Origin of the sequence: Streptomyces sp. NPDC086777 (assembly GCF_040702065.1) — a bacterium.
Classification (GTDB): Bacteria; Actinomycetota; Actinomycetes; order Streptomycetales; family Streptomycetaceae; genus Streptomyces.
Window position 1 is genome coordinate 56,258 of sequence record NZ_JBFBJI010000022.1, and the last position, 115,343, is coordinate 171,600.

General features: G+C 70.6%; 91 protein-coding genes and 9 pseudogenes (1 of these 100 cut by a window edge). 55 read left to right on the forward strand and 45 right to left on the reverse strand.

The window, feature by feature from the left end; translation table 11 throughout:
* Positions 1-43: 43 nt before the first annotated feature.
* From AB0472_RS28335 to AB0472_RS28350, 4 genes are all read left to right on the forward strand, one after another.
* Positions 44-1,189 carry an ROK family glucokinase gene (locus AB0472_RS28335; protein ID WP_366360314.1) on the forward strand — a complete coding sequence of 382 codons (1,146 nt, stop codon included), beginning with the start codon at positions 44-46 and terminating at the stop codon, positions 1,187-1,189.
* A complete protein-coding gene (locus AB0472_RS28340) occupies positions 1,186-1,767 on the forward strand; it encodes a sugar kinase (protein WP_366360316.1) in 582 nt (193 codons plus the stop codon). The genes AB0472_RS28335 and AB0472_RS28340 overlap by 4 nt, the downstream gene beginning before the upstream one ends.
* 96 nt (positions 1,768-1,863) lie before the next feature.
* Positions 1,864-4,677, forward strand: coding sequence for a DEAD/DEAH box helicase (locus tag AB0472_RS28345; protein ID WP_366360318.1), 2,814 nt, complete (start codon positions 1,864-1,866; stop codon positions 4,675-4,677).
* Positions 4,674-6,971 (forward strand): SWIM zinc finger family protein, encoded by a 2,298-nt coding sequence (locus tag AB0472_RS28350; RefSeq protein WP_366360319.1) that lies wholly within the window; start codon positions 4,674-4,676, stop codon positions 6,969-6,971. Before AB0472_RS28345 ends, AB0472_RS28350 begins: the two co-directional genes overlap by 4 nt.
* Before the next feature lie 84 nt (positions 6,972-7,055).
* Here the strand turns inward: AB0472_RS28350 and AB0472_RS28355 are convergent, their stop codons facing one another.
* Together AB0472_RS28355 and AB0472_RS28360 are read right to left on the reverse strand one after the other, a co-directional pair.
* Positions 7,056-7,493, reverse strand: coding sequence for an OsmC family protein (locus AB0472_RS28355; protein WP_366360321.1), 438 nt, complete (start codon positions 7,491-7,493; stop codon positions 7,056-7,058).
* A gap of 25 nt (positions 7,494-7,518) precedes the next feature.
* Positions 7,519-8,253, reverse strand: coding sequence for a hypothetical protein (locus tag AB0472_RS28360; RefSeq protein ID WP_366360323.1), 735 nt, complete (start codon positions 8,251-8,253; stop codon positions 7,519-7,521).
* A gap of 162 nt (positions 8,254-8,415) precedes the next feature.
* On the opposite strand from AB0472_RS28360, the gene AB0472_RS28365 reads away from it, so the two are divergent.
* Positions 8,416-10,233 carry an FAD-dependent oxidoreductase gene (locus tag AB0472_RS28365; RefSeq protein WP_366360325.1) on the forward strand — a complete coding sequence of 606 codons (1,818 nt, stop codon included), beginning with the start codon at positions 8,416-8,418 and terminating at the stop codon, positions 10,231-10,233.
* Between the two features lie 9 nt (positions 10,234-10,242).
* Here the strand turns inward: AB0472_RS28365 and AB0472_RS28370 are convergent, their stop codons facing one another.
* From AB0472_RS28370 to AB0472_RS28380, 3 genes and pseudogenes are all read right to left on the reverse strand, one after another.
* Positions 10,243-10,515 carry a DUF5133 domain-containing protein gene (locus AB0472_RS28370; protein WP_366360327.1) on the reverse strand — a complete coding sequence of 91 codons (273 nt, stop codon included), beginning with the start codon at positions 10,513-10,515 and terminating at the stop codon, positions 10,243-10,245.
* Between the two features lie 270 nt (positions 10,516-10,785).
* Positions 10,786-11,283: an STAS domain-containing protein gene (locus tag AB0472_RS28375; RefSeq protein WP_366360497.1), complete on the reverse strand. Its 498-nt coding sequence runs from the start codon at positions 11,281-11,283 to the stop codon at positions 10,786-10,788.
* Positions 11,257-11,571 (reverse strand): annotated as a pseudogene (locus AB0472_RS28380) (helix-turn-helix domain-containing protein); the annotation flags it as partial. The pseudogene AB0472_RS28380 and the gene AB0472_RS28375, both read right to left, overlap by 27 nt.
* A gap of 121 nt (positions 11,572-11,692) precedes the next feature.
* On the opposite strand from AB0472_RS28380, the gene AB0472_RS28385 reads away from it, so the two are divergent.
* The gene (locus AB0472_RS28385; protein ID WP_366360329.1) at positions 11,693-12,379 is read left to right on the forward strand and encodes an STAS domain-containing protein; all 687 of its coding nucleotides are present in this window, start codon (positions 11,693-11,695) and stop codon (positions 12,377-12,379) included.
* Positions 12,380-12,722: 343 nt separating this feature from the next.
* Here AB0472_RS28385 and AB0472_RS28390 read toward each other — a convergent pair whose 3' ends face one another.
* Positions 12,723-13,109 (reverse strand): hypothetical protein, encoded by a 387-nt coding sequence (locus AB0472_RS28390; RefSeq protein WP_366360513.1) that lies wholly within the window; start codon positions 13,107-13,109, stop codon positions 12,723-12,725.
* On the opposite strand from AB0472_RS28390, the pseudogene AB0472_RS28395 reads away from it, so the two are divergent.
* Positions 13,090-13,203: pseudogene (locus AB0472_RS28395) on the forward strand (helicase-related protein); the annotation flags it as partial. The gene AB0472_RS28390 and the pseudogene AB0472_RS28395 sit on opposite strands and share 20 nt — an antisense overlap.
* Before the next feature lie 185 nt (positions 13,204-13,388).
* Positions 13,389-13,631, forward strand: a complete 243-nt coding sequence (locus tag AB0472_RS28400) for a DUF5302 domain-containing protein (RefSeq protein WP_366360331.1) — start codon at positions 13,389-13,391, stop codon at positions 13,629-13,631.
* A gap of 333 nt (positions 13,632-13,964) precedes the next feature.
* On the opposite strand, the gene AB0472_RS28405 is transcribed toward AB0472_RS28400, so the two are convergent.
* Positions 13,965-15,650, reverse strand: coding sequence for a ribonuclease J (locus AB0472_RS28405; protein WP_366360333.1), 1,686 nt, complete (start codon positions 15,648-15,650; stop codon positions 13,965-13,967).
* 713 nt (positions 15,651-16,363) lie between these two features.
* Here AB0472_RS28405 and AB0472_RS28410 point away from each other — a divergent pair.
* From AB0472_RS28410 to AB0472_RS28440, 7 genes are all read left to right on the forward strand, one after another.
* Complete coding sequence (locus tag AB0472_RS28410; RefSeq protein WP_366360335.1) at positions 16,364-16,852, forward strand: GNAT family N-acetyltransferase; 489 nt, start codon at positions 16,364-16,366, stop codon at positions 16,850-16,852.
* A 1,105-nt stretch (positions 16,853-17,957) separates the two neighbouring features.
* Positions 17,958-21,641, forward strand: a complete 3,684-nt coding sequence (locus tag AB0472_RS28415) for a hypothetical protein (protein WP_366360337.1) — start codon at positions 17,958-17,960, stop codon at positions 21,639-21,641.
* Between the two features lie 15 nt (positions 21,642-21,656).
* The gene (locus AB0472_RS28420) at positions 21,657-21,851 is read left to right on the forward strand and encodes a hypothetical protein (protein WP_366360339.1); all 195 of its coding nucleotides are present in this window, start codon (positions 21,657-21,659) and stop codon (positions 21,849-21,851) included.
* Positions 21,848-24,145: a LamG domain-containing protein gene (locus AB0472_RS28425; protein WP_366360340.1), complete on the forward strand. Its 2,298-nt coding sequence runs from the start codon at positions 21,848-21,850 to the stop codon at positions 24,143-24,145. The genes AB0472_RS28420 and AB0472_RS28425 overlap by 4 nt, the downstream gene beginning before the upstream one ends.
* Positions 24,142-25,542, forward strand: a complete 1,401-nt coding sequence (locus tag AB0472_RS28430) for a hypothetical protein (protein ID WP_366360341.1) — start codon at positions 24,142-24,144, stop codon at positions 25,540-25,542. Before AB0472_RS28425 ends, AB0472_RS28430 begins: the two co-directional genes overlap by 4 nt.
* Before the next feature lie 6 nt (positions 25,543-25,548).
* The gene (locus tag AB0472_RS28435) at positions 25,549-30,018 is read left to right on the forward strand and encodes a DUF6603 domain-containing protein (RefSeq protein ID WP_366360343.1); all 4,470 of its coding nucleotides are present in this window, start codon (positions 25,549-25,551) and stop codon (positions 30,016-30,018) included.
* Positions 30,015-31,844: a hypothetical protein gene (locus AB0472_RS28440; RefSeq protein ID WP_366360345.1), complete on the forward strand. Its 1,830-nt coding sequence runs from the start codon at positions 30,015-30,017 to the stop codon at positions 31,842-31,844. The genes AB0472_RS28435 and AB0472_RS28440 overlap by 4 nt, the downstream gene beginning before the upstream one ends.
* Before the next feature lie 180 nt (positions 31,845-32,024).
* Here the strand turns inward: AB0472_RS28440 and AB0472_RS28445 are convergent, their stop codons facing one another.
* Positions 32,025-32,972, reverse strand: coding sequence for a helix-turn-helix domain-containing protein (locus AB0472_RS28445; protein WP_366360347.1), 948 nt, complete (start codon positions 32,970-32,972; stop codon positions 32,025-32,027).
* A 1,174-nt stretch (positions 32,973-34,146) separates the two neighbouring features.
* Between AB0472_RS28445 and AB0472_RS28450 the strand changes: the two genes are divergently transcribed.
* A complete protein-coding gene (locus tag AB0472_RS28450) occupies positions 34,147-34,599 on the forward strand; it encodes a hypothetical protein (RefSeq protein ID WP_366360349.1) in 453 nt (150 codons plus the stop codon).
* Between the two features lie 725 nt (positions 34,600-35,324).
* On the opposite strand, the gene AB0472_RS28455 is transcribed toward AB0472_RS28450, so the two are convergent.
* The 6 genes from AB0472_RS28455 to AB0472_RS28480 form a co-directional block, all read right to left on the reverse strand.
* The gene (locus AB0472_RS28455) at positions 35,325-35,978 is read right to left on the reverse strand and encodes a DUF4232 domain-containing protein (RefSeq protein ID WP_366360351.1); all 654 of its coding nucleotides are present in this window, start codon (positions 35,976-35,978) and stop codon (positions 35,325-35,327) included.
* 17 nt (positions 35,979-35,995) lie between these two features.
* Positions 35,996-36,505, reverse strand: coding sequence for a MaoC family dehydratase (locus AB0472_RS28460; RefSeq protein ID WP_366360353.1), 510 nt, complete (start codon positions 36,503-36,505; stop codon positions 35,996-35,998).
* 185 nt (positions 36,506-36,690) lie between these two features.
* Positions 36,691-37,656, reverse strand: a complete 966-nt coding sequence (locus tag AB0472_RS28465) for a hypothetical protein (RefSeq protein WP_143609721.1) — start codon at positions 37,654-37,656, stop codon at positions 36,691-36,693.
* A 326-nt stretch (positions 37,657-37,982) separates the two neighbouring features.
* Positions 37,983-38,837, reverse strand: a complete 855-nt coding sequence (locus AB0472_RS28470; protein WP_366360355.1) for an alpha/beta hydrolase — start codon at positions 38,835-38,837, stop codon at positions 37,983-37,985.
* A gap of 79 nt (positions 38,838-38,916) precedes the next feature.
* Positions 38,917-39,642 (reverse strand): alpha/beta hydrolase, encoded by a 726-nt coding sequence (locus AB0472_RS28475; RefSeq protein WP_366360357.1) that lies wholly within the window; start codon positions 39,640-39,642, stop codon positions 38,917-38,919.
* Between the two features lie 350 nt (positions 39,643-39,992).
* Entirely contained in the window at positions 39,993-40,136 is a 144-nt protein-coding gene (locus AB0472_RS28480; protein WP_366360359.1) for a hypothetical protein, read from the reverse strand.
* Here AB0472_RS28480 and AB0472_RS28485 point away from each other — a divergent pair.
* Both AB0472_RS28485 and AB0472_RS28490 read left to right on the forward strand, forming a co-directional pair.
* Complete coding sequence (locus AB0472_RS28485) at positions 40,135-40,320, forward strand: hypothetical protein (RefSeq protein ID WP_366360361.1); 186 nt, start codon at positions 40,135-40,137, stop codon at positions 40,318-40,320. The genes AB0472_RS28480 and AB0472_RS28485 overlap by 2 nt on opposite strands.
* 334 nt (positions 40,321-40,654) lie before the next feature.
* Positions 40,655-41,101 (forward strand): hypothetical protein, encoded by a 447-nt coding sequence (locus AB0472_RS28490; protein WP_366360499.1) that lies wholly within the window; start codon positions 40,655-40,657, stop codon positions 41,099-41,101.
* Here AB0472_RS28490 and AB0472_RS28495 read toward each other — a convergent pair.
* Positions 41,074-41,394, reverse strand: a pseudogene (locus AB0472_RS28495) (transposase family protein); the annotation flags it as partial. The gene AB0472_RS28490 and the pseudogene AB0472_RS28495 overlap by 28 nt on opposite strands.
* Before the next feature lie 479 nt (positions 41,395-41,873).
* Here AB0472_RS28495 and AB0472_RS28500 point away from each other — a divergent pair.
* Positions 41,874-42,214, forward strand: a pseudogene (locus AB0472_RS28500) (alpha/beta hydrolase); the annotation flags it as partial.
* A gap of 112 nt (positions 42,215-42,326) precedes the next feature.
* On the opposite strand, the gene AB0472_RS28505 reads toward AB0472_RS28500, so the two are convergent.
* Genes AB0472_RS28505 through AB0472_RS28520 form a run of 4 tightly spaced genes read right to left on the reverse strand, consistent with a single transcriptional unit; the run spans position 42,327 to position 48,358 of the window.
* Entirely contained in the window at positions 42,327-43,979 is a 1,653-nt protein-coding gene (locus AB0472_RS28505) for an ATP-binding cassette domain-containing protein (RefSeq protein ID WP_366360363.1), read from the reverse strand.
* Positions 43,976-45,703 (reverse strand): ATP-binding cassette domain-containing protein, encoded by a 1,728-nt coding sequence (locus tag AB0472_RS28510; protein ID WP_366360365.1) that lies wholly within the window; start codon positions 45,701-45,703, stop codon positions 43,976-43,978. The genes AB0472_RS28505 and AB0472_RS28510 overlap by 4 nt, the downstream gene beginning before the upstream one ends.
* Positions 45,700-46,998 (reverse strand): cytochrome d ubiquinol oxidase subunit II, encoded by a 1,299-nt coding sequence (locus AB0472_RS28515; RefSeq protein ID WP_366360367.1) that lies wholly within the window; start codon positions 46,996-46,998, stop codon positions 45,700-45,702. Before AB0472_RS28515 ends, AB0472_RS28510 begins: the two co-directional genes overlap by 4 nt.
* Positions 46,991-48,358 (reverse strand): cytochrome ubiquinol oxidase subunit I, encoded by a 1,368-nt coding sequence (locus AB0472_RS28520; RefSeq protein ID WP_366360369.1) that lies wholly within the window; start codon positions 48,356-48,358, stop codon positions 46,991-46,993. The genes AB0472_RS28515 and AB0472_RS28520 overlap by 8 nt, the downstream gene beginning before the upstream one ends.
* Positions 48,359-48,762: 404 nt before the next feature.
* Between AB0472_RS28520 and AB0472_RS28525 the strand changes: the two genes are divergently transcribed.
* The 8 genes and pseudogenes from AB0472_RS28525 (at position 48,763) to AB0472_RS28560 (ending at position 53,654) form a co-directional block, all read left to right on the forward strand.
* Entirely contained in the window at positions 48,763-49,848 is a 1,086-nt protein-coding gene (locus AB0472_RS28525; protein ID WP_366360370.1) for an LLM class flavin-dependent oxidoreductase, read from the forward strand.
* Positions 49,845-50,459: an FMN reductase gene (locus tag AB0472_RS28530; RefSeq protein ID WP_366360372.1), complete on the forward strand. Its 615-nt coding sequence runs from the start codon at positions 49,845-49,847 to the stop codon at positions 50,457-50,459. The genes AB0472_RS28525 and AB0472_RS28530 overlap by 4 nt, the downstream gene beginning before the upstream one ends.
* A 148-nt stretch (positions 50,460-50,607) precedes the next feature.
* Positions 50,608-51,837 carry an MFS transporter gene (locus tag AB0472_RS28535; RefSeq protein ID WP_366360374.1) on the forward strand — a complete coding sequence of 410 codons (1,230 nt, stop codon included), beginning with the start codon at positions 50,608-50,610 and terminating at the stop codon, positions 51,835-51,837.
* Positions 51,838-51,970: 133 nt separating this feature from the next.
* Positions 51,971-52,117 (forward strand): annotated as a pseudogene (locus AB0472_RS28540) (oxidoreductase); the annotation flags it as partial.
* Entirely contained in the window at positions 52,059-52,205 is a 147-nt protein-coding gene (locus tag AB0472_RS28545) for a hypothetical protein (RefSeq protein WP_366360514.1), read from the forward strand. The pseudogene AB0472_RS28540 and the gene AB0472_RS28545, both read left to right, overlap by 59 nt.
* Positions 52,206-52,330: 125 nt before the next feature.
* Positions 52,331-52,735 (forward strand): annotated as a pseudogene (locus AB0472_RS28550) (AraC family transcriptional regulator); the annotation flags it as partial.
* Between the two features lie 151 nt (positions 52,736-52,886).
* A complete protein-coding gene (locus tag AB0472_RS28555) occupies positions 52,887-53,051 on the forward strand; it encodes a helix-turn-helix domain-containing protein (RefSeq protein WP_366360501.1) in 165 nt (54 codons plus the stop codon).
* A 159-nt stretch (positions 53,052-53,210) separates the two neighbouring features.
* Positions 53,211-53,654, forward strand: a complete 444-nt coding sequence (locus AB0472_RS28560; RefSeq protein ID WP_366360375.1) for an SsgA family sporulation/cell division regulator — start codon at positions 53,211-53,213, stop codon at positions 53,652-53,654.
* 887 nt (positions 53,655-54,541) lie between these two features.
* Here the strand turns inward: AB0472_RS28560 and AB0472_RS28565 are convergent.
* The 4 genes from AB0472_RS28565 to AB0472_RS28580 all read right to left on the reverse strand — a co-directional run bounded on the left by AB0472_RS28565 (position 54,542) and on the right by AB0472_RS28580 (position 60,510).
* Positions 54,542-55,474, reverse strand: coding sequence for an AraC family transcriptional regulator (locus AB0472_RS28565; protein ID WP_366360377.1), 933 nt, complete (start codon positions 55,472-55,474; stop codon positions 54,542-54,544).
* Positions 55,475-55,544: 70 nt separating this feature from the next.
* Entirely contained in the window at positions 55,545-56,501 is a 957-nt protein-coding gene (locus tag AB0472_RS28570; RefSeq protein WP_366360379.1) for an alpha/beta hydrolase, read from the reverse strand.
* A gap of 160 nt (positions 56,502-56,661) precedes the next feature.
* The gene (locus tag AB0472_RS28575; protein WP_366360503.1) at positions 56,662-57,639 is read right to left on the reverse strand and encodes an alpha/beta hydrolase; all 978 of its coding nucleotides are present in this window, start codon (positions 57,637-57,639) and stop codon (positions 56,662-56,664) included.
* A gap of 117 nt (positions 57,640-57,756) precedes the next feature.
* Positions 57,757-60,510, reverse strand: a complete 2,754-nt coding sequence (locus AB0472_RS28580) for a LuxR family transcriptional regulator (protein WP_366360381.1) — start codon at positions 60,508-60,510, stop codon at positions 57,757-57,759.
* A 590-nt stretch (positions 60,511-61,100) separates the two neighbouring features.
* Here AB0472_RS28580 and AB0472_RS28585 point away from each other — a divergent pair.
* From AB0472_RS28585 to AB0472_RS28610, 6 genes are all read left to right on the forward strand, one after another.
* Positions 61,101-62,231 (forward strand): helix-turn-helix domain-containing protein, encoded by a 1,131-nt coding sequence (locus AB0472_RS28585; RefSeq protein ID WP_366360505.1) that lies wholly within the window; start codon positions 61,101-61,103, stop codon positions 62,229-62,231.
* A 357-nt stretch (positions 62,232-62,588) separates the two neighbouring features.
* Entirely contained in the window at positions 62,589-65,333 is a 2,745-nt protein-coding gene (locus AB0472_RS28590; protein WP_366360383.1) for an AAA family ATPase, read from the forward strand.
* A gap of 122 nt (positions 65,334-65,455) precedes the next feature.
* Positions 65,456-66,184, forward strand: a complete 729-nt coding sequence (locus AB0472_RS28595) for an alpha/beta hydrolase (protein WP_366360385.1) — start codon at positions 65,456-65,458, stop codon at positions 66,182-66,184.
* Between the two features lie 243 nt (positions 66,185-66,427).
* Positions 66,428-67,678 (forward strand): sugar ABC transporter substrate-binding protein, encoded by a 1,251-nt coding sequence (locus AB0472_RS28600; protein WP_366360386.1) that lies wholly within the window; start codon positions 66,428-66,430, stop codon positions 67,676-67,678.
* Positions 67,679-67,790: 112 nt separating this feature from the next.
* Positions 67,791-68,684: a sugar ABC transporter permease gene (locus tag AB0472_RS28605; RefSeq protein WP_366360507.1), complete on the forward strand. Its 894-nt coding sequence runs from the start codon at positions 67,791-67,793 to the stop codon at positions 68,682-68,684.
* Positions 68,685-68,695: 11 nt separating this feature from the next.
* On the forward strand, positions 68,696-69,511 hold the full coding sequence (locus AB0472_RS28610) for a carbohydrate ABC transporter permease (protein ID WP_366360388.1): 816 nt from the start codon (positions 68,696-68,698) through the stop codon (positions 69,509-69,511).
* 112 nt (positions 69,512-69,623) lie between these two features.
* Here AB0472_RS28610 and AB0472_RS28615 read toward each other — a convergent pair whose 3' ends face one another.
* From AB0472_RS28615 to AB0472_RS28645, 7 genes are all read right to left on the reverse strand, one after another.
* Positions 69,624-69,962, reverse strand: a complete 339-nt coding sequence (locus AB0472_RS28615; RefSeq protein WP_366360390.1) for a GNAT family N-acetyltransferase — start codon at positions 69,960-69,962, stop codon at positions 69,624-69,626.
* A gap of 24 nt (positions 69,963-69,986) precedes the next feature.
* A complete protein-coding gene (locus AB0472_RS28620) occupies positions 69,987-70,910 on the reverse strand; it encodes a pirin family protein (RefSeq protein WP_366360509.1) in 924 nt (307 codons plus the stop codon).
* Positions 70,911-71,015: 105 nt separating this feature from the next.
* Complete coding sequence (locus tag AB0472_RS28625) at positions 71,016-72,701, reverse strand: MFS transporter (protein WP_366360392.1); 1,686 nt, start codon at positions 72,699-72,701, stop codon at positions 71,016-71,018.
* A gap of 167 nt (positions 72,702-72,868) precedes the next feature.
* Entirely contained in the window at positions 72,869-73,606 is a 738-nt protein-coding gene (locus AB0472_RS28630) for a YoaK family protein (RefSeq protein WP_366360394.1), read from the reverse strand.
* Positions 73,587-74,111, reverse strand: a complete 525-nt coding sequence (locus tag AB0472_RS28635; protein WP_366360395.1) for a DoxX family protein — start codon at positions 74,109-74,111, stop codon at positions 73,587-73,589. The genes AB0472_RS28630 and AB0472_RS28635 overlap by 20 nt, the downstream gene beginning before the upstream one ends.
* A 44-nt stretch (positions 74,112-74,155) precedes the next feature.
* A complete protein-coding gene (locus AB0472_RS28640; RefSeq protein WP_366360397.1) occupies positions 74,156-74,818 on the reverse strand; it encodes a hydrolase in 663 nt (220 codons plus the stop codon).
* A 127-nt stretch (positions 74,819-74,945) separates the two neighbouring features.
* Complete coding sequence (locus tag AB0472_RS28645) at positions 74,946-76,835, reverse strand: amidohydrolase (protein WP_366360399.1); 1,890 nt, start codon at positions 76,833-76,835, stop codon at positions 74,946-74,948.
* Between the two features lie 420 nt (positions 76,836-77,255).
* Between AB0472_RS28645 and AB0472_RS28650 the strand changes: the two genes are divergently transcribed.
* Complete coding sequence (locus tag AB0472_RS28650) at positions 77,256-78,227, forward strand: alpha/beta hydrolase (protein WP_366360401.1); 972 nt, start codon at positions 77,256-77,258, stop codon at positions 78,225-78,227.
* Positions 78,228-78,247: 20 nt separating this feature from the next.
* Entirely contained in the window at positions 78,248-78,967 is a 720-nt protein-coding gene (locus tag AB0472_RS28655) for an alpha/beta hydrolase (RefSeq protein ID WP_366360403.1), read from the forward strand.
* A gap of 61 nt (positions 78,968-79,028) precedes the next feature.
* Here the strand turns inward: AB0472_RS28655 and AB0472_RS28660 are convergent, their stop codons facing one another.
* Both AB0472_RS28660 and AB0472_RS28665 read right to left on the reverse strand, forming a co-directional pair.
* Positions 79,029-80,171, reverse strand: coding sequence for a low temperature requirement protein A (locus AB0472_RS28660; protein ID WP_366360405.1), 1,143 nt, complete (start codon positions 80,169-80,171; stop codon positions 79,029-79,031).
* Between the two features lie 62 nt (positions 80,172-80,233).
* Positions 80,234-81,601, reverse strand: a complete 1,368-nt coding sequence (locus AB0472_RS28665) for an NAD(P)/FAD-dependent oxidoreductase (RefSeq protein WP_366360407.1) — start codon at positions 81,599-81,601, stop codon at positions 80,234-80,236.
* Between the two features lie 231 nt (positions 81,602-81,832).
* Here AB0472_RS28665 and AB0472_RS28670 point away from each other — a divergent pair, with 231 nt between their 5' ends.
* Positions 81,833-82,408, forward strand: a complete 576-nt coding sequence (locus tag AB0472_RS28670) for a DNA starvation/stationary phase protection protein (protein ID WP_366360409.1) — start codon at positions 81,833-81,835, stop codon at positions 82,406-82,408.
* Positions 82,409-84,037: 1,629 nt separating this feature from the next.
* Here the strand turns inward: AB0472_RS28670 and AB0472_RS28675 are convergent.
* From AB0472_RS28675 to AB0472_RS28685, 3 genes are all read right to left on the reverse strand, one after another.
* Positions 84,038-84,172: a hypothetical protein gene (locus AB0472_RS28675; RefSeq protein ID WP_366360411.1), complete on the reverse strand. Its 135-nt coding sequence runs from the start codon at positions 84,170-84,172 to the stop codon at positions 84,038-84,040.
* A gap of 152 nt (positions 84,173-84,324) precedes the next feature.
* Positions 84,325-86,010, reverse strand: a complete 1,686-nt coding sequence (locus AB0472_RS28680; protein WP_366360413.1) for a hypothetical protein — start codon at positions 86,008-86,010, stop codon at positions 84,325-84,327.
* A 145-nt stretch (positions 86,011-86,155) separates the two neighbouring features.
* Entirely contained in the window at positions 86,156-86,740 is a 585-nt protein-coding gene (locus tag AB0472_RS28685; protein ID WP_366360415.1) for a LamG domain-containing protein, read from the reverse strand.
* Between the two features lie 181 nt (positions 86,741-86,921).
* Here AB0472_RS28685 and AB0472_RS28690 point away from each other — a divergent pair.
* The 3 genes and pseudogenes from AB0472_RS28690 to AB0472_RS28700 form a co-directional block, all read left to right on the forward strand.
* Positions 86,922-88,046, forward strand: a pseudogene (locus AB0472_RS28690) (DEAD/DEAH box helicase); the annotation flags it as partial.
* A gap of 46 nt (positions 88,047-88,092) precedes the next feature.
* Positions 88,093-88,497, forward strand: a complete 405-nt coding sequence (locus tag AB0472_RS28695; protein WP_366360417.1) for a CBS domain-containing protein — start codon at positions 88,093-88,095, stop codon at positions 88,495-88,497.
* 50 nt (positions 88,498-88,547) lie between these two features.
* Complete coding sequence (locus AB0472_RS28700) at positions 88,548-88,856, forward strand: SCO5918 family protein (protein ID WP_366360418.1); 309 nt, start codon at positions 88,548-88,550, stop codon at positions 88,854-88,856.
* A gap of 98 nt (positions 88,857-88,954) precedes the next feature.
* On the opposite strand, the pseudogene AB0472_RS28705 reads toward AB0472_RS28700, so the two are convergent.
* Both AB0472_RS28705 and AB0472_RS28710 read right to left on the reverse strand, forming a co-directional pair.
* Positions 88,955-89,141 (reverse strand): annotated as a pseudogene (locus AB0472_RS28705) (hypothetical protein); the annotation flags it as partial.
* Positions 89,142-89,187: 46 nt separating this feature from the next.
* Positions 89,188-89,465: pseudogene (locus AB0472_RS28710) on the reverse strand (ATP-binding protein); the annotation flags it as partial.
* A 943-nt stretch (positions 89,466-90,408) separates the two neighbouring features.
* On the opposite strand from AB0472_RS28710, the gene AB0472_RS28715 reads away from it, so the two are divergent.
* Positions 90,409-90,747, forward strand: coding sequence for a MerR family transcriptional regulator (locus tag AB0472_RS28715; RefSeq protein ID WP_366360420.1), 339 nt, complete (start codon positions 90,409-90,411; stop codon positions 90,745-90,747).
* 243 nt (positions 90,748-90,990) lie between these two features.
* Positions 90,991-91,194, forward strand: a complete 204-nt coding sequence (locus AB0472_RS28720; RefSeq protein ID WP_030212004.1) for a cold-shock protein — start codon at positions 90,991-90,993, stop codon at positions 91,192-91,194.
* Between the two features lie 267 nt (positions 91,195-91,461).
* On the opposite strand, the gene AB0472_RS28725 is transcribed toward AB0472_RS28720, so the two are convergent.
* From AB0472_RS28725 to AB0472_RS28735, 3 genes are all read right to left on the reverse strand, one after another.
* Entirely contained in the window at positions 91,462-91,923 is a 462-nt protein-coding gene (locus AB0472_RS28725) for a hypothetical protein (RefSeq protein ID WP_366360422.1), read from the reverse strand.
* A gap of 451 nt (positions 91,924-92,374) precedes the next feature.
* Positions 92,375-93,493, reverse strand: coding sequence for an acyl-CoA desaturase (locus AB0472_RS28730; protein ID WP_366360423.1), 1,119 nt, complete (start codon positions 93,491-93,493; stop codon positions 92,375-92,377).
* Positions 93,494-93,500: 7 nt separating this feature from the next.
* Complete coding sequence (locus AB0472_RS28735) at positions 93,501-94,556, reverse strand: ferredoxin reductase (RefSeq protein ID WP_366360425.1); 1,056 nt, start codon at positions 94,554-94,556, stop codon at positions 93,501-93,503.
* A gap of 87 nt (positions 94,557-94,643) precedes the next feature.
* On the opposite strand from AB0472_RS28735, the gene AB0472_RS28740 reads away from it, so the two are divergent.
* Complete coding sequence (locus AB0472_RS28740) at positions 94,644-95,783, forward strand: helix-turn-helix domain-containing protein (RefSeq protein ID WP_366360427.1); 1,140 nt, start codon at positions 94,644-94,646, stop codon at positions 95,781-95,783.
* Between the two features lie 496 nt (positions 95,784-96,279).
* Here the strand turns inward: AB0472_RS28740 and AB0472_RS28745 are convergent, their stop codons facing one another.
* Positions 96,280-97,095: a hypothetical protein gene (locus AB0472_RS28745; protein WP_366360429.1), complete on the reverse strand. Its 816-nt coding sequence runs from the start codon at positions 97,093-97,095 to the stop codon at positions 96,280-96,282.
* 844 nt (positions 97,096-97,939) lie between these two features.
* Here AB0472_RS28745 and AB0472_RS28750 point away from each other — a divergent pair.
* The 10 genes from AB0472_RS28750 to AB0472_RS28795 all read left to right on the forward strand — a co-directional run bounded on the left by AB0472_RS28750 (position 97,940) and on the right by AB0472_RS28795 (position 105,655).
* A complete protein-coding gene (locus AB0472_RS28750; RefSeq protein ID WP_366360431.1) occupies positions 97,940-98,578 on the forward strand; it encodes a transposase in 639 nt (212 codons plus the stop codon).
* Positions 98,563-98,973 (forward strand): IS110 family transposase, encoded by a 411-nt coding sequence (locus tag AB0472_RS28755; protein ID WP_366360433.1) that lies wholly within the window; start codon positions 98,563-98,565, stop codon positions 98,971-98,973. Before AB0472_RS28750 ends, AB0472_RS28755 begins: the two co-directional genes overlap by 16 nt.
* 32 nt (positions 98,974-99,005) lie before the next feature.
* A complete protein-coding gene (gene pcaC / locus AB0472_RS28760) occupies positions 99,006-100,325 on the forward strand; it encodes a 4-carboxymuconolactone decarboxylase (protein ID WP_366360435.1) in 1,320 nt (439 codons plus the stop codon).
* A 19-nt stretch (positions 100,326-100,344) separates the two neighbouring features.
* Positions 100,345-100,980 carry an MBL fold metallo-hydrolase gene (locus tag AB0472_RS28765; protein ID WP_093507919.1) on the forward strand — a complete coding sequence of 212 codons (636 nt, stop codon included), beginning with the start codon at positions 100,345-100,347 and terminating at the stop codon, positions 100,978-100,980.
* Between the two features lie 84 nt (positions 100,981-101,064).
* Positions 101,065-101,844, forward strand: coding sequence for an exodeoxyribonuclease III (locus AB0472_RS28770; protein WP_366360437.1), 780 nt, complete (start codon positions 101,065-101,067; stop codon positions 101,842-101,844).
* Positions 101,845-101,860: 16 nt separating this feature from the next.
* Positions 101,861-102,268, forward strand: coding sequence for a DUF6278 family protein (locus AB0472_RS28775; protein WP_366360439.1), 408 nt, complete (start codon positions 101,861-101,863; stop codon positions 102,266-102,268).
* Between the two features lie 190 nt (positions 102,269-102,458).
* A complete protein-coding gene (locus tag AB0472_RS28780) occupies positions 102,459-103,202 on the forward strand; it encodes an amino acid ABC transporter ATP-binding protein (protein WP_366360441.1) in 744 nt (247 codons plus the stop codon).
* Positions 103,203-103,218: 16 nt separating this feature from the next.
* Entirely contained in the window at positions 103,219-104,154 is a 936-nt protein-coding gene (locus AB0472_RS28785) for a glutamate ABC transporter substrate-binding protein (RefSeq protein ID WP_366360443.1), read from the forward strand.
* An 11-nt stretch (positions 104,155-104,165) separates the two neighbouring features.
* Positions 104,166-104,810: an amino acid ABC transporter permease gene (locus AB0472_RS28790; RefSeq protein WP_366360445.1), complete on the forward strand. Its 645-nt coding sequence runs from the start codon at positions 104,166-104,168 to the stop codon at positions 104,808-104,810.
* Positions 104,807-105,655 carry an amino acid ABC transporter permease gene (locus AB0472_RS28795; RefSeq protein ID WP_366360447.1) on the forward strand — a complete coding sequence of 283 codons (849 nt, stop codon included), beginning with the start codon at positions 104,807-104,809 and terminating at the stop codon, positions 105,653-105,655. The genes AB0472_RS28790 and AB0472_RS28795 overlap by 4 nt, the downstream gene beginning before the upstream one ends.
* Before the next feature lie 44 nt (positions 105,656-105,699).
* Here the strand turns inward: AB0472_RS28795 and AB0472_RS28800 are convergent, their stop codons facing one another.
* Together AB0472_RS28800 and AB0472_RS28805 are read right to left on the reverse strand one after the other, a co-directional pair.
* Positions 105,700-107,268 (reverse strand): alpha/beta fold hydrolase, encoded by a 1,569-nt coding sequence (locus AB0472_RS28800; protein WP_366360449.1) that lies wholly within the window; start codon positions 107,266-107,268, stop codon positions 105,700-105,702.
* 116 nt (positions 107,269-107,384) lie between these two features.
* Positions 107,385-108,149: a hypothetical protein gene (locus AB0472_RS28805; RefSeq protein ID WP_366360451.1), complete on the reverse strand. Its 765-nt coding sequence runs from the start codon at positions 108,147-108,149 to the stop codon at positions 107,385-107,387.
* Positions 108,150-108,292: 143 nt separating this feature from the next.
* Between AB0472_RS28805 and ggt the strand changes: the two genes are divergently transcribed.
* Positions 108,293-110,086 carry a gamma-glutamyltransferase gene (gene ggt / locus AB0472_RS28810; protein WP_366360452.1) on the forward strand — a complete coding sequence of 598 codons (1,794 nt, stop codon included), beginning with the start codon at positions 108,293-108,295 and terminating at the stop codon, positions 110,084-110,086.
* A 72-nt stretch (positions 110,087-110,158) separates the two neighbouring features.
* Here the strand turns inward: ggt and AB0472_RS28815 are convergent, their stop codons facing one another.
* Both AB0472_RS28815 and map read right to left on the reverse strand, forming a co-directional pair.
* Complete coding sequence (locus AB0472_RS28815; protein WP_366360453.1) at positions 110,159-112,708, reverse strand: ATP-dependent Clp protease ATP-binding subunit; 2,550 nt, start codon at positions 112,706-112,708, stop codon at positions 110,159-110,161.
* Positions 112,709-112,969: 261 nt separating this feature from the next.
* A complete protein-coding gene (gene map, locus AB0472_RS28820; RefSeq protein ID WP_366360454.1) occupies positions 112,970-113,749 on the reverse strand; it encodes a type I methionyl aminopeptidase in 780 nt (259 codons plus the stop codon).
* A gap of 57 nt (positions 113,750-113,806) precedes the next feature.
* On the opposite strand from map, the gene AB0472_RS28825 reads away from it, so the two are divergent.
* Positions 113,807-114,058, forward strand: a complete 252-nt coding sequence (locus AB0472_RS28825) for a helix-turn-helix transcriptional regulator (protein ID WP_351707725.1) — start codon at positions 113,807-113,809, stop codon at positions 114,056-114,058.
* A 152-nt stretch (positions 114,059-114,210) separates the two neighbouring features.
* Positions 114,211-115,343: the 5' portion of a hypothetical protein gene (locus tag AB0472_RS28830; RefSeq protein ID WP_366360456.1), read on the forward strand. Its footprint extends 196 nt past the window's final position; only the first 1,133 of its 1,329 coding nucleotides appear in the window; the start codon lies at positions 114,211-114,213; its stop codon lies off the right edge, out of view.

Genomic DNA, 115,343 nt, shown 5'->3' on the forward strand with positions numbered 1-115,343 from the left:
CCCGAACGGCACCGCACGCACGCGTACGGCAGAATCGAGCCCGATGAGCACCTACCGCGACCTCACCGCCCCCATCGGCTCCCGCCGAGCCCCGGTCCTGCGCACCGTCGGCACCAGGGAGCGCCGGTCCCACCTGACCGCCCCCCGCGTGCCCACGGTCGGCATCGACATCGGCGGCACCAAGGTCATGGCGGGCGTCGTGGACGCCGACGGCAACATCCTGGAGAAACTCCGCACGGAGACCCCGGACAAGTCCAAGAGCCCGAAGGTCGTCGAGGACACGATCGTCGAACTGGTCCTGGACCTGTCCGACCGGCACGACGTGCACGCCGTGGGCATCGGCGCCGCCGGCTGGGTCGACGCCGACCGCAACCGCGTGCTGTTCGCCCCCCACCTGTCCTGGCGTAACGAACCGCTGCGCGACCGCCTCGCCGGCCGGCTCGCCGTGCCCGTCCTCGTCGACAACGACGCGAACGCCGCCGCCTGGGCCGAGTGGCGGTTCGGCGCCGGCCGCGGCGAGGACCACCTCGTCATGATCACGCTCGGCACCGGCATCGGCGGCGCGATCCTGGAGGACGGCCAGGTCAAGCGCGGCAAGTTCGGCGTCGCCGGCGAGTTCGGGCACATGCAGGTGGTGCCCGGCGGCCACCGCTGCCCGTGCGGCAACCGCGGCTGCTGGGAGCAGTACAGCTCCGGCAACGCGCTGGTCCGCGAGGCCAAGGAGCTGGCCGCTGCCGACTCCCCGGTGGCCTACGGGATCATCGAGCACGTCAAGGGCAACATCGGCGAGATCTCCGGCCCGATGATCACCGAGCTGGCCCGCGAGGGCGACGCGATGTGCGTCGAACTGCTCCAGGACATCGGCCAGTGGCTCGGCGTCGGCATCGCCAACCTGGCCGCCGCGCTCGACCCCTCCTGCTTCGTGATCGGCGGTGGCGTCAGCGCCGCCGACGACCTGCTGATCGGCCCCGCGCGCGACGCCTTCAAGCGCCAGCTGACCGGCCGCGGCTACCGCCCCGAGGCCCGGATCGCCCGCGCCCAGCTGGGCCCCGAGGCCGGCATGGTGGGCGCCGCCGACCTCGCCCGCCTGGTCGCCCGCCGGTTCCGGCGCGCCAAGCGGCGCCGGGTCGAGCGGTACGAGCGCTACGAGCGGTTCGCGGAGGCCCGCCGCACCCGGGACACCGCATGACCGCTTCGCTGCCCCGTCAGGCCGCGTCCCCGGAGGAACCGCAGCGCCCGCCCGAGACCCCGGGGCACAAGGCCAGGCGCCGGGCGCTGACGCTGCTGATCATCGTGCTGCTGATCGGGGTCCCGGCCGGCTATCTGGTGATCTCCGCCGCCCAGAGCCGCAACAGCGGCAAGGACAAGGAGTCCAAGTACTCGGCGACCGGCCTCTCCGAGGGCTGGCCGTCCAAGGTGCAGCGGCGCCTCTACCAGGTGCCGGTCCCGCATCCGGCCGACCGGATCGCGTACTACGAGACGAACAACTGGAAGACCAGCCGTCTCTACGTCCAGTTCCGCACCAACAGCGCCGGACTGGACAGCTTCCTGGAAGGCATGGGCGTCAACCGGGACGCGCTGAAGAAGGACGACATCAGCATCAGCTCCCGCGACCAGAAGATCAGCGGCTGGAAGTTCACCGGCCCCGGGACCTGGTCGGGCCTGACGCACGAGCAGAAGAACCCGGCGCCCACCCAGGACGTGGTCGTGAACACCGCCGACCCGAAGTACCCGATGATCTACGTCGTCTCCCGCACCGTCCCGTAGCGGTGCCCCCGGCAGGCCGCCGGGGCCGATTGTCAGACCCCGCCCGTACAGTCGAAGACGTCTGATCCGACAGGCGGGCGGGAGGTGGCAGAACGTATGAGCGGCACGACGGCCGAGACCGACCCGGACGTACCGGTGCGCCTGGCGGCGGTCTACCTGCCCGCCGACCTCCCGCGCCACGGCCGGATGGCCTTCTGGGACCCCGCCGGGGACCCGCTGCCCGCCGCCGCGACCGAGGAGCTCACGGTCGTACGACCGCACGGCGCCACCGGGGTCCGCCGCCGCCGGGTGCCCGCGCTCACCCTGCCGCTCGCCACCGCCCTGCCGCTGCTCGTCCGGGCCCGCCGCGACCCGGCCGCCCACCCCGCCACCGCCTGCTGGGGCGCCGCCGCCCTGCACGCCCTGCGGCTCACCGCCCGCGGCCGGCTGCTGCCCGGCCTCACCCCGGCGGGGCACGACGCCTGGCGGGCCGGCCCGCTGGAGCCCGCGGACATCGCCCACCTGCGCGCGGTGGCCGCCGCCCTGCCCGTCGAGGGCCACCCCGTCCCGCTGCCCGGCCCCGGCCCGCTGCTGCTTCCCCAGCCGGAAGCCCTGGTCCGTTCCTTCCTGGACGCGGTCGCCGACACCCTGCCCCGCACCCCGGCCGCCCCGCACACCGCGGGCCGGCCCTTCGCCGCCCGTGAAGCCCAGCGGCTGCCCGACGCCCGGGAATGGGCCGCGGAGGTCGCCGCCGGCATGGACGCGGGCGTGCGGATCTCGCTGCGCCTGGACCTGTCGGCCTACGACCTGTTCGACGACGGCGAGGGCGCGCGCCGCGCGGGAGCCGCGATCGTCCAGGTGCACAGCCTGGCCGACCCGACCCTGGTGACCGACGCGGCGGCGCTGTGGTCCGGGGCCTCCGACGCGGCCTTCGGTCCCCGCGCGCGCGTGGACGCGGCGCTGGCCGTGCGCCGCGCGGCGCGGGTGTGGCCACCGCTGGCCCGCCTGGCGGACCAGGACGTGCCGGACGTGCTCGCGCTCTTCGAGGAGGAGCTCGGGCAGCTGCTCGGGGTGGCGGCGACCAGACTCGCGGCGGCCGGGGTCGCCGTGCACTGGCCCCGGGACCTGGCCCAGGACCTGACCGCCGCGGCGGTGGTCCGGCCCGCCCCCGGCTCGGCCACCGACGGCACCGGCTTCTTCGAGAGCGAGGAACTGCTCCAGTTCCGCTGGCAGCTGGCGCTCGGCGGCGACCCGCTCAGCGACGCCGAGATGGACGCCCTCGCCGAGGCCCACCGCCCGGTCGTGCGGCTGCGGGACCGCTGGGTGCTCGTCGACCCCGCCCTCGTCCGCAAGGCACGCCGGCGCGAGCTGGGCGTGCTCGATCCGGTCGACGCGCTCTCCGTGGCGCTCACCGGCGAGGCCGAGGTGGACGGCGAGCGGGTCGAGGCGGTCCCCGTCGGCGCCCTCGCCGCCCTGCGCGACCGCCTCACCGCCGGCGTCCGGCCGGCCGAGCCGCCCGCCGGCCTGCACGCCACCCTGCGCGACTACCAGCTGCGGGGCCTGGCCTGGCTCGACCTGATGACCGGCCTGGGCCTCGGCGGCTGCCTCGCCGACGACATGGGCCTCGGCAAGACGATCACCGTCATCGCCCTGCACCTCAAGCGGGCCCGCACCGAGCCGACCCTGGTGGTCTGCCCGGCCTCGCTGCTCGGCAACTGGCAGCGGGAGATCGCCCGGTTCGCGCCCGGCGTCCCGGTCCGCCGCTTCCACGGGCCCGACCGCACCCTGGACGGCCTCGACGGCGGCTTCGTCCTCACCACGTACGGCACCATGCGCGCCACCGCGCCCCGGCTCGCCGGACAGCCCTGGGGCATGGTCGTGGCCGACGAGGCACAGCACGTCAAGAACCCCTACTCGGCCACCGCGAAGGCCCTGCGCACCATCCCCACCTCCGCGCGCGTCGCGCTCACCGGCACCCCCGTGGAGAACAACCTCTCCGAGCTGTGGGCCCTCCTCGACTGGACCACCCCCGGCCTGCTCGGCCCGCTCAAGTCCTTCCGCGCCCGGCACGCGCGCGCCGTGGAGAACGGCGAGGACGACGAGGCCGTGGCGCGCCTTGCCCGACTGGTCCGGCCCTTCCTCCTGCGCCGCCGCAAGTCCGACCCCGGGATCGTCCCCGAACTCCCGCCCAAGACCGAGACCGACCACCCCGTCCCGCTCACCCGCGAACAGGCCGCGCTCTACGAGGCCGTGGTGCGCGAATCACTGCTCGCCATCGAGACGGCCGACGGTATTGCGCGCCGCGGCCTGGTGCTCAAGCTGCTCGGCGCGCTGAAGCAGATCTGCGACCACCCCGGCCTGTACCTCAAGGAGGAGCAGTCCCGCATCGAGGGCCTGGCCACCCGATCCGGGAAACTCGCCCTGCTCGACGAGCTGCTGGACACCGTGCTCGCCGAGGACGGGTCGGTGCTCGTCTTCACGCAGTACGTCGGCATGGCCCGCATGATCACCGCACACCTGCGGGCCCGCGCGGTCCCGGTCGACCTGCTGCACGGCGGCACCCCGGTGCCGGAGCGGGAGCGCATGGTGGACCGCTTCCAGAGCGGCGCCACCCCGGTCCTCGTCCTCTCCCTCAAGGCCGCGGGCACCGGCCTCAACCTCACCCGGGCCGGTCATGTCGTCCACTTCGACCGCTGGTGGAACCCGGCGGTGGAGGAACAGGCCACCGACCGCGCGTACCGCATCGGCCAGACCCAGCCGGTCCAGGTGCACCGCCTGGTCACCGAGGGCACCGTCGAGGACCGCATCGCGGAGATGCTGGAGGCGAAGCGCGCCCTCGCCGACGCGATCCTCGGCTCCGGCGAGGCGGCCCTGACCGAACTGACGGATCGTGAGCTGTCCGACCTGGTCTCGCTGCGGAGGACGTCGTGAGCGGCGCGGGCGAGGAGCGGCCGGGGGACGCGGCACGGCGGGCGCTGCGGGCGGCGCGGGCGCGCGAGGCGGAGACCGGGGGCGACGGGGTGGCCCCGGACCAGGGCGCGGGAGAGCCGGCGCCCAGGCCGGGGGACGCCGCGCGGCTGGCGCTGCGGGCCGCCGCCGCGAAGGAGGCGGAGCAGCCGGACGCCGACCCCGGGTCCGAGCCGGGTGCCGCCACCGCGCCGGACGCGCGAACCGACCGGGCCGACACCGGCGCCTCCGGCGCCGGCCGGCCGGGCGGTCGCCCCGGTGACGTCGCGCGGGCGGCGTTGCGGGCCGCCCGCGCGGAGGCGAGGCGGGCCGAGGAGGCGGCCGTGGCGGAAGCCGCACAGGAGTCACTGGGCCGCCCGATACGGCGGCCGTCCCCGTCCCCGTCCTCGCCTTCGGCGGCCCCCGCGCGCACCGCCCGTGACCTGAAGCAGTTCCTGGCGACCGCCTTCCGGATGCCGAGGGACGCGTCCGAGCCCCATGAGACGGCCGAGCCGACCGCTCACGAGACCGAGCCCTTTCGTTCCGGGCATGAGCCGACTCGTTCCGGGCGTGCGCCGACTCGTTCCGAGGTCGAGCCGACTCGTTCCGAGCGTGCGCCGATTCGTTCTGAGGGCGAGTCGGTTCGCTCCGGGCGTGAGCCGTTGCGTTCTGAGGTCGAGCCGACTCGTTCCGGGCGTGCGCCGACTCGTTCCGAGGTCGAGCCGGTGCGCTCCGGGCGTGAGCCGTTGCGTTCTGAGGTCGAGCCGACTGGTCCCGGGCGGGAGCCGATTCGTTCTGAGGTCGAGCCGGTTCGCTCCGGGCGTGAGCCGTTGCGTCCCGCAGTCGAGCCGATTCGTCCCGAGGTCGAGTCCACTCGGCCCGACCCCGACCCCGACCCCGACCCCGACCCCGACCCCGAGTTCGGGTTCGGGTTCGGGTTGGAGTCAGAGGCTCCCGGGCCCGGTCCCCGGCCCGCCGCGGCTGCCGTCGGCCGCTCCGAGCCGGCGCCCCGCCTCCCGCGCACCATGGCCACCCCGCACCGCGACAGCGAACTGCGCCGCACCTTCCCCTCCCTCCCGTCCCGTGCGTCCGCCGACTCCGGCTTCGCCGCGACCTGGTGGGGCAATGCCTGGGTGCGGGCGCTCGAAGAAGGCGCACTGGACGTGAAGCGGCTGGCCCGCGGGCGGAGTTACGCGGAGCGCGGGCACGTGGACGCCATCACCGTGACCCCGGGACTGGTCCTGGCGTACGTGCAGGGCAGCCGGCCCCGGCCGTACCGCGTGCAGCTGCGGCTGCGCACCTTCGGCGACGACGAGTGGGAGCGGCTGCTGGAGTCCGCCGCCGACCGGCCCGCCGACATCGCCGCGCTGCTCGACAAGGAGCTGCCGCAGACCCTCGCCGACAGCGGGGTGCCGCTGCTGCCGGGGCCCGGCGAGCTCGAACCCCGCTGCAGCTGCCCGGACGTCGGTCACCCCTGCAAGCACGCGGCCGCTCTCTGCTACCAGACCGCGCGGTTGCTGGACGCCGACCCGTTCGTGCTGCTCCTGCTGCGTGGCCGCGGGGAGCGCGAGGTGCTGGACGCGCTGTCCCGGCGCAGCGCCGCCCGGGCGGCCCGGGAGCGGCGGCCGGCCGCGCTGCCCGGCGTCCGGGCCACCGAGGCCCTCGTACCGCGCCGGCTCCCGCCGCTGCCGCCTCCGTTGCCGGCACCGGCACATCCCGAGCAGCCACCGGTGTATCCGGGGGTGCCCGGCGGCCCGGACCCGTTCGCGCTGGACCAGCTGGCCACCGACGCGGCAGCCCGCGCCCACGCGCTGCTCACCACCGGGCACGATCCGGTCGGCGACCTGACCCTCTGGCAGGACGCGGTGCGGCTCGCCGCGGCCCGCCCCGGTTCCGGCCTGACCGCGTCCACCCGCGCCCTCTACGCCACCCTCGCGGACGCCGTGGGCCGGACCCCGGGCGACCTGGCCCGCGCGGTCGCCGCCTGGCGGCAGGGTGGCCTCGATGGGCTGGCCGTACTGGAAGAGCCCTGGGACCCGCCGGCCGGCCGCTTCGACCGGGCCCGGCCGCTGCTGCTCGCCGCCGACCTCCCGGCCTTCCGGCCGTGGCGCAACCACCTCACCCACCCCGCCGGCCACCTCCAGCTCCGCTTCGGCCGCGACAGCCTGTGGTACGCCTACGAGTCGGAGCCGGGCCACGACGACTGGTGGCCCCGAGGCACCCCCGACCTGGACCCGGTGGGCGCGCTGACGGGCCTGGGCGCGTCGGACGACGTCTAGCGCCGGGCGGTGCCGTCCGCCGACCGGCCCGGCCCGTCGGCCGGATGCGCGGACGCCACGGGCGGCCCCGTACGGCGGCGGGCGTCAGACCTCCTCGACCGACACGGCGACCGGCGTCCCGGCCTCGATCGTGCGGCTGACCGTGCACAGCCGGTCGTGGGAGACGGCGACCGCCCGGGGCAGGATCGCGCGGGCGCGGTCGCCGGCCGCGCCCTCCGGGAAGGCGACGGAGAAGGCGACCGAGAGGTCCGTCATCCGGTTTCCGTCCTCGTCGCTCACCTTGTGGCCGCTGACGGTGACGGTGAACGCGGTCGGCTCGACGTGACGGCTGGTGGACACGTCGACGTCCGCCGCCGTACAGCCGCCGATCGCGGCGAGCAGCAGTTCGACCGGGGTGAATCCGGTGCCGTCGCCGGTCCCGAAGTCGATCGAGCCGCCGCGGGCGTTCGTGGCGGTGAAACGGCCGGTGCCGGTGCGCTCGACCGTGACGAGGCGCAGGGAGTCTTCGTTCGTGGAGCTCATGGGGACGAACCTAGGGCACCGCCCGTCAGCGCAGGATGTTGACGGCCCGCGCCACCACCAGGACCACCGTCACCAGGGAGACGGTGGACTGCAGCATCATCAGCATCTTGGCCCAGTGCGACAAGGGCATCACGTCGGTCGGGCTGAACGCGGTGGAGTTGGTGAACGACAGGTACAGGTAGTCGAGGAACCCCGGCTCCCAGTCCCGCGGTGCCGTCTCCGGACTCTGCATCTGCACGAAGAGGAAGTCCGCGTACTGGTCCCGGCCGAGGACCCGCGCCATCGGCCCGCCCCGGTCCCACTCCCAGTACCAGAGGGCGAACACGATGACGTTCGTCAGCCAGATGCCCCCGCCGGTCAGCAGCAGCGGCCCGGCGTCGCGGCCCTCGGTGCCGTTCACGAGCCCCGCCACCAGCCGGACCGCCGCCCAGCCGTTGGCCAGGCTGATCGCCCCCATCAGCACCAGGCCCAGCAGCCGCAGCCACCGGGTGCGGGGCTCGACCCGCCGGGGGTTCCCGGCGATGATGCCGGCCAGCAGCACCACCTCCAGGACCGGCAGGGCCCAGTACGGCTGGAAGGCGAGCCGGTGCGGCAGCATCACCTGCAGGGTGATCGCCACCAGTATCACGGCGGTCACCGCCCACCGCGGCTCGCCCTGGGTGGCCCGGCGCCACGCGGGCACCACGTCGTGCTCGCCGCTCTCCAGCAGCCGCTCGATCCTGGCCAGCCGGCTCTCGGCGTCGGACATTCGGTCGCTCATGCTGATGATTGTCCCGAGCCCCGCACCGATCCACCGACCGCCCCGGCCGTCGCCCCACCCGGCCGAGCCCGAGCCGCCGCCTCTTTGCGTTTGTGAGGATGCTGTAGGCGACGGTGAGGAGGGCTTCCGGGCGTCGGAGCCCCTCCCTACGCTCCGGTTCCCATGACAACAGAACACGCGCAGCAGTCTCAGGGGCACGGCGGGCACAGCCGCAGGCGTTTCCTGGCCGCGGGCGGGGGAGTGGTCGCCGGAGCGGTCGGCGCCCTCGGGGCCGCCGGCCGCGCGGTGGCCGCCTCCGGCAAGCGTGTCGCCGTCCTCGGCGGCGGAGTCTCCGGCCTCAGCGCCGCTCATGAACTCGCCGAACGCGGCTACGAGGTCACGGTCTACGAGTACTACGACGCCCTCGGCGGCAAGGCCCGCTCGATGGACGTCCCCGGAACCGGAACGGGCGGCCGCAAGCCGCTACCCGGCGAGCACGGCTTCCGCTTCTTCCCCGGCTTCTACCGGAACCTGCCGGACACCATGCGCCGCATCCCCTTCCCCGGCAACGCGAACGGCGTCCACGGCAACCTCCGGGGCGGCACGGAGGAGTTGTTCGCACGCGGCTCGGGCCGCCCGGACCTGCACTTCCCGCTCCGCCGGGTCACCACCCCGCCCGCCCCCGGCGACCTCACCCCGTCCTGGATCCGCGACCAGGTCCTGTCGGTGCTGGACCTCGGCACGCACCTGCCCGCCCCCGAGGCCGCCTACTTCGCCGACCGCCTGCTGGTCCACCTCACCAGCTGCGACGCCCGCCGCGAGGACCAGTGGGAGAAGGTCGCGTGGTGGGACTTCATCCGGGCCGGCGAGATGAGCCGCGAGTACCAGGTGCTCCTCGGCATCGGCCAGACCCGCAACCTCGTCGCCACCCGCGCCGAGGTCGCCTCCACCCGCACCGTCGGCCGCGTCATCATCGAGGCCCTCATTCTGTGGGGCCTGCTCGGCCGCGGCATGGACGGCGACGCGGACGTCGACCGGGTGCTGAACGCCCCGACCAGCGAGGCCTGGATCGACCCCTGGGAGACCCATCTGCGTTCCCTGGGCGTCGAGTTCGTGCTCGGCACCGAGGCCAGGGAGATCGTGTACGACGGCGGCCGGGTGACCGGCGTACGGGTGGCGGCCCGCGACGGCAGCCGGCCGCGTACCGTCACCGCCGACCACTACGTCTGCGCCCTGCCGGTCGAGCACGCGCGCGCGACCTGGGGTGCGGCCCTGCGCGCCGCCGACCCGCAACTCGGGCGGTGCGACGCGCTGAGCACGGACTGGATGACCGGCGTGATGTTCTACCTGCGCACGCCCACCCCGGTCGTGCACGGCCACATCAACTGCCTCGACTCACCCTGGGCGGTCACCGGAATCGGCCAGACGCAGTTCTGGGACGGACGGGACTTCGCGCGCGACTACGGAGACGGGCAGGCCCACGAGTGCCTGTCCACGATCATCTCCGAGTGGGACAAGCCCGGCATCCTGTTCGGCAGGACCGCCCGGGAGTGCACCAAGGAAGAGATCGTCGCCGAACTGTGGGCCCAGCTGAAGGACGGGCTGAACGACACGGGCAGGACGACGCTCAGGGACGAGGACCGGCTCGGCTGGTTCATGGACCCGGCGGTGACGGGCCTCGGCGGACCCGACCCGCACAACCGCGAACAACTCCTCATCCACCCCACCGGCACCCTCTACCACCGCCCGTCGGCGAGGACGGCGGTGCCGAACCTCTTCCTCGCGGGCGACTACATCCGTACCGACGTGGACCTCGCGACCATGGAGGGCGCCAACGAGTCCGCCCGGCGCGCCGTCAACGCGCTCCTGGACGCCGACGGTTCGGGCGCGGAACGGTGCCGGGTCTGGGAGCTGTTCCGGCCACCCGAGCTGGAGCCCCTGAAGCGCGTCGACGAGGTCCGCTACCGGCTGGGCCTGCCCAACACCTTCGACCTGGGCTGACCGCCGGGTTCAGGCGACCAGGGTCTGCCCGGCCCGGCCCTGGCTCGCCCCGTGCGGAAGGACCGTCGCGTCCGCGCCTTCTCCCCCTTCTCCTGCGAGGAGACGGTCCGCCGCCGCGAGGGCGTCCTCGATCTCGCATGTCCCGGTGGTGACGCACAGCGTGTACGCCACGTCCTTGAGGACGCGCCGCCTCGCGGCCGTGTCGGCTTCGAGTACCCGTACACACGCTTCCGCGTAGCGCGCCAGCAGCCCACGCAGTATCCGCGGATGGGGAGTGATCATGCGAGGAGGCTCCTTGTCGTCGAGCAGCACGTTTCCCGGATGTCCGGCCGCGCCCAATTCATGCGCGACGGCGGATCATCACCGTCTCCGCTCAGTGCCGCGGCCGGTCTCGGCCCGCTCGTAAGAAGTGACCCGGCGCGGTCGGTCCTGCCCGCCGGGGCCCGGAGGGCGTGCCGGTCCTCGCCGACCGGGGAGGTGTCCACGGGCTCGACCACCGGCCGGCCGGGGAGAAGGGAGACGGCGATCAACCCCGGGCCGGGGCGGAACGGATCACGCCGTGGCCTCCGCCAGGCTCGCCTGCACCTTGAGGGCCTTGTCGGCCCCGGTGAGTTCCAGCAGGCGCCGCAGCCGTGCCGACGGCGCGACCACCCGCAGGTCGGTCGTGCGGTGGGCGCTGATCAGCAGGTTCAGGAAGGTCGAGTCGGCGAAACCGACCCCGCGGGCGTCCACCACCACGCGGGCGTAGGTGTCGGCGGCGGTCCGCAACGCCTCCGCCAGCGGTGCGATCGAGGCGGCGTCGTAGGTGCCGTGGGCCACGAACACCCGGGCCCCGTGCGACTCGTACTGGGCCACTCCGGACGTCCTCGGCCGTGAACGCCCGGCCCCGGCTGGACGGTCGCCGTCGGTCCCCGCCGCGCGGCTCGTGCCCCCGGTGTCCCCCGCCGTCCCGTCCTGGGGCGGGCGAAGCGCTCGCGCGGGTGTCTCCGGTGCGTCGGCCCCGGGCTCTGCGGTCGCGCCCTGGCGCTCGGCCTCGTCCCTGACCAGCATCGACAGCAGGGAGGCCACCGTCAGGCCCGCCTCGGCGGGATGGCGCAGCACCCTGCTCGGGTCGATCCGGTAGTGGTTGGAGCGGCCGCTGCGGGTGTGGGAGAGGTAACCGTCCCGTTCCAGGTCCGAGATGATCTTCTGGACCGCGCGCTCGGTGAGCCGGCACCGTGCCGCGATGTCCCGGATCCGCGCGCTGCGATTGTCGGCGATGCTGGCCAGGACGCGCGCGTGACTCGTCACGAACGTCCAGCCGGTATGCGGCTCGGGAACTCCGTCGACTGCCACCATGACCCACATCGTACGGCCGTATTTTCACGCAGGCAAAAACACGAACTGAAGTTCACGTACACCTTGACGGGTCTGGGGGAGCGTACGAGGCTTGATGGGGGCACGAGGAGAGGAGGCGATCATGCTGGAACCGTCCGAGGAAGTGCCGTTCGCGAGCGACGGCGGCGGCCGGGTGACCGTCAGCGTGAGCGGCGAGTTCTGTCTCGACAACAGCCATGAGCTCCGGCGCACCCTGCACGATGCCCTCGCGAGGTCCGCCGAGGGCGTGGACCTGGATCTCGGCGGGATGACGTTCGCGGACTGCAGCGCGCTCAACATCCTGCTGACCGCGCGTGCCCGGGCGGTCGCCGAGGGGAAGACGATCACCGTGACCGCCGTCAGCCCGGCCGTGGAGCGCCTGCTGACCCTGACGGACACCTACGCCCTGTTCTCCGCCCCTGACGGACCGGCCGCATCGGACGCTACCGATCCGCCCGCGGCGGAGGACGGACGTCTCAGGGCCCGGGTGGTCCACCTCCGCCCTGCGACGCGCGGCTGTCCGGACATCGACCTGGCGCGCGGCATCCTCATGGCGACGTTCGGTCTCGGCCGGGACGCGGCGTGGGAGGTACTGGTCGCCACGTCCCGGAACACCGACACCGAACTGCACGACCTCGCCCGGGACGTGCTGACGACCGTCCACGGCGCTTCACTGCCGGATCCCGTCCAGAAGCGGCTCACCGCGGCGGTCGCCGCAGCCCGCAGGGCCGACGGCCGGCCGCACGGCGCCACCCGCACGGAGGGAGCGGCACGGCGGGCGTGCGCATGAGCGCCGGCCCGGTCTCCGGCCTCTGGCGGCTCCGGTCCGAACCGGCCGGCCCGGCCTCCCGAGCCCGTCGGTGCCGGTCAGCTCGGCACGAGCGGGCCGTCGTGGAGGCGGGTGCCCGCCTGTTTGACGCGGTGCAGGACGGGGACGACGTCGACCTGGCGCTCCGCGCCGAGTTGCGCCGACCCTGGTGGTGACGCAGGAGCAGACGCCGTCCACGGTGCCGCAGGCGACCGTCACCAGGAGGTTGACGGACCCGGTGACGGCGGCGGTGAAGGTGCCTTCGGGATGGGAGGAGAGGACTTCGCCGATCGCACTCGGCAGGCCGGGAGGACGTCAGGCCGTGTCAGACCCCGGCGGTACGGGTGGGGCCGGGCCGGTGCGTCGACGCGTGCGCCGCCTGAACGTGGTCCGCGAGGAGACCCGGTCGCGAGAGGAACGGTGAGTGCGAGGGGTCGATCTCCACGACCGTCGTCGGCCGGGCGGACAGGGCATCGATCTCCTGGACCATGAGCCGCTGCAACCTGGTCCGTATCGCGTTGTCCCTCGTGCAGACGACGTTGCTGTGCGGGATCGCACCGTACCGTTCGGCGGTCACCGTGACCGGTTCGAAGGCGACTCCGGCAGGCGCGTCCGCGGTCAGCGGCGACAACGCCGCCTGGGCGGTCGTCTCGTCGTCGTCGTTGCAGGACGCCTCCCGGACGGCGGCGCGACGCTCGTGGGCGCAGTTCAAGAACGGCCGGATCACCGTTCTGGTGGCGACCGGTGTCGCGGCCCGTGGCCTGCACGTCGACGACCCCGATCTCGTGGTCGACGCCGCCCCGCCCTGGCCACGGGATCGACAACCCTCGGACCGGACCGAAGCCGTCCTGTGCGCCTCACCTACGGAGTCGACGCCTTTGGCGGCGAGAGGGATACCCGCCGAAACGGAGCAGGATGACGTTGCCGGTGCCTCGCACCGCGCCCAGCATGACAAGCTGTGCTTGCTCACCCCCGAACCCAGGAGGCCACCATGACCGCAGAGCCCGTAGCTACGGAAGGTTCGGAGCCGGCCGCCCCCGAGACGTCCCCTCTGGAGCCGGACAGCGACGGCAACTACGACCTCAAGCGCAAGTTCCGCGAAGCCCTGGCGCGCAAGCGCGGTGCGCAGGCGGACGCCGCTGATACGGCCGCCAAGTCCGATGCGTCGAAGGTGCGTTCGGCGCACGGCCCGGCAGCGAGCCAGCGGTCGTTCAGGCGCAAGAGCGGCGGCTGAGTCGATGAGTCCCGCGATCTGACCGCTTCACCGGCACTCGCGCCATGAGTGGACGCCGTCCGATCTGGTGCAACACCTGGGCGGGGTGCACGGCTGCTGTGTCACCGGTTCCTCCCGCGGCTTCGGCCGCGAGTTCACGCGGGCGGCCCTGCAGCGCGGCGAGAGGGCCGTCGCCCGCAACACCGACTCCCTCGCGGACCTGCCGGCCGCCCACGGCGAGGGGATCCGCCTCGTCGAGTCCGGCGGCTCCGCCACCGACCGGTCCGGGCGTGCCCGACCCCGGTGCCGGCGGGGCCGCGGCCGGCACCGGGGACGGTGCTGCCGCGCCGGGGCTCAGGCGTCGATGATGACGGGAATGATGAGGGGCCTGCGGCGGTGGGTGCGGAACGCCCAGTTCGCCACGGCGCGGGCGACGAGTTGTTCGAGTTGGCGCGCGTCCCCGACGCCTTCCTCGGCCGCGTTGGCCAGGGTCTTCTCGATGACGGGAATGACGGGCTCGAAGGTGGTGTCGTCGTGGACGAAGCCGCGGGCCAGGAAGTCGGGGGCCTCGGCGAGGGCGCCGGTGTCCGCGTCGACGATCGCCACCACCGTGACCACGCCTTCCTCCGCGAGGGTGAGTCGGTCCTTGAGGGACGCCTCGGTGGCGCCGCCGACTTCCATGCCGTCCACGTAGACGTTGCCGGCGGGGACCTTGCCTGTGATGGATGCGCGTCCGTCCACCAGGTCGACGACGACGCCGTCCTCGGCGATGACGACCCGTTCGGGGTCGACGCCGGTACGGATGGCGAGGTCGGCGTTGGCCCGCAGGTGGCGCCATTCGCCGTGCACGGGCATGACATTGCGGGGCTTGACGATGTTGTAGCAGTAGACGAGTTCGCCGGCGCTGGCATGCCCGGAGACGTGCACCTTCGCGTTGCCCTTGTGGACCACGTGGGCACCCCACCGGGTGAGTCCGTTGATCACCCGGTAGATGGCGTTCTCGTTGCCGGGGATGAGGGAGCTGGCGAGCAGGACGGTGTCGCCCTCGCCGATGCGGATCTGGTGGTCGCGGTTGGCCATCCGTGACAGCGCGGCCATGGGCTCGCCCTGGGAGCCGGTGCACACCAGAGTGATCTTGTGGTCCGGGAGCTTCTCCAGCTCCTTCGTGTTCACGACCAGACCGGAGGGGACCTTCAGATATCCCAGGTCACGGGCGATGCCCATGTTGCGGACCATCGACCGGCCGACGAAGGCGACCTTGCGGCCGTGCTGGTGGGCGGCGTCCAGGACCTGCTGGATGCGGTGCACGTGGCTGGCGAAGCTGGAGACGATGACCCGGCGCGGCGCAGTACGCATCACCTGCTCGATCGCCGGGTTCAGCTCACGCTCGGACGTGGTGAAGCCGGGTACTTCGGCATTGGTGGAATCGGTGAGGAACAGGTCCACGCCCTCCTCGCCGAGGCGGGCGAAGGCGCGCAGATCGGTGATGCGGTCGTCGAGCGGGAACTGGTCCATCTTGAAGTCGCCGGTGTGCAGCACCATCCCGGCCCGGGTGCGGATCGCGACCGCGAGACTGTCGGGGATGGAGTGGTTGACCGCCACGAACTCGCAGTCGAAGGGCCCGAAGCCACGCCGGTCGCCCTCCCGCACCCGAACCGTGCGCGGCCGGATTCCGTGTTCCTTGAGTTTGGCCTCCAGGAATGCCAGAGTCAGCTTGGAGCCGACGACGGGAATGTCGGACCGCTCGCGCAGCAGGTACGGCACACCGCCGATGTGGTCCTCGTGGCCGTGGGTGAGGACCATGGCCACGATGTCGTCCAGCCGGTCCCGGATCGAGGTGAAGTCCGGCAGGATCACGTCCACGCCGGGCTGGGTCTCCTCGGGGAACAGCACGCCGCAGTCGACGACGAGCAGCTTGCCCGCGTGCTCGAAGACGGTCATGTTGCGGCCGATCTCACCCAGGCCGCCCAGGGCGACGACCCGCAGCCCTCCTTCGGGCAGGGGAGGGGCGGCTTTGAGGTCGGGGTGTGGATGACTCATACCCTGACGGTACCCGGAGAGCGGGACAGAGTGATCCATTGCCTGTGCGGTCCAACGAGCGCTCGACATGATCGGCCGCCGAAGACGTACTGGCGCTCAGGTCGGCTTCCGTCTCATCCGCCTGCTGCCTGCTGCCTGCTGCCTGCTGCCTGCTGCCCGCTGCCCGCTGCCCCGGCCCCGAGACGAGAGGGCAGTTGCGGCCGCAGCGACCGCCAGGGTGGCTTCGCGGGTCGCGCAGACGGTGAGCACCCCGCCCGTGATCACGGCGAGGATGCAGGGCGAACCGACGGCTCGGGCATGTGCTCACGGCCGCTGAAGCATCGAGGTTGAACACGATGTCGACCTGCGCGGTCCGTTGTCGTCGGCCGAGGGCGAGGCCGGAGTCCCGGGCCCGAGGACGGTGAGGGCGTGGCTCCAGCCGCCGGGCCAGGCGAACGGGTCGAGGATGATCCGTCTCACGAGGCCAACCCGAAATCATCCCGGACCGGCTCGGCTTTGCCACGTCAGGCCCAGGGAGAGGAGCCGTCGACCGCCTCGTTCGCCGGCTCCTGCGCAGTGGTTCGGGGCCGGCGCCGGCGGCGGGCGGCCGATTCGGCGGCGGTGACGTGGCCGGTCGGGCCCGGGCGAGCGGTTCTCGGGAGCGGAGCAGGTACGCCTGCGCGAGCGGCCGACCCGCCGCACGAGGGCATTCCCCGGTGCGAAATACTCTCCCGATGGGTTCACGTACTTTCCCGGTCAGCCAGCCGATCACGATACGGCGGGCCGTCGCGCGGGATGCCAAACGGCTCACGCGGCTCGTGCGTGGCTCAGGCGCCTACGAAGGTAAGTACGCAGCCGCAGTCGCGGGCTACCGGGTCGGTCCTGATTACATAGAGGCCCACCGCACCTTTGTGGCCGTCGGTGCCGACGAGCACGGAGGCCGGGTCCTCGGGTTCTACTCGCTCGTCCTCGCTCCACCGGAGCTCGACCTGCTGTTCGTCGCCGACGAAGCGCAAGGCCGGGGTATTGGACGGCTGCTCGTCGCGCACATGCAGTCCGAGGCGCGTGCCGCAGGGCTCGACCGTGTCAAGGTCGTGTCGCACGTTCCTGCGGAGAACTTCTACCACCGGGTCGGTGCGGTCCGGACGGGGACCGCGTTGGCGAACCCGCCCGTCGTGCCGTGGGACCGTCCCGAATTCGAGTTCTGCATTCCTTCGGAATGACGCGGTGTGCCGGTTCGCGGGGCACCGGCTTCACCTCCATGGTGGCCGGCGTGCAGGAGCCGCCGGACGCCGCGCGCTCCGTCGGCCGGGCCCTGGCAGGGGGATCGTCTGCGCCGGGCGGCCTCTCCCGGCGACTCCCTCGCCTCCGGCACTCCCAGGCCCTCGAAAACGCGTCCACCTCAGCTCGCTCCACACACGATCGGGGTCGGCCGCGTGAATACGTGATGTGACAGACCCTGACCTGCGAGAGGAAGGGGCCGCAGACCACCGCCGGCGCGGCAGGGGGTGACGCCTTGCCGGTGCGGCCATCAGCGCAGGGCGAAGCACTCATAGCTCCTGCCCCGTGGGGCTTGGCCGGATGACGACATCGGCGACGTGGCCGTGAGTTGAGTTGCCAAGGCAAAGGAGTCCCCCGTCTGCTTGCCCACTGGGCAGCGGTGCCCGACCCGCGCCGCGGCCGGGGACGCCGCCCCCTTCGTTGTAGCCTCGGCAGCGTGTGTGGTCCTCGCCGGCGCGAAGTCCCTGGCCGCGACCGCCGAACGGGCCGCCGAAGCCCCCGCCCACCTGCTGGTCCGACTCGGCGGGCCGTGCCGTGAACCGGACAGGTCCGGCCGTCCCGGCCGGGGCCGCCATCCGGCGCGTGCCCAGAGAACCGACGGTGACGCACTGGGCGCGGCCATCGATGCCCGGTCGGCCAACGGGCGCGCAACGGTGTGGCCGAGCAAACCGGGCCGAGGACGCCTGGCCATCGGCGCCCACCGTCGACCGAGTGCAGCAACATCGCCGCGGCCTGCGCACGCACTCCCACGACGCCCCCGGCCACCCTCGGCATCGCCTGATCATCCCGGACGCACCGCGATAACGACGCAGCCCCCGCGTCGGCAACGGCGACTGCTGCAACCACTGGGCCTTCTGCACCCGCCGCGGGCACGATCGCCGCCGCCCACCCCCGACCAGAAGCGATACACCCTCATTGGCTGATCAGGAATTTCGCTGCAGGACGCTGCGCCACGCGCGGAATTGCCGTTCTCTTGCCTGTCTGTTGCCTCGTTGCCGGGCGGGGCCGTGTGCGCATACTTCGGCAGGCCGGACTGGGGGGATCGCGTTGGGCAGGCTGCTTGTCGTACCCGTACATCTGGACGCGCTGTGCCTGGCGGGGGAGCGTCAGGTCACGGAGCCTTTCACCGACTTCACGCGGTTGCCGTACAGGGACCCCGCCGACGGGCACGACCATCAGGCGGACATGCCGTACGTCAGCGAGACGCTGTTGTCGGTGCCGTTCCAGGACCAGGGCTTCCGGCTGAAGGCGGGTGTCCATCTGCACTGGTCGCTGCCCGACGCGCTGACCCGGCTGGCACCGTCGCAGGATGCGGCGGGCGCGGCGCCGGTGGTGCCCAACCGGTGGCTGGTGACCCGCAGCGCAGGCGGTGCCGTGGCGCAGCAGTGGGTGGTCGAGAGCGACTTCCTGGCCGAGGACAACGCCGGCGGAGTGCCCTACCCGTACATTGCGGACCAGATGGACGGGCCCGAGCAACTGCCGTACCGGCTGCTGGGTCGCCGGATGCCGCTGACCGCATGGCAGCCGGCGGGGCGGGCCGGCTCGGCCGACCCGGCCGAACGGGCACGGTATCTGCGGGCGCTGACGGCGGTGGGCTACGGGGAGCCGACCTTCGCGTCGTTCTATCCCCACTGCCACAGCGTGTTCGGGCTGCACGACCCGGAGTTCCAGGGGGTACCGCCACAGGACGTGACGTACGACGTGCTGGGCTGGTACGAGGACCCGGGCCAGGACGAGCTGGCGGCCGCGCTCGGGGCGCCACGAGATGCCGGGACCGGCTGGCCCGACGTGCTGCGCGCCACCTTCGGCTGGACGTCACCGGTGGACAGCGGCGCCGCGCCGGACCGGATGGTGTGTTGGGGGCGCATCGCGTTCGCGCCCGGAGCGGGAGAGCCTCAGGACACCACGGGTGACGACACCGGGGTGTGGGTCGGCAACACCCCGACGGAGGCACTGGCGGCCCATCTGGGCGCCGTACTCGGCGACACCGGGATGGCGCCTGACGACCTGGAGAACCTGTTGGAGGCGCTGGCCTTCGCCGAGGAACTGGAGTCGGCGCCGCTGGACGTCGGCCTGAAGCTGCTGGAGGCCCGGCACGCCGACACCTTCCGAGCCGTGCCGTCCGGGAACCTGTGGACCGTGACGGACGACCGGGCCGGCCAGGGCGCGGACGCCGACCTGACCGGCCTGCCGCGGGCCGCCGGGACCGCGCTGAACAACCTGAACGTCGCACAGGCGGCCTGCGACCGGGCGGGCGCCGAACTCACCGGACTTCGCCAGGAGTTGTACGCCGACTGGTACCGCTACATGCTGTGCGTCTACCCGCCGGACACCACTCGCGACAGCTACCCGAACCCCGACCAGGTGCTCTTCCACCTGAGTCGCCAGGCCGCCCTCGTCACCCGCCGCGTCGCCCGCGCCGAGGCCCTGGGCCGGCACCGCGACGCCGCCCGGGCCGCCGCCGAGGCCGTCCTGCCCCACGGCTATCGGCTGCTGCCGGGCCCGGCCCCCCAGTACTATCTGCCGAACGAGCCTGTGGTGCTGCTCACCGGCCCGGCCGCGACCCCCTCCGACCGCTTCGGGCAGGACGGCCTGCTGGAGTGCCAGGTCACCGACGGCGACATCCCCGCCGACGCCGACGCCGTCCGGGCCTTGCGGGACACGGTGACCGCCCTCCCCGCCCTGGCCGCGCTCACCCGTGCCTGGGAGACGCAGCCCTGGCATCCGCTCCTGATGCAGTGGGAGGCGGAGTTCTTCCCGGCGGGCCCGAACGGCAACCTCGACCCGGCCGACCGCGACTTCCACACCGACTTCATCACCGCCGCCTACACACTGCCCGCCGACCAGGCCGAACTGCGCCCCCGGGCGGCCGGCGGGGCGGTGCTGGCCAAGGCCGCCAACGTCTACACCGGCGCCGCCGTACTCTCGCCCTCGGCCCGTCCCCTGCTGGCCGCCCGGATCCTGCGCTACCTGGCCAAGCCGGTGCTGGCCGCGCTGGACGGCACCGTCACCGAGGACGCGTTCACCGCCGACCCGGAGCCGGTCCTGGAGCGTTTCCTGGCGTCCGGCAAGGCCGACCAGCGGGCGGTCACACTGGTCGCCGTCCACCGCCATCTGGCCGCCAACGAACAGAACAACCTCGCCCAGGCGCTCGGCGGCTTCGACGACGCGCTGCTGATGCGCCGGCTCGCCCGCCAGCTGCCGGTCGCCGACCCGCTGGGCTTCCCCGACCACCGCGCGGTGACCGATTCCGAGGTCGCCCCTGCCGTGGCAGGCGAGAGCCGGTACACCCCGCAGCCGCTCAGCGACTTCAACCCCATCAGGGCCGGAGCGATGCGGCTGCTGCGGCTCCGTATGGTCGACACGTTCGGCACCGTACGGGACGTCCCCGTCGAAACCGTCGGAACGACCACCCAGTTACGGGTCGAGGGGCATCCCGGCTGGGTCGACCTGCCGCCCCGGCTCGCCCAGCCGGCCCGGCTGTCGCTGCGCTGGCTGGACGCCGACAGCGACCTGGCCGAGATGAACGACGTCCCCGCCACCTCGCCGGTGTGCGGCTGGCTGCTCGCCAACCATCTCGACGGGAGCGTGGCCGTGCACGCCGCCGACGGGAGCGCGCTCGGGGCGGTCTACGCACTGCCCGGCGACCCGGAGCCCACCGGCATCCCCGCCCTGTGGCAGCCCGCCCCCGGCCGGGCCCCGGTGCCGGTCGACGGTATCGGCAACCCGCATCTGAGGACGGTCGTGGCCCGGCTGCGCGGCTCGGGGCCGGACGGGGTGGCCGCCTTCCTGGGCACCCTGGACCAGGCGCTGGCCGCCGTCGAGCCGGAGGACTACGCCCTGCACCGGAACCGGGCCCTGCTGGTCAGCCGCCCGGTGGCGGTGGTCCGGGCCACGGTGAGCCTGGAACTGGCCGGGCGCCCGGCGGTGCACCAGGACTGGAACGTCTTCCGGCAGGACCTGCGCCGCAGCGGCTGCGAGTCCAACGGCTTCACCCGGGTACGGTTCGCGGTCCGGCTGGGCGACCACGGCCGGCTCGGCGACGGGCTGGTCGGCTACTGGCCCGAGGAACCCGACGGACGACTCGGCCCGGTGCTGCACTCGGTGACCGACGGGGACGAGACCGTGGACGCGGCGTTGTTCCAGGCCATCGACGCCCCGGCCCAGGCGCTGACCATGCTGGTCGATCCGCGCGGCGCCGTGCACGCCTGCTGCGGCATCCTCCCCGCGAAGGCACTGCGTATCCCCGACGCCCACTACCGGGACGCGCTCGCCGCGCTGGAGATCGCCTTCCTCACCGCACCCGTGCTCGGGGACGGCATCGCCGCGGCCCCCGACCTGCCGCTGCCGGACGAGCCGGGCTTCGTCTGGTGCTGGCTGGAGCGGGACGCCCCGTCCGGCACCGGCTGGCTGCGCACCGGCAGCGAGCCGCTGATCGACCGGGCGGCGGTCCTGGCCGCCTTCCCCGACGAGGCGGCCCTGTGGCCGCAGTTGTCCGACGCGGGCTGGCTGGCACCGCTGGACGACGACACCGCCCTGGTCACCCCCGCCGAACAGCGCCCCCCGCTGCCCGCCGCGCTGACCGGCCTTGCCGACGCGCTCACCGCACTCCTGGAACGGCCCGCGCTGGCCCAACCGCGCCAGGACGCCTCCTTCGCCGCCCGGCCCACCGCCCGGGAAGGCTGGCTGACCCTGCGGCCCCGCCCGACGACGAACGCCAACCGACAGTAGGGACGCACACCGCCCATGCCTGCGACGCCGCCGCTCCCGGACCCCGCCCCCCGCATCACCCTCACCCTCGGCCTGGACGAGACCAACCTGCTCCTCGAAGCACTGGGCCAGCTGCCTTTCGCCCGCGTCTACCAGCTCATCGCCGCCATCCAGGAGCAGGCCCACAAGCAGCTCGCCAACCAACCGGCCGACGGGGGGACCCTGGCATGACGACCGCCGATCTCATCCTGCACTGGCACCTCGACGAGGTCCTCGCCGAAGACGGCGTCGTCGACGCCTCGGACAACCACCTCAACGGCACCCCCGAGGGCGCCCCCAAGAGCCTCCCCGACGAACGCTTCGGCAGCTGCCTGGCCCTGGACGGTGCCGCGGACGCCCTGACCCTGGCCGCGACCCCCAGATTGGCGCTGCCCGCGGGCTACACCGTCGAGGCCTGGATCAACCCCGGCCACTTTCCCGCCAACGTGGCCGGGATCGCCGCGACCTCCGCCCAGGTCTTCGCCCTCGCCCTCGCCGCCGACGGCTCCGTCGACCACGTCAGCGCCGCAGGAGCCGCCACCGTGACCGCCCCGCCCGGCTCCGTACCGCCCGGCGTGTGGACGCACGTGGCCGCCACCTCCGACGGGCAGGCGGCGCGTACGTACATCAACGGCACTCTCGTCGCCGAACGCCCGCTGCCCACCACGGCCGGCGCCGGGCCGACCGCCGACGCCCTGGTCGCCGGGCGCCTCGTCCAGGGCCCCACCGGTTACTACGACGGGCGCCTCGTCCACATCAGGCTCTACGACGGCCCGCTCACCGAGACCGAGATCGGGCTCGACATGGCCGAGGACGAGGCGGAACTGGCCGCGTTCGTCCGTAGCCACCCGGTCGACTTCGAACTCGCCAACGTGGACCAGCACCCGGTCCTGTACATCGACGACGGACTCTCCGGCCAGCCGATGACGCTGACCGTGAGCAACACCTCCCGGCAGGAGATCACCCTCCGCCCGCTCACCGGTCCCGTCTCGGCCGACAACCACCACCTGGCACTGCGGTTCCGCCCGCAGACCCTCGCCGCCACCCCCGAGCCGGTACTGACCGCCCCCGGCTGGCAGCTGCTCCGTGCCCCCGACATCAGCTCCGGCGGCGACACCCTCTACTTCCTGTGCACCGGCCCTGTCCCGCTCCGCCCCGGCGCCCGCCTCACCCTGCCCCTGACGGGCATGAACGCCGACGGCCGCGGCGGCACCCGCGGCACCCGCGTCGAACTCGGGTACCAGCAGCTGACCTTCACCGGCGAGACCGACGAACTCACCGGCTCCCGGCTCCAGTTCCTGGACATCGTCAACCACCTCGGCCGCACCGACATCCCGCTGCACGCCGCCTGCTCCGGCGGTAACCGGGTGCTCAGCGACGGATCCACACCCAACACCCTGCGAGTGCGCATCGCCAACGCCTCCCACGACCAGCCCATCACCCTCACCGGCACCGGCGACAGCGCCGACGGGGCGGACGGCGCCTCCGCCATCGTCGTCGCCCTCGACGTCGAGCACGCCGGAGAGTCCACGGACTGGGCCCTCCTCACGGCCGGCGCCGCACCCGCCGCCAACCTCGCCGTCACGGGCACCTCGGATACCGTCGCGCTTCCCGTCACCGCTTTCCCCCAGCCCGTCCGGGAGATCGGCGCCCAGAGCCTCCAGTGGAAACTGACCGTGCCCCGCACGGTTTCCGTGCCGCCCACGGGCTGGCTCGAACTGACCCTGGGCGGCATCGTCGCGCCCGCCTCCCTGGGCCAGTCCCAGGTGTACGTCAACTACGTCAACGTACCCGGCTACGCCGACGCCGCCACCGCCGTCTCCGTGGAGAAGTCGCCACTGCTCTTCGCCGGCCAGCGCGCCGGACTCGGCACCACGACCCCGCAGGCCAAGCTGCAGATCATCGACGCCCCCGACGGCCCCAACAGCGGCAGCCTCATCCTAGGCCCCACCGACGGCACCAACTCCAACCTGCGGATGGGCTACGACACCGCCTACAGCTGGATCCAGTCGCACGGCATCAAGCCGCTGGCCCTCAACCCCATCGGCAACAACGTGGGCATCGGCACCACCGCGCCGCCCAACCCGCTCACCGTCGCGGCCGCCTCCGCCCACCTCCAGCTGCGCCGCGACATCGTGAACGCGCCGGCCGGCAACCTGCTCTTCCTGGAACTCTTCCAGGCCCAGTCGACCACCCAGACCAACCCCAGCATCCGCTTCCACCAGTCGAACTCCTTCTGGCACCGCATCGAGGCCCGCCCCGAGGGCTTCCACCTCAAGACCGGCGACCTGACCAGCGACGCCCTCGTGGACCTCTACGCATCCACGGTGTACGCCCAGCAACTCAACCTGGCCGGACTGCTGTTGCGTCTGCACGACGCGGAGGTCCTCAACCAGTTGTCGTCCGGCGAACTCCAGGTCGAGCTGTACGACGTCCCGCACAGCCGCAGCGGGGGCACCTGGACGCTGAGGCTGGTGGGGCAGTGACCACTGACACCGGAGGCATCGAGGGCGGTCCCCGGGAACGCAAGGGACCCGCGAAGAAGAAGCGCAAGATGGACAGGGCGGAGGACCTGGAGGACCGCGAGGAGACCATGCGCGTGGAGATGGCGCACTGGGCCACCGACATCGCGGACTTGAAGAAGACGGCCACGACGGTGCCCGATGTCAAGCTCGGATCCATGACGGTGAGCTTCGTCAACGTGGGCCAGGGCGACTGCACACTGGTCGTCACACCGTCAGGGCGCCGTTTTCTGATCGACTGCGGATTCGACCCCGTGAGCACCAGTACGGGCCAGGCAGAGACGTACAACGGGATCAAGAACGGCCTGATCGACGATGCCGTCCGGTCGGCCGGGTTCCTGAAGGACACCGCGATCCTGCACACGCTGGTCCTCACCCACGCCGACAAGGACCACAACTCGCGCATCGCGGAAGCCCTCGTCGGGTGCACGATCTACCACGTCTACCACAGCGGCAACTACGGCAAGTACCTGCGGAAGACGCGGGAGTTGGTCATCGACGCAACCACTCCCGAACCTTCGGTCGACGACGGGACCATCGACCCCAACGCCACCGAGGAGGAGCTGCCCATCAAACAGATCGTCTGTTGCTGGACGAACAAGGACGATCACAAGGCGGGCACGCAGACAGCCCAGATCCTGCTGCAGAGCAAGCCGGTCGCCAACTACGGAACGGACGCTGACAGCATCGACTTCCCCGTCACAGGCGGCATCCGCATCTGGCGCGAGGAGAAGTGCACGGTGACCGTGCTCGCCGCTGGTGTGGAGCCCAAGTCCTATACCGCCATCCAGGACGCCGAGGGCGTGTCGATCCAGGACGGCTCGGGCGCGGAGAACGTCAAGAACACCGGCAGCGTCGTCACACTGTTCCAGGCGTTCTCCGGCGCGGACACCAAGAAGGTACTGATCTGCGGTGACACGACCCGCAGTACGGAGCAGTACCTGCTGGACACCCACGCGGACGCCATCAAGGACGTCGATCTCCTGCTGGTGCCGCACCACGGCAGCGCCACCTCCTCCTCCGCCCCGGACTTCATCGCCCAGGTGAACCCGAAGAACGCGGTCATCAGCGCGGGCGGCCGGCTGAGCCAGTACTTCCACCCCAGGTGGGCGACCGTCAAGCGGTATCTGGAGCACTTCGTCACCGCGAAGACCACCCCCGTCGCCCCGCACACCGTCGTCTGCTGGGCCACCAAGGAGGAGGCCAGGCCGAAACCTCCCGACGAGGAGGAGCAGAAACGGCTCGGGATCACCGCGCTGAAAGACATCGAGGGCCCGGATCCGGGCTGCTTCGAGATCACGATCACCTACCCGCTGTACATGACCCCGATCGGGGCTCTCCTCACGGACGGGAAGGGATGACCGGCCATGACACCCGATGAACTGCGCGGCGCGGTCACCGTCACGGACGGCCGTGTCGACCTCGCCCTCGACACGCTGGTCGGTGGGCCGGCGGCGGTGTTCCTCGGGCGCTTCCTGGCCGCCGGCCGGCTGGTGCTGCGGGAAGCCTCCCGTACCGACACCTCCGACGGCGTGACCGTGTCCGGCACCGGAGACGCCGCCCCCTTCCGAGGCATGGTGGTCACCGCGGCCCTGACCGCCGACGGAAGCGGCCAGGTGGCGGCGGTCGTCGACGGCGACGGCGACGAGTCGTGGTCGTTCGTGGGCAATCTCCCGGGCCTCGCGGGCACCGTCTTCGACGGCATGTCCTTCCGGCAGCCGAAACTACGCGTCGACACGGCCGCCATCGCCCTGGCCGAGGGCACCGAGCCGGGCAGCGGCTCGGCCTCCTTCACCGGCACCCTGGTGATCGGCACCCGGCTCGCCCTGCTCGACCTGGTCTTCGCCGGCACCGAGCACGCCATCGACGGCACCGTGCGCATGGTCTCCGGGCTGCCCGGGGCCGACGCGGTGACAGGCACCGTCCCCGACCTCGTGCTCAACGGGCCGACCGGCGGCAGCGCCGACCTCGGCCTCTTCGGCATCGAACAACTCCGCTACGAGATCTACAGCGACCCGCGCTTCAGCTACTACCTGGTCGACTTCGATGTGCTCGCCTCGCTCCGCATCACCGGGGTGATCCCCTTCACCACGGCCGCCGGACGCAACGAGGTCGTCCTGTCGATGGAGGTGGTGGGCGCCGGCGAACGGGTGCTCCTGGAAGCCGACTTCAGCGATGTCGGGCCCATCCGGCTGTCCGACGCCGCGGCCTTGGTCGGCTCCGCCGGGCTGGCCGTACCGGGCGGCTTCGACTTCGACATCACCTCGCCGGTGCGCCTCACCGACCTGGCGCTGCTGCTCACCCCGGGCGCGCCGGACCTGGTGGCCTCGGTCCGGGTCGTAGTGGAGACCCAGGACTCGTGGCCCGTGGTCCCAGGACTGGTGACCCTTCAGGCGGTCGATGCCTCCTTCCGGATCGAGCGGCCGCTGTCGGCCGCCCCTGTGGTGCTCGGCACTCTGACCGGACTGCTCGCCATCGGTGTCAACGGCACCCTTGAGCTCGTCGTCGATTTCGGCTCCCGGACGCTGTCCGGAAACCTGCGGGACGGTGACGGTCCGCTGCACATCCGCGAGGTGTACCAGCACTTCATGGGCGGCGACCCGAGCCACCTGCCCGACATCACCGTCAAGACGTTCGACTTCCTGCTCACCCTGCCAGGAGACGGCCGGCAACTCGCCTACAACGGCACCGTGGACCTCGCGACCGAATGGCAGATCACCGACGCCTTCTCCCTCACCGGGGTCGCCTTCACTTTGGACCACGCGGACTCGGCCACCACGTTCACGGCCGCCGGGGACTTCCTGGTGGGCGGCCTGGCCGTCTACCTCACGGCAGGCTACGACCCCGACCCCGCCAAAGGCTGGACCTTCGCCGGCAGCACCGAGCCGGGCGTACGCATCCCCATCGGTGACCTGGCGGACGACGTCGCCCGGCGGTACGGAACAAGCCTGCCCGCACCGCTTGCCGGGCTGACCGTGCAGAACCTGGGCGCGTCCTTCACCAGCGGGCGGAACAAGCTCCTCCTGACCGCTGAAGTCACCCTCCCCGTCGACCAGTCCACCGCACTCGACCTCACCGTCACCATCGACACCGCCGCACGCCGCTACAGCGGCGACTTCACGGTCACCGTGGACGGCACCGCCTACGCCTTCACGGTCCGGTTCGCCGACAGCCCCGACGCTCAACGGTTCGTCGCCACCTACCGCCACAGCGCCCCCGGCGGACCGGCACCCACCCTCAAACGACTGGTCGGCGCGCTGTCGGCCTCGGCCGCCCAGTACGTACCCGACGGCGTCACCGTCGACCTCAAGGACGTCCTGCTCGCCTTCGACAAGGCCCAGCTCACCGGCGTGTACGTCCTCGGCGCCGACCTTGCCGTCACCGTCGACCTGGCGAACCTGCCCCTCGTAGGCGAGCGGTTCGCCGGCGCCGGCGGGACCTTCGGGGTGGACCCGCTGCGACTGCTGGCCGTGTCGGGGTCGCTGGCCCCGGCCGAAACGGCCGGGCTTAACGCCCTGCTCCCGGCCGAGGTCGCCCCGCTGCCCGCGGACCAGGACCTGGCGGCCGGATTCACCGCCGACGCGGTGCTGAAACTGGGCGAGCTCACCCAGCCGTTGAGCCTGCCGGCGCCCGGAACCGACCAGCCCAAGACCCTTGCCGCAGCCCCCGGGCAGCCGAAGGCGACCGACGACAACGTGGTCTGGTACAAGGTGCAGCGCACCTTCGGACCCGTCACCTTCCAGCGGGTCGGCTTCGCCTACCAGCGCCCGCCCGGCGGCTCCGCCCAACTGGCCTTCCTGCTGGACGCCGCGCTGAACGTGGCCGGGCTGGCGCTGACCCTCGACGGCCTCGCGATCGGCATCGACCTGGGCGACCCGGCCCGCGGGCCGCAGTTCGCGCTGCGCGGGCTCGGGGTGTCGTACAGCTCGGGCGAGGTGGAGATCAACGGCGCGTTCCTCGCCGACACCCTCACCTACCAAGGCCGCCAACTGCCCGCCTACAGCGGCAAGGCGGTGCTGCGGACCAAGACCTTCTCCCTCGGCGCGCTGGGCTCCTACGTCCAACTGCCCGAAGGCCCCTCGCTGTTCGTGTACGCGTTCCTGGACTACCCGATCGGCGGGCCGCCGGTCTTCTTCGTGCAGGGACTGGCCGCCGGATTCGGCTACAACCGGCGCTTCATCGCCCCGGACGTGGCCGACGTCGCGACCTTCCCGCTGATCGCCGAGGCCGCCGGGACGCAGCCGCCGGGGGCGCTCGCCGACGAACTGCGGGCGCTGCAGGACTATCTGCCTCCGTCGGCGGGTGACTTCTTCCTGGCGATCGGCGTGCACTTCAGCTCGTTCCGGATGATCGACTCGGTGCTGCTCCTTTCGGTGGGCTTCGGGCACCGCTTCGAGGTCGACCTGCTGGGTCTGTCCACCCTGGTGCTGCCGTCCCCCGACGCGGTCAAGGCCGGCGCGACACCGCTGGCGCAGGTGCAGTTGGCGCTACGCGCCACCTTCGTGCCGGACGAGGGGTACTTCGCGCTGCGCGCACAACTGACCGAGAACTCCTATCTGCTGTCCCGGGACTGCCGGCTCACCGGCGGGTTCGCGTTCCAGGTGTGGTTCGGCGAGGACCACAACGGCGACTTCGTGCTCAGCGTCGGCGGCTACCACCCGCGCCTCACCGTCCCCACCCACTATCCGGTGGTCCCCAGGCTGGGTTTCACCTGGCAGGTCACACCGCAACTGGCGATGAAGGGGTCGGCGTACTTCGCGCTGACCCCGTCGGCCCTGATGGCGGGCGGCAGCTTCAGCGCGACCTGGCAGGACGGATCGCTCAAGGCGTGGTTCAGCGCGTCGATGGACTTCATGATCGGCTGGAGCCCGTACCACTACCAGGCGGACTTCCTGGCGAGCATCGGGGCGTCGTACACCTTCAGCTTCTTCGGTACGCACACCGTCTCGGCCCAGGTCGGGGCCCAGGTGAGCCTGTGGGGACCGGAGTTCAGCGGGCGGGCCGCGATCGACATCGGTATCTGCTCCTTCACCCTGGCCTTCGGGGCCGGGGACCGGGCCGGGCCCCGGCCGATCGACTGGGCCGCGTTCCGAAAGGCGTTCCTGCCGGCTGCCGACGACGCCGTGGTCACCGTGGTGCTCCGGGGCGGGGCGGCCGGCACCGGTGGCGCGCCCGTCAAGGGCGACCTCGGCAGCGTCAACCCGCTGGAGCTGGTGCTGGGTACCGACTCGGTCATCCCCAGCCATGACGCCTGTCGGGGCCCCGAGCAGGGCGGCCAGGTGCTGGACACCACGGGCGTGGCGACGGCGTTCGGGATCGCGCCGCTGGGCCGGGACCGCCACAACCCGGTGGCGGCCACCCAGCGCATCGAGATCCGCCGGGCCGATGGCAGTCGCGCCGACGACGGCTTCCACTACGAGCCGGTGACCAAGAACCTGCCGGCCGCCATGTGGGGCGACCGGCTGCTGCCGTCCGTGACCGATCCGGCGCTGGTCGACGATCTGCTGACGGGCTACACGATCCGGCCGCTGCCCCCGGTCGAGCCGGCTACGCCGCCGTACCTGCCACGGGATGTGCTGCGCGCCACCACGGCGCTGGACACCCAGCAGAATGCCTACCGCTGGCTGGACCGGCCGCCGTTCGTCCCGGACGGGCGGGACGCGGCGACCCGTCGCCAGGTGATCGCGGACTCCGCCACCGCGCCGGAGACGGCCGCGGTGCGGTCGGCGGTGGCGGCGGCGGTGCTGACCGGTGGAGCCGGTGACGACCCGCTGGACCTCGGAGGGTTCGACGCGGCCGGGTTCCTGGTCGTTCCTCAGGTGGGGGTGGAGCAGTGAACACAACGCCGTCCGACCGGACGTTGTTCGTCGACTACCAGGTGCCCTCGCTGGCCGCCGGGGACTACTCGATCAAGGTCACCCAGACCATCGGCGTCGACCCCAAGGCGTACACGGCGACCCGGACCTTCTCCGTCGCCGGGGAGCGGTTCGCGCTGCCGCCCGAGCTGGTCCGGGCCGTGTTCCCGCCGGACGGCAGCATCGGCGACCACAGCCATGTGCTGCCGCACCTGGTGCTCGGCCGCTCCAGCCTGCCCTGGGAGCGCACTCCGCAGGCGGTACACGGTCAGAGCGCGCCGCTGCCATGGCTGGCGTTGCTGCTGTTCGCCGGGGAGGAGCAGCCCGAGCCGCAGGTCATGTCCCTGTCGGCGGCGACGGGCACCGTTGACGCGTACTTTCCGGCGCCCGCCGGGCTCCCGGCCGGTGACGACCCCAAGGTGACGGTCATCGACGTGCCTCGGGCGCTGCTGGCCGACCTGCTGCCGACCCGCGCCGAACTGCCGCTGCTGGCACACCTGCGGCGCGGTGACGGGGACGTGTCCGACGGCGCGGTGGTGGTCGGCAAGCGGCTGGCGCCGGCCGGCACGTCCAGCACTGTGCACCTGGTCTCGCTGGAGGGGCGGTTCGCGGCGGTTCCGGCAGACGGCGACTTCGACCTCGGCCCCGGCGGGCCGGACTCCCTGGTCCGTCTGGTCTCGCTGGCCGACTGGCGGTTCGCGTGCCTCGACGAGGCGGAGACCTTCGGCCGGCTGGTGGCCGGGCTCACCGACGCCGGCAGCCCGCTGCGGCTGCCGGACAGCGGCGAGCAGCACGCCGACACGTTTCTGCGGCAGGGCTATGTCCCGGTGCGGCACCGGCTGCGCGGCGGCGGCCGGTCGGTGGCCTGGTACCGGGGCCCGTTCGCGATCGGCCCGGCGACCTCCGGCGACCCGGACCAGGGCCCGGCCCGGGCCTCCGACGAACTGCTGCGCTACCACCCGGGCGTGGGCATGTTCGACGTCAGCCATGCCGCGGCCTGGGAGGTCGGGCGGCTGCTGGCGCTGCGCAGCACGGGCTTCGCCGGGGCGTTGTACGAGTGGAAGCGTCGCCGGGATCAGGCGGTGAAGCGCACGGTGGCGGCCGCGCACCCCTTGGCGGTGGCGGACATCGACGACGCGCTCCCGGCGGGCGTCACCGAGTGGCTGACGGGTCTTGCCCGGCTCGACGGTGTCCCCTTCGGGTATCTCGTCCCCGACGAGCGGCTACTGCCGGTGGAGACGGTGCGCTTCTTCCAGCTCGACCAGGAGTGGATGCGCCACCTGGTGGACGGCGCGTACAGCCTCGGCCGGGTGGGCACGGCCGACGCCGAACTCGACGCCGCGCATCCGCTGCCGTTGGAGTACCCCCTGGTCACCGGTGTGCTGATCCGCTCGGACGTGGTCTCCGGCTATCCGGGGCTGCTGGTGGACGGTTACGCCGACGCGGCCGGGACGCAGCCGCTGACACCGGTGCGGGTGGAGCGCCTGGCGCCGAGCGTGCTGCTGTGCCTGTACCAGGGGGACCTGGGCCGTCTCGACATCCACCAGCAGCCGGAATCCCTGCACTTCGGGGTCGAGCCGCAGCCCGGGGGCAGCTTCACCAAGCGGCTGCGGGGCCTGGCCGACACTGCCCCTGACGCCGGTGAGCTGGAGCCCTTGCCGCTCGGTCCGCGCGGCACGGTGCCGGTGCGGCGACTGGCCGACGCGATGGCGGGGCGGCTGGGCGCGGACCCGGCGGTGTTCACGGCGGGGGCGTTGGCCCGGCAGATGACGGAGACGGGTGAGCGGGTCACCTTCCTGCGGGGCTGACCCGCCGCGGTACGTTCACGGGCCGCAGGTCCGGGGCTGGATGGCGGGCCTTCGGCGGCGGCGCCCAGCCCGGCGGCCGAGCCGGGGCGGATCAGGGCGTCCGGTTCCCGCCTGGATCCCGCCGCGCGCTCCTCGCGCCGGGATTCCGGCTGTGACCGCCCGAGCGCACGGACTTTACCCTCACGGTCCCGCCCCCCGGGCGTCCGCCGCCGGGCCCATGTCGATTGCGGACAGCGGAAGCGTCGGGTGCCTCAGAGCGGCCTCGGCGGCGGCACGCAGCGGGAGCGGCAACCTGCCGCACCGTTCGGCGAGGACGGTGGCGCCATGGCCGTCGGCGGCGACCCGGTCCCCGGCGAGGGTGCGCAGCAGGCGCAGCGCGTCGCCGGGCGGCAGCGGACCGAGCCCGATGCGGTGCGCTCCATGCCGGGCGACCAGGTCCGCGAGCCGGCCCCGGCCGGTGGCGAGCACGGGGCAGCGCGGGGTACCGGGGAGCAGCAGCCGTATCTGGTCGGCCGACGCGATATCGTCCAGCACCACCAGGATGCGGCGCCCGGAAAGCAGGGTGCGGTAGCGGGCAGCCCGCTCGTCCGGCGCCTGGGGCATGTCATTGCCGGGTACGCCCAGGGCGCGCAGAAAGGCGGCGAGTATGTCGGTGGTGGCCGGGGCTGCGCCAGGCACGGAGCCACGCAGGTCGGCGTAGAGCTGTCCGTCGGGGAAGGCGTCGCGTACCCGGTGGCCCCAGTGCACGGCCAGGGCGGTCTTGCCGACGCCGGCGGGGCCGGACAGGAAGCAGATCGCGGTGGCGGCGGCCAGGTGGTCGTCCAGGGCCCGTAGTTCGGTGTCGCGACCGGTGAACGCGGGCACGTCGGACAGCAGCTGAGCGGGCACCGCATCGTGAGCCGGTGCCGACAGCGGTTGGGGAGGCGGGACGGCCAGCGCCGTGACGACCAAGCGCCGGGTGCGTGCCCGTCCGACGCGCCCTGCCTCCAGGTTGCGTATCGTGCGCACCGACACGGCGGCCAGTGCGGCGAGTTCCTCCTGTGTGAGCAGGGCCGCCGCACGGCGCGACCGGATCCACAAGGCGAACGCCTCGTCCCCTAACTCAGACTCGCCGGCGTCGAACGGCACCCCGGAACCTCCCCGGAATCTCCCCGAAATCTCCCCTTGTGCGGTCCTGATCGTACGGACAAGAGACCGCTCCGCACCGTGGTTGGGTTGGGCATGGCGTGAGCTTTGAGGATTTGTGCCCGATGCGGGTCGAGCCGTCGATCTCCTGCCCGGCACCCGGCCGCGATCCGGTGACGCGGCCGGGTGCAGGCACCACTGGGATCCGGGCGTTTCGGTGGTGGAGCGCGCGCAGCATGAGGGGACAGCGGGACAGTCCCAGGGCCGTTCTAAAAAACCTTCGCATGATCAGCGCGGCCCCCAGAGCAGTGCCGAACGTGTGCCGGGGGTCGACACCGGACGGCCGGTGGTGCGTCCCTGGCGATCGCCGGGGCCTACGTCCTGGCCGGCCAACTCGCCGGTGCCCGCCGCTCGAGGACGCGCGGTCCGCCGGTGGTGCCGAACTGGTCGAACAGCTACCGCCAGCACCCCGCTCATAGGGGCTGTCGTGACAGATGAGAGGGTCAGGCGGGTGAGTGAGACACCACCGAACACCCTGCAATACCGCTTTGACGGGCCAGAAGACGCTCCGGTCCTGATCCTGGGTCCCTCACTGGGTACCACATGGCACATACCGTAGAAGCCGTCCAGCGCCGTCCATCCAGTCCTGTGCGGGCATATATGTCCAGCTTCGAGATCCTGTGCCGAGAGGGTGTCCACGGGGTTTGTGACTCGCCCGTGACAGCCGGCAGCGTGATGAAGCCCCCGTCGGCGTGCCCGCCGTCGTGGCTGACTTTCGTCGGCTCAGGCACAGACGATCTCCGAGTCGAGGTGCCGCCATCACTGGTGGAAGGCGTGCCCCACGGCCTTGACTCGGTCAAACTCGCGGCCAAGGTCGTTCCGCCGACCCAGGCTTCGCCATCGGCAATGGCCATGCGGGATCGATGCGCGTCGAGTGGTGCATGATCGGGTGCTGGGGGCGGACCAGGGCGGGGGGCGTGGTGTGAGTGTCATGGGTGTGTGGGTCGTCGGGGCGGTGCCTGACGAGCGGATAAAGAATCTACTGTCCGCCGCGGTTCAGACCTCGCCGTCGGCACCGACGTCAACGCACGCTGATGTGACTAGAGGGTTGGCTTGGTGGCGGAGCAAGGCACGGGCGTCTCTGTTCACCTCGTCCAAGACAACTGCTGACAGTTGGGTGGCTGACGAGGACGCCTTCCGGCTGAGCGCATTCTTCGACAGCTGCTATGACGGCTCCGATCCGGTGGAGGCGCTACGCGACGCCGTCATGGACCAGTTCCCGCCCGAGGGAGACGAGGGCCTGTTCGCGGCCGTCGCACGCAAGGCCAGCCCGTTCTCGGCCTTGGCGTACGCGCTCGGTCCCGATGCGGTGTTGCGACTACCGGGCTGGTTTGGGGACTTCCTACTCGACGCCGCACAGGTCCGCGCCCAACTCCCCGCGGCGGAGGAAGCCCTCACCTTGACCGGAACCCAGCGGCGGGACGCGGTCGAGCGAATCCATGCCTGGATGACCGGCTTGGGCGACGATCCGGACCATGACGTCGATGAACTCCTTGACGGCCCACTACGCGTTCTCCGCCATGCTGCCCGTACCGGGCAGGGTGCGGCTGGCCAGGTCCGCTGGTACTGACGCAGTGGAACGCCCCTTGAACCACGGGGGAATCCTGTAAGGCACCGCAGGTCAGCGGCTTCTCAGGCCAGGCGCCATCCGGGTAGCGATCTTCCAAACCGGTGCTCCAGGACCCCCACACGGCGGCGCTTGGCTGGTCCATCGAAACTCCCGCCCAAAATCGCTCCGTAAGGTGTTTGGCGGTCCGGAAGAGCGGGGTGTGGCTCTAAAGTCGCTTGCCCCCGGTGGCTCCGGTGGAGTGGCCGCCCCGCTCTTCGGGACGCCCGGGCCGCTGATTGAGTTGTACGAATCGGTCGCTGTTTACGGAGCTGACGGCGGGGTGTCCTCGGACCGAACCGGCACGCTACCCGAAGCCGAGGAGACGCTCATGACCACGCGGTTGCCACGTTTATGGGTCGGTATCGACGCCAGCAAGGCCACCACTGGTGGGTCGCGGTCGATGACACCGGAACAACGGTCTGGAACAAGAAGATCCGCAACGACGAGTCCGCGCTCATGGCAGGCCTCGCTGAAGTCCTCCGCCTGGCTGACCAGGTGCACTGGCAACTACCCAGCGCCACCAGGATCCGCTCCCGGGTCTAGCGCTCGTGCGCCCGGCACCGAATTGCTGGCTGTCGGTGAGGGATTCGACGGTCCGTACACCACCTTCGCCGAGGACGCCTCACAGCTTCGGACCGGCATCGCACCCCCGCACCTGCCGCATCCCGCTCCCGCGCTCGGCAGAGTCACGCGCCATTGCCTGGCATGAGTGGGCTCACCCGGGGCACCGACGCCTTCCCCGTGTTGGAGACCTTGTCCCCGGTCCATCTGACTGTGATCGGGTCAGTCTCGTCAGGCGGGGTGACGAGCAGGGCCGCCGGTGTGACAGTGGTGACGCCAGTGATCGCTGGGTTGGTGTATGACAGTGTCGACCAAGCGCTGTCTCCCGGGTTGAGCGTCACAGCCCGTTCCGCCTGATCGGTGGCCCGCTCGGGGTTCGGGGTGACGGCCTCACCGGCACCGTTGACGAACGCAACACCAGGGAAACCGTACAGCGTGCAGGTGCGGCGAGATCCGTTGGTCAGAACGACAGCGAAGTTCGACTGCCCGGCTCCGGGACGGTTGGGGCCGAGGGACGCCCTCACCTCGGAGGTATGACAGCGTCTCACCGTCGGTACGGTCGGCGATGGCGCCGCCGTCCCCGTGCCGCCGGACGCGGTCGGTGTCGGCTCGCTGGAGGGACCGGAGGTGCCGTCGGTGACGGACCCCAGGCCGGTGACGGACGGCGTCGGGGACGTGGAGCCGACCTCAGCCGGGCCGCCGTCGGGTGTGTGGCTCGTGCACCCGGTCAGCGCGGCACAACAGGCTAGTGCGGCAAGGAGGGTTCTGCGGTGTGTCACGTTGCTACCTCAAGTATTCACTGACGCCGCAGCAGGTACTTGTGCTGACCGGACAGCACCAGTTCGCCGCGTTGGTTGTGGATGGTGGCCGCGGTGACCACGACACCGTTGTCGCCCTGCGGCTCCAGGCCGGTGACCGTGAGCGCCGGGTACAGGGTGTCCCCGGAGTGCACCTCGGCCAGGAAGGTGCAGGACAGTTCGAGGAAGCTGATGAACACCTCACCGATGAAGTGGGGGAACAGAGTGGCCCCCGGCGCGGTGAAGGCGAGTACCTGCAGCCCGTGCACCACCGGTGCCGAGTGACCATGCCTGAGCGCCCATTCGGCGTCGTAGTGCACCGGGTGGTTGTCCGCGGAGACCGTCTGGAAGGCCGCGGCGTGAGCGTCCGTCAGGGTGCGGCTGGGGGCGCGGAAGACCTCGCCGATGCGGAGGTCCTCGAAGGTCCTGGCCGGGACGACCAGAAACGCGTCGGGGTCGAACGCGGGCGATGCGGCGGCTGCCGCCTGCTGCGTGTCCTGATGCTCCATCACTCTCTCCTCTCGTTCGATGTTGGGAGCTACCGAGTGCTGCGGTAGCTCCGCCCGCTCGTCGTGCGGCGGATCTGATGGCCCAGGGCCCCGCGCCGCCGCACCGCGCCGCCGCACCGGGCAGGTGCGGCGGCACGGGCGGGGCCGGCGGCACGGGCGGGGCCGGCTTATCGGGCGGGGCCGGCTTATCGGGCGGTGTTGATCCGGGCGGCCAGGAGGTTGGGGTCGTCGTTGGTGAAGTAGGCGCCGCTGGCGATGTAGGCCGTGTTGCCCCGTACGGCGAGCGAGGTCGGGTTCTCCAGCCCGTCGGCGCCGGTCAGCACGACGGTGTGGCTGCCGCCCGGCCTGACCAGAGCCACCTCGTTGTCCGCGTTGATCGCGGCCAGGAGGGTGTTGCCGCGGCCGGTGAAGGCGAAGTCGTCGATGTCGACCAGGCCGGTGGCCCGGGTCTCGACGCGGCCGGCGGTGCCGTACCGGGTGACCGGGATGCGCAGCACGGTGCCCTTGTCCAGGTTGGACACCCAGACCGCCCCGTCGTGGATCTTGATGCCGTTGGCTCCGAGGAATCCGGCGGCGGCCAGTTCGGGCGCGGTGGCCCACCGGGTGGGCGCGCCCCCGGTGACGGGCACCCGCCAGACCGTGCCGAGGACCGAGTCGGCTACGTACAACCGGCCTTCGTGCCGGTCAAGGGCCAGGCCGTTGGGCAGGCCGTCGGCGGGGAGTGCGGCGATGCGCTGCGGGGTGCCGCCGGGGCGCAGGCGCCACAGGCCGGTCAGGTCGCTGCTGCCGGTGGCGTACAGGAAGTACAGGGTCCCGTCGTGGGCGCGGACGATCCCGCCGAGGAACGGTGAGGAGAGGGCAGGGGTGCTGGCGCCGACCGGAGGCTGAGGCAGGGTGGCGAGGACGTGCACCCGGCCGTCGGAGTGGATGCGTGCGACCTGGCGGCTGTAGGCGAAGGTGACGACGGCACTGCCGCCGGGCTCCAGGGTGATGTTCTCCGGTCGCTGTCCTTCGGCGATGTCCAGGTGTGCCATGAAGCGCACGTCCGGCTTCGGGGCGGCGGTCGCCGGGCCGGCCGCGGTCATGGCGAGGGCCGCCGCGACGGCCGAGGCCAGGAGGCCGGTGCGCGTTCCTGTCAGGAATCTGGGCATGTGGGCTCTCTTCATCTTTCTTTTTGATCGCAAGTGGTGGGGCTCGGTCGGGTCTCGCCGTTGGGGCCACCGGGGTGCGTCGGGCGCTTGAGACCTCGGCTGCCGGGCGGCGCGGGACGACTGGGCGATCAGCCCACGCACCGTTGTCGCAGTTCGCCGATGCTCTGGACGGAGCTGACGAGTTCGTCGCCGTCGGCCAGGCGTGCGGCGCTTCGCCAGGTCAGGCCCGCCATGAGGAGCGAGGATGGGACCTCGGCCGCAAGGCGACGGTCGCGGCCCCATGTCCTCGTGCGGGATGTCGCCGGTGTGGGCGAGAAGGTGGCCGGTCAGTGGCCGGTGCGGACGGAACGGGCCGCCCGCAGGATCAGGTCGGTGACCGGACCCGGGTCGCTCACGGCCGCCGCGTGCGGGGCTCGGACGGTGATGGTGTGGGCGCGGGCTCGCTCGGCCATCCAGCGCTCGGCGGCCGGCGGGATGTTGCGGTCCTCGGTGGCCACGAGGGCCCAGCTGGGGATCTTCTTCCACGCGGCCGCGGTGGCGGGCTCCTGGAGCGCCGCCAGGGTGATCGGACGCTGTCCCGCAGCCATGACCTGGGCGGTCTGCGTGGGGACACCAGCCGCGAACTGCTTGCGGAACAGGTCCTTCTTGATGACCAGCTCCTCCGCCTGACTGCCGTCGGGCAGCGGGTAGTACTGGGTGGTGGTGGCCTGTCCCAGAGTGCTGCCGGGGAACTTGTCGGTGAGCTTGAGTGCGCTCTCCCCGATGTCGGGGATGAAGGCGGCTATGTAGACCAGCGCTTTGACCTGCGGGGTCCCGGCGGCGGCCTGGCTGATGACCGCTCCGCCGTAGGAGTGCCCCACCAGCACGATCGGACCGGTGACGCTGTCGAGGACGCTGCGGATGTAGGCGGAGTCGCTTGCCAGTCCGCGCAGCGGCAGGGCCGGCGCCAGTACTCGGTGGCCCTGCCGCTGCAGGCGCTCCACGACCGAGCTCCAACTGGAGGCGTCGGCGAACGCGCCGTGGATCAGGACGACGGTGGGTGTGTCCGGGCGCTCGTGCGGATTGCCCGGTCGGTCGGCCGTCGCTGCCGGCGCGGAGTATGCGGCGCCTGCGGTGCCCAGGGCGGCTGCGCCGGCCAGGAGGGACACCGTCACGGTACGGCGTGAGATCGGTGGGTTCATCGTTCGCTCTCTGTAAAAGGGGTGGAGGCGGCCGTGGTGCGACGGCCGCTCGGACGGGCGCGAGCGGGTGCGCGTGGGGTCAGTCGGAGGTGGCCCGTACGGCTTCCTCGATCAGGTCGACGACGCGCTCGGGGTGGGCGAGCATCACCAGGTGGGAGGAGTCGACCTCGACGGTGGTCATGCCGGCCCGCTGGTAGCCGTAGCGCTCCACGTCGGGGTTGATGGTGTGGTCGGACGAGGCGACCAGGCCCCAGGAGGGCTTCGTCTTCCAGGCCGCGGCCGGGGCCGGGTCGGCAAAGGCTTGCGCGGCCAGCGGTCGCTGGGAAACGGCGAGGACGGCGGCGAGCCGCGGGTCGACGTCGGCGGCGAAGATGGCCGGGAACTTCTCGGCCTCCACAGACACGTCGGTGCCGGGGGTGGTCGAACCCTCGATCGGGAAGGGGGTGTAGACCAGTGCGGCGGCGAGGTCACTGTCCGGGAAGCGGCCCTGCAGTTCGCCGAGGCTCTCGTCCTTCTCCAGGGCGTAACCGGCCAGGTACACCAGAGCCTTGACGTTGTCCTCAGTGCCGGCGACCGTGATGACGGCGCCACCGTAGGAGTGGCCCACCAGGACGACCGGACCGGGTATCTGCCGGACGACGGAGGCGACGTAGGCGGCGTCCCCGATCAGACTGCGGTTGGGCACGGCCGGGGCGACCACGTCCAGGCCGCGGGCGATCAGCCGGGGGATGACCTGGGCGTAACTGGAGGCGTCGGCGAAGGCGCCGTGGACGAGGACGACGGTCGGCTTGTCGGAACTGGACATGGGGAAACTCCTTCATCGATTGGCAATGGGTGGTCGGCTGTCGCGCGGCCTGTCGGCCGGGTCGGGGCTGCCTTGGTGTGCCCGTTTGCCGTGGGATGTCGCGGGCCGGCCTCGCATCGGTTGGTGTGCGGTGCGCACTGACCGGGTGGCCGTCGAACGTAGTTGACTCTAGGGACTGCCGGGCGGCGTGTTTGCCTGTCCGCGCCCTGGCTGTGGCCTGTACGTGCCCACGTCGTCGGGCGGGTTCCGGCTGGGCGGCGTTGCCCTGGCACGGAATTGGGCCGGAGCCGCTATCGGCCCCGGCCCACGTTGCACTGCGCTGTTCCCCGGGTTCGGGATGAGGTGCTTGGTCAGCCATTCCAGTCTGTGAGGAAGTCGACGAGTTCCCGGTTGACGACGTCGGGGCGTTCCTCCCGGCAGAGGTGCCCGCACCGGGCGATGGACTCGCCGCGGACGTCGCGCCCCGTGAGTGGTCCCTGCGGTCTGTTCGCCATGACATCCGATCAGAACTTCGGCGTCTGGGGCGGCCGAACCGAGGCCGAGCGCCGCTCCGGGACCGAAGTCAATCGCCGGCACGGCGTCCAGTCCGATGAGAAAGGGCAGGCGTTCATTGGCAGCGCTTATGGGCTCAGCTTGACTCTGTCGGGGATCTTGGAGTTTCTCAGTGCGGCAGCGTGATCAACGGGCATGCTCGGGCTGTTCCGGTGACCGATGGAATCGTCGAGGTGCCCGTTGTCGCTCCGCCCCCGTTCCGGTGAGCAAGTCCCCTCTCTGACCGCACGGATTGCACGGGCGAGCAACCCGGGTGGCACCACGGCGATGTGGGTGAGAGACCGGTTGGACGGGCTGTGGGACGACGAGGACTTCGCCGACTGGTACCCCCGTGACGGGCGACCGGATCTCTCGCCCGCCCAGCTGGCCACCGTATGCGTGCTGCAGTTCCTGCTGGGCTGTCGGCCGCCAGGCCGCCGAGGCGGTCCGCTGCCGCATCGACTTCAAGTACGCCATGGCTATGGAGCTGGACGACCCCGGATTCCACCACAGCGTGCTGGCCGATTTCCGCGGCCGCCTCACCGAGGCCGACCGCGCAGACCGCCTCCTCGACCTCGCCCTGGCCCGCCTCAAGGAGGCCGGTCTCGTGGGCCAACGCACCACGCAGCGCACTGACTCCACCCATGTCCTGGCCGCGGTACGCGACCTGACCCGCCTGGAACTGATCACCGAAGCGGTATGTGCCGCGTTGGAAGAGGTCGCCAGCTCCGCCGGCCACTTGCTGGACGGCCTGGTCGACGAGGAGTGGGGGCATCGCTACGGCCGACCGGTTCGCCTGGGCAAGAACCCCACCAAGCCCAAGACCAGGATCATCGCCACCGGCAATGACGCCTCCCGCCTCCTGGAACACCTCTACCGGTACGGGACAGGCCGAGCGTCCAGGAGCGTCCCGTCGAGCAGGACGTAAGCCTTCGTCGAAGCAGCTCGGACGGCCTCGGCGAGGGTCGGTGCGAGTGCGGCCGGCAGGTCGACGGCCTCGCTGATGTAGCGGTGGACCGTGCTCGTGCCGATCTCGAGACCCGCTGCGAGCTGAGCGTACGTGGCCCCATGACGCAGATGCGCCAACACCAGCAGGGCTTGACGCCCGACCGGGAGCCGGCGCCAACGGCTTCCGATCCGGCGACGGTGCTCTCGCGGACGAGCGGCGAGGAAGGACAGGGATCGACTGGACACGTCCAGCCCGCACGGGTGGACAAGCACGTGAAGCCTCTGGTGGGTACCGGGTGATCTTGGTCGTGAACCCGTCTACCAGGGGCTTCACTCATATGTCGAACCAACTGACCTGCTCACGCCTCAAGTTGGCAAGACTCACTGGAGGAGTCGGCGAACGCCGTGGATCAGGACGATGGCGGGGAGTTCATGCCGGTGACGGTGCGCCGGCTGTCTTGCTGCCGGTGACGGAGCAGCGAACGCAGCGCCTGTAGTTCCGAGGGCGGCGACGCCGGCCAGGAGTGAAACGGCGACGGTGCGGCGTGAGATCGGTGAGTTCGCCGTTCGCTTCCTACGGTGGTGCCCAGGAGGGCCGTCCCAGCGGGGACGGGTGAGCAGTGAGCGGCGCGCCGGCCAGGGGCCATGGCAGCCGGCATCGGTTCGGTCCCGGACGGTGCGGCGCCCGGCAGCCGAGGCGGGTCACCGGGCGGTGGCCCGGACCGCCTCGTGGATCAGGCGGCGACACGCTGGAGTTCTACAACCTCGACGAGAACCTCGGGACCAGGATCAGCGAGGAGGCGGTCCGCAACAGCTGGAACGTCGCTGCGGGCGGTGGGTTCTTCGCGGCCGCGGCCGCGCCGTCGACCTGGTACACCGACTTCCGAGCCGACATCGCGGCCATCGACGTGCCGGCCCTGATCCTGCACGGCACGGACGACCGGATCCTGCCCGTCGAGGGGACCGCGCAGCCGTTCCCCACAAGGCCCTCCCGTCCGCCGGCTAGGTGGAGATCGAGGGCGCCCCGCACGGCCTGCTGTTGACCCACGCGGAGGAGGTCAACGCGGCGCTCCTCACCTTCCTGGGGAAGTGACCCGCCGCGGGATCGCCGTCCCGCACCACGTAGGGCCCACCAACGCCGACTGCCCGTCCGGAAATCCGGTCGGGCAGTTCGCGTATCGCCTGGGCTGTGACTCCGGCGTGGTCTACCCCCGTACGTGCTCGGCCGTCCGCTTGCCGTTGTGCTGGCGTTCGGCGGTCCGGCCGAGCCGTACGACGGTGGTCGGTGTGCCATCCAGCAGGTCGAGGTCCTGCTCCTGCAGGGCGATCACCAACGCGGTCTCGGGCAGCGCCTCGGGCAGTGCGGCCAGGAGCGCCTCGGCGGTGGGGCGGTCCAGGCCGGCCACCGGCTCGTCGAGCAGCAGGATCGGTGGACGTCTCAGTACGGCGCGTGCCGTTGCGAGGCGCCTGCGCTGCCCTTGGGACAGCAGGCGCCCGCCGGGGCCCACCGCTGTGGCGAGCGGCAAGGCCGACAAGCCGACGAGTTCCAGTGCGTCCCGTAGCGCGGTGGTGTCGGCCGACGGTGCCGCCTGACGCAGATTGGCCGCGACCGTGTCGTCGGCCAGCCAGTCGTCGGCCTCGACGAGGGTGACTGTCTCGGCGACGGCCGAGGCAGGCAGTTCGTGCACGGGCGTGCCGTCGAGGAGCACCGTGCCGGCAGGCGCTGGTACACGCCCGGCCAGTTGGCCGAGCAGCGTCGACTTGCCGCTGCCGTTCGGGCCGGTGACCAGGACCAGTCCCGGGCCTCCCACGGTCATAGTGAGTTCCGCGGGCGAACCGATGAGGGGGAGGCCATCCGTCTTGACGGTGCGGACGGCCTCCCGCCGTTGGCCCGCCGGGTGTGCCTCGGCAGCGAGGGGGGCCAGGCGCCCGGCCGCGTCCCTGGCCTGCGCCAGGTGCTGCATCAGCCCGGGGAGCCTCTCCAGTGGCTCCCACCCGGCGGCAACGAGCAGCACCTCGCCCACCACGACGGCGATCGGCTGGGCCGAGGCCGCGCGCAGGGCGATGACCAGTACCGCCGCTTGCCCCAGTGCGGCAAGGAGACGCAGGGCCAGCCGGCCGTGCCGCTCGGCCCGGGCAGCGGCCCATTCGGCGGACTCGACGGAGGCCATGACGCTCGTCGCCGTCCGCTGAGCCTGCGGCAGGGCGTCCAGGCACCGCAGTTCGTTGAAGGCGGCACGGCTACCGAGCAGCACGGTACGGAGTGCGGCACTTGCGTCGGCGGCGTCGGCGAGGTGGGTCCGCGCGCGGTGGTGGGCGTACCGGGCGCAGGCGAGGCCGACTGCCCAGACGACGAGTTCGGCGATTCCCAGGACCGGCATGGCCCACAGCAGCAGGGCATCGACCAGGCACGCCGTCATGACCGCTGCCACCAGTGGTGCGACGGCGTTCGCGGGCAGGCCCGCGACGGTCTCCACATCGGCGGTGAGCAGGGTGAGCAGCGTCCCGTCGCGTTGTCCGCGCAGCTGACGGGGCGTGAGGCCGGCAGCGCCACGGGCCAGCCGAGCTCGCAAGGCCACCTGGGTGGCCAGCAGGTTCCGGTGGTTGGCCAGGCGTTCGAGGTAGCGCAGGCCGGTGCGGGTCAGGGCCAGTGCCCGGACGGCGCCCGAGGGGTACATCCAGGACCAGGTGGTGTTGGCCTGGAGGGTGACCACGGCGCAGGTCGTCAGGAACCAGCCGGACACTCCGAGCAGTGCGGCGCCGCTGAGTTCTGCCGCCGCGGCGAACAGCATGCCGGTCAGGAGGGCGCGGCGCGGAGCCGCTGTACGCAGCAGCCGCCAGGCGCTGATCCGGTTCACCGGGCTCTCCCGTGGTCCAGCGTGATGACGTGGTCCGCCAGCGGCAGCAGTGCGGGACTGTGGGTGGCGAGCAGGACCGTACGGTCGCGGGTCAGCGTGCGCAGCGCCGACAGGACGTGTTGCTCCGCTTCCGGGTCGAGGTGTGCGGTGGGTTCGTCCAGGCACAGCAGGGGTGCGTCCCGCAGCAACGCCCGGATGAGGGCGAGCTGTTGGGACTGGCCGGAGGACAGGCCGGTGCCGCGTTCGCCGAGTGGGGTGTCCAGTCCCTGCGGCATTGTGGCGAGGAGGTCTTCGAAGCCGAGGGAGGCGACGGCGTCCAGCAGGTCGTGGTCGTTCGCGGCGGGCCGGGCCAGCAGGAGGTTCTCGCGCAGGGTGCCGGGCAGCAGGTGCGCGGGCTGGCCCACCCAAGCGACCCGGCTGGGGTCCGCGGGGACGGGCCGGCCGTCCAGCAAGTGGAGCGGGCGTCCACCGTGCGGGGCGTACAGCCCGGCCGCGACGGCGAGCAGCGTGGACTTGCCGGCCCCGCTGGCGCCGGTGACGGCGAGGCACCGCCCCGGTGCGAGGTGCACGCTGACACGTTCCAGCGCTGGTGCCTCCCGTCCAGGGTGATGGACTGTGACGGCTTCCAGGCGCACCCCGGGTGGCGCCGCGGCCCGTCGGGCATGTCGGGCAGGTGGCACCACGGCCTCGCGATACGCGTCCAGGACCTGGGCCAGCAGACCGGCGGCGGCGGTCGCCCGGGCGCGGGCGTGGTAGCCGGCGGCCAGATCCCGGGCCGGCGCGAAGTAGGCGGGCACCAGGACGAGGACGAACAGCGCGGCGGACAGGCTCATGTGGTCCGGTACGACGGGCAGGTCCAGGTAGTCGAGCAGGACCAGTCCGCAGTAGGTCGCCACCACGGCGAGGGTGCCGGTGATGAGCAGTTCGACCCACGCGGTCGACAGGAAGGCGATGCGCAGCACCTTCTCGGTGCGACCGGCGACGTCCCGGTCGTGCCGGGACAGCGAACCGGCCGCCTGATCGTGTGCCCCGAGCCCGACCAGGGTGGGCAGGCCGCGCAGATGGTCCAGCAGTCGGGCCTGGTGGGTGCGGATCGCCGTCAGTTGGGCCCGTACAGCGGTCTGCGTGCCCAGGCCGATGACCTTCAGGTTGGCCGGCAGCAGCGGGGTGGCGGCCAGCACGAGCAGGGCGACGAACCAGCTGCGGGAGGCGATCGCGGCCAGGGTGAGGCCGCTGCCGAGCAGCATGGTGGTCCGCGCGGGCAGGTAGTCGGTGAGCCAGTCGGTCAGCTGACCGACCTCGCCGTCGACGGCTTGGACGAGTGTCACGTCGTCCAGGTCGGTGCGGGCCGGGCCGTGTGCGGGCAGCGCCGTCTCGATGAGCCGGCCGCGCAGGCTCTCGCGTACGGTGCGGGCGCCGCGCGCGGCTGCCGCGTCGCCCGCAGCCAGCAGTACAGCGCGCAGGGCCACGCCGGCCGCTATGAGCAGGGCGGGTGGCAGTACGGCGGACACGGGGACGCCGTGGAGTGCGGACAGGCCGCGCTCGGCGCCCCAGGAGAGCCCTCCCGCCCAGATGACCGTGCCCAGCTGGGCCGCGCCGCGCAGCAGGCCCGCGCGGCGCAGCTCCCGCCGTCCGACGTCCGCCCATTCCTTCAACCGGGCTGCGGGCACGGGGTCTTCGGCCCTGTCCGCGGCCAGTTCGTCCAGGAGCACGGCGGTGCTCACGAGGTGGTCTCCGCCTCGATGCCCGCGACGTCGGCGATACCCGTGGTATCCGTGATGTCCGCGTGGAAGTACCCGGCGCGCCGGTCCCGGCGGTCGCCCACGATCCAGGCGGCCAGCGCCGCACAGCCCAGGACGGTGACGCCGACCGGGCCGATCCAGTCGGCCACACCACCGAACACGTCCTGGGACAGGGCAGTCGCCAGAATGCCGAGCACCACCAGCAGGCTCCGTCGCGTGATCGTCCGCAAGGTGCCGGAGGGTGCTGGGGAGACCGCCAAGGGGTAGGTGCGGGCATGCAGCGGCGGGATCGGACTCTCCACCGGATCGGTGTACTTGCCGCGGAAGCTCCGCCAGGCGTAGGCGTTGTAGGCCAGTACGAACGGCATGCACAACCCGACGCCCAGGACCAGGAAGAGCTGGGAGGAGTGCGGGCTCGCAGCCTGTTGGACGGTCAGTCCGGGCGGCACGACGACCGGTACGGAGACCACCGCCAGGCCCAGCAGCCCACAGACCGTCATCGTGGCCACGGCGGCGAACGGCCGCCAGTCGGGGCGCCGGCCGAAGCCGTACCAGGCGGTCACAGCGGCCACGACAGCGGCGACGACCGCGAGCCAGAACAGCACGGCCCGCAGGGGCTGGCCCAGCTGCGACTGCTGCGGGTCGGCGCTCGGCAGCAGCAGGCCGAGTGCGACCGCCATGGCTGCGGTGACCACCAGCAGCGACCGTCCCGTGCGGCGGAAGCCCGACCGCGACCAGCCCGCGGTCTTGTCCTGCAGCCAGGCGGCCCCGGCCAGCAGGTAGGCGACGACCAGGCCGAGCGAGCACAGCACGCTGTAGAGGCTGAGCCAGTCGAAGGCCCCGCCCTGGAAGGTACCGTTGCGCTGGTTCGGGCCGGTGAGCACGGCGCCGAGGACGAGACCTTGGCACACGGTCGCCGCGAGCGACGCCCCGCCGAACAGCAGCGCCCAAACTCGCCGGTAGCCGGCGGCCGCACTCTGCATCTCCAGGCCCAGCCCGCGCAGGATGATGGCGATCAGCATGCCGATCAAAGGCAGATAGACACTGGGCAGAATCACGGCGTAGGCGCCCGGCAGGCCGGCCCAGAGGACGACGCCGGCCAGGATGATCCAGCTTTCGTTGGCGTCCCAGGCGGTCGCGACGATCTCGCCGTACTCCCGTCGACGCTCCGGCCGGGCCGTCAGGCTGAGCATGCCCACCCCGAGGTCGTAACCGTCGAGGACGACGTACATGGCGAGTGAGATGAGGACCAGGGTGTAACTGGCGTACTCAAGCAACGAGGGCCTCCGATGCGTCGGGCGAGGCGGGCCCGGTGGGCAGTGCTTCGGGGCCGGCCTTGACGGTGCGGACGATGTAGCGGGCCCAGATGGCCAGCAGGGTGACGTAAAGCAGGATGAAACCCGCCAGGCTCGCGGCGACTTCGAATGTGGTGAGGTGGGAGACCGCGTCGGCGGTGCGCAGCTGGCCGTAGACGACCCAGGGCTGGCGGCCCGTCTCGGCGACGATCCAGCCGCCGGTGATGGCGATGATCCCGGCCGGGGTCATCCACACCATCCACCGCAGGAAGCGCGGGGAGTCGAACAGCCGGCGCCGCATGCGCAGGACCACGCCCGTGAAGGCCGTGCCGAACATGAGCAGCGCGGTGAAGTACATCGCGCGGAAACCGTAGAAGGTGGTCCACATGTTGGGGCGCTCGGCGGGCGGGGTCTGCAAGAGCCCGGGCGTCGTCGTCTTGCCGCTGAGGTCCTGGGCGATGACCGAGCCGAGATAGGGAATCTCCATGTGCAGCCTGTTCTCGCCCTTGTCCGTGTCGGGGACGACGAGCAGGTTGTAGCCGTTGTTGTCGCTCTTCCAGTTGCCCTCGAAAGCCTCCAGCTTGGGGAGTTGGTGCCGGCCCATGAAGGCCGCCGTGCCGTCTCCCACGTACAGCTGCACCGGCATCAGCACGCCCAGCACGCCGAGTGCGATGGACAGGCAGCGGCGGGCCATGGGCTGGGCGTGGACCCGGTTCTTCACCAGGTACCAGGCGGAGATTCCGCCGACGAACCAGGCGGCGCTGATCAGCACGGCCAGCAGCATGTGCGGGAAGCGGTGGGCGAAGGCGGGATTGAGCAGGATGCTGATCCAGTCCCTGGCGTGGAACTGGCCGTCGACCTTCTGGTAGCCGACGGGGTCCTGCATCCAGCTGTTGGCCGACAGGATCCAGGTGGTGGACAGCAGCGTTCCGAAGGCGACCATCCAGCTGGCCAGGGCCATGGTGCGCGGCCGGATCCGGCCGTCCCCGTAGAGCATCAGGCCGATGAAGCCCGCCTCCAGGAAGAAGGCGGTGATCACTTCCATGGCGATGGTGACCCCGATGACCGGCCCCACCGCGTGGGCGTACACGCCCCAGTTGAGGCCGAACTCGAACGTCATCACCGTGCCCGCGACGACGCCCAGGCCGAAGCCAACGGCGAAGATCTTCTTCCAGAACCGGAAGATCTGCAGGTACAGGGGGTTCCCCGTGCGTACGTAGACCGTGTACACGACGGCGAGGAGAACGGAGAGGCCGACGGTGAGCGCGGGGAAGGTCATATGGAAGATCGCGGTGATCGCGAACTGCCATCGGGACAGTTCGACGACGGTTGACGAAGCCATGGGCACTCCCGGGTAGGCATCGGTTCTTGGCGGGGCTCGCGCGTGTTCACGGCCCGCGCGGGGCGAGGCATCAGGCACGGGCTGCCCGAGTGGGTCGTTCGGTGGGGGCCACTGTCGCGTGCCGGGTCCACCGTCACTGCGGCCGAGCCGGCCAGGGGGAGGGGATGCGATCGCCGCCCTGTGGCACCGACACGCTAGACGGCTGACCGGGTACGACGATTGCCTACGAGCGCCCCGGCACTTGCCCGATGCTGCACACTTGCGGTCGCACGGGCAGTGGCCCACCACGCGGGCCGGGAGAGGGCGCTGACGGGCAAGCTCCCCTGCGCGCACAGGCATGACGACCGTCCGGCCGGTGCCTACATTTCCGGTACTCACACAGTCACCGGAACGAAGAGGCACCCGTGCAGTTCGGAATTTTCTCGGTGGGGGACGTGACCCCCGACCCGACCAATAGCCGTACCCCGTCGGAGCAAGAACGCATCAAGGCGATGGTCGCCATCGCGCTGAAGGCCGAGGAGGTCGGCCTGGACGTCTTCGCGACCGGTGAGCACCACAACCCGCCGTTCGTGCCGTCGTCGCCGACCACAATGCTGGGCTATATCGCCGCCCGTACCGAGAAGTTGATCCTTTCCACCGCCACGACACTGATCACCACCAACGACCCGGTGAAGATCGCCGAGGACTACGCGATGCTCCAGCACCTGGCCGACGGCCGGGTCGACCTGATGATGGGCCGCGGCAACACCGGCCCGGTCTATCCGTGGTTCGGCCAGGACATCCGCCAGGGCCTCAACCTCGCCAAGGAGAACTACGCGCTGCTGCGTCGGCTGTGGCGCGAGGACGTCGTGAACTGGGAGGGCAAGTTCCGTACGCCGCTGCAGGGGTTCACGGCCACGCCCCGGCCGCTGGACGGCGTACCGCCGTTCGTGTGGCACGGCTCGATCCGCTCGCCCGAGGTCGCCGAGCAGGCGGCCTTCTACGGCGACGGCTTCTTCCACAACAACATCTTCTGGCCCGCCGACCACACCAGGCAGATGGTCCAGCTCTACCGGCGGCGGTACGCCCACCACGGTCACGGGCGGCCTGAGGAAGCCATCGTCGGCCTCGGCGGGCAGGTGTTCATGCGGAAGAACTCCCAGGACGCCGTCCGGGAGTTCCGCCCCTACTTCGACAACGCGCCCGTCTACGGGCACGGGCCCTCGCTGGAGGAGTTCACCGAGCAGACTCCGCTGACGGTGGGCTCTCCCCAGCGGGTCATCGAGCGGACGCTGTCCTTCCGGGCCACCGTCGGTGACTACCAGCGGCAGCTGTTCCTGATGGACCACGCGGGTCTGCCCCTGAAGACCGTCCTGGAACAGATCGACATCCTCGGCGAAGAGGTGGTGCCCGTCCTGCGGAAGGAGTTCGCGATCGGCCGCTCCGCCAAAGTGCCGGACGCGCCCACCCACCAGTCCCTGCGGGCCGTTCAGGAGGTGTCCGCCGCATGAAGCTCGTCGCCGTGTCCGCGGGGCTGAGCACCCCGTCCTCCACACGCCTGCTCGCCGACCGTCTCGCCGAGTCGGCCCGCGGCGAACTCGCCGCTCAGGGCCACGACGTGGACACCGAGGTCATCGAGCTGCGCGAACTGGCCGTCGCCGTCGCCAACAACCTCGTGACCGGCTTCCCGTCCCCCCCACTGGCCGCCGCGATCGACACGGTGACGGGCGCCCACGGCCTGATCACCGTGACCCCCGTGTTCAGCGCCTCCTACAGCGGGCTGTTCAAGTCCTTCTTCGACCTGATCGACCCGGACGCCCTCACCGGCAAGCCGGTCCTCGTCGCGGCGACGGGCGGCACGGCCCGCCACTCCCTGGTCCTTGAACACGCCCTGCGCCCGCTCTTCGCCTACCTGCGCGCCGCAGTCCTCCCCACCGCGGTGTACGCGGCGTCCGAGGACTGGGGATCCGGCGGCGACGAGTACACCGAGGGCCTGCCCGCGCGCATACGGCGGGCGGGCGGCGAGTTGGCCACCCTCATGGCCGCCCGTCCGGCCGAGGAGACGCCCGAGGACGACATCACCGCGCTCGAACGGCACCTCTCCGACCTGCGCTTCGACTGAGGCGACCCCGGCGGGTCCCGAAGCGGGCACGTCCTCAAGCAGCATCTGTCCAGTGATCCGGTTGCGTTCCGGTCCGGGCTCGCCGCGGCAGGTTCTGCCCCGGCCGGCCTCTCGGGCGGGGCTGCCGGTTCTCACCAAGAAGGTACCCATGTCCGAGTCACCCGATCTCCAGGCCCCACGCCTGCCCGCCACAGGAAAGACCACGCACGGCGTGCCGGGATGGCTGATAGCGCTTCTTGCCATTGCCTCCGGCATGACCGTCGCCAACCTTTACTACGCCCAGCCGCTGCTCTCCTCACTGCGTGACGCCTTCCACGTCAGCACGACGGGTGCAGGTTGGCTGATCACTCTCACTCAGGTCGGCTACGTGATCGGCATGCTCTTCCTGGTCCCGCTCGGCGACCGGTTGGAGAAGCGCCGCCTGATCACCGTGCTGCTGGCGGTCACCACGCTCGCCCTCCTCGCGGCCGGACTCGCCACGAACTTCCCCCTGCTGCTTACCGCGTCCTTGATCAGCGGCGCCACGTCGGTCGTCGCGCAGATCCTCGTGCCCTTCGCCGCGAGCCTCGCCCCCGACCACGCCCGCGGCCGCATCGTCGGCCGGGTGATGAGTGGCCTGCTCACCGGCATCCTGCTGTCCCGGACCCTCAGTGGCCTGGTCTCCGACCTCGCGGGCTGGCGCGTCGTCTACCTCGGCTCCGCCGCCCTCATGGCCGTCCTGATCGTGGCCCTGCACGCCGCTCTGCCGCAGCACGCGCCCACCACGAACATCCCCTATGCCCAGGTGCTGCGCTCCACCGTCCAGCTGGTGCGCACCCACCCGGAGCTGCTGCGGCGCGGGCTGTACCAGGCGGCGATGTTCGGTTCGTTCAGCGCTTTCTGGACGACCATCTCGTACGTCCTCACCGGGCCCCGCTTCCACTACTCCGAGGTGGGGGTCGGCATCTTCGCCCTCGTCGGCGCGGCCGGTGCGGCAGTGGCCCCGTTTGCCGGGCACTGGGCCGACCGCAAGTTGACACGGCCCATGACCGGTGCGGCCTTCGCCGTCGCTGCTGCGGCGTTCGCGCTCGCCGGCTTCGGACAGCGCAGCATCGTCCTGATCGGTCTGGCCGCGATCTTGATCGACATGGCCGTGCAGACGACTCTCATTCTCGGCCAGCACACCATCTACCAGCTCGATCCCGATGCCGGTGCCCGCCTCAACAGCGCGTTCATCGCCACCTTCTTCCTGGGCGGTGCCGTCGGCTCCCAGCTGGGCTCGCTCACCTACCACGTCGGCGGCTGGACGGCGGTGACGCTTCTTGGTGGGGCTCTGCCGCTCCTGGCACTGCTGTACTGGGCCTCTGAACGCCGAGCGGGCGGCCCCACCGCACGGTGACGGCACATGGCTGATCATGCGCAGCCGCTCCCGCTCGGTGCGGCCCGGCAGAGCCGTTCCGCCTGGCGGGCGCCGGCAGGCGGCGCCGAGGGTCTGCGAAGCAGCCGCCCCTCCTCACCGGCTCGGCCAAGGACATGCCCTGCGCCCGCTTTTCGCCTACCTCCGCGCCCTCGTCGTCCCCACCGCGGTGTACGCGGCGTCCGAGAACTGGGGATCCGGCGGTGACGACAGCGAGGGCCTGCCCGCGCGTATACGGCGGCCGGCCGACGAGCTGGCCGCCTGGCAACCCGGCCGAGGAGACGCCCGCGGACGACGGCACCGTGCTCGAACGGCAGCTCTTCGATCCGCGCTTGCTGCGCTTGGACTGAGGTGACCCCGTGGGTCACAGAACGGGCACGCGGATTCACCGACTGAGCGGGGGCCTGCCGTGCCTGCCCACCAGCGGCGGGCCTACTGGCGCGAGGCACTGCCCCGGACCTTCGGCGCGGTGGACATGTCCGTCCCCGAAGAGGTGAACTCCGGTACGAACCGCACGGCACCGCTGAGCGGGCTCCAGGTCACCACGGTGGACGACGATCCCCTCGAGGCCCGGCGCACGCGGCGGCTCATCGCACAGGGCGACGAGGACCAGTACGTGGTCGTGAAGCTTCTGAGCAAAGGCGTTGCCAGACTTGAGCAGGATGCCCGCGACGTGGGCGTACGGCCCGGGGAATTCTTCATCTACGACATGGCACGGCCGGTTCGGCTGATCCTTCCCGAGCGCTTCCAGACGAAAGCTCTTGTTCTGCCGCGGCAGGTCCTGGGCCTGCGCGAGTCGGACCTGCGGCAGATCACCGCATCTCCCCTTCCCTCCGACACGGGACTCGGCGGACTGCTGTCGACCCTGCTGTCCCGGCTCGCGGACACCGCGGGAGCGTATCGACCGCACACAGGTGAGTTGCTCGCCCGCAATGTCGTGGTCTGCTTAGCGTTCTGGCTGATGAACAACTTGGCAGGATCTCAGAGAGGGCGAGGACACCACGGTCAGTCGCTGGATCCAGAGCCGCCGCCTGGAAGCATGTCGGCGGGATCTGGCTCACGGCGAGGCCGTGAGTCTCTCCATCGTCGCGGTGGCACAGGGGTGGGGTTTCACCAGTGCCGCTCACTTCAGCCGGGTGTTCCGGGCCGCCTATGGGTGTCCCCCCAGCGAGTGGCGTGACACCCACAGGCCGTAGTCGCGCCGCCTCTGGGGCTCATTGATCCGTGGAAGTCCGCGCTCGGGGCTCTGACGGGCAACGCTTCGTACGTTCTTAGGCAAGCTACTTCTAGCGACGACATTAGGGTCATTTGCGTAGACGCTGCCCCCCAAGATGAGCTGCCGATCGAGGTACGAAATGACTCAGCCGTTTTCCGGTGCCGCCGATGGCACCTCGGTCACCCACGAGGTCGTGGCGCATGTCGTCGTCGCGTACGAACCGCCGGTGTCGCTGCCCGCCGAGCTGCGCTACGACAGGACAGACCCCTACGCCGTGTGCCTCTCCCTAGGAGGGACGCCGACCGGCACGGTCGACTGGGTGTTCGCCCGCAGCCTCCTGTCGGAGGGATTGAGTCGACCGGTGGGTGTCGGAGATGTCCTGGTGATACCCCGGCATCGCTGCCATCGGCACTCGGTGCGCATAGTCGTCAGGTCCGCTGCGGGGGCCGCCGTGCTGGACATTGCGGCTTCGGCGGTCACGGCGTTCTTGCAGCAGACCGACATGTTCGTACCGCCGGGCGCGGAGGGCCTCCACATCGACCTGGACCGCGTCGTGGCCGAACTCATGGCGGGAAGCGAGTGACGGGTCGGCTCGGAAAGCATGCCGTCGGGCCCGTGTCGGCGGTGAGGCGCTCCACGCAGTTGTCGCACTAGCTTGCGGAGGAGACGGGGGCCGTCCGTGGCGGTTGACGGATTGAGCGCTTGGGCGCGCTGGTGTCGGACTTTCGGTACGCACTCGCCGCCGAGGCGAAGTTCCACCGGTCGTGGATCGGTGACCGGTTTGCCCGCAGCGCCAGGGATTTCCTCGTCTTTCGCGTCATGGAACTTCTTCAGGGTGAGACAGGGGAGGAGCCCTCCGACACGTCGAGGTCGGCAGCGGGACGCTGCCGGGGAATCGGACCTTCGTTGAATCGAAGACCACCTGATGGACCCGGACTTGTCACCGAGGTCGATCGCACGCGCGCACCACATCTGCGTCCGTACCTGCATGTTGCGTCTTTTCCGACTCCCAGGTCGGCCCTGGTGCGGGCGATGGCTGCGTCGATGAGGAGGGCCACCAGAAGACGCCGGTGTGGGAGCACCAAAGACACGGCGCTGCGCCGTGACGAAGGCACTCAGGGCGTCGCAGGCGAGCGCGGAGGCGCCGAACAGTTCCAGGAGCAGTTCGTCACGGAACCCGCCCGCGTGTATCCACGCACTGGTCGCCCAGTTCCGCAGCTCGGGACCAGCGCGTTTGCGCGTCGGAGTTGCTGGAGGCTGCCTGCCTGGTGGTACACGCCGACGCGCCGCCGTCGGATCTCTCAGGCAGCTGACAGCAACCGGTGGCGATCTCCCGGGAGTTGACCAACAGGCCGGGGCTGCTGCTGGCAGACGAGCCGACCGGAATCCTGGAAAGCGCGACCGGACGAGATCCTCGATCTTGCGGTGACCGTCGGGATGCGAGAAGCTGAGAACGCGCACCGGCCGGGATCAAGCGGCATCCCTGGTCAAAACGCTCTTTTGGTGGAACGGGGCCTGTGCTTTTGTGATCGGAGATTCCAGGGCCGACCACGTGCTTGACTGCCATTCACTGGGGGACATGCCGTAGGCGTCGCGGAACACCCGGCTGAAATGCGACGGGCTGATGAAACCCAACCGACGCGCCACAGCCGCCACGGTCAGTCTTCGGTTCGACGTCCGACCCAGCTCTTGCCGACTGGCGCTGAGTCGTCGCTGCCGCACCCATTGGCTCACCGTGGTGCCGTCGTTCTGGAAGAGCTTGTGCAGGTAACGGACGGAAATATGGTGCGCGAGCGCAATCGATTTGGGTGACAGGTCGGGATCCATCAGGTGTACTTCGATGAATTCCCTGATCCGTGTCAGCATCTCGTTGCCGGCGTTCGATGCGTCGGATGTCTTCGGCCTGCTCGCCTCCGCGAGGAGTTCCATGACCAGTACGGTGACGAGGTCCACGGCGCTGCGGATGAGCCGGTCGCCGATCCTCGACGTGCGGAACTCCGCCCCGGCGGCGAGTGCGGACAGGAAGATCGACGCCATCGCGCCCACGCCTTTACCGCGCCGTACGCTCACACCGGCGATACGGCGCAGATCCGACTCGGAAACTCCCAGATGGTGCCGGGATATACGGAAGACCGTCACCTGGCAGTCATTGCCGAGGTGCGTGAAATGAGGTCGGCCCCGGTCGCAGAAGACCAGGTCGCCCGGCTTCAGGACAACCTCCGTTCCATGATGGGAGACAGCAGAGGATCCGCGGACTTGCATTCCCAGATGAAGGAATTCTGAATCTCTCTTCTCCGACAACCGGGGGAGGGTGCGGATGTGTTCGGAATCATGGAGTGGAGAGAGAGTCAGTATGTGTTCCACGCTGGTCTGTGAAATGTGAGACGTCGCGGACTTGGCCATGTGAGCTCCAACCGTGCCGTGGCTCGATGTGTGAGGTGAACCGTTGCGTGCGCTTTGGGGCACGGGCTCGTCAGGCGTGCAGCGCGCCGTAGAGGAATTCGCCGCCCTGCCGGGTCGCCGCCCGGGCGGCGCACGTTTTGCGCAGCGCGTTGAGCATGACGAAGTCGTGGATGATGCCCTGGTAGAGCACAGCCGTGGTCGGCACGCCGGCGGCGCGCAGTTTGCCGGCGTATGCCTCGCCCTCGTCGCGCAGGACGTCCGCCTCGGCGACGATGACCAACGCCTGCGGCAGCCCGGCCAGTTCCTCCAGGGTCGCCCGCAGCGGCGAGGCGGTGATCTTCGCGCGCTCGGCCGGATCGCTGGTGTACTGGTCCCAGAACCACTTCATCCCATCGCGGCTGAGGAAGTAGCCGCTTGCGAACTGCTCGTAGGAACGGGTGTCGAAGTTCGCGTCGGTCACGGGGTAGAACAGCAACTGCGCTGCGAGCTCGGGTCCCTTGCGCTGCTTGGCCAGGAGAGTGGTGGCCGCGGCCATGTTGCCGCCGACCGAGTCGCCGGCCACCGCGACGCGGGCCGGGTCGAGCCCGTGTGCGGCACCCTCCCGCGAGATCCACAGCAGCGTGGCGTAGATCTCCTCGACCGCCGTGGGGTACTTCGCTTCGGGGGAGAGGCTGTAGTTGACGAAGACCGTCGCGGCCTGGGCGCGCACGGTGAGTTCACGCACGAGCCGATCATGGGTATGGGCGTTGCCGAACACCCAGCCGGCGCCGTGGATGTACAGGACCACGGGCAGGAACCCCTGGGTACCGGCCGGCCGTACGACGCGGATCGACACCTGGCCCGACGGGCCTCCCGAGACGACCAGGTCCTCCACATCGGCATCCGGCGCGGCGACGTCGCCCTCCTGAACCCGGTCCACGGCCCTTCGCCCCTCGACCGGGCTGAGGTCGTAGAGGAACGGAGGGTTCGACGTCGCGGCGGCGAAAGCCTGCGCGGCCGCTTCGAGAACCGGCTTGGCGGTGGACATGCTGCCTCTTTCGTGTGCATGACGTGCTGCCGTGCGGCCTCACGCTTCTCACCCTGCAAGCAGCCTGTCCTCCAGGCATCAGTATGTTGACGGTCCATCTCTGACAGCAGCGCGGACAAGCGCGTGTCCCACCGCCCGCGTCGCTCCGTCGAGGCGACCGTCAGTGCCGGTCGGCCAAGGCGTCCCTGAGGAAGCCGCCCCCCTGCCTGATCGCAGCCACCGTGGACGGGCTGTCCCGCAAGGGGCTCAGGGAGGCGAAGTCGTGCACCGTCCCCAGGTAGCGGACGGCGGTCACAGGCACGCCCTCCTGTCGCAGCAGGCGGGCATACTGCTCCCCTTCATCCCGTACGACGTCTGCCTCCGCCGTCACGACCAGGGTGGGAGGAAGTCCCGCGAGGTCCGGCGTGGTCGCCCGCAGTGGTGAGGCCGTCGGCTCGGCGAGTTCACGCTCGTCGTCGGTGTACTGCCGCCAGTACCACTCCAGAGCCGCGCGCGTCAGGAGGTGGCCGGACGCGAACTGTTCTCGCGAGGGGGTGTCGCAGTGCGGGTCGGTCATCGGGTAGTAGAGCAACTGGGCGCGGATGCGGGGACCGCCGCGCTGCTTGGCCATCATGGTGAGCGCTGTGGCCATGGTCGCGCCGGCGCAGTCGCCGGCCACCGCGAGCCTCCGGTCGTCCAGGGCCAGTTCGGTGGCCTGCTCGACCACCCATGTCAGTAGCGCGTACGACTCCTCCAGCGCGACCGGATAGCGGGCCTCCGGAGTGCGGGTGTACTCGGGCACCACGAAGGCGGCGGCACTGGCGGCCGCCAGTTCGCTGATCATCCCCGCATGAGTCCGGGCGTCGCCCAGCATCCACCGGCCACCGTGCATGTACACGACCGTAGGAAGGGGGCCGGTCGGCCGTGTAGGCCGGAACATCCAGAAGCCGACGAGCCCGGAAGGGCCCACCGGTGCCACCCTGAACTCGGCGTCCACGCCGAAGTCGTCGAGCGGGTGGCCCTGGATCTCCAACAGCGCCTGCCGTCCGTCGACCGGACCCAGCTGGTGCAGGTAAGGCGGTGCGGCGGAGGCGTCGACGAGCCGTTGCACGACGGGATCGAGGACGACGGCGGGGCGGTCCGGCCCGTCCGGGCCCATGCCGGGCTCGAAACTCAAACTGCTCACGTTCCTTCCATCGAAACGATCAACCGCATGTCCGACATCACCGCCTTCTGGCCCTCGGCCCGGACGGCGAGTGAACCCGGCACGCGGGGGTCACAGATCGTCGAAGAGATCGCGGAGCTGGTTACGGCTACTGACACCCAGCTTCGGATACACGTTGTAGAGGTGGGAGCTGACCGTGCGAGGGGACAGCATCAACTGCTGGGCGATATCCCGGTTGCGCAGACCCCGTGCCGCCAGCCGTACGATCTCGCGCTGCTGGGCGGTCAGTTCCGCCAGCGGGTCGGCCTGGGCGGGCGCGGTGGCCACGCCGCTGGCCCGCAGCTCCACGCGTGCCTCCTCGGCGAGGCCGGACGCGCCGACCCGGGTGAACGACTCCATCGCCGCGGTCAGGATCGGGCGAGCATCCAAGGGGCGCCGCCGCCTGCGCAGCCACTGCGCGTAGTGGAGCCTTGCCTGCGCCCGGGCCAACGGCCACTGCTCGCCCGCCGGGTTCACTGTGGCGAGCCGGAAGTGGTGCTCGGCGGCCTTGGGGTCGCCGGTCAGGGCGGCGGCGTGGTGCAGCAGGAGGGTCATCCGGGTCGTCGGCTGCGGCCCGAGTGCGGCGCGCACCGCCTCCACGATGTGCGCAGCCTCCTTCTGCCGGTCCGTCCGCTGAGCGGCCGCGGCGAGATCGGCGACCGAACGGGGTGACAGGAAGTAGTGCACAGGCGTGCCGTCCTCACCGAACAGCATCCGGAAGTGCAGGAACGCGCTGTCGAAGTCGCCGGCCGCCGCGGCGGCAGTACCGGCCGCCCGCAGGAGACGTGCGTGGGTGGCACGGTTCTCCTCCAGATTGACTGCCGTCCAGGCCGGGTCCGCCGGCACGTCGGCGGACTCGCCGCGGAGGGCCCGCAAGGTCACTCGCAGCGCCTCGACGTCGCTGGGGTGATGCCTCCACTTGTGCACCGCAGCCAGTGCCGCGGTCTCCTCCAGATGCCCGTCGGCCTCCGCCCAGCGACCGGTGTCGATCAGCGCCGAGCCCAGCACCGCGAGCGTGCCGGCGGTGGTGCCCATGGCGCCGTACGACCTGAGCATGGCGTACGCCCGCCGAAGGGATTCCACGCAAAGGTCGGACTCGTCGGCGAGCCAGGCCAGCCCGCCGATCGCGTGCACCCGGGCCATCTCCGCGATGGGGGCCCGCGGCTCAGGCATATTCGGCCCGCGGCGGATCCGCCGCAGCAAGACGGGGGCTCTGGTCGGGTCGGCCCCGGCCAGGGCCACGGCCCGTACTGCGGCGAAGGCTCCGGTCGTCGACAGCTCACCGAAGGGCGTGTCGTAGTCCGTGGCCTCAACTCCGTTGAGAAGGGGAGCCATCGGGAGCCTGATCTCGGGCAGGCCCGACTGGAAGGCGATCACGTTGAGCGCGGCGCCCAAGGCGAGCACGGTCGTGACATCCTTGGGTGGATCCGGTTCCAGCGCGGTCATGACCACCTGGAACCCCTGCCGCTGGTGGCCGTACAGTGACTGGGCAAGGCCGACGCCGAAGGCCGCGACTCCCAGCAGCTCCCGGTCCTCGGTGAGCGCGGTGACCTTGTCATACAGCTCACGCACCCACGAGGGGTCGCCGGCGTTCTGGGCGGCTCTCACCGCCTTGGCATATCGGCGCGCCCGGTCCTCGGCCGTGGGGGTGCACTCGGCTGACCGTTCCAGCGCCTGGGCCGCCGCGAAGAAGCCGCCGCGCCGTTCGACGAGTTCGGCGGTATCCTCCAGCGCCGCCGCCACCGACTCGTCGTAGCCGACGCATGCCGCGGCCAGGTGCCAGGCCCGGCGGGCCGGATCTGCCGTGAGGGCAGCCGCCAGGTCCCGGTGGGCCTGCTGCCGGAGATAGGCCGGGGCTCCGTGATAGGAACCCGCGCGCGCCAGCGGATGCCGGAAGACCAACCGCCCGTCCGTGACGGTCACCAGACCGGCCTCCTCGGCCGGGCCCCATGCCTCGAGATCCCGCCCGGCGCCGGCGGCGGCCGTGATCGTGGCGAGGTCTTCGTATTCCGACGCCGCGGCGTACAGGATCAGCCGCCGGGTCATTTCCGGCAGGCCGCGCAGGCGGGCCGCGTACAGCGCCTGGATACGCTCCGTCTGCGGCAGCCCGCGGCGGGGCAGTGCTCCCGCGCCGCCCGTTGTGACCGCACGGCACAGTTCGATGATGGCCAGCGGATTTCCGCCGGCCTGCCGCAGCAGATCGATCCGGGTGCGGCCGGCGGGCGCGTGCGGCTGGGCGTCCACGAGTTCGGCCGCGGCCTGTTCGGTCAGCGGCGCCAGGAGCAGGGTGGGCAGGTCCGCGGCGACACCGTTGGGGGGCGTCTGCCCGCGGGACGCCAGCAGGACCGGCACGGCTTCCGCGGTGATACGACGCATCACGAAGCCCAGCACATCGAGGGAGTCGCGATCGAAGTGCTGGACGTCGTCGGCGGCGAGCAGGATGCCCTGCCGGCGGGAGACCTCGGTCAGCAGGGTCAGCACCGCCACACGGAGCAGCATCGGGTCGGGCGGTCCCTCGGCGGGAGCGATGCCGAACGCGGTCTCGAGTGCCCCCCGCAGATGGCCGGGCAATCTGCCGACGTCGGGCAGGAGGGGGAGCAGCAGCTGGTGCAGGGACGCGAAGGACTGCCGCGACTCCGCCTCGCTGCCCTGAGACGCCAGCACGAGTGTTCCGTTGTCCCGCGCATGGTTGACGGCGACCGCCAGCAAACCAGTCTTGCCCGTGCCGGCCTCGCCGAGCAGGAGCAGCATCCGCGGTTCGCTGTGCTCCTCCTCCACGATGTCCAGGATCTGAGCGATCTCGGCCTGCCGGCCCACCAACTCCATGACGGGTTGGGAGCGGTGCGTGGTACTGCGCTTAGTCCCCATGGCGAGTCTCGGTCACGGCGGAGTGCATCCGGGAGGCGCCATCGAGCAGTCCGGCCACGTTGTTCCCCCTTGCCGCATATGCACCACCGCGCCCGCCTGAGCGCTTGCAGGAGGTGATATGTATCTCCCATATGCTGCGTCCGGCCTGGCCTGGAGGGCGATCACACGGGTCCGGCCATGGTGTCCTGGGTCTCGGTGGAACGCAAGCAAAGCGTTTTACGGAGGCGGTCGCGTTCTTAGGGGCAAACACCGCTGAACTGTACGGTATCGAGCTCGCCTGCACGCGAAACGATTCTTTTGGCCTCGGGAAGCGATGTGCGGGAAGCCGCCCTCTGCGGTCGACACCGCACGCATGCCTCGGGAGTGGGGTCCGCCGCGCTGTGATGCCGTGCGCCGCCGCAGCACGGCCTGCCGACCGCACACCATGAGCACGCGCATCTGCGGCATGTCTCAGTCCCGCATCCCTGATCTAGCGGATTCACGCGATGTGCCGACCCGCGCCCGCTGGCACGGTGTCCGGAGAGCACACCGACTGAAGGGTGGAGATCATGTCGCCGGATTCATCGATACCGGAAGCGGAGAGGCAGCACTCGGACACCCTCTACACCACGGATTCGGTGCCCACCCACCAAAGGCAGACGTACTGGCGCGAGGCCCTGTCCCAGACGTTCGCCGCGGTCGACATTGCCGTCTCGGACGAGGTCTGCTCGGGAACCATCCGAACGTCCCGGCTGGGCCGTCTCCGGGTCGCCACGGTGGAGGGTGAGCCCCTGTGGGTGCGACGGACTCCGCAGCTGATCGCACCAGGTGAAGACGAGTATCTGGTCGTCAAGCTTTTGGTCAGGGGTGTCGCCATGGTCGAGCAGGACGCCCGTGAGGTCCACCTGCATCCCGGGGAGATTGTCTTCTGCGACTTGACACGCCCGATGCGGATGGAATTTCCCCATCCGTTCCAGACGAAATCCCTTGTCCTGCCGCGTCGGCTTCTGGACCTTGGAGAGTCCGACCTGCAACGACTCACGGCGACGCCGATCAGCCCCGACACAACGTCGGGCTCACTGCTGTCACCCTTTCTGACCCAGGTCGTGGACACGGCGGAAACGTACCCGTCGGCTACCGGTGAGGTACTGGCCCGCCATATCGTCGACCTCCTCGCCGTCCTGGCCGGGGAGCGACTTCACCAGGAGGCGGGTGACACGCCGAGCGCAGCCCGAGTGCTGCTGCCGCGGATCCAGGTGTTCATCGACCGGCACCTCGCTGATCCGGACGTGACGCCGGAGGTCATAGCCCGCGCCCACCAGATCTCCGTACGCTACCTGCACAGGCTTTTCGAGACCGAGGGCGTCACTGTCAGCCGGTGGATCCAGCGCCGCCGGCTGCAGGAGTGCCGACGTGACCTGGGCCGCCGGGAGGCGGCAGGCCGGACCATCGCCGCTGTGGCTCGCCAGTGGGGTTTCACCAGCGCCGCCCACTTCAGCCGGGTGTTCCGGGTCACCTATGGGATGTCCCCCGTCGAGTGGCGAGCTTCCGCGGCGCGAGCGCCTCGTACCCCTCCGTCGCCGAGTGGCGTGCCGAGGGTGCCGGAGGCCGCGTCGGCGTTGCGGCCTCGGCGTTCCCCTTTGCCCCCGGCCCGAAGCGACGTTCACCTCGCCGGTGCAGCCGGGGACACAGCGGCCTGAGGCAAGGAGGTTTCCCGGACCAGATCATGATCTTGCCGGGCGCACAGCCAGTACGGACACGCCCTCGACCAGCTCAGCCTCGGTCCCTGCAAAACGTCCGGTCCGGCTTCGCTCAGCGGGCCGGCGACGTCATTCCGCCCGGCCTTGCCACGGCTTCCGCCAGTCGCACGGCCGTCTCACCGTATGTACCGAGTTGTGTACTGAGCTGCTGCTCTTGCCATAGTGGACACCCGGCGCGCCGTTCGCGCCTGCCGGTGCCGCCTTCCGGCACCGGCAGCCGACGCCGAAGGGCGGAGCCGCCGGTCGGTATGGGCTGAGCCCGGCTTCGGCCGGCGAGTGCGGACAGGAGGGGCGCGAGTGGCGGGGTCAGGCGGGTCGCTGTCCCGAAGCGGTCTGCGCGGCCGGGAGGCCGAACTCGAAGAGGTGCGGACACTGGTCGCCTCGGTGGCCCGCACCGGAAGCGGTGCGCTGACCCTGATCCGGGGGGAACCGGGAATCGGCAAAAGCACGCTGCTTGCCGAGGCCGTCGCCAGGGCCGGAGCAGCGGGATTCTCAGTCGGCCTCGGCAAGGCCGATGAACTGCATCACATCGTGCCGCTCTCGTCGTTGGCAGCCTGCATCCTGCACGGTGATCAGCCGCTGCTGTCCGGGGATGCCTTCGCCGATCTTGCGCGCCATCACGATCAGCGGATCTGGCTGGTGGAACGCCTGGCGGAGGCGATCGAAGCCAGAGCCGGCAGCGTGCCGGTGCTGATCGCCCTGGACGACGTGCAGTGGGCCGACCCGCTGAGCCGGTTCGCCCTGAAACGGCTTCCGACACGCTTGCGGACCTCGCCGGTTCTCTGGATGCTGACCGGGCGGCAGGAGCCGGCTGGGCCGGCGCAGGAGATCGTCGCAGCTGCAATGGGCGAACTCCCGACGGTCACTGTGCCATTGGGGCCACTGTCCGGCGCAGCCATCGGCCAGCTGGCCGACGACACACTGGGTGCGGCCGTGGACGAGCGGGTACGGGACCTGCTCGACGGAGCCGGCGGCAACCCGTTTCTGGCGGTCGAGATGCTTGCGGGACTGCGGACCGCCGGTGGCTCGGGTGAGCCTGTGCACCCGGGGCTCGTCGTGGGTGTGCGCGGCAGACTCGGATCCCTGCAACCCAGCACACTGCGCTTCCTTCAGATGGGAGCGGTGTTGGGACGCAGGTTCGGCTTTCCCGAGGCCGCCGCGCTCTGCGGCCAACCGCCCACCACGTTGATCGCGGCGCTCGAGGAGGCCGTGCGCGCCGGACTCCTGGACGACGACGGGGATCATCTGGTCTTCCGGCATGATCTGCTGCGCCAGGCGGTCTACGTCGACATCCCGCCGTCGGCCCGGAAGGCTCTGCACCGAGAGGCTGCCAAACACCTCGTCTCCGCGGGCAACCAGCCGATTGACACGGTGCCGCACATCCTCAAGGGCGCCCTGCCCGGAGACGAGGAGGCCGTGACGCTGCTGCGGCGAGCCGCTGAGGACGTACTGCCCATCACGCCGGGCCTCGCGGCCGACCTGATGACGCGCGCCCTGGAACTGGTGCCGTCCGCACGACCGTTGAGCTTCGTGGTGGGTGAGCAGGCGATCGTCTGCCTGACACGGGCCGGCCGGAATCGAGAGGCGCTGTCGACCGGCGACCGGCTGCTGGCCTTCCGGCCGCCCCTGGAGGCGTTCAGCCGGTTGCAGGCCGCCCTCGGCGGGACGCTGTGGAACATGGATCTCGTCGACGAATTGCGCCGCCGGGCCGAAACGGCCCTCGCAGTCGGGGGCGCCGCCCCGGAGGTCGGGGCGAGGCTGGCCGCCCTGCGCGCGCTGGCCCTGTCGCGAGGGCATGATCTTGTCGCAGCACGTGAGGCCGGCGAGAACACGCTGCGCGACGCCATCGCGATCGGTGACCGGGAGGCGCACGTCCTGGCGCTGTTCGGGCTCGGCGAGATCGCGCTCAACGCGGGAGAGAACGCCATCGCGCTGGAGCGCTTCACCGCGCTCAGCGCCGTCGATTCCGCCTTCCTTCCCGAAGAGATCGTCGCGTACCAGCACTTGGACGACTTCGAGTCCAGCCAGCGGCTGCTGCAGGCGGCGGACAATGCCGGGTCGCCCCGTCAGGCGATGCTGCTGTGGGCACAGGCCCGGCAGCATCTGGGGCTCGGCAGGCTCGACGACGCCGAGGCCGACTTCGTGACCATGGAGCGCCTGGAAGAGGACGTACACGTACCCGTCCAGCAGCTGAACTCTCGCGTGATCCGTTCCCAGATCGCACTTCTGCGCGGCGACCGGGAAGCCGCGCGCCAGCACCTGACCGCGGCGCGGGAAAGACTGGTGATCAAACCGAACCCGGGCAACACGGCCGCGGTGCGCTTCCTGGAAGCGGTCCTCGCCGAGGACGACGGGGACATCGGGCTTGCGATCGACAAGATTCGGCAGGTGCAGGAGAAAGGTCCCTTCATGCGCTGGCGGCTGTTGCGCACCTGGGTCGACTCCGCGATACGCGTGGCTCTGCGAGGCGCGGACCAGGGGCTCGCCGAGGACCTGGCCGCACAGGCCCAAGCCCACGCCGAACGCAACCCGGCCGTGCCCACCGCCACCGGCATCGCGGCGCAGGCCCTCGGGCTTGTGAACAAGGATCTCGCCATGCTGGAACGTTCCGTAGCACTGCTCAAGGCGAGCCCTCGCCCGCTGGTCCGGGCCGCCGCCTCCGCCGACCTCGGACGGGCACTACTGGCAGCGGGCCGGAAAGGCGAAGCAGCGGCCGCCCTGACTCACGCCCATGCCACGTTCGCCGAGTCGGGCGCCCATGCGGCAGCGGCACGCGTGCAGCGTGACATGGGTGGTGCGGAGGCCGCCGGCCGCAGGTCAGCGACCAGGCAGCGCCCCGTTCAGGGTTGGGATGCCCTCACGGCCTCGGAGAAGAAGATCGCCCGCCTAATTGCTGAGGGCCACACCAACCGGTCGGCCGCCGACCTGCTCGTCGCCTCCCCGCACACGGTCAACACTCACCTGACCTCCGCCTTCCGCAAGCTGTCGGTCAACTCCCGGGTCCAACTTGCCAACCTCGTCATGGCCTTGCGCGACGACTGACCGGACACATTGGTACGTTCACGCGATGCCTGCCCCACCTGGACGCGCTTGGCTGGGACCGAACGCATTCGGAGGCCACCGACGTCCACGGACCCACCCCCTTACTGCCGACCATCGTGCTTGTGCACGGGGCGTTTACCGACGCCTCATCCTGGGCGGGGGTCATCAGACTTCTTCACGCCGCCGGACTGACGGTGCGCGCCCCGGCGAACCCGCTGCGCGGACTGGCGCAGGACGCCGCCTACATCAGGAGCGTGGTGTGCCACCTCGACGTCCCGGTCGTGCCGGTCGGCCACGGCTACGGTGGCGCGGTCATCACGCAGGCCGCTGCTGACGCCGACAACATCGTGGCGTTGTGCCACGTCGCGGCGTTCGGCCTCGACGCCGGAGAGTGCGTTGTGGACGTCACGAACCGTTTCGCCCCGATGCCGGTGACCGACGCGACCGTTACCGTCGCTCTCCCCGGCTGGTTTCCCGCCGAGCCGGACAGCCAGCTGTACATCCGTGAGGAACGGTTCCCGCAGGTGTACGCCGCCGACCTGCCGCCCCGCGTCACGGACGTCCTGTCCGTGGCGCAACGCCCGGTCGCCTGGAGGGGGCTGACCGGAAGATCGGGCCCGCCGGCCTGGGCCTCCAAGCCGTCCTGGTACGCCATTGCGACCGCCGACCGGATGCTCAACCCCACCGCTCAGCGCTTCATGGCACAGCGCATGGCGGCCACCGAACAGCTGCTGGACGGTTCGCACGCCGTCGTGCTGTCGCAGCCCGGCGCCGTGGCAGCGATGATCCGCGAAGCCGCCGAACAGGGCACTGGTCGCGGAGGCGGCGACGAGCTGCGACGAACCTGGTGAGCGGATGAGAGGCGACGGCAGAGTCTCGCCGGTGCAGCCCTGTCCTCGCACCTGACCTGGGCGAACGCTGGGCTCGATGATCACCGGAAAGACGCTGCTATAGACCGTTTTGTAACCGACCCGGGCGTCTTGGCCTCGTCACGTACGCTTACGCTGACCGAGTCGTCACGGGACCCTCGCGCCTCCTTCACCTCCCGAGACCGACATTCCGGCCACAGATGTCACTCGGGAACAGGCACCATCATGTTTTCACCGGTCAGACCGCCGGCGCGGCGGATTGCCGCCCTCTTCGCATCCGTCGCCCTGGTACTGGCTGCCACCGGCTGCGGTGGCGGAACCGGCGGTGGATCCGCCACGGGCAAGGTCACCTCCATCACCGCGCTCGACTATTACACCGACGCAACCGAACACAGCCAGTGGGGCAAGCTGCTCACCGCCTGCGGCAAGAGCGTCGGCGTAAAGGTCGAGCACACCAGCGTTCCAGGCGCGTCGCTCGTCCCGAAGGTCCTGCAGCGGGCGTCGTCACGGACCCTTCCCGACCTGTTGATGCTGGACAACCCCGACCTGCAGCAGATCGCACAGACCGGCGCGCTGACCCCGCTGGACGGGTACCGCATCGACTACAGCGGCTTCGCCGAGGGCATCCTGTCGACGGGCACCTACCAGCGAAAGGTGTACGGGCTGGCACCCACCGTCAGCACGGTCGCGCTCGTCTACAACAAGGACATGCTGGCCGAGGCCGGCGTCGCCGTGCCGAGGACCTGGGACGAGCTGAAGGCGGCGGCGGCCAAGCTGACCCGCCCGGGACGCTACGGCATGGCGGTCGACGCGAACGCCACTTTCGAGGGCACCTGGCAGTTCCTGCCCTTCCTGTGGTCCAACGGCGGAGACGAGAAGAAGCTGGACACACCGCAGGCCGCGCAGGCACTCCAGCTGTGGGTCGACCTGGTGAAGAGCGGATCTATGTCGAAGTCGGTGCTGAACTGGACCCAGGCCGACGTCCACGACCAGTTCGTCGCCGGCAAGGCAGCCATGATGGTCAACGGCCCCTGGCGGATCCCCGCCCTGAACCAGGCAAAGAACCTGCACTGGGCGGTGGCACCCGTCCCCGCCCCCCGAGCGGGGCAGGTACCCGTCACACCGCTCGGGGGTGAGGTGTGGACGGTCCCGCAGACCGGTTCCAAGGCCCGGAAGGAGAAGGCCGCCCGGGTACTGGCCTGCCTGAACGATTCCAAGAACATGCTCACCCTGGCCGAGCAGTATTTCACCGTGCCCTCCCGCACTGCGGTGGCCTCCCAGTACGCCGAACAGGTCCCGTCGATGGCTGCCTTCGTAAAAAGCGCTGAAGGGGCCCGGGGGCGTACCCGCGAGCTCGGCGTCAAGTGGCCGAAGGCGGCGACCGGGATATACACCGCCATCCAATCCGCGCTGACCGGCGAGCAGACACCGGAGGAAGCGCTCAAGGATGCGCAGCGGATCGCGACGGGTTCCTGACCTGTCCAGGGACCCCCGGACCGGCACCGGGCAGGAAGCCGACACCGTCGGCGCCGGGACACCCGGCACTGGTGTGACGCAGGACGAGGACGCGCGCGGCAGGGAGCGGGCCATGGTCCGGGCACGCAGGTGGGAGTCCCTCGCCCAGGGGATGTTCATCGTGCCCGCCGCGGCGTACCTGCTGGTCTTCTTCGGCTACCCGATCGTCAAGAACATCGTGATGAGCTTCCAGCAGTACACGCCCGCGACGTTCTACACCGGTGCCAAGCCGTTCGTGGGGCTGGAGAACTACTCAAGGATCCTGTCGTCGGACCTGTTCCCCAAGGTCTTGCTGACCACGGTCCTGTTTACCGCCGGGTCGCTGTTCGTGCAGTTTGTGCTCGGCCTGGCGTTCGCCCTGTTCTTTCAGCGGCGCTTCCCGCTCAGCGGTGTTCTGCGGTCCCTCCTGTTGCTGCCGTGGCTGCTGCCACTGGTCGTCTCCGGAACGACGTGGAAGTGGATGCTCGACACCGACTCGGGAGTCGTCAACAGCACACTCCGTCACCTCCACCTGCTGTCGTCCGGCATCCCCTGGCTCACCGGCACCTCGCAGGCGCTCGTGTCGGTGATCCTGATCAACATCTGGGTCGGAATCCCCTTCAACGCCACGATCCTCTACGGCGGCCTACAGGACATCCCTGCACATCTGTACGAGGCAGCGAGGCTGGACGGCGCCGGTCCGGTGAACTCGTTTCGCCATGTCACCTGGCCACTGCTGCGGCCCGTGGTCAGCGTCGTACTGGTGCTGGGCGTCGTCTACACGGTCAAGGTGCTGGACATCATCCTCGTGGTGACGGGCGGAGGACCGGCGAACGCCACGGAGACCCTCGCCACCCAGTCCTACGAACTGTCCTTTCAGCAGTTCGAGTTCGGACGCGGCGCCGCGATGAGCAACTTGCTCATCGTCATCTCGCTCGTCTTTGCCCTCGTCTACCTGCGCGCCAACCGGCGCGCCCAGAACGCCTGAGAGGAGATCCCGTGAAGCACGCGCCGAAGCGGGGCTGGCCGTCCACGATCGTCGGGATCTTCCTGCTCGCGCTGATGCTGTTTCCCGTCTACTGGACGGTGAATGCCTCCCTGCAGCCGGCGGGCAACACACTGCACGGAGCCTGGTTCCCCTTCCACCCGGACTTCAGCGGTTACGCCACGGCACTGCGCGACCAGGGACGCAACCTCGTCACCAGCCTCGTCGTGGCCTTCGGCAGTGTTGCGCTCAGCCTGGCGCTCGCCGCCCCGGCGGCCCACGCGCTGGCCCAGTTCCGCCTCCGAGGAACCAACCTCGTGCTCTTCGGCGTTTTGATCACACAGATGGTTCCGAGCATCGTCGTGGCCAACGCGCTCTACAGCACCTACACCGACCTGGGCCTCCTGAACTCCTACCTCGGACTGATCCTCGCCGACTCGACCGCCGGGGTCCCCTTCGCGATCATCATCCTGCGCTCGTTCATGCAGGGCATTCCCAGGGAGATCATCGACGCCGCGCGAGTGGACGGCGCGGGGAGGCTGCGCGTCCTACGCTCCGTGGTGCTTCCGGTGAGTGCGAACGCGTTGATCACTACCGCCCTCTTCACCTTCCTTTTCACGTGGAGCGACTTCCTCTTCGCCCTCACGCTGACCACCACGGAGACCGTACGGCCGATCACTCTGGGCATCTACCAGTACATCGGCACTCACACGGACCAGTGGAACGCCATCATGGCCACCGCCGTTCTGGCATCCGTCCCGGCGGCCGTGCTGCTCGTCGTCGCTCAGCGCTACGTCGCCGCCGGCATCACCAGCGGAGCCATCAAATGAGAGGCGGTCCCCTCTCCATGCCATACGTCGGTGACATGCCGATGGTCACCGCAGGTCCCAACTGCGAGGCGGGAGGACGCCGCCGGGTGGCCTCTCCCGACCGACTCGGCCGTCAGCCCAACTCCGTGTCCAGCCACTGCAGGACCTCCGGGGTCACCGGGTCGGTGATGTCGTTGAACTCCTCATGCCGGTTCAGGTACTTGGCCACATAGGGACAGACCGGCACGATGCGCTTGCCCGACCCGCGCACATCGGCGAGTGCCTCATGGACCAGCTGCGCGGCCAGCCCCTGTCCGGCGAAGGCGTCGTCGACTTCCGTGTGGAAGAAGACCCGCTGCTCACCACGGTCGCGGTACGCGGTCAGGCCGACGCGCTGTCCGTCGACGAGGATTTCGTATCGGTGTCGGTTGTCCACCCGCTCGACGGTCGGAGTGGCGGAAGGCTGGTTCATCGGGATCCTTTCGGTTGGTGCTGGTCAGTGGCGCGGTGGATTTCCACGCGGTGCGATCACGGCGTTCGGCAGGACCGGCGCGGGAAGGCGGTCGCCGTCGTATCCCTCGACCGCGCCGAAGCGTTGGGAGGCGTTCTGCCAGTCCTCCCGAGCTCGGACGATCTCTTCATGGTTGCGGCCGATGAAGTTCCACCACATCACGATCTGTTCGTCGAACGGCGTTCCACCGAGCAGGACGGTCCGGGCCCTCTCGTCCGACTCGTTCGTCAATGTCAACGTGTCGTTTCCGGTGTCGGTGTATCCCAACTCCGCAGGACGCAGAAGCGTGTCGGCCATGCGGACAGGTCCGTGGTCGACGAGAAGGCCGTGCTCGAAGCCGGGGTCGACGGCGAACGTGACGGCCGCGCGGGGCTCCAGGACGATCTCGGCACCGAGCTGGGGCGTGAAGGTCGCTACGGGGGAGACGTCCCCGGCGAAGGAGCCCAGGAACACCCTGACCTCGGCTCCGGCGATCCGTACGGGGCGGGGTACGTAGTGCTGGAAGTCGCGTTCCGCGTACCTGTGCTGTTCGGGCAACGCCACCCACAGCTGGACGCCGTGCAGGACCGTGGTGTGCGCGGTCGAGACCTCCGAGTGGCTGATGCCGTACCCGCCCGTCATGAGGTTCAGCTCGCCCGGTCGTACCAGCGCGTGGCTTCCGAGACTGTCCCGGTGCTCGATCTTCCCGCTGAACAGCCAGCTCACCGTCTGCAGCCCGGTGTGCGGATGCGGGGCGACGTCCATGCCACCCGTGACGGCGACGTCGTCGGGGCCGTAGTGATCGGCGAAGCACCAGGCGCCGATCAGGGTCCGGTCGCGCTGCGGCAGTGTGCGCCGTACCTTCATCGCCCGTGGGCCGCCGAGGGGAACGTCCCGTGGGGCGAGTACGTCGACGTGCGGGACTCTCACGCTCCGTTCGCCGTCGGCCGGTGTTCCGCAGTACGACTCGGTTTGCTCTGTTTCGACGTTGCTCACCACGCACCGCCTCCCTTCCACGACTTGGTTCGTTGCCTGCTAATCCTGTTCCTCCGGTGTGCGACGGAGGCTCGGCGTCGGGATCCCTTCGCCGTCTTCCGGGACGACGGGTCCCGAGGACGTGTCGAAGGCATGGGTGACCTCTGGCCGGGTGCCGGGGACGAGGAGACGGCGTGCCCGCTCCTCGTAGCGGCGGTCGGCGAGGGTGAGCCTGTCGCTGTGCTGGGCGAGATGCTCGGACCAGGAGGCGACGAGGTAGTTCTCGATGAAGTGCCCGGGATCCTGTCCGTCCTGGTACAGACCCCATGTGAGGGCTCCGGTGCGCCGCCGGGAACGGGCGACGTGATCCATGCAGTCACTGAAGGCGGATCCGTTCCCGGGGGCGACGCGGTAGGAGACGGTGACCAGCACCGGGCCGGCGGCCGGCCCGGGCTCGAACACCAGGGGCGGGACCGGCCAGTGCTCGGACAGGGAGGGGTCGACGCCCTCCGCCCCGTACAGCGGCCAGCGGCGCAGGCTGATGGTACTGACCAGCAGCAACGCGCTGCCGGCCAGGAGGGGGACGGCGAGCCCCAGCCGGTCGGCGAGGGCGCCCCACAGTGGCGCCACCAGCGCCTGGCCGCCTTGGAAGACAAGGAGATAGACGGCGAGGCCACGGGCCCGGACCCAGCCGGGGAGCCGCGTCAGCATGGCCGCGTTGAGGGTGGACAGGACCCCGATCCACGCCAGACCCGCGAACAGCAGCGCCACCGTCACCAGCCACGGGATGTGTACGGTGGCCAGTACCACCAGGACGCCCGCGAAGACCAGGGCACCGCTGCCCAGAGTGCCGTTGGCGCCGAGCGCCCGGTTGCTGTGGGGCAGTACGAAGGCGCCCGCGACCGCTCCGACGCCGACCGCGCCCAGGAGCAGCCCGTAGCCGCCCGAGCCCAGGTGCAGGGAGCGGCTCGCGACGAGCGGCAGCAGCGCCCACAGAGCGGCGCCACCAGGGATGAACAGCATCATGCGCAGGAGGACCCGGCGGATGCCCGGTGCGTACCACACGTAGCGACGGCCCGCGTCGAGTGCGGTCAGCAGCTTCTCACCGCTGGGGGCGGGGACAGCCGTCCGGGGAGGCCGCCAGAGCAGCAGGACGGCGGCTATGCCGAGATAGGAGGCGGCGTTGAAGGCGAATACCCACCCCGCGCCCGCCGCCGCCACGACCACTCCGCCCACGGCTGGCCCGAGGGCGCGGGCCAGATTCATGTTCACGCCGCCGAGCGCGGCAGCCTGCCCTAGCTGGCGGCGTTCCACCAGCTCCGGCTGGATCGCCTGCCAGGCTGGGCCCATCAACGCGGTGCCGCATCCCAGCAGGAAGGTGAGCACCAGCAGCAGCACCGGGGTGAGCGCGTCCGCGAACGCCAGCGCGGTGAGCGCGCCGGAGACCGCGAGCATGGCCAACTGCGCGGCCAGGAGCACCCTGCGACGGTCGTAGCGGTCGGCGACCACGCCCGAGGGCAGAGCCAGGAGCACGACGGGCAGGCTGGAGGCCGTCTGGACGAGCGTCACCAGTGCCGCGTCGTGCCCGATCAGCAGCCACTGGGCGCCCACCATCTGCATCCAGCTGCCGATGTTGGAGACCAACTGGGCGATCCACAGCGCCCGGAAGACGCGCGCCGCGAGCGGCGCCCATGGCGAATCCGGCTTTGGGGACTGCGTCGGTGTGGAGGGTGGTGCGGGGCTCATGGTGGTCCATGCGTGGTGGGTGCGGACGCGTTGACTCGGGCAGATGTCGCGTATGTCAGGCGGCTGTTGTCGTGTTGAAACTAGGACCGGCCCACCCGCTGTTGTTGACCGTCAGCGCACAGGGTGTGTGCCCTCGGCGCAGTGCCACCGGTGGGCCGGTGTGTTGTTCAGGGCCGTGGCCGGATCCAGGTGGCGTCGGCGGTCGAGAGAAGGTGGGTGCTCACGGAGGTGACCGCGAGCAGCACCAGCGTCAGGCCCAGGGTGAGGACGAGATGGCCGTGCAGGACGAGCTGCGCTCCGACGAGGGCGCCGAGGAACATGGCGAGCACGGAGAGGATCCGGCGGCCGGGGCGTGGCGCCTCGCCGCCGGCCGGGGTGGAGTCCGCTGCCAGGCCCGTCAGGGTCAGGGTCAGGACGGTCGTGGTGAGGTCCGGAACGCCCAGGCGTCGGGCGACCGCGTTCTGCAGGCCCATGGCGAGCCCCAGGCACACGATGAGGGGGTACCGGACATCGGTGGTGACCTTGCCGTCCGCTACGGCGGTGACCACCACGGCGACCGCGACCAGCACCGTCTGCACGGCCGTCGCCGTGCGCAGCAGGTGCCCGCGGTGCAGGGCGAACCGCGTGCCGAGCCTGCCTCCTGCGAGCGCGCCGAGGAGGAATGCGGTCAGCGAGACGATCGATGCGAGCGCGGACAGGCTCTTGGCGCCCGCCAGGGCGAACCCGAGGAAGACCACGTTGCCGGTCATGTTGGCGACGAAGACGTGCCCGAGCGCCAGGTAGCTCACGGCGTCGACCAGGCCGGTGGCCACCGTCAGGATCAGCATCAGGGGAGGCAGCGGGCCGTGCCGCTCCTCTCCGCGCGGTACCAGGGTGCGGACCGCGTCACTCAGCAGCCTGCGCATAACGCGTTCCTTCCGTTGCGGTGGCCGGCCGGTGCAGCACCACGCGGGTGAGCAGTGCGCTCGCCGGGCCGATCACGATCACGACGACGGCGACCCACACCGGCCAGGAGGTGACCCCCAGCGCGTGGTCCACGGACCATCGCCCGGCCCCGGTGAGGGCCAGCGCGGCAGAGACGATGACAAGGACGAGGGGGTATTCGTAACCGTCGTTCTGGACCCACAGTCCCTTGGGCCGCTTCACGGTGCCCGCGACCGTCATCACGCCCATGGCGACCATCGCCGCCAGGGGCGTGAGCAGGCCGGCCGCCAGGAACAGGCCGGAACCGATCTGACTGGCTCCCGCGACGAGGGCGGTCAGCCGGCCGCCGCGGAAGCCGTCACGGCGGAACTCCTCGGTCCCGCCCGCCAATCCGTTGCCTCCGAGCCGGAAGCTCACCTTCTGCACTCCGTGCCCGGCGATGAGCAACCCCACCACCAGCCGGAGGACCAACAGTCCAGCGTCCATCGTGTTCCTGCCTGTTCCTGGCGTTCTTGTTCCCAGCGTGGGGATCAGCCGGCGGCGTGGGCGCCGATGACGGCCTGCGCGTAGACCATCCCGAGGCCGTAGGCGCCGCCGTGCTCCTTGACCACGTCGCCCACGGCGGCATACGTCTCGGTACGGGCCCAGTCACGCTGGAGCTCCAGGAGGACCTGCACCCAGGTCACTGGCACCGCGCCGCCCTGCACCATGCGTTGAATCGCGTGCTCGTGGGCCTGCGGGCTGACACCGCCGGACGCGTCGGTGACCACGTAGACCTCGTAGCCCTGGGCGATGGCGGAGAGCGCGGGCAGGACGACGCAGACCTCGGTCCACAGGCCGGCGATGACGAGCTTCTTGCGGCCGGTGGCCTTGACCGCCTCGACGAAGGCGAGGTCCTCCCAGGCGTTCATCGTGCTGCGGTCGATGATCTTCTGCTCGGGGAAGACCGCCGCCAGCTGCGGCATGATCGGGCCGGAGAACGACTCGGCGGCCACGGTGCTCAGCACGACCGGCACGTCGAACGCCTTGGCGGACTTCGCCAGGCCCACGGTGGAGTTGATGATGGCGGTGCGGTCGCCGCTGCCGGTGCCGAAGAACATCTGCGGTTGATGGTCGACGAACAGCACCGCACAGTTGTCCGGGGTGAGCAGGTCGAGGCTGGGGGCGGCGGTGACCTCGGAGATGTCGACCATGAGTGTGCCTTTCTCGGTAAGTGGTGGCGCGGACCGCTGTCCGTGCCGTGGGAAGAACCGTCCGGTTGGACGGAGCTGGTGGGTGTCCTGGAAGGGGCGGCTCAAGAGCCAGGCGCCTTATGAGAGTTCAGAGAACGAAGCAGGGATCGAAGGGGGTGCTCGCGGCCTCGGGAGTGAGACCCCGCGCGATGCGCCACTGGCGGTGCTGCTCCGACTCGGCGATGGCCTGGCCGAGCAGCTCCGCCTGGCGCGCGCCGGGAGGGGCCGCTCGACGGGACGCCTGATAGCCGCCGAAGTGGGCCACTGGGCTCCAGGCAGGGCTGACGGGGGGAAGTTCCTCGTCGAGGCCCTCGTACTCGGCGGCGGCGTAGACGATCCGGCCGCCGGTCACGGTCAGCAGCGACTCGATGTGTGCGATGTCCGGTTCGGGCACGGCGAAGTAGTCCTCGGACAACACCGCCAGGTCCGCGTAACACCCCGGCCGCAGCACCCCCTTGACCTCGTCCTCACCGGTCAGTGCGGCTCCGGCGCGCGTGAACATCGCCAGCGCCGTCTGCCGGTCGACGCGGTTCGTCGGCGGGCGCAGCGCCAGATCGCCGACCGAGCGGCCGCTGACGAGCCAGTGCAGGGCGACCCAGGGGTTGTAGGTGGAGACCCGGGTGGCATCGGTGCCGGCGCCCACGGTCAGCCCGCGGTCCAGCATGGCTCGGATCGGCGGGGCGTCCGCGGCGGCTCCGGGGCCGTAGCGCCGTACGAACGCCTCGCCCTGGAAGGACAGGCGGTTCTGCACGGACATCGCGCCGCCGAGCGCGGCGATGCGGTCGAGGCTGTCCGGGGAGACGGTCTCCGCGTGGTCGAACAGCCACCGGTTCCCGCCCGGGAAGAGCCCTTCCGAAGCGAGCTTCTCGAACACCGCCAGGTCACGGCGGATGGTTTCGTCATAGGTGGCGTGCAGCCGGAATCCCCAGCCGTTCTCCATGAGAAGGCGCACGGCCTTCTCGAATTCCACCTCGTAGTCGGGGGAGTGCTCGGGGCGCGGCTGGGCGAAGTTCTCGAAGTCTGCCGCCGCCCAAGTGAGATTCTCGCCGGCTCCGTTGAGACGCAGCCATTCGTCCCCGTCCTCTGGACGGACCATGCCGATCCAGCGGGTGAGGTCGTCGATCTCCTGGCCTGCGGTCTGCGGGAAGAGGTGATAGGCGATGCGCAGGGAGAGCTGTCCTTCCCTGGCCAGTTCCGTGACCGTCTCGTAGTTGTCGGGGAAGTTCTGGAATCCGCCCGCCGCGTCGATCGCCGAGGTGAGGCCGAACCTGTTCAGCTCCCGCAGGAAGTGGCGGGTGGATGTCTTCCTGTGCTCCTCGTCCAGCACCGGCGCCTTGGCGAGGGTCGAGTAGAGGATCAGGGCGCTGGGGGATGCCAGCAGCATGCCGGTCGGTTCCCCGTCCCGGCCTCGCACGATCTGGCCGCCCTTGGGGTCGGGTGTGTCCCTGGTGAAGCCGGCTGCCTTGAGCGCCGCCCGGTTCAGCACGGCCGACTGGTACAGGTGCAGGACGAACACCGGGGTGTCCGGTGCGGCGGCGTTCAGCTCGGTTACGGTGGGCAGCCGCCGCTCGGCGAACTGCTCGGCCGACCAGCCGCCGACCACCCGCACCCACTGGCCCTTGGGTGTGCGGGCCGCCTGCTCGCGCAGCATGGCCAGCCCCTGGCGCAGGGTGCGGACGCCATCCCAGCGCAGCTCCAGCACGTAGTTGAGGCCCCCGCGGATCACGTGCAGATGAGCGTCGTTGAGGCCGGGGATCACCCGTCGCCCGAGCGCGTCGACCACCTTCGTGCCCGCGCCGACATGGGGAGCGACGTCCTTGTCGTCACCGACGACCGTGATGACGCCGTCGTGGATGGCGAGCGCCTCCGCATGCGGGCGGCCCGGGTCCCCGGTGTGGATCTTCGCGTTACGGACGATGAGGTCCGCGGCATTCTCGATGGTATGTGGAACCAGCCCGCCGACAAGCATTGTTGACATCTCTTGAGACTCCCTCTGGGAAATCGACTTCGATTCGAGCCATGGTCGGAAGCGGCGGTCTTTGGCTATTCCGTCCCGCTCGCACACCCGTTTGCTCGAATCGCACCGGGCGAATTCCACCGACACTCGTCGTGCCCTGAGAACGAGGACAGGCCCTGTGTGTGAGAGGCCGCGGCTGCTTCGCCATCACCTTAGGCAAGGCAGATGCGCCTCCATGTTCTGCCGGTGCACAGGACTTGTCCCCTTAGTGCACTGACTCATCCATGCTCTGAATGTGATGGGAGAGGCTCGAAGGCAGCCGTGCACTGTGAGGACAGCAGCGTTGCGCCCGTGGGCAATTGCCGCGTGCTCGGTGGTTCTAGCGTGGCTGCCGTATTGCCGGAAGGGCCGGCGTCCCCATGACCATTCCAGGAGACTCACATGTCCGATGCCATCGAGCCGGTTCAGCCGGTGCTGGAACCGGCGGCAGCCGCCTTCGCCAAGGCGACCGCCAATCCGCCCTACCTGTTCGACCTGCCTCCGGCAGAAGGACGCAAGGCCGTCGACGAGGTGCAGTCCGGCGAGATCGACAAGCCGGCCGTCGACGAGGAGTGGATCACCGTCTCGGGCGGGCCGACGGGCGGCATCCGCGCGCGCATCGTCAAGCCCGCCGGCGCCGAGGCCACCCTCCCGGTGATCATCTACATCCACGGCGCGGGCTGGGTGTTCGGCAACGCCCACACCCACGACCGCCTGGTGCGGGAACTCGCCGTCGGCGCGAACGCCGCCGTGGTCTTCCCCGAGTACGACCTGTCGCCCGAGGCCCGCTACCCGGTCGCCATCGAGCAGAACTTCGCGGTCGCCCAGTGGGTCGTTCAGCAGGGTGCGACGAAGGGGCTGGACGCCGCCCGCATTGCGGTCGCCGGTGACTCGGTGGGCGGCAACATGGCCGCCGCGCTGACGCTGATGGCCAAGGAGCGCGGCGGCATTCCGCTGGTGCAGCAGGTGCTGTTCTACCCGGTCACCGACGCGAGCTTCGACACCGGCTCCTACCACCAGTTCGCTGCCGGTTACTTCCTGCGCCGCGACGGCATGCAGTGGTTCTGGGATCAGTACACGACCGACGAGGCCGAACGGGCGCAGATCACCGCCTCCCCGCTGCGGGCCACCCCCGAGCAGCTCGCAGGTCTGCCCCCGGCCCTGGTCATCACCGGCGAGGCGGACGTGCTGCGGGACGAGGGCGAGGCGTACGCCAACAAGCTGCGCGAGGCGGGCGTTCCGGTCACCGCGGTCCGCTTCCAGGGCATCATCCACGACTTCGTGATGCTCAACGCCCTGCGCGAGACCCACGCCGCCGAGGCCGCCATCACGCTGGCCACCGGCACCCTGCGCGCCGCCCTGCACACCGCCTGAACCCGAGGAGACACCCCGACATGACCACGACCACGCCCACCGTCCTGCTCGTTCATGGTGCCTTCGCCGACGCGGCCAGCTGGTCCGGCGTCATCGCCGAACTCCAGGGCTACGGCATCCCCGTGATCGCCCCGCCCAACCCGCTGCGCGGCCTCGCCGCCGACGCCGCCTACGTCGCCTCCGTGGCCGCCCAGATCGACGGCCCCGTCGTGCTGGTCGGCCACTCCTACGGCGGCGCCCTCATCACCGTGGCCGGCGTCACGGAGAACGTCGTCGGGCTCGTCTACGTCGCCGCCTACGCCCTGGAGGAAGGCGAGAGTCTCGGCGAACTGCAGGGCCGCTTCCCGCTCTCCCCGCTGGCCAGCAACCTGAAGCAGTGGACGTACCCGGTCGAGGATGGTGACCCCGCGGTCGAGGTCACCATCGCCGCCGACGCCTTCCCGTCGGTCTTCGCCGCTGACGTGCCCGCCGACGTCACCAAGGTCCTGGCCGTGGCCCAGCGGCCACTGGCCGCCGCAGCGTTCGAGGAGACGGCCGTCGCGGCCGCGTGGAAGACAAAGCCGTCCTGGGCCCTGGTGGCCGGAGCGGACGAGGCGATCAACCCCGAGGTCGAACGGTTCGGCGCCAAGCGCGCCGGGGCGACCGTCGTCGAGATCGAGGGCGCGTCGCACGCGGTCGCCGTCTCCCAGCCCAAGGAGGTAGCCGACCTGATCCGCGACGCCGTACGGGCGACGAGCTGAGACGAGGGGCACACCAGCTGCGCGGACGAACTCGCTTCGTCCGCGCAGCCGTGTTTTCACCTCAGTGCGGCACTCGCTCGGTCCGGTCGGCCAGCGTGACCACGACGACCAGGGCCGCCGCCAGCAGACCGGCGATTACGGCCGGCGCCGGGGAGCGACCGGCCACCAGCACAGCGACCGCGACAGCGGGAAACGCAAGCTGTTCGGCGCCGCTCCGCTGGTGCGGCCGGACGTGTACGGCCCACACGGTGATCAGGAAGATCGCCGCCGGCATGGTGATCGCGACACCTGCTGCCGGCGATGGGACATCGGTGCGCCGCGTGATCAGCTTGGCGTACGCCGAAAGGCCGGCCCCCTCGGCGGCCGCCGAAGCGAAGATCAGGTAGTGGCCGTACGCCCAGGTGAACCTCTTGCGGTGGGCCTGGTGCGTCGTGGCGAGCAGCGTGTGCGCCGGTCTGGCGAAGTACAGCCACCACATGGCGAAGACCATGAGCAGGCCACCTGCTGCCAGCAGGTACAGCGCACCGGCGTTGTGGTGCCGGTCGAAGGCGCCGCGGACCGCCGTCGTGGCGGCTGCGACGGACTCACCGAGCACGATGAGAGTGAACAGTTCGTACCGCTCGGCGATGTGGTGCGGGTGCCACGGGGTCATCCCGGCGGACTGCGCCCACACCGGGACGGAAAGCTCGGCGACGATCAACCCGATGATGGCGGCCAGTTGTGCCGAGGCCGGGAGGAAGAGCACTCCGACCCAGCCGATCTGGCAGCCCGTCACTCCGACGGCGAAGCGAAGCGCCGTCCGCCGCCGGCCGGGGTCCGATCGCGCGGCACGCAACCACAGGACGGCCAGGGCCGTACGCGCTAGGGCGTATCCCAGCGTGATGACACGCAGGTCGCCTTCCTCGAACGCCCGTGGGACGCCGGCGGCGAGAATGAGGGACCCCGTGATCTGGAGCAGCACCGTCAACCGGTACGGGACGTCGTCCGGGTCGTAGGCGGAAGCGAACCACGTGAAGTTCATCCACGCCCACCAGATGGTGAAGAACACCAGCGCGAAGCGCAGGGAGCCCGTGATGTAGTGCCCGCCGGTCACCGCTGTGCTCAGGCTCGCTGACGCCTGCGCCACCGCTATGACGAAGCAGAGGTCGAAGAGGAGTTCCAGCGATGTGGCGGTCCTGTGCGGTTCACCGGGGTCCCGGCCCATGGTGCCGCCGGATCGCCCGTGCCATCGTCCGGCTCGCCGCGTACGTCGAGGGGAGAGGCGGCTCAGCGAAGGGCTCCCAGAGCGGCTTCCACAGTTCGGTGGAAGGTGGGATAGGTGTAGATCATGTGCCTGAGGCGCTCGACAGGCACCTCCGCGTGGACGGCGACGTTCAGCCCGTACAACACCTCACCTCCCGCCGGTCCCGCCGACGTCGCCCCGATCAGCACGCCCCGGTCGGCATCCTCGACCAGTTTGATGAACCCCTCGTTGCCTCGCCCGTGGATCCAGCCGCGTGTGGAGGAGGCGATCGGCACCACGCTGGTGCGCACACGCAGCCGCTGGTCGCGCGCCTGCCGCTCGGTGAGTCCCACGGCCGCGATCTCGGGGTCGGTGAAGGTGACGCGGGGCAGCGCCCGGTAGTCGGCGTCGAGGCCGGGACGCCCGAGGATGTCCCGTACGGCGATCTCCGCCTGGTACATCGACACATGCGTGAAATTGCCGCGGCCGGTGACGTCCCCGATCGCCCAGAGCCCTTCCTCGGCCCGCATCTGCCCGTCCGTGCGCACGGCTCGTGCCGAAGGGTCGAGACCCGCTGCGTCGACACCCAACTCGGCGAGGTCGGCGCGGCGCCCGGTGGCGACGAGAAGCCGTTCGGCGCGCAAGGGCTCCTCCTCGTCCTCGAGGTGGACGATGAAGCCGGTGCCGTCATGGCCCACCTGTCGGGCCCGGACCGAGGTGAGAATGGCGACGCCGTCCGCCCGCAGGACCTCCTCGGCCAGTTCCCCGGCTTCCGGTTCCTCCTGCGACAGCAGCCGCTCCTGCCCCTCCACCACCGTGACCGCGCACCGGAAGCGGGCGAAGACCTGGGCGAGTTCCACGCCGATGGCGCCTCCGCCGAGCACGATCATCGAGGCCGGCAGCTCCTTGGCCGCTATGGCGTCCCGGTTGGTCCAGTACGGCGTCGAGGCCAGGCCCGGGACCGGAGGAATCCGGGGCCGGGTGCCGGTGGCAAGAACCACACCCCGCCCGGCCTCGAACGTGCGATCGCCGACCGTCACCTGCCGTGGTCCGGTGAGCCGCCCCGTTCCGCGCACGAGCCGACCGCCCTTCGCCACGAGGCGTTCGGCGGCTACCCGGTCGTTCCAGTCGTCGGTGGCCTCGCCTCGAATACGTCCGGCAACCGGGCCCCAATCGGGAGTCACCTCCGCCTCACCGGCGAGGAAGGTCACGCGGCCTGCCTCGGCGAGCAGGTTCCCGGCTCGGATCATCATCTTGCTGGGCACGCATCCCCAGTACGGGCACTCGCCCCCGACGAGCTCGGCCTCGATCCCCACCACATCCAGTCCGGCCTCTGCCAGCGTGCCCGCGACGTACTCGCCCCCGGGCCCCAGACCCAGGACGACCACATCGGCCTGTTCGCTCACCCTCATGTCTCTCCTCGCTGCTCGTCGGCTCACGCCGTCCGCGAGAGGTTAGAAGGGTCGAGGCACCGGGCCCTGTCCGTCGGCGCACGGTGACTTGCCCGAGAACGCACACCGGGCACGGACCCCTCGCCCAGTGCGCTGCCGAGCACCACCGCATGCGCTCCTGGGCAACGAGTCCGCCGCGCGGGCACCTAGCGTCTCCCCTGTACACAGAGCCCAGACCGCAGGAGGCGGATCATGACCACCAGTGCCCAGCACGTGGGCAGCCAGCCGTGGCTACATCAGAAGGGTGAGATCATCCAGGAGTTCGGGACGGTCAAGCAGTTCCCTCTCGGCCTGTCCTACGAAACCCGCATGTACTCCTGTCAGCGGCTCAACAGAGTCCTGGCGGACACTCAGATCCTTTACGGCCTCTACAAGAAGCACCACTGGCTGATGCGCGGGGCGACCTTCTACCAGCTGCACCTGGTGCTGGACAAGCATGCTGGGGAGCAGCTCGAACTCGTCGACGCCCTCGCCGAACGGGTCCAGACCCTGGGCGGTGTTGCAGTGGGGGACCCCCGGCACGTCGCCGAGATCACCTCGATCCCACGCCCCCCGGACGGCGTGGAGGAGGTGCCGGCCATGCTGTCCCGGTTGCTGGCGGCGCACGAGACCATCCTGACCGAGGCCCACGACGCGGCAGCCCGTAGTGCGGAGTTGGGCGACGACGGTACCAACGACCTGCTGGTCTCCCAGGTGATCCGGACAGGCGAACTCCAGGCGTGGTTCCTCGCCGAGCATTTGGTCGACACACCCCTGGTCCGTGCCTGAACGGGCCTGAAGCGCTGATGTTCGCGGCGTGGCTCGGCGCGAGCAACGCCGCGGCGTGCCGTTACACGGCCTGGGTCCGCGGTCAGCGGGGCGCGGGCTCTATGGCGGGAACCGAGCACCGGCCGCTCTGCGCCGCGCCCCGCGCCGGGCCCTCATCGCCTCACGGCGTAGACAGACGGACCTTAATGCCTGGCTCGTCGACAGTCGGACTCTGCCCCCGCAGTGCGCTGCCGAGTTCGTCACCAGTGCCCCACACGCCGGCGATGAAGCTGATGACCACCCTGCCCGCGAACCCGACGCGCTGCTCGAACTCGCAGCCTTGTGCGGGTACCTGCCGCACGCACTGGAGATCGTGGTCAGTCTTCTGCGTAGACGCCGGCACTGCGCCAACTGCTCGGCGCCGTACGCCTCTAATCGCTCCAGCTCGGTGAACCCGAGCTTCGCCGCGAGGCGCGTCGAGCGGACGTGGCTTGGCGTGTGGTCTTCGGTCACGCCGCCTGCTTGAGCTCGTGCTCGACAGGGCGGATCCAAGGCGCCATCGAGCGGTCGTCGGCCTCGGCGCGGACACAATCGTGTACGCAAGAGCCGCGCGAGGCGACAGGCGCAACGGCCGCACCCAGAGACGGGACCGTCTGGCCTTCCAAGGCAGCAGGCCGATGACTGTGGGAGCGCGCTGATCCCTGTCCGGTAGTCGGACCGGGGCCCGTCATGTGCTGGCGCCATTGGTGAAACTTGCGGGTTGAACGTGTTGTCGCCCTTCGTGAACCGTTGTGGTCGGCCAGAGGCGGATTCAGGGTGTTCCATGTGCTAGGGATTGAGCATGTTCTGCGGGCCTGGGCCGGGGGCAGTGGGTGTGGGGAGCATTGGTGGGTGCTGTCCCGCGGCGGGGTTTGACTCTTGAGATCTCCGACCGGGGTGTCTTGCTCACGCTGTGCCGACCGACACCCTGGACGCTACGGCTGCAGACCGCGCGTCTGGGCCCGATTCAACAAGTCAGGAGCCTGCCGATCAGTTGTGGCGTCGTCACGATTCTGACCGCCCGATGCGGCTCGGTACCGGCAACGTGACGCGCCATCGGACCGGAGGGGGGACGGGCATGTCCAGTTCGACCATGTCCAGTACGCTGCCTGCCCCGCAGACTTGTCGTCGACGCTCTGCGGGATACCGCGACCTGCTGAAGTAGGCCAGGAAGTGGGGAGCCGTGAGGCTGCCCGCGAGGTCTTCCACTTGGTCGGAAAGCTACAGCCAGGACCCCGCTCATAGGGGCTGTCGTGACAGATGAGAGGGTCAGGCGGGTGAGCGAGACACCACCGAACACCCTCCAGTACCGCTTTGACGGGCCAGAAGACGCTCCGGTCCTGATCTTGGGTCTCTCACTGGGTACCACATGGCACATGTCGTAGAAGCCGTCCAGCGCCGTCCATCCAGTCCTGTGCGGGCATATATGTCCAGCTTCGAGATCCTGTGCCGAGAGGGTGTCTCCTGGGCGGTCTCCGCAAGCTGGTCTTGGGGGAACGTTCGCCGGTGTCGGTCCGTTCGCCGGCTGGGTGTGGCTGGCCGCCGCCGCGGACGTGGGCTGGCCCGCGCCGCTCGTGTCGGAGTCGGCGCGGGCCCTGTTTCGGCGGTGGGTCAGTGCAGCGCGCTGACTTCGGTCGCCGAAAGTGTGCGTGGGTAGACGTGGACGTCGGCGGCGGAGCCGGGGAAGGCCAGGTAGGGGGTGGTGGCGGAGGCGCTGTTGATGCAGCCGCCGATGGTCAGGGGCATGGAGGAGTCGTACTGGGGGCTGAGGTTGGTGGCGGTCCCAATGAGGGTGCCGTTCTGCTAGGGGGCCATGTTGCCGGTGGTGGAGCCTCCCGGGGCGGGTGCCCGGAAGACGGCGACGAGGTGGGTCCAGGTGTCGTCGCCACGGGCGACGGCTAGCGGACGTCGACGTAGTCGGTGACCCGGTTGCTTCTGAGGTAGTGGTCTCCGGTCTGGCGGTTGACCGCGAGGGCCCAGGTGCCGTCCTGCTTGGCGGCCACCATGCCGATGAGGTGGCCCTTCTTGTCGGTGTCCAGCTCGCAGACGTAGTGGTAGGTGCTGGAGCCGCGGGGTTTGAAGTAGAGGGTGGGCCAGGCGTCGTCGGTGAGCGGTTTCCAGGTGTTGCCCTTCTTGTACTGGAGGGTGCCGCCGAATCTGATCGGCTGTCCCTTGCGGACCGGGTCGGGGGAGGCGTGGAAGCCGGTGATGCGGGTGGCGTAGCGGTACAGGTGTACGGGCTTGGTGGTGCTGGTCGCCAGGTCGGGGTTGCCGTTGAAGCGGGCACGCCAGTAGGCGTCGGTGTCCGGCGCAGTGAGGGTGCGGGCGAACGTCTCCAGGGACAAGGGCTTGTTGTAGCGGATCTTGATGGGGATGGTGGTGGCGTTCTTCCAGCCGCTCTTGCCGTCCTTCGAGTACTGCAGAGTGACAGTGGGCTTGGCGGGCCAGTGGGCGCGTGCGTCTTCGTAGTAGACATAGCCGTCGTCCACATGGAGGGCCGAGCCGTCGTCCAGGGACACGCCCGCGTCGATGTGGGTGGTGTAGGCGACGTGGAGGCTGAAGGGTTCGGTGGCGATCTGCTGGAAGGGCATGTCGCCGGCACCCGCCATGAGCTCGGCGGTCGGGGCGGCGTTGTACGAGGAGACGGGCAATGTGTAGGCCCCTCTGCCGTCGGTAGTGGTCTCGCCGACTACGAAGGCGGGAAGACCGTCCGAGCCGAGGCCGAAGAGGGTGATCGCGGTGTTCGGCAGTGGCTGCCAGCCTGCGGTGGTCTGGATCTCGGCGTGGCCGGTGACGGTGCCGGAGGTGCCCTGTTTCAGGTTCAGGGCGTGCGTGCTGGCCGTGAAGCGGACCGGTGCCTGTGTGGTGTGCAGGTACTGGTAGGGGTACGTCAGCAGGTCGATGGCTCCGGGGTAGCGGTCGGACGGCTGGGGTGCGGCGGACAGCTGGACGGACGGGTCGGTGGGCACGAAGGCGGTGGTGAAGTGGCCGTCGGCGCCGGCGGTCGCGGTCAGCCGGCTGCGCCCGGCGTTGACGCTGACCGGCACGTCGTCGGTGGAAGCCGGGGCGTCGGGGTCGCGGGGGTCCTGGGCGACGACGGTGCCGCTGACGGAGACCTGCTGGTGGAGGTAGTCCGGCACGCTCGGGGTTGCGGTGAGACCGGAGATCGTGAGGATGGTCCGGTACCGCAGGTTGTGTGGCGAGAGGGCACCGGTGACGGTGGCGCCGGAGGCGTCCTGCAGATCGACGGTCACCCGGTAGTCGCCGAGCTCCGCCAGGTGGACCGGTGCCCGCCAGACTCCGGAGCGGGCGTCGTCTCCCGAGTACTGGGTGAAGTCCTCGGTCGAGCCGGCCTCCGGGGCCCCGTCCGGCGCGTCCAGAGGATAGAAGTGTGCCGTGATACGGGTGAGTGGGCTGTCGGAGTGCGCTGTCACGAAGATCAGGCCCGGCTCGTACCAGCCGTCGGCGTCGGACAGGACGGGCCCGCCGGTGGTGCCGTCCGCCTGCGCCGGGGCGAGGCCCGTGAACAGGGAGGCGGAGAGCGCGGTCGCCGTGGCCGCCGCCAGGAAGGTGCTGCGTCTCATGATGGTCCCCCAAGGAACAAGTCGACTGCGAGCGAGAGTACGGAGATCGAACGGGAGGGGTGTGCCAGGTCACACCCCCGCTGGGCTCCCCCCAGGAACAGGCGGTCGACTCGGGTGCCCCCCCGGTCGACCGCCTGAACTCACACTACTGTTCAGTCGAGTTGGCTGATCTTGGGGTTGTCACCGGTCGCGGCTGCGTCGGCGGGGGCAGGGCGGTGTTGTAGATGTGGATGTCGCTGATCGAGCTGTTGGCGTATTCGCCGTAGCTCTCCAGGGCGATACGGCGGCCGATCTGGACGGGTCCGGTGGCGTTCCAGGGGGTGCCACCGAAGGCTTTGGTGTCGACCTGGCGTCCGTTGACGTAGAGGGTTATTTGGTTAGTGGAGGCGTCGTAGACGCCGACGAGGTGGGCCCATTGGCCGATGGTCGGGGTTCCGCCGTAGGTGGCCGTGAAGGTTGTGCCGGTGTTGTCGTTGTGCAGGTTGAAGGCCCAGGCGTGTTTGCTCGAGGAGTAGTAGAGCTGGAATCCGTTGGAGTTGCCGGCGGTGTCGGACTGGGAGACGAAGGTCGAGTTGGCCGTGAGCGAGCTGGGATTGGCCCAGGCCGAGACGGTGAAGCTCTTCGAGGTGTCGACGGCCGGCCCGCTGCTGGCGGCGTAGCCGGTGGTGCCGGTGAGGCTGAGGACCTTGCCGCGCTGACCGTCGGTGGCCCAGGTGTAGGCGCCTCCCAAGGAGGCTGGGAGCCCACCGCTGCAACCGGCGTCTGTGGCGGTGGCACAGTCGGCGGCGGTGTTGCCGGTGCCGTCGTCAAGGTTCCACCAGCGGGTCGCAGTGTTGGTGGCGGTGCCCAGGGAGACGGGGGCGGCGAAGTTGGCGGTGGTGCTGGTCGGGGTGGTACCTGGGTACTCGATCGGCCTCGCCCTGCTCGCGCGTACCGCTGGGCAGCGTGCTGAGCCCCGTCAGCCGCTGGGGCTGATCCTCGTACCCACGCGTGAGCTGGCACAGCAGGTGACCGACGCGCTGACCCCGTACGCCCGCTCCGTGCGGCTGCGGCTGGCCACGGTGGTGGGCGGCATGTCGATCGGCAGGCAGGCCGGCGCGCTGCGCGGCGGAGCCGAGGTCGTGGTCGCGACCCCGGGCCGGCTCAAGGATCTCATCGACCGCGGCGACTGTCGGCTGCACCACGTGGGCATCACCGTGCTGGACGAGGCCGACCAGATGGCTGACATGGGCTTCATGCCCCAGGTCACCGCGCTGCTCGACCAGGTGCGCCCGGAGGGGCAGCGGATGCTGTTCTCCGCCACCCTGGACCGCAACGTCGACCTGTTGGTACGCCGCTACCTGACCGACCCCGTCGTGCATTCGGTCGATCCGTCGGCCGGTGCGGTCACGACGATGGAGCACCACGTCCTGCACGTCCACGGCGCCGACAAGCACGCCGCCACGACCGAGATCGCCGCCCGCGACGGCCGCGTGATCATGTTCCTGGACACCAAGCACGCCGTCGACCGGCTGACTCAGGACCTGCTCAACAGCGGGGTGCGGGCCGCCGCGCTGCACGGCGGTAAGTCGCAGCCCCAGCGCACCCGCACGCTGACGCAGTTCAAGACGGGGCACGTCACCGTGCTGGTGGCGACCAACGTCGCGGCGCGCGGCATCCACGTCGACAACCTCGACCTCGTCGTCAACGTCGATCCGCCGACCGACCACAAGGACTACCTCCACCGCGGCGGCCGTACCGCCCGCGCCGGCGAGTCCGGCAGCGTCGTCACCCTGGTCACGCCGAACCAGCGCCGAGGCATGGTCCGCCTGATGTCGGACGCCGGAATCCGGCCGCAGACCACCCAGATCCGCTCGGGCGACGAGGCCCTGAGCCGGATCACCGGCGCCCAGGCCCCGTCCGGCATCCCGGTCGTCATCACCGCACCGGTGGTCGAACGCCCCAAGCGCAGCGCCACCTCCCGAGGCCGCCGTCGCCCCGCCTCGGCGACCAGGCGCACCCCCGGACGCCAGGCCGGCTTCGGCGCGGTGGCCTAGAACTCTCGTGATCAGGAAGCCGGCCCATCTCTGCAGGAGGCACCTTTTGACGCTGATTCGACGCAGTCCTTGCCCGGCGGACGCCGACCCCGCGCACAGGACAGCGGTGGGGGTCATGGACGCGGCAGGACCGCAGGTCTGTGACGGCATGAGCGTCGAGGTGACGCTGGCCGTCATGGCCGCCGCCCGCACGGTCCGACTGGTCGTCTGCGACCAGGACGGCCAGTGCACCGGCCTGGTCACCCATGCCGAACTCGCCGCCGTCCGTGACCGCTCCGACTACACGGACCGTGTCCGCCTGCGCGACATCCTCGGCGACCACGGTTCGTTCGCCTCACCCGTGACCACGTTGGCCGAAGCCGAGCACGCGATGCGCACCCGTCGGCTCGGTGTCCTGCCGGTGGTCGACGAGCAACGCAGCGCCCTGGGCATCCTCGCCCTCTCCCGCTGAAACACCTCGCCCCTGGTCGGACCGTTCTTTCCTTCTCCCCGTGAGGCCACATGCGCTGTGTCATCGCCCGCTTCCCCTTCGAGCTCACCAAGGGCGGCGTGCTGGAATCGATGAAGGGCATCAAGCCCGAACCGGTCACCGGCGAATCGGTGATCATCGGCCGCCGCCACTACCCCGTCAAGCAGGTCGGCCAGGTCATCACGCGCCAGGACCGCCGTGACTTCAGCGCCACCGAAGTCCTGCGGGCCATGGCTGCGCTCGGCTTCACCTGCCGCGCCGTTCCCAAGGCAGCGTCCCCGGGCATTCTCAGCCCGATGCAGCACGCCTCCGCGATGCTCGGCACCCCCGTCACGGCCTGACCGGGCAAACAGACACGAGCCGACACCTGAGCAGCAGCGTGGGCCCGACCGGTACGCCGGCCGGGCCCACACCGTGTGCAGCGGGCTCCGTCACCGTTGCCCTGCAGGATCCGGGTGACATCGAAGTGCAGACGCGTGGGCGGCGCGTCCTCCTTCACGGGGGCGTCGACGACGGCGGGCGGTGATGACAGCGCCACCGGTGGCCGCGACCAGGGACATCTGGTTGCTCTGGCCGGACTCCACCAGGGCGGCAACGTCAACCGGCACCTCGTCGGGCTGCGGTATGAGGCGGACCATGTTCGTCGGCCATCCGGCTGCTTGAGCGGTGACGCTACCGGGCAAGGAAGGCGCTCACGGTCTCGCCGCCGGAGGCCCGGCGGGTGACCGCCGTGGCGTGGGCGAGCCCGGTGCCCCTGGGCCAGCCGAAGCCCGCGGTACCGCCGTTCAGGTCAGGGGTGCGCATGCGCGGCACATGCCGGCTGGGATCGTGACCGGTGACCCGGATGGTGTCGGGGTGCAGCGGCCCCCACCGTGGCGCAGGGCATTGGTGACGAGCTCGGAGACGACCAGGACCACGGTGTCCGCCGCGTCAGGAGCCACGGTCGGCTGCGGCGCCGGCAATCGTCGTGATCATCAGGGTCACCCTGATCTCTGAATCGCCCATGCCCCCTGCCCTGGCTACCCGACCCCTGTGCCCCGCCCTCCACCTGCCAACCCCGCAGAGCCCCAGTGCCGGCCAGAGCCTCGCAGCTGCTTGAACCATCCACGGGGACCGGTCGAGGCAGACTGGTCGAGGCGGCGTACCTCATCTTCCAGCGCGCGGAAATCTATACTCGCTGAAGTAGACATCGGCCGATGCTGTGGTTAAGGTTTCTGTCGTAGCCGAGATCAAGAGAGGCCCGGCAGAGATGAACTGCCGGGCAGCAGTACGCAGTTGCAGTTGGCATGACGGTGCGGTGGTGGAGTTCCGAAGCCAGAGTGGTCGCAGGACGGCGACGGGACTGACGACCGGACCGGGTGGCCCGCAGTGATCAGGGGCCGCCATGAGCAGTACCGCAGTGGCAGTACCAGTAAGTGAAGGTTCGCAGTACCCAGCAGTGAAGTCAGTGAGCAGTACCTCGGTGAAGGCGTCGGCTGCGGGCGCGCGCACCGGGAAGTTCGGCAGTGGGGTTCCAAGCCAGAGCAGACGCAGGACGGGCGACGGGGCTGGCTGTCGAAGCGTGGCGCTGTTCGAGGCCACTAGTGGTTCGCGGTATCAGCAGTTGCAGTTTCCGTTAGTGAGTAGTTGATCAAGAGGGAAGAACGGAGGAGCCGAGCGCCATCAGGATCGCCCGGGTGGAAGCCTTGGACCCGGGTACCGCAGGACATCGATAGTGAGGTGGTCTCCGGTCGAGCAACCGCGATCCCCGCGCCCCCGACAGCGTCTCGGTCGGGTCTGCGGAAACAGAGGGCCGGTGCAGTATCAGGGCCGGCAGATGGTGTAGGAGTTCCTTCGGGGCCCTGGTGCCAGTACGGCGCCAGGGCCCCTCGAGGTGCCCCAGAGAGAGGTGCAATGACAGCAGACGACACGTTCGGCCGTCTCGATGACGACGACTACCCCGCCTACACCATGGGCCGGGCCGCCGAGATCCTCGGCACCACACAGGGCTTCCTGCGCGCCATCGGCGAAGCCCGCCTCATCACCCCGCTGCGCTCCGCGGGCGGACACCGCCGCTACTCCCGCTACCAGCTGCGCATCGCAGCCCGCGCCCGGGAACTCGTCGACCACGGCACCCCCATCGAGGCCGCCTGCCGCATCATCATTCTCGAAGACCAGCTCGAGGAAGCCCAGCGCCTCAACGCCGAATACCGCCGCGCCACCGAATCGGCGGACCCGACCGCAGCAGCGTGAGACGAGCGTGCCCGTCCGCGTCGGCGGGTACCGCACGCATGGTCTGCCGTGCGGTGCGATCGTTTCCTGTGGTGACGCGGCGTGTGGGCGTGTAGCGTCTGCGTCAGCTGTCGTGGTTCGGAACTCCCCCTTGCCCACGCCTTCGGTGTGGGCGTTTTGCTGTGCTGTGCCGCAGGGACCAGGGCGATCACCTCTGCCTTCCACATGGAGTGGTAGGCGTTCATCGACTGGAAGGCATCAGACATGGCAACCGGAACTGTGAAATGGTTCAACGCGGAGAAGGGCTTCGGTTTCATCGCCCAGGACGGCGGCGGCCCGGATGTCTTCGCGCACTACTCCGCGATCAACTCCACGGGATTTCGTGAGCTCCAGGAGGGCCAGGCCGTGACGTTCGACGTCACCCAGGGCCAGAAGGGTCCGCAGGCCGAGAACATCACCCCGGCCTGACCTCACAGACCCGCCCGAGGGATCGCGCACACTGCGTCCGGTGAGTGCCGCCCGTGTGGGCTTTGCCGCCCACCGGGCGAAGCGCCTGCTCTCGTGCAGGGCGTGCACAGGATCAGGGGCCGCGCAGCCATGGCTGCGCGGCCCCTGATCCTGTTGAGACGGGTGTGACCTCGGCCGAACTTCCCGACCTCAGTTGCTTCGAGCGTCGTCCGGTGCGGGCCCCGTATGCCCTGCGCCTCTGTGCGCGCAGTTCGGAGCAGTAGACGATCAGGTGCTCGTCCAGGCGGCGAGGAAGGCTTGCCGTCCAGCCGGATCGTCCCATCTGCGGTCCGCATGCAGAACGCGCCAGGCGGTGAGCTCGAGATCTCGGAGCCACAACTCGCCGATGACCTGTGTCTTGAGGTCGGGCAAATGGTCGGACTCGGCGAGGGCTTGACCGATCACCTCCCCGGCCGCCACGCGCTGGGGCGGAGTCATCTCATCGACGGCCGAGAGGATCTGCCTGGCCAGGGCGGTTCCCTCTCCTTCCAGAGAACGCAGCACCTGAGCCTTCATGTTGACCGGTAGCAGGTACGCGGTGCCCGACGACCTCCACAGGTCCGACCAAAAGCGTTCGCCTGCCTCAGTGGGGGCAGGCAGCGCGGCCAGCAGCCCGAGGAGATGACCGGTGGCCGCATAGCCGTCGGAGTGGGCCGCTGCGACGACTGCGATGCCGGCGACGCCCTCCACATCGAGCCGGCCGCCCGCCGACCGCCCCAAGCAGCCGACAGCGCCCCACCGCGGCAAGCGGCCGGTCCCCCCGCCCCAGCCGTTCTACGGTGTGGAGATGAAGTTCATCAACGGCCGGTGGGTGCAGATGCACCCCGACTCCGAATAGTGGCCGCTCGTCATGTCGGGCCGGTCCGAGGCACGGCCTGCGTCCGGGTGTCACGCGCGAACGTGAGCGTTTGAGACCAGCCATTCGTGCAGGTGGCCTGTCGGGTTTGCCTCCGGAGAAGCCTGCCGCGTTGTGACGCTCCAGCACCTCGCTGGCCGCCCCGAACACCGCAAGAGCGCTCTGACCTTTCTCCGTGCCTCCTGACGTGTTTTCGATGACGCATCACGCGGAGTGCGTGGCGATTCTGGAGCCTGCTGACAAGGGCGCCTGACCTCGGGTTCGTGAGCCAGGCGCTTGTACCCATCAGGCGGCGACGAGCTCCTGCTCACGGTCCGGCGTCTTGACCTCGGGCTTCTTGTTCGGCAGCGAGAGCCGGAAGACCTTGCGCCACGCGGAGAACACCTGTTTGGGCAGCGGTCCGGTGACGTACTCCAGCTCGTACTTCTCGAACAGCGCGCGCACCTTCACCGCGACCTCGGCGTACCGGTTGCTCGGCAGGTCCGGGAACAGGTGGTGCTCGATCTGGTGCGACAGGTTGCCGGTCATGAAGTGCATGGCCCTGCTGCCGCTGATGTTCGCCGAGCCCATCATCTGGCGCAAGTACCACTGCCCGCGCGTCTCGCCCTTGATCGACCGGCGCTCGAAGACCTGCACGCCCTCGGGGAAGTGCCCGCACATGATCACCGAGTGGGACCAGATGTTGCGGACCAGGTTCGCGGTGAACGTGGCGGCGAGCGTGGTGAGGAACGACGGACCCGACAGCACGGGGTGGATCACGTAGTCCTTGAGCACCTGCTTGCGGATCTTGCGGCCCACGGCCTTGGCCCGCACGCGGAACTCCGGGTTCTTGCGGCGGCGCTTGTGCAGGTTCTTGCCGAGCTCCAGGTCGTACGCCGCGATGCCGTACTCGAAGAAGCAGGCGTTGATGAAGTTCCACAGCGGCTGGCCGAGGTGGAACGGGTGCCACTTCTGGTCCTCGTCGACGCGCATGATGCCGTAGCCGAGGTCGTTGTCCTTGCCGATCACGTTGGTGTACGTGTGGTGCAGCTCGTTGTGCGAGTGCTTCCACTGGTCGGCCGGCGAGACGTGATCCCACTCCCAGGTGGTGGAGTGGATCTTCGGGTCCCGCATCCAGTCCCACTGGCCGTGCAGGACGTTGTGGCCGATCTCCATGTTGTCCATGATCTTCGCCACGGACAGACCGGCGGTGCCGAGCAGCCACGCCGGCGGGAAGATCGAGAACAGCAGCACGCCCCTGCTGACCAACTCGAGCTTGCGCTGCGCCGAGATGACCCTACGGATGTAGGCGGCGTCTTTCTCCCCGCGGCCGGCGATCACCTCGTCGCGGATCGCGTCCAGCTCACGGCCTAGCTCCTCGATCTGCTCCGCCGTCAGGTGGGCGGTGGGGTCAATGGCGGTCAAAGTGCTCCTACCGTTCGATGTCGCAAGGGCCCGCCGCGGCGGACACACAGGTCTGGATGAGGACGCCCGGCTCGGCCTCGGTGATCTCGCCGGTGCGCAGGTCGCGGACGGCGCCCGCCTTGAGCGGCGTGATGCAGCCGAAGCAGATGCCCATACGGCACCCGGACGGCATGAGCACGCCGGCCTCCTCGCCGACGTCCAGCAACGGCGTGGCACCGTCCGAGTCGACGGTCTTGCCGGTGGCGCTGAACGTGACCTCGCCGCCGTCGCCGGCGACGACGATGCCGGGGCGGAAGCGTTCGGTGTGCAGGCGCACTTGGACGCCGTGCCCGCTCCAGTGCTCTTCGGCGGCGTCAAGCAGGCCCGCGGGCCCGCAAGCCCAGGTCTCGCGCTCGGCCCAGTCGGGCACGAGTTCGTCGAGACGGGCGATGTCGAGCATGCCGTCCGTGTCGGTGTGCACCTCGATGAGCCGCAGCTTCTCGTCCGCGACCAGATCGTGCAGTTCGTTTCGGAAGATCACGTCCTGCGCCCGTGGCGCGCAGTGGACCATGACGACGTCGTCGAACTCCGTGTCGCGCAGCATGCCCATCACGGGCGTGATGCCGCTGCCGGCCGTCAGGTAGAGCACCTTGGCGGGCTTGGCCCGCGGCAGCACGAAGTCACCCGTCGCCTGGTCGAGCTGGATCAGCGTGCCCGGTTTCGCCCTGCGGACCAGGTGGTTGCTGACCTTGCCGTCCGGGATCGCCTTCACAGTGATCGTGACGCGGCCGTCCTGGCGGTTCGTCGGCGAGGTGAGGGAGTAGGCACGCCACAGGCGCACCCCGTCGACGTCGACCCCGATCCGCACGTACTGACCGGCCGTGTGACCGCGCCAGCCCCGTCCCGGCCTGATCACGACAGTCGCGGCGTCAGCCGTCTCGGGGTGCACGGCCTCGATGCGCCCCCGCAGGTCGGCGCCCGCACGCAGCGGGCTGACCAGGTCGAGGTAGTCCGACGGCAGCAGCGGCGTCGTGACCATCTCCAACAGTTTCCACGCCCTGCTGCGCAGGGCTGCACTCGTCATGACTCCAGCTTGCTGCGTCTCAGGGCGTAAAGTCCTGACCGTAGGACGTGAATCTGGTGGGTGGAATTGTTCGCAGGGAATAAAAACGTGAGTCGTGTAACCCAGAGGGCCAGCGAACTGGCCCTGGATGAGACGACGGTCACCGCACTTCGGGCCGCGCTGAAGACCACCGCCGACGAGGTCGTCCAGGCGATCATCGACGAGGTCCCGCCCTACGCCAACGCACTGACGGGCCACATGGGCGCCACCATCCGCCGAGCCGTCCGCACCGCCCTGGGGCACTACCTGGACCTCGCGAGCGGGAACGCCACAGGCGGCGACGGCGGTGACGCGGCCTACGAGCTGGGCCGCGGCGAGGTGCGCGACGGCCGTTCGATGGACGCCCTGCTCAGCGCCTACCGCGTCGGCGCCCGCGTGGCCTGGCGATGCCTGGCAGCGGGCGCCGTGTCCACAGGTCTGCCCGCCGCCGAGGTCGCCAAGTTCGCCGAGCTGACCTTCGCCTACATTGACGAGCTCTCCGCCGCGAGCGCCGCGGGCCACGCCGACGAACTGGCCGCCCGGGGCAGGGCCCACGAGCGCCACCTGGAACACCTGGCCCGCGACCTCCTCGCCGGCGCGAGCCCGGACGTGCTGCTGGCCTCTGCTCAACGGGCCGGATGGCAGCCTCCGGTTACGCTGACGGCGGTCCTGCTGCCCGCCGCCCAGGCCCGGCCCGCCTACCGCACACTCGACCCGAGCACCCTCGTCCTCGACGATCTGCCGGACGCCACCGGTGTGCTGCTCGTCCCCGATTCCGACCGATCACATCTCTTGCGGCAGCTGACCGACCGCACCGCCGTGGTCGGCCCGGCCCGGCCATGGACTCGTGCGTCATCCTCGTACGCACGAGCCGCACGCGCGCGCTCCCTCTCCTCTGATATCCGCGACACCGAGGACCACCTGCCCGAGCTGGTGCTGAGCGCCGACGTGGACGCGTTCGCAGACCTGCGTGCCCGAGCCCTCGCACCGTTGCGCACCTTGCCTGTCGCGACCGCACGGCGGCTGGAGGAGACGTTGCGGGCGTGGCTGCTGCACCAGGGCAGGCGGGACGAGGTGGCGGCGGCGTTGTTCGTCCATCCCCAGACAGTCCGGTACCGGATGTCGCAGCTGCGGGAGCTGTTTCCGGATCTCGCATCCCCACACCGGGTCCTTGAACTGACGCTGGCGGTCGGTCTTCGGGCCAGTTGACGCGTACTTCGACCGTCCACGAACTCCCGGCGGATCCCGGCATCGTGCTCGGTGTCTACCTGGACGTCCTTGCAGCCGGGACGGTTCGGGCGAGCGACGCGATCAAGGTGCAGTAGGTCGGCTGACAGGGAGCGTTCCACCACGAGTCGCCCACCTGCCGATCCGTCAGGCCCGCGTCTCGCACGACCAGCCACATCCGGTCGCGACTGAGCGGGAGTTGGCCGGGAAGGACGCCGGTCGCGTCGAGCAGGGTGTTGGCGAAGGCTGGAGCGACCGGGTTGAAAGGGCGGACTGTCGGCCGTGACGCCCCGTTTGACTCCCTGGGCACCCACATGCATGGCGATGGGCCAGGAAGTGGGATCTGACCGCGGGTTTTCCGAAGATCGCTCAGGTGGACACCTTTCCGATGACCCACCAGGTCGGTGTGCCGCGATTGAACCGGTCGCGAAGAGCCCCTGAACTGCGGTTGTGGGCGCACAATGTGCGGTGCGGGCGTTCAGTGGGTGGGACCGTAAGGGCTCCAGTGCCCGAGGAAGGGTTTCAGGTCGTCGGCTTGTGGCTTGGGAATGTCGGGCAGCCGGGGCGGTGTGTTCAATGGGTCGAGGCGTTCAACGGTGGCCGCTGCCCAGCTGATCCATTCCTCGGCTTCGGTTCTGGCCTGGCCCGGAGGCATGTCCTCGACTCGCGTGCGTACGGTGCTCACGTATTGGGTCAGTCCGGTGGCGTGTCGCCATGCCGCTTCCTGGGCTTCGAGGTGCCGGACGCGGTACGCCTCTGCGTACCGGATGCGGGCTTGTTCCGTTGCGGCTTCCCAGCGGATGCGCTTCTGGCGTGCCGCTTCGGCCTCGTCCTGACGTCTGCGTTCGGCGGCTTGGCCGCGCAGCGTGACCTCCTGTGCGATCTCGGCGAGCTGCTGTTCGAGGGCGCGGCCGGGAGCGTCGGCCCATTCGCTCGCTCGGTGTGGCCGGCCGCCGCTGAGGATGATGCGGAGGCGTTCGGATGGGGTGTAGTCGAAGCGGGGGATTCTGACCCAGGAGTGCTTCTTGGCGTCGGCGAGTTCCTTCTCGGTGGCGACGTGCTCGGCCCGGTCCTGCTCCTGGAGGAAGACAAACCCCACTGTCTGGCCCTGTGCGGTGATGGTGAAGTGGGGATTTGCCCTGCGGCGGCGATGAGGTGGGGGTGCGAAGCCGGTCTGCCCGGCCGAGCAGGTGTGTCCGTCGGCCTCGGCGGCGGTGATCAGTGCCTGGATGAGCCGGAGAGCGCGTCCTTGGACGGGCTTGGTCAGGCCCAGGGGCTGGCGTTCGTTCTGCATGGCCCGCACCACGGTGTGCGGCCGAGTGAGCCGCGAGGGCGCGGGGACGGGGTCGAGGACGGCAAGGCGCCAGTCGGGGATGTCGACGAGCTTGATCTCGTACCCGTCGCGGCACCAGTTTCCGTACAGCTCCTTCGTCTCCGGAACCCTTCCGGACCTGCGTGCGGCGGCGACGCGGGACGGCCACTTCTCCAAGCCGGGACCGCTGCCGCTCTTGACGATCCTGCCGCCGGCCTCCGCGAGCTCCTGTAACAGCTGCTCCGTGAGCGTCACACGAGGATGTGAGGGAGGGCTTGGCTTCCGCCCGGCGGCCGGAGTTTCCTGCGCTCTGGTGGACTGGGGTCGTGGACCGGCGGCCTGGGTCTTCCGCGGGCGTGATCCGCGGGGAGGGTACGTGCCGTGCGCCAGGTAGTGCCGACCGGCGCTTGTCAGGGCGACGCTCCACTGCCCGGCCTTCCGGGAGACCGTCACCAGGCCACGGTTGTGCAGTGCCTGACAGGTGGTCTTGTAGGAGCTGGTGTTCCATACGCCTGCAGGGCACCCGGCTCCCACCCACTGCAACACCGACAGCTGCCGCTCATTGACCCGCCGTTCCAATGGTCCGCCTTCGACTCGAAGTGACGCACGACGGCGGCATGGTGCCAGTTCCGGTGTTGGTCTCGGGCTGATGGACGTGTCTCGATAGGGGCTTGCCGAAAAGGCGTCATCACGATTCTGACCGTCCGCACGGCCCGCTACCGGCTGCGCGATAAGCCGTCGGGTCTGAAAGGGAACGAGCATGACCGGCACGTCCACCGCTTCGCGTCCTCGTCGGCGTCGGCCGGCGAGGGAGGTGGTCCTGGGAGTGGACACGCACCGGGATGCCCACGTGGCCGCCGTGCTCTCCCTGGTGGGGGAGGTGATCGGCACCGAGGAGTTCCCGGCCAGCGCAGCCGGCTACCGCAACCTGCTGGGGTGGGCCAGGGCGTCGAGTACGGTGCGGCGGGCCGGAGTGGAAGGGACCGGTTCCTTCGGGGCGGCCCTGTCCCGTTACCTGCTGGCCCAGGGCGTGGACGTCTTCGATGTGAACCGGTTCGACCGGGCCGACCGCCGTCGGCGCGGCAAGTCCGACCCGCTCGACGCTGAGAACGCGGCCCGGGCGGTGCTGAGCGGGCGGGCGCGTGCCCAGGCCAAGGCGGGCGATGGGCCGGTGGAGATCGCCCGGATGTACAAGCTGGCCAAGGACTCGGCGGTCAAGGCCCGCACCCAGGCGATCAACCAGCTCAAGGCCGTCCTCATCCGTGCCGATCCGCAGCTGAGGGAGGAACTTGCCGGGATGGGCAACGCAGAACTCTTCCGCACCTGCGCAGGGCTCGTCGACGACAGCCTGAACCATGAGACCGGCGGGGAGCGGTGCTCCACGCCACCCACGTCACCCTGGGTCTCCTGGGCCGGTGCATCAGGCAGCTCAGCGACGAGGTCCAGGACTTGGAAGGCCGCCTGACCCGGCTGGTGGAGCGCCACGCTCCGCAGCTGCTCACGGTGGTGGGCATCGGTCCGGACACGGCCGTCACTTTGCTGATCACGATCGGGGACAACCCGGAACGCCCGGGCAGTGAGGCGTCGTTCGCGGCGCTGTGCTGGGTCAGCCCGGTCGAGCGTTCCTCGGGCAGCCGGCAGTACCGTCGCCTCGACCGCGGCGGCGACCGCCAAGCGAACGCGGCCCTGCACCGGATCGTGCAGACCCGCCTGCGCGTCGACCCGCGCACCCAGGACTATTGCGAACGCCGCAGCAAGGAGGGCAAGACCCGACGCGAGATGGTCCGAAGCCTCAAGCGCTACGCGGCCCGGGAGGTCTTCCACCTGGTCGGACCTGTGCAGTCGCAACCCCCGTCATAGGGGCCGTCGTGAGACGTGAGAGGGTCTGGGGCGTGAGTGAGACACCACCGAACACCCTGCAATACCGGTTTGACGGGCCAGAAGACGCTCCGGTCCTGATCCTGGGTCCCTCACTGGGTACCACATGGCACATGTGGGACCGGCAGATCCCCGAGCTGGTCCAGCAGTGGCGGGTCTTCCGCTACGACCTGCCCGGGCACGGCGGCGCCCCGGCGTACCCGGCCGGTTCCGTGGCCGAGCTGACCGCCCGGCTGCTGGCCACGCTGGACTCCTTCGGTGTGCAGCGCTTCGGCTACGCGGGCTGCGCGCTGGGCGGGGCGGTCGGCGTCGAGCTGGCGCTGCGGCACCCGGAGCGGATCGCCTCGCTGGCGCTGGTCGCCACCTCGCCCCGGTTCGGGACGCCCGACGAGTTCCGGCAGCGCGGCGTGATCGTACGGACGAACGGCCTCGACCCGATCGCCCGGACCTCCCCCGAACGCTGGTTCACCAGCGGGTTCGCCGCCGCCCAGCCCGCGATCACCGAGTGGGCCGTCCAGATGGTCCGCACCACCGACCCCGGCTGCTACATCGCCGCCTGCGAGGCGCTGGCCGGCTTCGACGTGCGCCACGAGCTCGCCCGCGTCGGCGTGCCGACCCTCGTCCTGGTCGGCTCCGACGACCAGATCACCGGCCCCGCCGAGGCCCGCACCCTGGTCGCCGGGATCCCGGACGCCCGGCTCGCGGTCGTACCCGGCGCCTCCCACCTGGTCCCGGTCGAGCAGCCCGCCGCCGTCACCGACCTGCTGGTGCGGCACTTCTCCACCGCCTGGCAGCCCGCCTACGACTCGACCACCGGCCAGATCGCCATCCCGGCCGCGCCGGTCAAGCCGGTGCTGCCCGCCGCGCCGCAGGCCGTTCCGCAGGTCGCGCCCCAGGTCGCGCCCATCGCCGAGATCGCTCCGGCCGTCGTGGCGCCGCAGCCGTTCGGGCGGCCCGACCCCTACGACGCGGGGCTGAAGGTCCGCCGGGAGGTGCTCGGGGACGCGCACGTGGACCGGGCGCTGGCGCAGGCCGACGAGTTCTCCGGGGACTTCCAGGAGTTCGTCACCCGCTACGCATGGGGCGAGATCTGGGACCGGCCGGGCCTCGACCGGCGCTCGCGCAGCTGCGTCACGCTCACCGCGCTGGTCGCGGGCGGCCATCTGGAGGAACTGGGCTTCCACGTCCGGGCCGCCCTGCGCAACGGCCTCACCCCGGCCGAGATCAAGGAAGTGCTGCTCCAGGCGGCGGTGTACTGCGGGGTGCCGGCCGCGAACAGCGCGTTCCGGGTCGCCCAGCAGGTCATCCGCGAGGAGACCACCCCCGAGGGCTGAGCGGGGCAGGATGGTGACCATGAAGCTCACCAAGAAGTCCCATGCGTGCGTGCGCCTGGAGAAGGACGGGCGCACCCTCGTCCTCGACCCCGGCGGTTTCAGCGAGCAGGACGCGGCCGTCGGCGCCGAGGCGATCCTGATCACCCACGAGCACGCCGACCACTTCGACGAGGGCCGGCTGCGGGCGGCCCTGGACGCGAACCCCGGCGCCGAGATCTGGACCCTGAAGTCCGTAGCCGACCAGCTCGCGGCGGCCTTCCCGGGCCGGGTGCACACCGTCGGCCACGGCGACACCTTCACCGCCGCCGGCTTCGACGTCCAGGTGCACGGCGAGCTGCACGCGGTGATCCACCCGGACATCCCGCGCATCACCAACGTCGGCTACCTGATCGACGGCGGCCGGGTCTTCCACCCGGGCGACGCCCTCACCGTCCCCGGCCACCCCGTGGAGACGCTGATGCTCCCCGTGATGGCGCCCTGGAACAAGATCTCCGAGGTCATCGACTACGTCCGCGAGGTGAAGCCGCAGCGCGCCTACGACATCCACGACGCGCTGCTCACCGACCTCGCCCGGCCGATCTACGACCGCCAGATCGGCGCCCTGGGCGGCGCGGACCACCAGCGGCTGGCACCGGGGGCCTCGGCGGACGTCTGAGGACGCAGGGGACGCAGGGCCGGAGGTTCGGGGCCGGACCCGTCCGAGGGCCGGTTGTCAGAGGCGCCCGGTAGGTTGTGGAGCATGCGCATCGCGACCTGGAACGTGAACTCGATCACCGCCCGCCTGCCGAGGCTCCTCGCCTGGCTGGAGAGCAGCGGCACCGACGTGCTCTGCCTCCAGGAGGCCAAGGTCGCCGAGGCGCAGTTCCCGTTCGAGCAGCTGCGCGAGCTGGGCTACGAGGCGGCGGTCCACGCGACCGGCCGGTGGAACGGCGTGGCGGTGCTGTCGAAGGCCGGCCTGGAGGACGTGGTCAAGGGCCTGCCCGGCGACCCGGGCTACGACGGCGCGCCCGAGCCCCGCGCGATCTCGGCGACCTGCGGGCCGGTCCGGGTCTGGTCGGTGTACGTGCCCAACGGGCGCGAGGTCGGCCACCCGCACTACGCCTACAAGCTCCAGTGGTTCGAGGCGCTGAAGGCCGCCGTCGCCGGGGACGCGGGCGGCAGCCGCCCCTTCGCGGTGCTCGGCGACTACAACGTGGCGCCGACGGACGACGACGTCTTCGACGTGGCCGCCTTCGAGGGCCTCACCCACGTCACCCCGGCCGAGCGCGCCGCCCTCACCGCCCTGCGCGAGACCGGCCTGACCGACGTCGTCCCGCGCCCGCTGAAGTACGACCGCCCCTACACCTACTGGGACTACCGCCAGCTCGCCTTCCCCAAGAACCGCGGCATGCGCATCGACCTGGTCTACGGCAACGAGGCCTTCGGCAAAGCCGTGAAGGACGCCTACGTCGACCGGGAGGAGCGCAAGGGCAAGGGCGCTTCCGATCATGCCCCGGTGGTGGTGGACCTCGAGGTCTGAGTGTCAACCTGGGACCATGAACATCCCCTTCCTGGGCAACAGGCACGGCAACACCGGTGACGTCCCGCACCACGCCGACCCCGATCTGCTCGCCGAGTGCGAGCTCCTGCGCGCCCAGGCGGCCGAGGAGGGTGTCGCCCTCGACGACACCCCGGCCTCGCTGGAGGCCCTCGACCAGTTGCTCCCGCGCTGGCGGGACGACGAGGAGACCCTGACCTGGCTCGGCACCGACGCCGGCCTGTACCTGGGCACCGTCCTGACCCGGACCGTGACCGGCGCGGAGTGGGAGATCCGCGCGGACGGCGAGCCGGTCGTACGGCTGTCGTCCGGGCGGGAGTTCGAGGTCGTCGAGGCCGGTCACGACTGGGCCGCGAGCGGGGTCCCCGAACTCTCCCAGCTCTACGCGGAGGTCGCCGAGGCCTGACCGGCGGCGAACCCGTCGCCAAGGACGCCGGGGCCCGCAGGGGCGCGCAGTGGCGTGCAGGGCGCGGGGCGGCAATAAAGACGGCATAAATACGGCTAATGCCCGAAAAGTGCGTGTCGTGCCTCCAGTCCATCCCGGGCTGGATAGTTTGCGGCAACCACGACACAGCTGAGAGCGGGTAGGGCTGCGGATGGCCGTCGATCCTCTGATCGAACTGCGGGACGTCAACAAGTACTACGGCGAGCTCCATGTCCTCCAGGACATCGATCTCACCGTCGGCAAGGGGGAAGTGGTCGTCGTCATCGGCCCCTCGGGGTCGGGGAAGTCGACGCTGTGCCGGACGATCAACCGCCTGGAGACCATCGAGTCCGGGACCATCACGCTCGACGGCCGGCCGCTGCCCCAGGAGGGCAAGGCCCTCGCGGAGCTCCGCGCCGAGGTCGGCATGGTCTTCCAGTCCTTCAACCTGTTCGCGCACAGAACGGTCCTGCAGAACGTCTCCCTCGCCCCGATCAAGGTCCGCGGGCGCCGGCGGGAACAGGCCGACCGGCGCTCGCGTGAACTCCTCGATCGCGTCGGCCTGTCCGCGCACACCGGGAAGTACCCCGCACAGCTCTCCGGCGGCCAGCAGCAGCGCGTCGCCATCGCCCGCGCCCTCGCCATGGAACCCAAGGCACTCCTCTTCGACGAACCGACCTCCGCCCTCGACCCCGAGATGATCAACGAGGTCCTGGAGGTCATGCGGCAGCTCGCCCGGGACGGCATGACCATGGTCGTCGTCACCCACGAGATGGGCTTCGCCCGTTCCGCCGCCCACCGGGTCGTCTTCATGGCCGACGGCCGCATCGTCGAGGACCGCACCCCGGAGGAGTTCTTCACCGCCCCGCGCAGCGAGCGTGCCAGGGACTTCCTGTCCAAGATCCTCAAGCACTGAGCGGGGAGTCCCACCCATGGTCCGTACCCCCCGTGTGCCCGCGGCCCCGGCCCTGTTCACCGTGCTGGTCTGCGGCGCCGGTGCGGCGTTCGGCGTCGCCGGCTGCGGCAAGGAGGGCAGCCCGCCGCGGAAGGGCCCCGCGCCCGGCACGCTTCCCCACTACCGGGTCGCGCAGGGCTTCCGGCTGCCGGCCTCCCCGACCTGGACCCGGGCGAAGAAGCGCGGTCACCTCGTCGTCGGCGCCAAGGAGGACCAGCCCTACCTCGGCGAGCGGGACCCGGCCACCGGCGTCTACTCGGGCTTCGACATCGAGATCGCCAGGATGATCTCCGCCTCCCTCGGCCTCGCCCCGAAGACGATCCGCTTCCGCACCATCGCCTCCGCCAACCGCGAGACCGCCCTGCAGAACGGCCAGATCGACTACTACGTCGGCACCTACACCGTCAACGACAACCGCAAGAGGCTGGTCGGCTTCGCCGGCCCGTACTACCTGGCGGGTCAGTCCCTCCTCGTCCGCCACGACGAGAACGGCATCCACGGGCCCCAGGACCTCGCCGGCAAGCGCGTCTGCTCCGCGGCCGGCTCCACGCCGTACCAGCGGATCAGGGCCGACCACCCGAAAGCGGTCCTCGTCGCCTACGACAGCTACTCCGTCTGCGTCGACAACCTGCTCACCTACCAGGTCGACGCCGTCACCACCGACGACGCCATCCTCATCGGCTACGCGGCGAAGGCGCCCGGCGAACTCAAGGTCGTCGGCAGGCCCTTCTCGAAGGAGCCGTACGGCATCGGCGTCCCCCGCGGCGACACCGCCCTGCGCTTCGCGATGGACGACGCATTGGAGGCACGTGAGAAGAACGGCGACTGGAAGAAGGCGTACGAGGCGACGCTCGGCCTGTCCGGCGTACCCGCCCCGGCACCGCCCCCGATCGACCGCTATCCGGCGAGCTGAGCGAGGACGGCATGAACGTACTGACCGACAACTTCCGTACGTACGCCGAGGGTTTCCTCGGCACGCTCGAACTGACCGGCTGGTCCTCGGCCCTGGCCCTGCTCCTCGGCTTCGTCATGGCGTCCTTCCGGGTCGCGCCCGTCGGCTCCCTGCGGGCCTTCGGCACGGCCTGGGTCACCGTGCTCCGCAACACCCCGCTCACACTGCTGTTCTTCGCGGTGCTGCTCGGCCTGCCCCGGTTCGGACTGGTGCTGCCCTTCCAGGTGTTCGCGGTCCTCGCCCTCGGCTGTTACACCTCCGCGTTCATCTGCGAGGTGTTGCGCTCCGGCATCAACACCGTGCCCCGGGGGCAGGGCGAGGCGGCCCGCAGCCTCGGCATGACCTTCGGGCAGACCCTCCGGCTGGTGATCCTGCCCCAGGCGTTCCGGTCGGTGATCCCGCCGGTCGGCTCCACCCTCATCGCGCTGGCCAAGAACTCCGCGATCGCGGGCGCCTTCAGCGTCACCGAACTCCTCGGCACCTACCGGACGCTGAGCGAACTGGGCTACAACGTCGTCTGGACCTTCGCTTGGATCGCCGCCGGCTACCTGGTCCTCACCCTCGCCATCAGCGCGCTGTTCCACCTGATGGAGCGCGCCTGGGGAGTCGCCCGATGACCGAGGGCACCGCGCTCTACGACATCCCGGGACCCGTCACCAGAAGGCGGCACACGGCATACGGCGTCCTCGCGACCGCCGTCCTCGTGGCCCTGCTCGCCTGGATCCTCCACCTCCTCTTCGCGGCGGGCCAGTTCACGTCCACCAAGTGGATGCCCTTCGCCTACGAGGGGATCCAGCGGCTCCTCCTGCGCGGTCTCGGCAACACCCTCAAGGCCTTCGCGGCGGCGGCCGTCCTCTCCCTGGCGCTGGGCGGACTGCTCGCCACCGGACGGCTCTCCGAGCACCGGCCGGTGCGCCTGCTCGCCACCGTCGTCGTGGAGTTCTTTCGCGCCATGCCGGTCCTGGTCATGATCTTCTTCGTCTTCGTGGCGCTGCGGGTCCAGCCCCTGCCCGCCCTGGTCGCCGGACTCGCCCTCTACAACGGCTCGGTGCTCGCCGAGGTGTTCCGCTCCGGGGTGAACAGCGTCGAACGCGGCCAGGGGGAGGCCGCGTTCGCACTCGGCATGCGCAAGACGCAGGTCATGTCGTACGTCCTGGCGCCCCAGGCCGTCCGGGCCATGCTGCCCGCCGTCATCAGCCAGCTCGTGGTGGCCCTGAAGGACACCTCGCTGGGCTATCTCATCACCTACGAGGAGTTCCTCCATGCCGGGAAACTGATCGCGTCCAACCTCGACTACGATTTGCCCTTCATCCCCGTGGTGATGGTGATCTCGCCGATCTACATCGGGATGTGCATGTTGCTCTCGTGGTTCGCCGGCTGGGTGGCCAGGCGGGAGCGGCACAGTCCCAGGACCGGGGCCGCCGAGGTGGCCCCGGCCGAGCCAGGGACGCTGCTGCCGTAGGGGCAGCAGCCAAAGGGCCAGGCCCGGCCGGCGGCAGCCGGAGATCACTGCTCGCGCAGCGGAACGGACACGTACGACGGGTCGTCCACCGGCGAGGAGAAGGTCAGCTGCGCGCCGGACGGGTTGTGCTCGATGTAGAGCGGGTCCACCGTGTCGATCACCAGCGCGAGCCGGTGCCCGGCGGGCACGTCGTAGGCCGTGGAGAAGAGGTCCAGGTCGACGTCGAATGCCGTGCCCGGAGTCCGGCCGTGCCAGGTGTACGGCGCGTTGGTGACCAGTTTGCCGAGGCCGAGCGGCCCCACGTCGTAGAGGTAGGCGATCAGGGTGCCGCTTTCCGCGGTGGGGGTGAGGGTGGTGTGCAACCGGGCCGTGCCGCGGACCCGTTGCGTGGCCGCGTACCGCTCGGACTGCCAGACGGCGGCCCAGCGCCGGGGGAGCAGCGGGATCGAGGCGACCGGCGGCAGCTGGGCGACCTGGTCGAGGATGCTGGACAGGAAGACGAGCCCGCCGTCCGCGCCCGAGTCGACGTTCGCGTGCACGGTGGCCGTGCCCGCGAGGTCGACCTTCCGCCGGGTGGCGCCCACCGACTTCCAGTCCGCGTAGCCCTCGTAGCCGCCGGTGGAACGGGACTTGAGCTCGACCGGCTGCTCGTGGTCGATCCCGTTGTCCTGGCCCTTGAGGTAGTGGTCGAACCAGCGCTCGGTGTCCGTCCACACGTCGTTGGGCAGTCCGAACAGTCCGGGAAGCTCGGCGGTGGCGTGGTCGCCGGGGCGCAGTTCGAGCCGCTTGGGCCCGGTCAGCCTGCCGTAGAAGTCGGCGATCTGGTTCGGCGGGAAGATCGTGTCGCCCCAGGCGTTGGCGAGCATGATCGCCGCACCGTTCTTGTTGATCCGGTCGACATAGGTCGCGGCGGAACGTTCCTTCCCCCAGTCGATCAGTTCCTGTTCCTTGGACAGGTCGGAGGCGAAGAAGTCCTTGAGGACCTGGCTGGTCTCCGCGCTCGGCCGGCCGGTGACCTGGCCGACGCCGTCGAGCAGGGCGGTCGCCTGCGAGTGCTCGGTACGGCCCGAGTAGATCGAGTCGATCAGGTCGGCCCAGCCGCTCAGCGAGGCGACCGCCCTGATCCGGCTGTCGTGCGCGGCCGCGAGCAGGCTGATGCCGGCGCCGTACGACACACCCGCCATGCCGATGCGCCCCGCGTCGGACGGGGTGTTGGCGAGCGCCCAGTCGATCACCTTCGACGCGTCCGCCACGTCGGGCGGCCCGGCCACTTCTATCCCGCCGCCGGACTGCCAGAACCCCCGGACGTTGTAGGCCACGACGACGTAACCGGAGTCGGCGAGCCGCTGGGCCTGCGCCAGGTATTGGACCTGCGGGAAGCCCCAGCTCGTGGGCATGACGAGCAGCGGGTGGCGGTGCGAGCCGTCGGCGCCCGCGGGCGTGACGACGTTCGCCTTGAGCGTCGTGCCGCCGTCGCCGGTGATGTCGACGAACCGGACGTCGTTCCCGGCGGCCTGGGCGGCGGGGGTGAACCCGAGGACACCTCCGGCGATCAGGGTCGCGGAGACCGCCCCCGCGGCGGTCGTGCGCAGGGCCTTGCGATGGGTTCCCACAGGTCACTCCCCGTCTGTGTCAGAGCAAAGTGACCCGACGGTAACCGCGACCTCCTACGGCAAGTAACCCGTCGGTAAGTTACGTGCGAGTAAAGATTGTTGAACCGCGCGGGCGGTCAGGAGGCGCGGTGCGAGGCGCGGGGCGTCTCGGTCGTGTCGGGCGGCAGCGGGGCCTGGGCGGCACGGCTGACGTCCTCGACGAGTTCGACCACGTCGGGGCCGTACGCCTGGGAGTTGACGACCTTGAGGAGCAGCACGAAGGAGTTCCTGCCGTGCTTGCGGGCGAGCCGCTCGTGGTTGCGGGCGAGGTAGCGGGTGGCCGCCTGGTTGGTGATCGCGCGCTGCCCGCAGAAGAGGAACACCGGCCGGGCGTCCGGGCGCTGGCCGGCGGTGAGGCGGGCCAGCAGCACGTACTCCGTGATGCCCGGGTCGAGGCGGTAGCGCTCGGCGCCGATCTGGAAGGCGCCGCGGTCCGGGCCCGGCTCCGGGTCGATGTTGACGCGGACGCCGGGCAGCATCGCGGACATGTGGGCGAGCATGCGGCGGTTCGACCCGGGACCGCCGACGCAGAACTCGGTCCGCTCACCGAAACCCTGCTGGACGTTGTCCTGGGTGACCATCTGCAGGTTCGCGCCGCAGTCCTTGATGAGCGCGGCCAGCTCCAGGAGCGCGAACACGTCGAAACGGTGCACGGCGGGCTCGGAGGTGGCCGGATCGCGGTTGACGACCAGCAGCGACTCCGAGTTCTCCGGCAGCCCGAAGAAGGCCTGCTTGCGGCGCAGGCTCCGGCGCCACAGGGAGGTGCGGGCCAGCCAGCCGAGCGCCGCGCTGATGCCGGCCGCCACGACGCCGAGGATAATGTTGCGCAGGTCGTCATTCATGGGCGCGCATGCTAGCGGTCACAGGTGGCCGGAACGTACCCGTGTTCGAAGTGTGGCGGTCGTATGACAGTGCCCTGAATGTGGCTGTCGGGGCCGCGGCCCCGCCGATACGCTGCGCGGACGTTCCGGAACTGGAGGTGCGGATGCGTCGCCCTGTCGCGCGGAAACTGACGGTCCTGGCGGTCTCGGCCGCCGTGGTGTCGGTGGGGGCGGCAGCGCCTCCCGCCCCCGGCGCCGCCCCCACCGCGAAGACCCCGGTGGCCGTCGGCTACGGCGGTGCGGTCTCCAGCGTCGACGCCGATGCCACCGCCGCCGGTATCGAGGTGCTCCGCAAGGGCGGCAACGCGGTCGACGCGGCCGTCGCCACCGCCGCCGCCCTCGGCGTCACCGAGCCCTACTCCTCCGGCATCGGAGGCGGCGGCTACTTCGTCTACTACGACGCCAAGTCCCGTACGGTGCACACCATCGACGGCCGCGAGACCGCGCCGCTGACCGCCGACTCCAACCTCTTCGTGGAGAACGGCCAGCCGCTCGCCTTCGCCGACGCCGTCAGCAGCGGGCTGAGCGTCGGCACCCCGGGGACGTCGGCCACCTGGCAGACGGCGCTCAGCCGGTGGGGGACCGAGCGGCTCGGCTCGGTGCTGAAACCGGCCGAGCGGATCGCCCGCAACGGCTTCGTCGTCGACGACACCTTCCAGTCGCAGACCGCCGCGAACGAGACCCGGTTCCGGTACTTCCCGGACACGGCCAGGCTGTTCCTGCCGGGCGGGAAGCTGCCGGTGGTGGGCTCCACCTTCAAGAACCCCGAACTGGCCCGGACCTACGAGGAACTGGGGAAGAAGGGGATCGGAGCCGTCTACAAGGGCGACATCGGCAAGGACATCGTGGCGACGGCCGACAACCCGCCCGTGGACCCCGGTTCGGGATGGAAGGCGCGGGCGGGCAAGCTGTCCACCAAGGACCTCGCCGCCTACCGGGCCAAGCTGCAGGCGCCGACCGAGACCGGATACCGCGGGCTGAAGGTGTACTCGATCGCGCCGTCGTCGTCCGGCGGGACGACGGTCGGGGAGGCCCTCAACATCCTGGAGAACACCGACCTCTCCAAGGCCGGTGAGGTGCAGTACCTGCACCACTTCATCGAGGCGAGCCGGATCTCCTTCGCCGACCGGGGGCGCTGGGCCGGCGACCCCGCGTTCGAGAACGTGCCGACCAAGGGGCTGCTGTCGCAGCGGTACGCCGACGAGCGGGCGAAGCTGATCAGCGACGACGCGGTGCTGACCAGCCCGGTCGCACCGGGCGACCCGAACCACCCCGGGTCGACCGGCACGGCGGCGCCGACCACGTACGAGGGCGAGAACACGACGCACCTCACGGTCGCCGACAAGTGGGGGAACGTCGTCTCCTACACGCTGACCATCGAGCAGACCGGTGGCAGCGCGATGACCGTCCCGGGGCGGGGGTTCCTGCTCAACAACGAGCTGACCGACTTCTCGTTCGCCCCGGCGAACCCCGCGGTGCACGACCCGAACCTGCCCGGGCCGGGGAAGCGGCCGCGGTCCTCCATCTCGCCGACCATCGTGCTGGACAAGGCGAACCGCCCGGTGGTGGCCGTGGGGTCGCCCGGTGGGGCGACCATCATCACGACGGTGCTGCAGGTGCTGACCGAGTTCCTCGACCGGCATCTGCCGTTGGTGGACGCGATCGCCGCGCCTCGGGCGTCCCAGCGGAACGCGGCGAAGACCGAGTTGGAGCCGGCGCTGTACAACGACCCCGTGCTGAGGGGGAAGTTGGAGGCCATCGGGCACTCGTTCAGCCTGAATCCGGAGATCGGTGCGGCTACCGGTGTGCAGCGGCTGCCGGGTGGGAAGTGGCTGGCGGCGGCGGAGACGGTGCGGCGGGGTGGAGGGTCGGCCCAGGTGGTGAGTCCTGCGCCTTAGAGGCCGGTGCGGGTGCGTGGGGCTGGTCGCGCAGTTCCTCCCCCAGCCTTCGGCCGGGGGACCCCAGCGCCCCTAGAGGGGCGCCTTTGCGGGCCGGACCTCCAAGTGACCGTCACGCGCATCGACGGTGACCTCGCTGCCCTCCGCGATCGTGCCGTCCAGGAGCAGCCGGGACAGCTGGTTGTCGACTTCCCGTTGGATGGTGCGGCGCAGTGGGCGGGCCCCGTACTCCGGCTGGTAGCCGTGTTCCGCCAGCCAGTTGACGGCCGTGTCCGTGAAGTGGGCGGTGATGCCCTGGGCGCGCAGCATGCGACGGGTGTGTTCCAGCAGGAGTTCGGTGATCTGGCGCAGCTGGTCGCTCGTGAGCTGGCGGAAGACGACGATCTCGTCGATGCGGTTGAGGAACTCGGGGCGGAAGTGGTCCCGGAGCGGGCGCAGGACCCGCTCGCGGCGGGCCTCCTCCGTCGCCTCCTCGCCGCCGGGGCCGAAGCCGACGCCGGCACCGCGCCGCGTGATCACGTCCGAGCCCAGGTTGCTCGTCATCACGATGACCGTGTTGGTGAAGTCCACCGTGCGGCCCTGCGAGTCGGTCAGGCGGCCGTCGTCCAGGACCTGGAGCAGGATGTTGAAGACGTCCGGGTGCGCCTTCTCCACCTCGTCGAGGAGGAGCAGGGAGTACGGGTGGCGGCGGACGACCTCGGTGAGCTGGCCCGCCTCCTCGTGTCCGACGTAGCCGGGCGGGGCGCCCACCAGGCGGGAGACGGTATGGCGCTCCTGGTACTCGCTCATGTCCAGGCGGACCATCCGGTCCTCGCTGCCGAACAGCACCTCGGCGAGGGCGCGGGCCAGTTCGGTCTTGCCCACGCCGGTCGGACCGAGGAAGAGGAAGCTGCCGATCGGGCGGTTCGGGCTCGCCAGTCCGGCGCGGGATCGCATGACCGCCTCGGAGACGGCGGCGACCGCCTCGTCCTGGCCGATGACCCGCTGGTGCAGATGGGCCTCCAGGCCGAGCAGCCGTTCCTTCTCCTCCTGGGTGAGGCTGCTGACCGGGATGCCGGTCAGGCGTGACACCACCTCGGCGATCGCCTCGGCCGTCACCTCCAGGTTCTGGCCCTCGTCGGCCTCGTCCTCCCCGGACACTTCGCTGATGCGGGTCTTCAGTTCGCCGACCCGGTCCCGGAGCTGGGTGGCGCGCTCGTACTGCTCGTCGGCGACCGCCTGGTCCTTGTCCCGGACGAGCTGCTCGATCTCGCGCTCGATGGCGCGTACATCGGTGCCCTTGGTGCGGGCGCCGAGGCGGACCCGGGCGCCGGCCTGGTCGATCAGGTCGATCGCCTTGTCCGGCAGCCTGCGGTCGGTGAGGTAGCGGTCGGAGAGCTCGACGGCGGCGACCAGGGCCTCGTCGGTGTAGCGGACCTGGTGGTGGGCCTCGTAGCGGTCACGCAGGCCGCGCAGGATCTCGATGGTGTCCGGGACCGTCGGCTCGGGCACCAGGATCGGCTGGAAGCGGCGGGCCAGCGCCGCGTCCTTCTCGATCTTGCGGAACTCCTCCAGGGTGGTCGCGCCCACGATGTGCAGCTCGCCCCGGGCCAGCGCGGGCTTGAGGATGTTGGCCGCGTCCAGCGCGCCGCCCTCGCCGCCGCCCCCGGCGCCGACCACCGTGTGCAACTCGTCGATGAAGACGATCAGCTGGTCGGAGTGCGAGCGGATCTCGCCCACGATGTTGGTGAGCCGCTCCTCGAAGTCGCCCCGGAACCGGGTGCCGGCGACCACGCCGGACAGGTCGAGGGCGACCACCCGGCGTCCGGCGAGCCCGTCCGGCACGTCCGCGTCGGCGATCCGCTGAGCCAGGCCCTCGACGATGGCCGTCTTGCCGACACCGGCGTCGCCGATCAGCACGGGGTTGTTCTTGCCGCGCCGGGAGAGCACCTCGATGGTCTGCTCGATCTCGTCGTCGCGGCCGATCACCGGGTCGATCCGGCCCTCCCCGGCCAGCTCGGTGAGGTCACGGCCGTACTTGTCGAGGTTCGGCGTGCCGCTCGTACGGCGCCGGGTGTCCGGACCGGCGAGTGTGCGGTCGGTCTCGGCGGCGTCCGGCGGCAGGCCGGAGGCGGCGAAACGGGCGGCGTTCAGGATGTGCCCGGCGGCCGAGTCCGGGTTGGCGGCCAGCGCGCCGAGCACGTGCTCGGGGCCGATGTACCCGGCCCCGCCGGCCCGGGCCAGGTCGTGCGCGTCCAGCAGGGCCCGTTTCACGGCCGGGGTGAGGGAGAGCGAGGTGGGCGGGGGAGCCTCGCCGGGCGGGTGCTGGACCGGTCCGGCGCGGCCGTCGATCTCGGTCGCCAGCGAGTCGGGGTCGGCGCCGGACCTGCTCAGCAGGGACCGGGTGGGCTCCGCGGTGAGCGCGGCGCGCAGCAGGTGCTCGGTGTCGAGGTCCCGGCTGCCGTGCTCGGCGGCGTACTGGGCGGCGCCCTTGACCAGCTCCCTGGCCGGCTGGCTCAGCAGTCTGCCGATGTCGATCTGCCGGGGGCCCTGGCGGGCTCCGCCGCCGCCGAAGAAGCGTGCGAGGAACTCTCCGAAAGGATCTTGTCCGAAGTTGTCCGGTCCGGGGTAACCGCTGGTCATGAGCGTTCGTTCCGTTCCGGCGTCCCGGCGCCTGGTGGGACGCGCTCGCTGGTCGACGTGCCGGTCCACGCGGGTGCCCCTGCAGGGGCCCGGTCACACCACCTTCGCACGCCCGCCGGAGGGGGGCACGTCCAGCCGTTCGGGCGACTGGCCGGGCCGTGCCCGCCCCGTGCCGCGCCGTCGCGCCGGGCGGGCCCGGAGCCCGGCCGGCGCTCCCGGCGCGGGTACTGTCACGCGGTCGGCGGCCGCGGCCGACCGCTGTCAGTCCTCCTCGTTCCTGGCCGTGAGAATGCGCGGCCCCGCCTCGGTGATCGCCACCGTGTGCTCCGCGTGCGCCGCCCGGGAGCCGTCGTTCGTCCGCAGCGTCCAGCCGTCGTCGGCGGCGTGGTAGCCGTCCCGGCCACCGCCGATCAGCATGGGCTCGATCGCGAGGACCATGCCGTGCCGGAGCGGGAGGCCGCGGCCGGGGCGGCCCTCGTTCGGCACCCCGGGGTCCTCGTGCATACGGCGGCCGATGCCGTGTCCGCCGAAGTCCTGCGGGATGCCGTAACCGGCGTCCCGGCACACCCGGCCGACCGCGTGCGCGATGTCGCCGATGCGGTTGCCGACGACGGCCGCCGCGATGCCCGCCGCGAGCGCCCGCTCGGCCGTCTCGACGAGCCGTACGTCCGCCGGGCGGGGCCTGCCGACCGTGAAACTGATCGCCGAGTCGCCCGCCCAGCCCTCCAGCACCGCACCGCAGTCGATGGAGACCAGGTCGCCGTCGCGCAGTCGGTAGCCGGTCGGGATGCCGTGCACGATCGCGTCGTTCACGGACGCGCAGATGACGGCGGGGAAGGGGGTGGGCGCGAACGAGGGCCGGTAGCCGAGGAAGGGGGAGGAGGCGCCGGCCTCGCGCAGCACCTCCCGCGCCACCTCGTCCAGTTCGAGCAGGGAGACGCCGATGCGGGCGGCCTCGCGTACGGCGGTCAGGGCCCGCCCGACGACCTGGCCCGACGCGTACATGGCGTCGATCGATGTGTCTGTCTTCAGTTCCACCATGCCAATTAATATACCGGTTTTCTCGACCGGATTAGAATCACGGCTTAGAATGACGGCATGGTGCGCACCCCTCTCACCCCGGAAGAGCGCGAACGCGGCGAGCGGCTCGGCCGGTTGCTGCGCGAGGCGCGCGGCGGGCGGAGCATGACGGAGGTGGCGGCCGCGGCCGGCATCTCGGCCGAGACCCTCCGCAAGATCGAGACCGGGCGGGCACCCACCCCCGCCTTCTTCACCGTGGCCGCGCTGGCCCGTGCGCTGGGCCTCTCGATGGACGACCTGGTGGAGCGCTGCGCCCTGGTCGTCGTGTGACGGGCGCCGGTACGCGACGCGCATCGGTCAAGATCGGGCAATGAGGGCTCCGCGCCGCCGCTGAAAACTCCCCGTAGCAACCCCGTAACACAACTGGTGTTGCCTACGGAGCCGGAGTGTTCCGGTCTGGCGGGAGTTGCGGGAGGTGCGCGATGACTGTGGATCAACTCCCGGGCCGAGTGCGGGAGTTCGCGAACCACCTGAACGGCCTGCTGGCGCGCCTGGACCAGGGCGGCGGCTGGTGCGCCGTCTTCTGGCAGCGCGACCCCGACGGTATGCAGGCCTGCCTGGGCGGGCGCGAGGTGCCGCCCTGGGACGTCGTGGAGGCGCTGCTCCAGGACCTGGCGAGCGTCCACGGCACCGAGGCCGCCGCGCGTGAGGCCGAGCGGGTCCGCCGGCTGCACGCGGACGCGCTCGCCGCGTACGACACCCGGCCGGGCGCCCGCCAGGACCTGAGCGACCGCCTCGACACCACCCTCCGCGAACAGCGCTACGCCGCGGAACGTCTCGCCGAGCTCGGCCGCGCCCTCGACTCCGCGCACTTCCGCGACCAGGCCGAAGCCCTGCGCATCGACCTCGCCTGGGCCCGCGACGACCACGAGCGGGCCTCCGCCCGGTGCGCCGAGCTCCGGGCCCGGATGGCACGGCTGGAAGACCGGGCCGAGCGTGCCGGGCGCCCGCGGGCCGAGCCCCGCACCGCCCCTCCCGAGCCCGCCCCGGCTCCGGCCCCTGCCCCGGCCAAGCAGCGCAAGCGCCGGCGGGGCAGCGCCCGGTTCGCCGGCCTGGCCGAGGACGAGGCCGCACCCACCGCCGTACCGCAGGTCGTACCGCAGGCCCCGGAAGCGTCCGTGCCCGAGGCCGCCGCCGGCCGCCGCACCCCGCGCGGCGCCCGCTTCGCCGGGGCCGTCGAGGCACCGGCGCGGCCGGAGCCGGCACGGCCGCGGTCCGACGAGGAGTCGGAGCGGGTCGTGACCGCGGCCGTGGAGCGGCTCGAACGGCTCCGGGCGGAGGGCCGCACCGGAGAGGCACACGCGCTCCTCGCCGAGGTCGCGCACTGGTCCGCGCCCCGGTTCCCGCTGCTCGCGGACGCCCTGCAGCGGGCCGGACTCGGCGCCGACTGGGCCACGCTGCTCTGGGAGGCGGCCTCGCTGCCGCCCGCCCGGCTCGTCGCGGCCGCCGACGCCCTGACCGCCGCGGGCCGGTCCGACGACAGCCGGCAGATCCTTCGCCAGGGCGTCGCCCGCCCCGCGCCGGAGATCGGCGAGGCCGTCCTCGCCCTGGACAC

Excerpts from the sequence above, each read along its gene's own strand:
- AB0472_RS28335 (WP_366360314.1), top strand. The coding sequence starts at position 44 with ATGAGCACCTACCGCGACCTCACCGCCCCCATCGGCTCCCGCCGAGCC.
- AB0472_RS28340 (WP_366360316.1), top strand. The coding sequence starts at position 1,186 with ATGACCGCTTCGCTGCCCCGTCAGGCCGCGTCCCCGGAGGAACCGCAG.
- AB0472_RS28345 (WP_366360318.1), top strand. The coding sequence starts at position 1,864 with ATGAGCGGCACGACGGCCGAGACCGACCCGGACGTACCGGTGCGCCTG.
- AB0472_RS28355 (WP_366360321.1), bottom strand. The coding sequence starts at position 7,493 with ATGAGCTCCACGAACGAAGACTCCCTGCGCCTCGTCACGGTCGAGCGC.
- AB0472_RS28360 (WP_366360323.1), bottom strand. The coding sequence starts at position 8,253 with ATGAGCGACCGAATGTCCGACGCCGAGAGCCGGCTGGCCAGGATCGAG.
- AB0472_RS28365 (WP_366360325.1), top strand. The coding sequence starts at position 8,416 with ATGACAACAGAACACGCGCAGCAGTCTCAGGGGCACGGCGGGCACAGC.
- AB0472_RS28370 (WP_366360327.1), bottom strand. The coding sequence starts at position 10,515 with ATGATCACTCCCCATCCGCGGATACTGCGTGGGCTGCTGGCGCGCTAC.
- AB0472_RS28375 (WP_366360497.1), bottom strand. The coding sequence starts at position 11,283 with ATGCTGGTCAGGGACGAGGCCGAGCGCCAGGGCGCGACCGCAGAGCCC.
- AB0472_RS28385 (WP_366360329.1), top strand. The coding sequence starts at position 11,693 with ATGCTGGAACCGTCCGAGGAAGTGCCGTTCGCGAGCGACGGCGGCGGC.
- AB0472_RS28400 (WP_366360331.1), top strand. The coding sequence starts at position 13,389 with ATGACCGCAGAGCCCGTAGCTACGGAAGGTTCGGAGCCGGCCGCCCCC.
- AB0472_RS28405 (WP_366360333.1), bottom strand. The coding sequence starts at position 15,650 with ATGAGTCATCCACACCCCGACCTCAAAGCCGCCCCTCCCCTGCCCGAA.
- AB0472_RS28410 (WP_366360335.1), top strand. The coding sequence starts at position 16,364 with ATGGGTTCACGTACTTTCCCGGTCAGCCAGCCGATCACGATACGGCGG.
- AB0472_RS28420 (WP_366360339.1), top strand. The coding sequence starts at position 21,657 with ATGCCTGCGACGCCGCCGCTCCCGGACCCCGCCCCCCGCATCACCCTC.
- AB0472_RS28425 (WP_366360340.1), top strand. The coding sequence starts at position 21,848 with ATGACGACCGCCGATCTCATCCTGCACTGGCACCTCGACGAGGTCCTC.
- AB0472_RS28435 (WP_366360343.1), top strand. The coding sequence starts at position 25,549 with ATGACACCCGATGAACTGCGCGGCGCGGTCACCGTCACGGACGGCCGT.
- AB0472_RS28460 (WP_366360353.1), bottom strand. The coding sequence starts at position 36,505 with ATGGAGCATCAGGACACGCAGCAGGCGGCAGCCGCCGCATCGCCCGCG.
- AB0472_RS28465 (WP_143609721.1), bottom strand. The coding sequence starts at position 37,656 with ATGCCCAGATTCCTGACAGGAACGCGCACCGGCCTCCTGGCCTCGGCC.
- AB0472_RS28470 (WP_366360355.1), bottom strand. The coding sequence starts at position 38,837 with ATGAACCCACCGATCTCACGCCGTACCGTGACGGTGTCCCTCCTGGCC.
- AB0472_RS28475 (WP_366360357.1), bottom strand. The coding sequence starts at position 39,642 with ATGTCCAGTTCCGACAAGCCGACCGTCGTCCTCGTCCACGGCGCCTTC.
- AB0472_RS28485 (WP_366360361.1), top strand. The coding sequence starts at position 40,135 with ATGACATCCGATCAGAACTTCGGCGTCTGGGGCGGCCGAACCGAGGCC.
- AB0472_RS28480 (WP_366360359.1), bottom strand. The coding sequence starts at position 40,136 with ATGGCGAACAGACCGCAGGGACCACTCACGGGGCGCGACGTCCGCGGC.
- AB0472_RS28490 (WP_366360499.1), top strand. The coding sequence starts at position 40,655 with ATGGAGCTGGACGACCCCGGATTCCACCACAGCGTGCTGGCCGATTTC.
- AB0472_RS28520 (WP_366360369.1), bottom strand. The coding sequence starts at position 48,358 with ATGGCTTCGTCAACCGTCGTCGAACTGTCCCGATGGCAGTTCGCGATC.
- AB0472_RS28530 (WP_366360372.1), top strand. The coding sequence starts at position 49,845 with ATGAAGCTCGTCGCCGTGTCCGCGGGGCTGAGCACCCCGTCCTCCACA.
- AB0472_RS28535 (WP_366360374.1), top strand. The coding sequence starts at position 50,608 with ATGTCCGAGTCACCCGATCTCCAGGCCCCACGCCTGCCCGCCACAGGA.
- AB0472_RS28560 (WP_366360375.1), top strand. The coding sequence starts at position 53,211 with ATGACTCAGCCGTTTTCCGGTGCCGCCGATGGCACCTCGGTCACCCAC.
- AB0472_RS28565 (WP_366360377.1), bottom strand. The coding sequence starts at position 55,474 with ATGGCCAAGTCCGCGACGTCTCACATTTCACAGACCAGCGTGGAACAC.
- AB0472_RS28570 (WP_366360379.1), bottom strand. The coding sequence starts at position 56,501 with ATGTCCACCGCCAAGCCGGTTCTCGAAGCGGCCGCGCAGGCTTTCGCC.
- AB0472_RS28575 (WP_366360503.1), bottom strand. The coding sequence starts at position 57,639 with ATGGGCCCGGACGGGCCGGACCGCCCCGCCGTCGTCCTCGATCCCGTC.
- AB0472_RS28580 (WP_366360381.1), bottom strand. The coding sequence starts at position 60,510 with ATGGAGTTGGTGGGCCGGCAGGCCGAGATCGCTCAGATCCTGGACATC.
- AB0472_RS28585 (WP_366360505.1), top strand. The coding sequence starts at position 61,101 with ATGTCGCCGGATTCATCGATACCGGAAGCGGAGAGGCAGCACTCGGAC.
- AB0472_RS28600 (WP_366360386.1), top strand. The coding sequence starts at position 66,428 with ATGTTTTCACCGGTCAGACCGCCGGCGCGGCGGATTGCCGCCCTCTTC.
- AB0472_RS28605 (WP_366360507.1), top strand. The coding sequence starts at position 67,791 with ATGGTCCGGGCACGCAGGTGGGAGTCCCTCGCCCAGGGGATGTTCATC.
- AB0472_RS28615 (WP_366360390.1), bottom strand. The coding sequence starts at position 69,962 with ATGAACCAGCCTTCCGCCACTCCGACCGTCGAGCGGGTGGACAACCGA.
- AB0472_RS28625 (WP_366360392.1), bottom strand. The coding sequence starts at position 72,701 with ATGAGCCCCGCACCACCCTCCACACCGACGCAGTCCCCAAAGCCGGAT.
- AB0472_RS28630 (WP_366360394.1), bottom strand. The coding sequence starts at position 73,606 with ATGCGCAGGCTGCTGAGTGACGCGGTCCGCACCCTGGTACCGCGCGGA.
- AB0472_RS28635 (WP_366360395.1), bottom strand. The coding sequence starts at position 74,111 with ATGGACGCTGGACTGTTGGTCCTCCGGCTGGTGGTGGGGTTGCTCATC.
- AB0472_RS28640 (WP_366360397.1), bottom strand. The coding sequence starts at position 74,818 with ATGGTCGACATCTCCGAGGTCACCGCCGCCCCCAGCCTCGACCTGCTC.
- AB0472_RS28645 (WP_366360399.1), bottom strand. The coding sequence starts at position 76,835 with ATGTCAACAATGCTTGTCGGCGGGCTGGTTCCACATACCATCGAGAAT.
- AB0472_RS28650 (WP_366360401.1), top strand. The coding sequence starts at position 77,256 with ATGTCCGATGCCATCGAGCCGGTTCAGCCGGTGCTGGAACCGGCGGCA.
- AB0472_RS28655 (WP_366360403.1), top strand. The coding sequence starts at position 78,248 with ATGACCACGACCACGCCCACCGTCCTGCTCGTTCATGGTGCCTTCGCC.
- AB0472_RS28660 (WP_366360405.1), bottom strand. The coding sequence starts at position 80,171 with ATGGGCCGGGACCCCGGTGAACCGCACAGGACCGCCACATCGCTGGAA.
- AB0472_RS28665 (WP_366360407.1), bottom strand. The coding sequence starts at position 81,601 with ATGAGGGTGAGCGAACAGGCCGATGTGGTCGTCCTGGGTCTGGGGCCC.
- AB0472_RS28670 (WP_366360409.1), top strand. The coding sequence starts at position 81,833 with ATGACCACCAGTGCCCAGCACGTGGGCAGCCAGCCGTGGCTACATCAG.
- AB0472_RS28675 (WP_366360411.1), bottom strand. The coding sequence starts at position 84,172 with ATGCCCCTGACCATCGGCGGCTGCATCAACAGCGCCTCCGCCACCACC.
- AB0472_RS28680 (WP_366360413.1), bottom strand. The coding sequence starts at position 86,010 with ATGAGACGCAGCACCTTCCTGGCGGCGGCCACGGCGACCGCGCTCTCC.
- AB0472_RS28700 (WP_366360418.1), top strand. The coding sequence starts at position 88,548 with ATGCGCTGTGTCATCGCCCGCTTCCCCTTCGAGCTCACCAAGGGCGGC.
- AB0472_RS28715 (WP_366360420.1), top strand. The coding sequence starts at position 90,409 with ATGACAGCAGACGACACGTTCGGCCGTCTCGATGACGACGACTACCCC.
- AB0472_RS28720 (WP_030212004.1), top strand. The coding sequence starts at position 90,991 with ATGGCAACCGGAACTGTGAAATGGTTCAACGCGGAGAAGGGCTTCGGT.
- AB0472_RS28735 (WP_366360425.1), bottom strand. The coding sequence starts at position 94,556 with ATGACGAGTGCAGCCCTGCGCAGCAGGGCGTGGAAACTGTTGGAGATG.
- AB0472_RS28745 (WP_366360429.1), bottom strand. The coding sequence starts at position 97,095 with ATGCAGAACGAACGCCAGCCCCTGGGCCTGACCAAGCCCGTCCAAGGA.
- AB0472_RS28765 (WP_093507919.1), top strand. The coding sequence starts at position 100,345 with ATGAAGCTCACCAAGAAGTCCCATGCGTGCGTGCGCCTGGAGAAGGAC.
- AB0472_RS28770 (WP_366360437.1), top strand. The coding sequence starts at position 101,065 with ATGCGCATCGCGACCTGGAACGTGAACTCGATCACCGCCCGCCTGCCG.
- AB0472_RS28775 (WP_366360439.1), top strand. The coding sequence starts at position 101,861 with ATGAACATCCCCTTCCTGGGCAACAGGCACGGCAACACCGGTGACGTC.
- AB0472_RS28780 (WP_366360441.1), top strand. The coding sequence starts at position 102,459 with ATGGCCGTCGATCCTCTGATCGAACTGCGGGACGTCAACAAGTACTAC.
- AB0472_RS28785 (WP_366360443.1), top strand. The coding sequence starts at position 103,219 with ATGGTCCGTACCCCCCGTGTGCCCGCGGCCCCGGCCCTGTTCACCGTG.
- AB0472_RS28790 (WP_366360445.1), top strand. The coding sequence starts at position 104,166 with ATGAACGTACTGACCGACAACTTCCGTACGTACGCCGAGGGTTTCCTC.
- AB0472_RS28795 (WP_366360447.1), top strand. The coding sequence starts at position 104,807 with ATGACCGAGGGCACCGCGCTCTACGACATCCCGGGACCCGTCACCAGA.
- AB0472_RS28805 (WP_366360451.1), bottom strand. The coding sequence starts at position 108,149 with ATGAATGACGACCTGCGCAACATTATCCTCGGCGTCGTGGCGGCCGGC.
- ggt (WP_366360452.1), top strand. The coding sequence starts at position 108,293 with ATGCGTCGCCCTGTCGCGCGGAAACTGACGGTCCTGGCGGTCTCGGCC.
- AB0472_RS28815 (WP_366360453.1), bottom strand. The coding sequence starts at position 112,708 with ATGACCAGCGGTTACCCCGGACCGGACAACTTCGGACAAGATCCTTTC.
- map (WP_366360454.1), bottom strand. The coding sequence starts at position 113,749 with ATGGTGGAACTGAAGACAGACACATCGATCGACGCCATGTACGCGTCG.
- AB0472_RS28825 (WP_351707725.1), top strand. The coding sequence starts at position 113,807 with ATGGTGCGCACCCCTCTCACCCCGGAAGAGCGCGAACGCGGCGAGCGG.